This is a genomic window from Pantoea sp. Ft-CA_14 (assembly GCF_024520875.1).
GTDB classification, from domain to species: Bacteria; Pseudomonadota; Gammaproteobacteria; order Enterobacterales; family Enterobacteriaceae; genus Pantoea; species Pantoea agglomerans.
This window is the reverse complement of sequence record NZ_JALNPM010000006.1, coordinates 57,672-173,014: the sequence shown is the minus strand read 5'-3', so window position 1 is coordinate 173,014 and position 115,343 is coordinate 57,672. Positions and strand designations below refer to the sequence as shown.

105 protein-coding genes, 1 pseudogene and 1 riboswitch (2 of these 107 cut by a window edge) are annotated in these 115,343 nt (G+C 57.4%); of the genes and pseudogenes, 60 read left to right on the top strand and 46 right to left on the bottom strand.

Going from position 1 to position 115,343, the window contains the following annotated elements:
• Nucleotides 1-399, top strand: the 3' portion of a protein-coding gene (gene pnuC / locus NR195_RS11685; protein ID WP_256844542.1) for a nicotinamide riboside transporter PnuC. The gene continues 324 nt to the left of window position 1, outside the view; only the last 399 of its 723 coding nucleotides appear in the window; the start codon falls outside the window, past its left edge; it ends in the stop codon at nt 397-399.
• Here the strand turns inward: pnuC and zitB are convergent.
• From zitB to NR195_RS11665, 4 genes are all read right to left on the bottom strand, one after another.
• Entirely contained in the window at nt 393-1,382 is a 990-nt protein-coding gene (zitB, locus tag NR195_RS11680; protein WP_052270810.1) for a CDF family zinc transporter ZitB, read from the bottom strand. The genes pnuC and zitB overlap by 7 nt on opposite strands.
• Nucleotides 1,360-4,404 (bottom strand): ATP-binding protein, encoded by a 3,045-nt coding sequence (locus NR195_RS11675; RefSeq protein WP_256844560.1) that lies wholly within the window; start codon nt 4,402-4,404, stop codon nt 1,360-1,362. The genes zitB and NR195_RS11675 overlap by 23 nt, the downstream gene beginning before the upstream one ends.
• A 14-nt stretch (nt 4,405-4,418) precedes the next feature.
• Nucleotides 4,419-5,000, bottom strand: a complete 582-nt coding sequence (locus NR195_RS11670) for a response regulator transcription factor (protein ID WP_033756983.1) — start codon at nt 4,998-5,000, stop codon at nt 4,419-4,421.
• 98 nt (nt 5,001-5,098) lie between these two features.
• Entirely contained in the window at nt 5,099-5,467 is a 369-nt protein-coding gene (locus tag NR195_RS11665) for a YbgS-like family protein (RefSeq protein ID WP_022626030.1), read from the bottom strand.
• A 287-nt stretch (nt 5,468-5,754) separates the two neighbouring features.
• Here NR195_RS11665 and aroG point away from each other — a divergent pair, with 287 nt between their 5' ends.
• Nucleotides 5,755-6,807 (top strand): 3-deoxy-7-phosphoheptulonate synthase AroG, encoded by a 1,053-nt coding sequence (gene aroG, locus NR195_RS11660; RefSeq protein ID WP_010669658.1) that lies wholly within the window; start codon nt 5,755-5,757, stop codon nt 6,805-6,807.
• Between the two features lie 203 nt (nt 6,808-7,010).
• On the opposite strand, the gene gpmA is transcribed toward aroG, so the two are convergent.
• The 6 genes from gpmA to modE form a co-directional block, all read right to left on the bottom strand.
• Nucleotides 7,011-7,763 carry a 2,3-diphosphoglycerate-dependent phosphoglycerate mutase gene (gene gpmA / locus NR195_RS11655; protein WP_033756988.1) on the bottom strand — a complete coding sequence of 251 codons (753 nt, stop codon included), beginning with the start codon at nt 7,761-7,763 and terminating at the stop codon, nt 7,011-7,013.
• A 151-nt stretch (nt 7,764-7,914) separates the two neighbouring features.
• Nucleotides 7,915-8,949 (bottom strand): galactose-1-epimerase, encoded by a 1,035-nt coding sequence (gene galM, locus NR195_RS11650; protein WP_111533524.1) that lies wholly within the window; start codon nt 8,947-8,949, stop codon nt 7,915-7,917.
• Nucleotides 8,943-10,091, bottom strand: a complete 1,149-nt coding sequence (gene galK / locus NR195_RS11645) for a galactokinase (RefSeq protein WP_256844541.1) — start codon at nt 10,089-10,091, stop codon at nt 8,943-8,945. Before galK ends, galM begins: the two co-directional genes overlap by 7 nt.
• Nucleotides 10,088-11,134 (bottom strand): galactose-1-phosphate uridylyltransferase, encoded by a 1,047-nt coding sequence (gene galT / locus NR195_RS11640; RefSeq protein WP_089414463.1) that lies wholly within the window; start codon nt 11,132-11,134, stop codon nt 10,088-10,090. The genes galK and galT overlap by 4 nt, the downstream gene beginning before the upstream one ends.
• A 237-nt stretch (nt 11,135-11,371) precedes the next feature.
• Entirely contained in the window at nt 11,372-12,844 is a 1,473-nt protein-coding gene (gene modF, locus NR195_RS11635) for a molybdate ABC transporter ATP-binding protein ModF (RefSeq protein ID WP_256844540.1), read from the bottom strand.
• A gap of 69 nt (nt 12,845-12,913) precedes the next feature.
• A complete protein-coding gene (gene modE, locus NR195_RS11630; RefSeq protein WP_010260181.1) occupies nt 12,914-13,696 on the bottom strand; it encodes a molybdenum-dependent transcriptional regulator in 783 nt (260 codons plus the stop codon).
• Nucleotides 13,697-13,832: 136 nt separating this feature from the next.
• On the opposite strand from modE, the gene NR195_RS11625 reads away from it, so the two are divergent.
• The 4 genes from NR195_RS11625 (at nt 13,833) to modC (ending at nt 16,650) form a co-directional block, all read left to right on the top strand.
• Nucleotides 13,833-13,988, top strand: coding sequence for an AcrZ family multidrug efflux pump-associated protein (locus NR195_RS11625; protein ID WP_010260183.1), 156 nt, complete (start codon nt 13,833-13,835; stop codon nt 13,986-13,988).
• Nucleotides 13,989-14,132: 144 nt separating this feature from the next.
• Nucleotides 14,133-14,906: a molybdate ABC transporter substrate-binding protein gene (modA, locus tag NR195_RS11620; protein WP_031293050.1), complete on the top strand. Its 774-nt coding sequence runs from the start codon at nt 14,133-14,135 to the stop codon at nt 14,904-14,906.
• Nucleotides 14,903-15,592: a molybdate ABC transporter permease subunit gene (gene modB, locus NR195_RS11615; RefSeq protein ID WP_010669664.1), complete on the top strand. Its 690-nt coding sequence runs from the start codon at nt 14,903-14,905 to the stop codon at nt 15,590-15,592. The genes modA and modB overlap by 4 nt, the downstream gene beginning before the upstream one ends.
• Entirely contained in the window at nt 15,592-16,650 is a 1,059-nt protein-coding gene (gene modC / locus NR195_RS11610) for a molybdenum ABC transporter ATP-binding protein ModC (protein WP_033785481.1), read from the top strand. The genes modB and modC overlap by 1 nt, the downstream gene beginning before the upstream one ends.
• On the opposite strand, the gene NR195_RS11605 is transcribed toward modC, so the two are convergent.
• A complete protein-coding gene (locus NR195_RS11605; protein WP_256844539.1) occupies nt 16,651-17,469 on the bottom strand; it encodes a pyridoxal phosphatase in 819 nt (272 codons plus the stop codon). It abuts the gene before it with no gap.
• A gap of 155 nt (nt 17,470-17,624) precedes the next feature.
• On the opposite strand from NR195_RS11605, the gene pgl reads away from it, so the two are divergent.
• Entirely contained in the window at nt 17,625-18,626 is a 1,002-nt protein-coding gene (gene pgl / locus NR195_RS11600) for a 6-phosphogluconolactonase (protein WP_010669667.1), read from the top strand.
• Between the two features lie 343 nt (nt 18,627-18,969).
• Here the strand turns inward: pgl and NR195_RS11595 are convergent, their stop codons facing one another.
• Together NR195_RS11595 and bioA are read right to left on the bottom strand one after the other, a co-directional pair.
• On the bottom strand, nt 18,970-19,446 hold the full coding sequence (locus NR195_RS11595; protein ID WP_013357177.1) for a kinase inhibitor: 477 nt from the start codon (nt 19,444-19,446) through the stop codon (nt 18,970-18,972).
• A 75-nt stretch (nt 19,447-19,521) separates the two neighbouring features.
• Nucleotides 19,522-20,826, bottom strand: a complete 1,305-nt coding sequence (gene bioA, locus NR195_RS11590; protein WP_187510927.1) for an adenosylmethionine--8-amino-7-oxononanoate transaminase — start codon at nt 20,824-20,826, stop codon at nt 19,522-19,524.
• Nucleotides 20,827-20,911: 85 nt separating this feature from the next.
• Between bioA and bioB the strand changes: the two genes are divergently transcribed.
• From bioB to bioD, 4 genes are read left to right on the top strand one after another with little or no spacing between them, the layout of a single operon-like run.
• Nucleotides 20,912-21,943 (top strand): biotin synthase BioB, encoded by a 1,032-nt coding sequence (bioB, locus tag NR195_RS11585; protein WP_010260213.1) that lies wholly within the window; start codon nt 20,912-20,914, stop codon nt 21,941-21,943.
• Nucleotides 21,943-23,094, top strand: coding sequence for an 8-amino-7-oxononanoate synthase (gene bioF, locus NR195_RS11580; RefSeq protein ID WP_033766721.1), 1,152 nt, complete (start codon nt 21,943-21,945; stop codon nt 23,092-23,094). The genes bioB and bioF overlap by 1 nt, the downstream gene beginning before the upstream one ends.
• Nucleotides 23,078-23,833 carry a malonyl-ACP O-methyltransferase BioC gene (gene bioC, locus NR195_RS11575; protein WP_031593835.1) on the top strand — a complete coding sequence of 252 codons (756 nt, stop codon included), beginning with the start codon at nt 23,078-23,080 and terminating at the stop codon, nt 23,831-23,833. Before bioF ends, bioC begins: the two co-directional genes overlap by 17 nt.
• On the top strand, nt 23,830-24,501 hold the full coding sequence (gene bioD / locus NR195_RS11570; protein ID WP_010260220.1) for a dethiobiotin synthase: 672 nt from the start codon (nt 23,830-23,832) through the stop codon (nt 24,499-24,501). The genes bioC and bioD overlap by 4 nt, the downstream gene beginning before the upstream one ends.
• Nucleotides 24,502-24,647: 146 nt before the next feature.
• Here the strand turns inward: bioD and NR195_RS11565 are convergent, their stop codons facing one another.
• Complete coding sequence (locus NR195_RS11565; RefSeq protein WP_010260222.1) at nt 24,648-25,370, bottom strand: ABC transporter ATP-binding protein; 723 nt, start codon at nt 25,368-25,370, stop codon at nt 24,648-24,650.
• An 893-nt stretch (nt 25,371-26,263) separates the two neighbouring features.
• Here NR195_RS11565 and uvrB point away from each other — a divergent pair.
• Nucleotides 26,264-28,285, top strand: coding sequence for an excinuclease ABC subunit UvrB (gene uvrB, locus NR195_RS11560; protein ID WP_010260230.1), 2,022 nt, complete (start codon nt 26,264-26,266; stop codon nt 28,283-28,285).
• Here the strand turns inward: uvrB and yvcK are convergent.
• Complete coding sequence (yvcK, locus tag NR195_RS11555; RefSeq protein WP_010260233.1) at nt 28,269-29,192, bottom strand: uridine diphosphate-N-acetylglucosamine-binding protein YvcK; 924 nt, start codon at nt 29,190-29,192, stop codon at nt 28,269-28,271. The genes uvrB and yvcK overlap by 17 nt on opposite strands.
• 204 nt (nt 29,193-29,396) lie before the next feature.
• Nucleotides 29,397-29,530: riboswitch (molybdenum cofactor riboswitch) on the top strand.
• Between yvcK and moaA the strand changes: the two genes are divergently transcribed.
• From moaA to moaE, 5 genes are all read left to right on the top strand, one after another.
• Entirely contained in the window at nt 29,520-30,506 is a 987-nt protein-coding gene (gene moaA, locus NR195_RS11550) for a GTP 3',8-cyclase MoaA (protein WP_022626014.1), read from the top strand. It overlaps the preceding riboswitch by 11 nt.
• A 14-nt stretch (nt 30,507-30,520) precedes the next feature.
• Nucleotides 30,521-31,036, top strand: coding sequence for a molybdenum cofactor biosynthesis protein B (gene moaB / locus NR195_RS11545; protein ID WP_022626013.1), 516 nt, complete (start codon nt 30,521-30,523; stop codon nt 31,034-31,036).
• Nucleotides 31,037-31,038: 2 nt separating this feature from the next.
• Nucleotides 31,039-31,524, top strand: a complete 486-nt coding sequence (gene moaC, locus NR195_RS11540) for a cyclic pyranopterin monophosphate synthase MoaC (protein ID WP_010260240.1) — start codon at nt 31,039-31,041, stop codon at nt 31,522-31,524.
• Nucleotides 31,517-31,762 carry a molybdopterin synthase sulfur carrier subunit gene (moaD, locus tag NR195_RS11535; RefSeq protein WP_182504503.1) on the top strand — a complete coding sequence of 82 codons (246 nt, stop codon included), beginning with the start codon at nt 31,517-31,519 and terminating at the stop codon, nt 31,760-31,762. The genes moaC and moaD overlap by 8 nt, the downstream gene beginning before the upstream one ends.
• A 1-nt stretch (nt 31,763) precedes the next feature.
• A complete protein-coding gene (gene moaE, locus NR195_RS11530; protein ID WP_256844538.1) occupies nt 31,764-32,216 on the top strand; it encodes a molybdopterin synthase catalytic subunit MoaE in 453 nt (150 codons plus the stop codon).
• 105 nt (nt 32,217-32,321) lie between these two features.
• Here the strand turns inward: moaE and NR195_RS11525 are convergent, their stop codons facing one another.
• Nucleotides 32,322-33,107: an OBAP family protein gene (locus NR195_RS11525; protein ID WP_256844537.1), complete on the bottom strand. Its 786-nt coding sequence runs from the start codon at nt 33,105-33,107 to the stop codon at nt 32,322-32,324.
• Between the two features lie 106 nt (nt 33,108-33,213).
• Between NR195_RS11525 and NR195_RS11520 the strand changes: the two genes are divergently transcribed.
• Both NR195_RS11520 and NR195_RS11515 read left to right on the top strand, forming a co-directional pair.
• Nucleotides 33,214-34,308, top strand: a complete 1,095-nt coding sequence (locus NR195_RS11520) for a DUF1615 domain-containing protein (RefSeq protein WP_010669679.1) — start codon at nt 33,214-33,216, stop codon at nt 34,306-34,308.
• A 245-nt stretch (nt 34,309-34,553) separates the two neighbouring features.
• The gene (locus NR195_RS11515) at nt 34,554-35,261 is read left to right on the top strand and encodes a Bax inhibitor-1/YccA family protein (RefSeq protein ID WP_010260256.1); all 708 of its coding nucleotides are present in this window, start codon (nt 34,554-34,556) and stop codon (nt 35,259-35,261) included.
• Nucleotides 35,262-35,311: 50 nt separating this feature from the next.
• Here the strand turns inward: NR195_RS11515 and NR195_RS11510 are convergent, their stop codons facing one another.
• From NR195_RS11510 to NR195_RS11500, 3 genes are read right to left on the bottom strand one after another with little or no spacing between them, the layout of a single operon-like run.
• A complete protein-coding gene (locus NR195_RS11510; protein WP_086905457.1) occupies nt 35,312-36,277 on the bottom strand; it encodes a lysylphosphatidylglycerol synthase domain-containing protein in 966 nt (321 codons plus the stop codon).
• Nucleotides 36,277-37,521 carry a cardiolipin synthase ClsB gene (gene clsB / locus NR195_RS11505; RefSeq protein ID WP_010260263.1) on the bottom strand — a complete coding sequence of 415 codons (1,245 nt, stop codon included), beginning with the start codon at nt 37,519-37,521 and terminating at the stop codon, nt 36,277-36,279. Before clsB ends, NR195_RS11510 begins: the two co-directional genes overlap by 1 nt.
• The gene (locus tag NR195_RS11500; protein ID WP_022626009.1) at nt 37,518-38,279 is read right to left on the bottom strand and encodes an endonuclease/exonuclease/phosphatase family protein; all 762 of its coding nucleotides are present in this window, start codon (nt 38,277-38,279) and stop codon (nt 37,518-37,520) included. Before NR195_RS11500 ends, clsB begins: the two co-directional genes overlap by 4 nt.
• Before the next feature lie 179 nt (nt 38,280-38,458).
• Here NR195_RS11500 and NR195_RS11495 point away from each other — a divergent pair, with 179 nt between their 5' ends.
• The 4 genes from NR195_RS11495 to NR195_RS11480 all read left to right on the top strand — a co-directional run bounded on the left by NR195_RS11495 (nt 38,459) and on the right by NR195_RS11480 (nt 42,656).
• Entirely contained in the window at nt 38,459-38,851 is a 393-nt protein-coding gene (locus NR195_RS11495) for a YbhQ family protein (protein WP_031594396.1), read from the top strand.
• Nucleotides 38,852-39,068: 217 nt separating this feature from the next.
• Entirely contained in the window at nt 39,069-40,445 is a 1,377-nt protein-coding gene (gene rhlE / locus NR195_RS11490; protein WP_033779545.1) for an ATP-dependent RNA helicase RhlE, read from the top strand.
• Nucleotides 40,446-40,447: 2 nt separating this feature from the next.
• A complete protein-coding gene (dusC, locus tag NR195_RS11485) occupies nt 40,448-41,398 on the top strand; it encodes a tRNA dihydrouridine(16) synthase DusC (RefSeq protein ID WP_250488676.1) in 951 nt (316 codons plus the stop codon).
• Between the two features lie 70 nt (nt 41,399-41,468).
• Complete coding sequence (locus tag NR195_RS11480) at nt 41,469-42,656, top strand: MFS transporter (RefSeq protein ID WP_010260279.1); 1,188 nt, start codon at nt 41,469-41,471, stop codon at nt 42,654-42,656.
• A gap of 21 nt (nt 42,657-42,677) precedes the next feature.
• On the opposite strand, the gene NR195_RS11475 is transcribed toward NR195_RS11480, so the two are convergent.
• From NR195_RS11475 to NR195_RS11460, 4 genes are all read right to left on the bottom strand, one after another.
• Nucleotides 42,678-44,279 carry an inorganic phosphate transporter gene (locus NR195_RS11475; protein ID WP_256844536.1) on the bottom strand — a complete coding sequence of 534 codons (1,602 nt, stop codon included), beginning with the start codon at nt 44,277-44,279 and terminating at the stop codon, nt 42,678-42,680.
• Nucleotides 44,280-44,466: 187 nt separating this feature from the next.
• Entirely contained in the window at nt 44,467-45,588 is a 1,122-nt protein-coding gene (locus tag NR195_RS11470) for a L,D-transpeptidase family protein (RefSeq protein ID WP_010260287.1), read from the bottom strand.
• Nucleotides 45,589-45,802: 214 nt separating this feature from the next.
• A complete protein-coding gene (locus tag NR195_RS11465) occupies nt 45,803-47,617 on the bottom strand; it encodes a glycoside hydrolase family 15 protein (protein ID WP_256844535.1) in 1,815 nt (604 codons plus the stop codon).
• Nucleotides 47,618-47,848: 231 nt separating this feature from the next.
• A complete protein-coding gene (locus NR195_RS11460) occupies nt 47,849-48,430 on the bottom strand; it encodes a DedA family protein (protein ID WP_033771195.1) in 582 nt (193 codons plus the stop codon).
• Nucleotides 48,431-48,635: 205 nt separating this feature from the next.
• Here NR195_RS11460 and NR195_RS11455 point away from each other — a divergent pair, with 205 nt between their 5' ends.
• The 3 genes from NR195_RS11455 (at nt 48,636) to NR195_RS11445 (ending at nt 53,023) form a co-directional block, all read left to right on the top strand.
• Complete coding sequence (locus tag NR195_RS11455) at nt 48,636-49,223, top strand: Yip1 family protein (RefSeq protein WP_010260296.1); 588 nt, start codon at nt 48,636-48,638, stop codon at nt 49,221-49,223.
• A 178-nt stretch (nt 49,224-49,401) separates the two neighbouring features.
• Entirely contained in the window at nt 49,402-50,349 is a 948-nt protein-coding gene (gene pbpG / locus NR195_RS11450) for a D-alanyl-D-alanine endopeptidase (protein WP_010669685.1), read from the top strand.
• 226 nt (nt 50,350-50,575) lie between these two features.
• The gene (locus NR195_RS11445) at nt 50,576-53,023 is read left to right on the top strand and encodes a DUF3772 domain-containing protein (protein ID WP_060679796.1); all 2,448 of its coding nucleotides are present in this window, start codon (nt 50,576-50,578) and stop codon (nt 53,021-53,023) included.
• A 472-nt stretch (nt 53,024-53,495) separates the two neighbouring features.
• Here NR195_RS11445 and NR195_RS11440 read toward each other — a convergent pair whose 3' ends face one another.
• From NR195_RS11440 to dld, 3 genes are all read right to left on the bottom strand, one after another.
• The gene (locus NR195_RS11440) at nt 53,496-56,147 is read right to left on the bottom strand and encodes a beta-N-acetylhexosaminidase (protein ID WP_256844534.1); all 2,652 of its coding nucleotides are present in this window, start codon (nt 56,145-56,147) and stop codon (nt 53,496-53,498) included.
• A 48-nt stretch (nt 56,148-56,195) separates the two neighbouring features.
• A complete protein-coding gene (locus NR195_RS11435; protein ID WP_163640581.1) occupies nt 56,196-57,593 on the bottom strand; it encodes an OprD family outer membrane porin in 1,398 nt (465 codons plus the stop codon).
• A 290-nt stretch (nt 57,594-57,883) separates the two neighbouring features.
• Complete coding sequence (dld, locus tag NR195_RS11430; protein ID WP_256844533.1) at nt 57,884-59,587, bottom strand: D-lactate dehydrogenase; 1,704 nt, start codon at nt 59,585-59,587, stop codon at nt 57,884-57,886.
• A gap of 155 nt (nt 59,588-59,742) precedes the next feature.
• Between dld and bglX the strand changes: the two genes are divergently transcribed.
• The 3 genes from bglX (at nt 59,743) to NR195_RS11415 (ending at nt 64,064) form a co-directional block, all read left to right on the top strand.
• Entirely contained in the window at nt 59,743-62,040 is a 2,298-nt protein-coding gene (bglX, locus tag NR195_RS11425; protein ID WP_256844532.1) for a beta-glucosidase BglX, read from the top strand.
• Nucleotides 62,041-62,136: 96 nt separating this feature from the next.
• The gene (locus tag NR195_RS11420; protein WP_256844531.1) at nt 62,137-63,009 is read left to right on the top strand and encodes an oxygenase MpaB family protein; all 873 of its coding nucleotides are present in this window, start codon (nt 62,137-62,139) and stop codon (nt 63,007-63,009) included.
• A 320-nt stretch (nt 63,010-63,329) separates the two neighbouring features.
• On the top strand, nt 63,330-64,064 hold the full coding sequence (locus NR195_RS11415) for an SDR family oxidoreductase (protein WP_033757286.1): 735 nt from the start codon (nt 63,330-63,332) through the stop codon (nt 64,062-64,064).
• A gap of 167 nt (nt 64,065-64,231) precedes the next feature.
• On the opposite strand, the gene NR195_RS11410 is transcribed toward NR195_RS11415, so the two are convergent.
• The 3 genes from NR195_RS11410 to NR195_RS11400 all read right to left on the bottom strand — a co-directional run bounded on the left by NR195_RS11410 (nt 64,232) and on the right by NR195_RS11400 (nt 66,326).
• Nucleotides 64,232-64,636, bottom strand: a complete 405-nt coding sequence (locus NR195_RS11410; protein WP_010254222.1) for a tautomerase family protein — start codon at nt 64,634-64,636, stop codon at nt 64,232-64,234.
• A 218-nt stretch (nt 64,637-64,854) separates the two neighbouring features.
• Nucleotides 64,855-65,781, bottom strand: coding sequence for a hypothetical protein (locus NR195_RS11405; protein WP_256844530.1), 927 nt, complete (start codon nt 65,779-65,781; stop codon nt 64,855-64,857).
• Between the two features lie 203 nt (nt 65,782-65,984).
• Nucleotides 65,985-66,326, bottom strand: coding sequence for a hypothetical protein (locus NR195_RS11400; RefSeq protein WP_158131899.1), 342 nt, complete (start codon nt 66,324-66,326; stop codon nt 65,985-65,987).
• Nucleotides 66,327-66,548: 222 nt separating this feature from the next.
• Between NR195_RS11400 and NR195_RS11395 the strand changes: the two genes are divergently transcribed.
• From NR195_RS11395 to idi, 6 genes are all read left to right on the top strand, one after another.
• Nucleotides 66,549-66,779 carry an EexN family lipoprotein gene (locus NR195_RS11395; protein ID WP_033766753.1) on the top strand — a complete coding sequence of 77 codons (231 nt, stop codon included), beginning with the start codon at nt 66,549-66,551 and terminating at the stop codon, nt 66,777-66,779.
• A gap of 181 nt (nt 66,780-66,960) precedes the next feature.
• Entirely contained in the window at nt 66,961-67,446 is a 486-nt protein-coding gene (locus tag NR195_RS11390) for a DUF2778 domain-containing protein (protein WP_072000444.1), read from the top strand.
• A 2-nt stretch (nt 67,447-67,448) separates the two neighbouring features.
• Nucleotides 67,449-67,676, top strand: coding sequence for a hypothetical protein (locus NR195_RS11385; RefSeq protein ID WP_033766755.1), 228 nt, complete (start codon nt 67,449-67,451; stop codon nt 67,674-67,676).
• A gap of 330 nt (nt 67,677-68,006) precedes the next feature.
• Nucleotides 68,007-69,116 carry a suppressor of fused domain protein gene (locus NR195_RS11380; protein WP_033779531.1) on the top strand — a complete coding sequence of 370 codons (1,110 nt, stop codon included), beginning with the start codon at nt 68,007-68,009 and terminating at the stop codon, nt 69,114-69,116.
• 191 nt (nt 69,117-69,307) lie between these two features.
• On the top strand, nt 69,308-71,203 hold the full coding sequence (locus NR195_RS11375; protein WP_022625996.1) for a methyl-accepting chemotaxis protein: 1,896 nt from the start codon (nt 69,308-69,310) through the stop codon (nt 71,201-71,203).
• Nucleotides 71,204-71,349: 146 nt separating this feature from the next.
• Complete coding sequence (gene idi, locus NR195_RS11370) at nt 71,350-71,892, top strand: isopentenyl-diphosphate Delta-isomerase (protein ID WP_050679469.1); 543 nt, start codon at nt 71,350-71,352, stop codon at nt 71,890-71,892.
• A 141-nt stretch (nt 71,893-72,033) separates the two neighbouring features.
• Here idi and NR195_RS11365 read toward each other — a convergent pair.
• Both NR195_RS11365 and NR195_RS11360 read right to left on the bottom strand, forming a co-directional pair.
• A pseudogene (locus tag NR195_RS11365) lies at nt 72,034-72,147 on the bottom strand (transcriptional regulator); the annotation flags it as partial.
• A 179-nt stretch (nt 72,148-72,326) separates the two neighbouring features.
• Complete coding sequence (locus NR195_RS11360; protein WP_010669713.1) at nt 72,327-73,802, bottom strand: MFS transporter; 1,476 nt, start codon at nt 73,800-73,802, stop codon at nt 72,327-72,329.
• A gap of 306 nt (nt 73,803-74,108) precedes the next feature.
• Between NR195_RS11360 and NR195_RS11355 the strand changes: the two genes are divergently transcribed.
• The 4 genes from NR195_RS11355 to NR195_RS11340 are packed head-to-tail and all read left to right on the top strand — an operon-like array spanning nt 74,109 to nt 77,858.
• Nucleotides 74,109-75,020, top strand: coding sequence for an ABC transporter substrate-binding protein (locus NR195_RS11355; RefSeq protein WP_050679471.1), 912 nt, complete (start codon nt 74,109-74,111; stop codon nt 75,018-75,020).
• 3 nt (nt 75,021-75,023) lie between these two features.
• Nucleotides 75,024-76,199: an ABC transporter permease gene (locus tag NR195_RS11350; protein ID WP_187505321.1), complete on the top strand. Its 1,176-nt coding sequence runs from the start codon at nt 75,024-75,026 to the stop codon at nt 76,197-76,199.
• A complete protein-coding gene (locus tag NR195_RS11345) occupies nt 76,192-77,139 on the top strand; it encodes an ABC transporter ATP-binding protein (RefSeq protein WP_010254263.1) in 948 nt (315 codons plus the stop codon). Before NR195_RS11350 ends, NR195_RS11345 begins: the two co-directional genes overlap by 8 nt.
• Nucleotides 77,127-77,858, top strand: a complete 732-nt coding sequence (locus tag NR195_RS11340; protein ID WP_010669716.1) for an ABC transporter permease — start codon at nt 77,127-77,129, stop codon at nt 77,856-77,858. The genes NR195_RS11345 and NR195_RS11340 overlap by 13 nt, the downstream gene beginning before the upstream one ends.
• A gap of 175 nt (nt 77,859-78,033) precedes the next feature.
• On the opposite strand, the gene NR195_RS11335 is transcribed toward NR195_RS11340, so the two are convergent.
• The gene (locus NR195_RS11335) at nt 78,034-78,768 is read right to left on the bottom strand and encodes a MerR family transcriptional regulator (RefSeq protein WP_010254274.1); all 735 of its coding nucleotides are present in this window, start codon (nt 78,766-78,768) and stop codon (nt 78,034-78,036) included.
• A 149-nt stretch (nt 78,769-78,917) separates the two neighbouring features.
• Here NR195_RS11335 and NR195_RS11330 point away from each other — a divergent pair, with 149 nt between their 5' ends.
• From NR195_RS11330 to ybiB, 4 genes are all read left to right on the top strand, one after another.
• Nucleotides 78,918-79,481, top strand: coding sequence for an XRE family transcriptional regulator (locus NR195_RS11330; RefSeq protein ID WP_158149461.1), 564 nt, complete (start codon nt 78,918-78,920; stop codon nt 79,479-79,481).
• Complete coding sequence (locus NR195_RS11325; RefSeq protein WP_158149460.1) at nt 79,478-79,996, top strand: GNAT family N-acetyltransferase; 519 nt, start codon at nt 79,478-79,480, stop codon at nt 79,994-79,996. Before NR195_RS11330 ends, NR195_RS11325 begins: the two co-directional genes overlap by 4 nt.
• A gap of 191 nt (nt 79,997-80,187) precedes the next feature.
• Nucleotides 80,188-82,356: an ATP-dependent DNA helicase DinG gene (gene dinG / locus NR195_RS11320; RefSeq protein ID WP_033767358.1), complete on the top strand. Its 2,169-nt coding sequence runs from the start codon at nt 80,188-80,190 to the stop codon at nt 82,354-82,356.
• A 26-nt stretch (nt 82,357-82,382) separates the two neighbouring features.
• Entirely contained in the window at nt 82,383-83,351 is a 969-nt protein-coding gene (ybiB, locus tag NR195_RS11315; protein ID WP_256844529.1) for a DNA-binding protein YbiB, read from the top strand.
• Nucleotide 83,352: 1 nt separating this feature from the next.
• Here ybiB and NR195_RS11310 read toward each other — a convergent pair whose 3' ends face one another.
• The 3 genes from NR195_RS11310 to hutH (NR195_RS11300) form a co-directional block, all read right to left on the bottom strand.
• The gene (locus tag NR195_RS11310) at nt 83,353-84,510 is read right to left on the bottom strand and encodes a M20 aminoacylase family protein (protein WP_010254287.1); all 1,158 of its coding nucleotides are present in this window, start codon (nt 84,508-84,510) and stop codon (nt 83,353-83,355) included.
• A gap of 200 nt (nt 84,511-84,710) precedes the next feature.
• Nucleotides 84,711-86,396: a urocanate hydratase gene (hutU, locus tag NR195_RS11305; protein WP_033757077.1), complete on the bottom strand. Its 1,686-nt coding sequence runs from the start codon at nt 86,394-86,396 to the stop codon at nt 84,711-84,713.
• Nucleotides 86,397-86,411: 15 nt separating this feature from the next.
• The gene (hutH, locus tag NR195_RS11300; RefSeq protein ID WP_256844528.1) at nt 86,412-87,962 is read right to left on the bottom strand and encodes a histidine ammonia-lyase; all 1,551 of its coding nucleotides are present in this window, start codon (nt 87,960-87,962) and stop codon (nt 86,412-86,414) included.
• Nucleotides 87,963-88,288: 326 nt separating this feature from the next.
• Between hutH (NR195_RS11300) and hutC the strand changes: the two genes are divergently transcribed.
• Nucleotides 88,289-89,044 carry a histidine utilization repressor gene (gene hutC, locus NR195_RS11295; protein WP_010254300.1) on the top strand — a complete coding sequence of 252 codons (756 nt, stop codon included), beginning with the start codon at nt 88,289-88,291 and terminating at the stop codon, nt 89,042-89,044.
• Here the strand turns inward: hutC and NR195_RS11290 are convergent.
• Together NR195_RS11290 and NR195_RS11285 are read right to left on the bottom strand one after the other, a co-directional pair.
• Nucleotides 89,028-89,570 (bottom strand): HutD family protein, encoded by a 543-nt coding sequence (locus tag NR195_RS11290; RefSeq protein ID WP_187499885.1) that lies wholly within the window; start codon nt 89,568-89,570, stop codon nt 89,028-89,030. The genes hutC and NR195_RS11290 overlap by 17 nt on opposite strands.
• Entirely contained in the window at nt 89,567-90,922 is a 1,356-nt protein-coding gene (locus NR195_RS11285; protein WP_256844527.1) for a formimidoylglutamate deiminase, read from the bottom strand. The genes NR195_RS11290 and NR195_RS11285 overlap by 4 nt, the downstream gene beginning before the upstream one ends.
• An 81-nt stretch (nt 90,923-91,003) precedes the next feature.
• Between NR195_RS11285 and hutI the strand changes: the two genes are divergently transcribed.
• A complete protein-coding gene (gene hutI / locus NR195_RS11280; protein WP_256844526.1) occupies nt 91,004-92,221 on the top strand; it encodes an imidazolonepropionase in 1,218 nt (405 codons plus the stop codon).
• Complete coding sequence (gene hutG, locus NR195_RS11275; protein WP_010254308.1) at nt 92,218-93,009, top strand: N-formylglutamate deformylase; 792 nt, start codon at nt 92,218-92,220, stop codon at nt 93,007-93,009. Before hutI ends, hutG begins: the two co-directional genes overlap by 4 nt.
• On the opposite strand, the gene NR195_RS11270 is transcribed toward hutG, so the two are convergent.
• Entirely contained in the window at nt 92,996-93,121 is a 126-nt protein-coding gene (locus NR195_RS11270) for a hypothetical protein (protein WP_256844525.1), read from the bottom strand. The two genes, hutG and NR195_RS11270, sit on opposite strands and share 14 nt — an antisense overlap.
• Nucleotides 93,122-93,324: 203 nt before the next feature.
• On the opposite strand from NR195_RS11270, the gene NR195_RS11265 reads away from it, so the two are divergent.
• The 5 genes from NR195_RS11265 to hutH (NR195_RS11245) are packed head-to-tail and all read left to right on the top strand — an operon-like array spanning nt 93,325 to nt 97,956.
• On the top strand, nt 93,325-94,173 hold the full coding sequence (locus tag NR195_RS11265) for a transporter substrate-binding domain-containing protein (protein ID WP_256844524.1): 849 nt from the start codon (nt 93,325-93,327) through the stop codon (nt 94,171-94,173).
• A gap of 12 nt (nt 94,174-94,185) precedes the next feature.
• A complete protein-coding gene (locus NR195_RS11260; protein WP_132498854.1) occupies nt 94,186-94,905 on the top strand; it encodes an ABC transporter permease in 720 nt (239 codons plus the stop codon).
• A gap of 8 nt (nt 94,906-94,913) precedes the next feature.
• A complete protein-coding gene (locus NR195_RS11255; RefSeq protein WP_010254311.1) occupies nt 94,914-95,645 on the top strand; it encodes an ABC transporter permease in 732 nt (243 codons plus the stop codon).
• A 2-nt stretch (nt 95,646-95,647) separates the two neighbouring features.
• Nucleotides 95,648-96,442 carry an ABC transporter ATP-binding protein gene (locus NR195_RS11250; protein ID WP_022625980.1) on the top strand — a complete coding sequence of 265 codons (795 nt, stop codon included), beginning with the start codon at nt 95,648-95,650 and terminating at the stop codon, nt 96,440-96,442.
• Nucleotides 96,439-97,956 carry a histidine ammonia-lyase gene (gene hutH / locus NR195_RS11245; RefSeq protein WP_256844523.1) on the top strand — a complete coding sequence of 506 codons (1,518 nt, stop codon included), beginning with the start codon at nt 96,439-96,441 and terminating at the stop codon, nt 97,954-97,956. The genes NR195_RS11250 and hutH (NR195_RS11245) overlap by 4 nt, the downstream gene beginning before the upstream one ends.
• 3 nt (nt 97,957-97,959) lie before the next feature.
• On the opposite strand, the gene NR195_RS11240 is transcribed toward hutH (NR195_RS11245), so the two are convergent.
• Nucleotides 97,960-98,592 (bottom strand): flavin reductase family protein, encoded by a 633-nt coding sequence (locus NR195_RS11240; RefSeq protein ID WP_191917184.1) that lies wholly within the window; start codon nt 98,590-98,592, stop codon nt 97,960-97,962.
• Between the two features lie 141 nt (nt 98,593-98,733).
• Between NR195_RS11240 and rlmF the strand changes: the two genes are divergently transcribed.
• Nucleotides 98,734-99,666 carry a 23S rRNA (adenine(1618)-N(6))-methyltransferase RlmF gene (rlmF, locus tag NR195_RS11235; RefSeq protein ID WP_256844522.1) on the top strand — a complete coding sequence of 311 codons (933 nt, stop codon included), beginning with the start codon at nt 98,734-98,736 and terminating at the stop codon, nt 99,664-99,666.
• A 314-nt stretch (nt 99,667-99,980) separates the two neighbouring features.
• Here the strand turns inward: rlmF and glnQ are convergent, their stop codons facing one another.
• The 5 genes from glnQ to rhtA form a co-directional block, all read right to left on the bottom strand.
• Nucleotides 99,981-100,703 (bottom strand): glutamine ABC transporter ATP-binding protein GlnQ, encoded by a 723-nt coding sequence (gene glnQ / locus NR195_RS11230; RefSeq protein ID WP_010254327.1) that lies wholly within the window; start codon nt 100,701-100,703, stop codon nt 99,981-99,983.
• Entirely contained in the window at nt 100,700-101,359 is a 660-nt protein-coding gene (gene glnP, locus NR195_RS11225; RefSeq protein WP_022625976.1) for a glutamine ABC transporter permease GlnP, read from the bottom strand. The genes glnQ and glnP overlap by 4 nt, the downstream gene beginning before the upstream one ends.
• 78 nt (nt 101,360-101,437) lie before the next feature.
• Complete coding sequence (gene glnH, locus NR195_RS11220; protein ID WP_010254333.1) at nt 101,438-102,184, bottom strand: glutamine ABC transporter substrate-binding protein GlnH; 747 nt, start codon at nt 102,182-102,184, stop codon at nt 101,438-101,440.
• Nucleotides 102,185-102,503: 319 nt separating this feature from the next.
• On the bottom strand, nt 102,504-103,007 hold the full coding sequence (gene dps, locus NR195_RS11215; protein ID WP_010254336.1) for a DNA starvation/stationary phase protection protein Dps: 504 nt from the start codon (nt 103,005-103,007) through the stop codon (nt 102,504-102,506).
• Between the two features lie 326 nt (nt 103,008-103,333).
• Nucleotides 103,334-104,248: a threonine/homoserine exporter RhtA gene (gene rhtA, locus NR195_RS11210; protein WP_010254339.1), complete on the bottom strand. Its 915-nt coding sequence runs from the start codon at nt 104,246-104,248 to the stop codon at nt 103,334-103,336.
• 368 nt (nt 104,249-104,616) lie between these two features.
• Here rhtA and ompX point away from each other — a divergent pair, with 368 nt between their 5' ends.
• Nucleotides 104,617-105,129: an outer membrane protein OmpX gene (gene ompX, locus NR195_RS11205; RefSeq protein ID WP_010254344.1), complete on the top strand. Its 513-nt coding sequence runs from the start codon at nt 104,617-104,619 to the stop codon at nt 105,127-105,129.
• Nucleotides 105,130-105,369: 240 nt separating this feature from the next.
• Here ompX and NR195_RS11200 read toward each other — a convergent pair whose 3' ends face one another.
• Entirely contained in the window at nt 105,370-105,561 is a 192-nt protein-coding gene (locus tag NR195_RS11200) for a hypothetical protein (protein WP_122458979.1), read from the bottom strand.
• A gap of 254 nt (nt 105,562-105,815) precedes the next feature.
• Between NR195_RS11200 and mntR the strand changes: the two genes are divergently transcribed.
• From mntR to NR195_RS11165, 7 genes are all read left to right on the top strand, one after another.
• Entirely contained in the window at nt 105,816-106,274 is a 459-nt protein-coding gene (gene mntR, locus NR195_RS11195; RefSeq protein ID WP_010254350.1) for a manganese-binding transcriptional regulator MntR, read from the top strand.
• Between the two features lie 20 nt (nt 106,275-106,294).
• The gene (locus NR195_RS11190; RefSeq protein ID WP_022625975.1) at nt 106,295-107,404 is read left to right on the top strand and encodes an SLC13 family permease; all 1,110 of its coding nucleotides are present in this window, start codon (nt 106,295-106,297) and stop codon (nt 107,402-107,404) included.
• A 150-nt stretch (nt 107,405-107,554) separates the two neighbouring features.
• Nucleotides 107,555-108,700, top strand: coding sequence for an HlyD family secretion protein (locus NR195_RS11185; RefSeq protein WP_010254357.1), 1,146 nt, complete (start codon nt 107,555-107,557; stop codon nt 108,698-108,700).
• On the top strand, nt 108,697-110,265 hold the full coding sequence (locus NR195_RS11180; protein WP_010254360.1) for a DHA2 family efflux MFS transporter permease subunit: 1,569 nt from the start codon (nt 108,697-108,699) through the stop codon (nt 110,263-110,265). Before NR195_RS11185 ends, NR195_RS11180 begins: the two co-directional genes overlap by 4 nt.
• 1 nt (nt 110,266) lies before the next feature.
• A complete protein-coding gene (locus tag NR195_RS11175; RefSeq protein ID WP_010669731.1) occupies nt 110,267-111,796 on the top strand; it encodes an efflux transporter outer membrane subunit in 1,530 nt (509 codons plus the stop codon).
• 865 nt (nt 111,797-112,661) lie between these two features.
• Nucleotides 112,662-113,063: an H-NS family nucleoid-associated regulatory protein gene (locus NR195_RS11170; protein ID WP_003850507.1), complete on the top strand. Its 402-nt coding sequence runs from the start codon at nt 112,662-112,664 to the stop codon at nt 113,061-113,063.
• Between the two features lie 178 nt (nt 113,064-113,241).
• Nucleotides 113,242-114,834 carry an ABC-F family ATPase gene (locus tag NR195_RS11165; RefSeq protein WP_010254366.1) on the top strand — a complete coding sequence of 531 codons (1,593 nt, stop codon included), beginning with the start codon at nt 113,242-113,244 and terminating at the stop codon, nt 114,832-114,834.
• 302 nt (nt 114,835-115,136) lie between these two features.
• Here the strand turns inward: NR195_RS11165 and moeB are convergent, their stop codons facing one another.
• Nucleotides 115,137-115,343: the end of a molybdopterin-synthase adenylyltransferase MoeB gene (gene moeB, locus NR195_RS11160; protein ID WP_256844521.1), read on the bottom strand. It continues 552 nt past the right edge of the window; the window shows 207 of its 759 coding nt (coding positions 553-759); its start codon lies beyond the right edge, outside the window — the gene reads right to left on this strand; it ends in the stop codon at nt 115,137-115,139.

Sequence of the window (115,343 nt, the reverse complement as noted above, 5' to 3'; positions counted from 1 at the left end):
GCGCTGGCCTGGACGGCGGGCTGTGTGATTGCGATTGCGCTGATGACCCTCTATATCGATCCGGTGTTTGCGCTGTTAACCCGTGCGGCCGTCACGCTGATGAACGGCCTTGGCCTGTCGGTGGCGATGCCCGCGCTGCAGCCGGATGCGTTCCCGTTCTGGGACTCCTGCATGATGGTGTTGTCGATTGCGGCGATGGTGCTGATGACGCGCAAATATGTTGAGAACTGGCTGCTGTGGGTCATCATCAACGTGATTAGCGTGATGATTTTTGCCCGTCAGGGCGTCTATGCGATGTCGCTGGAGTATGTGATTCTGACGCTGATTGCGCTGAACGGCTCGCGCATGTGGATCCGCAGCGCGCGGCAACAGGGTTCCGGCGCGCTGTCGGCTCAGTGAGTGTGCGCTTCGCCTTTAGCGTGAGCGTGGCCATGATCATGGTCGTGAGAATGACTGTGGTCATGGCCGGTGGCGGCAGCGCCGCTTAAGCCGAGTTCACACTCGGCACCGGCACAGGGCTGATACTCCATCTGCACGGTCGCATGCGCAATCTGATAGTGCTGGCGCAGATAGTCGTGGATACGATGCAGCAGCGCATCGTGATCGTAAGGCGGGATCACCTGCGCATGCAGCGTCAGCAGCGGCTTTTCGCCCACCTGCCACAGATGCACATGGTGAACATTGCGCACCTCTGCGATGTTCAGGGTGAGATCACGTATCAGCCGGTTCACATCCAGCGATCGCGGCGCCCCTTCCAGTAACTCCTGCAGACTCTCACGCAGCAGCGCCCAGGCGCTGCGCAGCACCAGCAGTGACACCAGTAACGACAGAATCGGGTCGATTGGGGTCCAGCCGGTCAGCATAATAATCACCGCCGCGACAATCGCACCCACCGAGCCAAGCAGGTCGCCCATCACATGCAGCGCCGCGGCCCGCACGTTGAGATTCTTCTCTTCGCTGCCGTGATGCAGCAGCCAGAACGACAGAATATTGGCCAGCAGGCCGCCAATAGCAATCCCCAGCATCAGGCCGCCGGTCACCGGTTGCGGGTCGGCAAAGCGGCGCACCGCCTCCCAGACGATCAGTGCGGTAATGCCCAGCAGCGCAATGGCGTTAACAAATGCGGCCAGCGTGGTCAGACGCAGCAGACCAAAGGTGTGGCGTGCATTGGGTTTACGGCGCGAGAACTGCACCGCCAGCAATGCCATCAGCAGCGCGGCGGCATCGGTCAGCATATGCCCGGCGTCCGCCAGCAACGCCAGTGAACCCGAGAGCCAGCCGCCAATCACTTCAGCCACCATAAAGACAACGGTCACCCCGAAGGCGGCCGCCAGACGCGTGCGATTACTATCCTGCCCGCTATGAGTGTGGGTATGTGCCATAAGATTCCAGTTTTTTCAGTAACCTGTTTGCTAATAATATCAGTAATTGCCACGTCTCAGACGTGTCCTGATGCTGTTTTGCCTGCTCCGCCAGTTGCTGGCTGAGCTGTGCGCCGTGATCCAGTCCCACCAGTAACCAGCTTCCTTTCATCCGGTGTGCCGCTTCGGCGAACGGCATCCACGCCTCGCGCTCGCGTGCTTCGCGCATCACGGCCAGATCCTGCGTCACCGTGTTGTGCAGCGTCTGGCTCAGACGGCGGAGGTATTTCTCATTCTGCTGCGCCAGTTGCCACAGATTATCATCCAGCGCCGCCAGCGGATCTTCCTGCCACTCTGCCAGCAGCGCGCTGAGATCGGCTAACTGCACCGGTTTTATCACTACCCGCTCCCGCGCCTCCAGCGGTCGTGACAGCAGCTGGGCATCCGCGGAGCAGAGCACCCGCATCGCCTGACGCTTCCGCTGACGGTCACGCCGCCGCAATATCCGCAGCAGCAGCGTGCCGTCAGGCCGCGGCATCATCTGGTCGATAAACAGCAGGTCATAAGGCTGTTGCGCATCGGCCTGCAGTAGTGCGCGTCCCTGCTCGAAGATGTCAGCCTGAATCGCAAAACGCGACAGCTGCTGCTGCATCACCAGCAGATTGGTCGGATGGTCATCGACAATCGCCACCCGCAGCGGTGGAAGGTCGGGAAGGGCGGTTTCATCCACGTGGTTTGCTGGTGCGCAGACCTCCAGTGGCAGCGTCACGGTGACCTGGGTGCCGTGACCGGGTTCAGAGGCGAGCCGGATGTCGCCGCCCATCCGCTGCACCATTTCCCGGCAGATAAACAGCCCCAGGCCGCTGCCCTGCACCGAAACCGATTTACCGGACGGCGCCTGATACCAGGGATCAAACAGCTTCTGCTGCTCCTCTGGCGGAATACCGCTGCCGCTGTCGCTCACCGTCAGAATCAACTGTTGTTGCTGTGCGGCCAGCGTCAGACGAATCGCGCCGTGGCGGGTAAATTTCAGCGCATTGGTCATCAGGTTGTTGACCACCTGCTGCAGGCGATCGGCATCGATCATCACGGCATCAGGCAGCGGCGTCAGCGCCTCGACGATCAGATGCGGGCCGTCTTCGCGCATTAACGGGTGATAAAAGTGCTGCTGCTGATTGAGCCACTGCGCCAGCGCCAGCGGACGGGGAGCCAGGGTAAAACTGTTGCTCTCGATGCGCGCATGATCCTGCAGATCATTCAGCAACGTCAGCAGCGATTGCGCACTGCTGTGCAGCAGCGTCAGGTTCTGGCTGCTGTGCTGCTGCTTCTCCAGCTCCAGCAGTCCGAGGATCGCCTGCATCGGCGTGCGCAGCTCATGGCTGACGGTCGCCAGGAACTGGCTCTTCATCGCATTGGCGTGTTCAGCCTGTTCACGCTGCTGACGCTCCCGGCGCTGTTGCCAGTAGCGGCGCGCCAGCAGCAACAGCAGCAGCGCAATGGCCGCACCTGCCACCGCCAGCACCATCATCGGCAGCGAACGCATCACCATCACGCTGCCGGGCTGTGGCGGGGTTGACCAGCTGTCGCGCATCTGACTCTGTGTGTCAGCCGGGATCTGCTGCAGCGCGCGATCCAGCAGGGTGCGCAGCACCGGCTGGTCAGCCGTCACGCCCAGCGCGATCGGCCAGGCGATGTCGCTGGCGGCAAAGGCGAGATGGATGCGCGCATCATCGCGGCTGGCGATACGCCAGCGGGCGGAGAGCACGTTATCGACCAGCGCATCGATCTGCCCTTTTGCCAGCGCGTCATAGAGGCTATTACGATCGGCAAATTGCTGCGGCTGCAGATCCGCAGGCAGCAGACGCAGCGCCAGGTCATCCTGCAACACGCCGACCCGCTTGCCGCGCAGGTCGCGCCAGTGCGCCAGCGTATCGGGCTGCAGGCTGTAGATGCCCCACAGCGCGCGCCACACCGGCAGCGAGGTGCTCTGCATCGCATCGCCGTTCAGCGGCTGCATCAGCTGCAGCATCGCCTGCTGCTGACCGATCAGCGTGTTCGCCTGACGCGGATTGCTGACCCACACCGGTTCAAACTGCAGGCCGGTGCTCTGAGCTATCGCTTTCAGCAAATCCACGCCATAGCCTCTGGCGGTCCCGCTGGCATCGCGATAACTCCAGGGATAGTTGTCCGGTTCGGCGGTGTAAGTAATACGCGGATGATCGGCAATCCAGGCGCGTTCAGTGGGGCTGAGCATCAGGGTCTGCGTATCCTGGTAGCGCGGCAGGGTACTGCTCCAGCGCGCCTGCAGCGTGTTCATCAGTTCTGCTGGCAACTGACGCAGGCTCTGATTAATCCAGCTGATAAGCTCCGGATCGCGGGAGACCGCGCGCAGGTTGAGCTGTCCGGCCTCGATGTGTGAGGCGATCTGATAAATCTGGCCCTGTTGCAGCTGGCTCAGCAGAAATCCGGCGCTGGTCTCATCCGCCACCACATAATCATTCTGCTGATTCAGCAGGGTATAGAGCGCCTGCAGATCACTGCTGTAGCGTCGCCAGCTGTGGCGGGCCGCCAGCGCAGGCGGCAGTTGTGCCAGCGTGCTTTCGCTGATCGCCAGTTGGGCATTCTGGCTGTTAAACATCACGGCACGCTGGTTTTGCTGATTGCGGTAGACCCGAAGCGGGCTGCTGTACCAGTTATCGCTGCTCAGCGCGCCGGCTGGCAGGGGAGAAATCCACATGCCAAGCGCAAAATCGATCTGGCCGCTCTTCAGCGCCTGCATCAGATGCGGCTGATCGCTGTAGAGGTTGAGGCTGAACTGCGCGCCAGTCAGCTGGCGCAGTGCGGAAAGATAGTCAGCATTGATGCCATACAGGTCGTTGCCGATGCGCATCGCCCAGGGGGCGTGGTTCTCTTCCAGCAGGCCAACACGCAGAATTTTGCCCTGCATGGTTTCCGCGTGTGTCACCGGTAGCATCATCGGCAGATTGATGCTGCTCACCGGACGCACCTCAGCCAGAACGGAGCCGCACAGCAACAGCAGCATCAGCAGGAGAGTTCTCACTGCTGCGCCTTCCACAGGTCAGCCAGTTCCACCACCGAACGGGCGCCGGTTTTTTCCAGAATGTTCTTTTTATGGGTGCTGACCGTTTTATTACTGATGTGCAACTGGGCGGCGATTTGCAGATTGGACAGGCCGCTGGCCAGCAGCGCCAGAATCTGACGCTCTTTCTGGGTCAGCGGGAGTTCCGGCTCATCATCCATCACCGGAAACGCCGTCTGACCGCCCAGCACCGCCAGGATAGCGCTAAGCAGTTGCGCCATGCGCTGGCTCTTCACCACATAACCGGCGGCACCCAGCGCCTGGGCACGACGCACATAGTGGCGGGTCTGCTGAGCAGAGTAGATCAATACCGGACAGTCGGGGCGATGGATCTTCAGGCGACGCAGGAACTCCAGCCCATCGCTATCCGGCAGGCCAATATCCAGCACGATGATGTCCAGTGGCTGCTGAAGCAGGGGACGGGCGGCTTTTTCACTGCTGGCAGAGAGGAGCTGAACCGGAATAGGCGACTGGCTCAGAGCGGCTTCAAGTGCCACTTCAACCAGCGGATGATCGTCAATCAGAAGCAAAACGGCCATGAAGGATTTCCTGTAAAATTCACAGGATTAGCATAGCGGAAGAGTGGGACAGAGGGGAGAAAAACCAGGAGAACGTCAGCTCTCCTGGCTAAACAGAATTACTGGGTGGTACCGTCGGTTTTAGTATCTACGTCACCGCCGCCCACTTTAGTCTGAACTTTTTTATTGATGTTCGGACATTTACCATCTTTACACTGGGCGTTCTGGTCCATTTCGTTAGCAGACATATTACCATGGCTGGTGGTGCTGCCGGACGTTGCAGGATTGGTATCGTTGCCAGTGTTATTAATTTTGCTGTTATCGACATTATTTGGCGGCAGATTCTCTTTCGCTCCGCCCGCTGCTGCACCTGCACTGGCTGCCTGATTCGATGTACCGTTATTGCTGCTGCTGTCTGCAGCCAGTACCGCACCGCTGCTCAGTGTCATTGCTGCTGTCAAAAAGAGTAAGGCAAACTTTTTCATCATTATGCTCCCGTTAATAAATGAAGATGCTTTAAGCCCAGAGGTGCAATTTCGGGTAAGAAAATCCCTGACGAAATATAATTCGCCGGTTGGCTTAAACAGGGTGATTTAATTTTGTAAGCGGGACGTTCCTCAGTGCTTACAATTAAAAAGTCTAGTCGCTAACCTGATTAATGCAAATATCACCCGCACATTTAACCCGCAGCGGGAATTTACACCCCAGGCGCTTCGGGCTACATTGGGCAGGTTGTGTCCGGCGGGCGCCGGGCCAGAAATAATATGGAATCAGTATGAATTACCAGAACGATGACTTACGCATCAAAGAGATTAAAGAGCTGTTACCTCCGGTTGCGCTGCTCGAAAAATTCCCGGCGACCGATCGTGCTGCACAGACCGTTTCACAGGCCCGTCAGGCGATTCATCAGATCCTGCAGGGCAAGGACGATCGCCTGCTGGTGGTGATCGGCCCCTGCTCAATTCATGACACTGAAGCGGCAAAAGAGTATGCCGACCGCCTGCTGGCGCTGCGTGATGAGCTGAAAGGCGAGCTGGAAGTGGTGATGCGGGTCTATTTTGAAAAGCCGCGCACCACGGTGGGCTGGAAAGGGCTGATCAACGATCCCTACATGGATAACAGCTACCAGCTCAACGACGGTCTGCGTCTGGCGCGTAAACTGCTGCTGGATATTAACGACAGCGGCTTACCGGCGGCGGGCGAGTTTCTGGATATGATTACCCCGCAATATGTGGCTGACCTGATGAGCTGGGGCGCGATTGGCGCGCGCACCACGGAATCCCAGGTTCACCGTGAGCTGGCGTCCGGTCTCTCCTGTCCGGTCGGCTTCAAAAACGGCACCGATGGCACCATTAAGGTGGCGATCGATGCCATTAACGCGGCGGGATCGCCGCACTGTTTCCTGTCTGTGACGAAATATGGTCACTCCGCCATTGTGGAAACCAGCGGCAATGGTGACTGCCATATCATTCTGCGCGGCGGCAAAGAGCCGAACTACAGTGCGCAGCATGTTGCAGAGGTCAAAGAGGGCCTGGCAAAAGCGGGTCTGCCACAGCAGGTGATGATCGATTTCAGCCACGCCAACAGCAGCAAGCAGTTCCAGCGTCAGATGGTTGTGGCAGACGATGTCTCACAGCAGCTGATTAATGGTGAGCAGGCGATTGTCGGTGTGATGATCGAGAGTCATCTGGTGGAAGGCAACCAGAGTCTGGAGAGCGGCGAGCCGCTGGTCTATGGCAAAAGCGTCACCGACGCCTGTATCGGCTGGGAAGATACCGACAAGGTGCTGCGTCAGCTGGCGGCAGCGGTTAAACAGCGCCGCGGCTGAGTGGGATAACTGACAAGGTCTGACCCGGTTCGCGTTGAGGATTGTGCCTCTGACCGTATTCCCTGCGCTTTGAGCCAATCAGTTGTTGCCTGGCTCATTGATCTCTTTATTCTGACAACGAACACAGTGCGCAGCGTTCGTGCGCGCAGCCCAATAAAAAAAGGCCAGACTTTCGTCTGGCCTTTTTGCATTTCAGCGAGAAATTACTTCGCTTTACCCTGATTCGCAACGGCTGCGGCTTTCGCGGCAATCTCGTCCTGGTCGCCCAGGTAGTAGCGTTTCAACGGTTTGAAGTTTTCATCGAACTCATAAACCAGCGGTACGCCGGTAGGGATGTTCAGTTCGAGGATTTCATCTTCGCTCAGGTTATCCAGATATTTCACCAGCGCACGCAGTGAGTTGCCGTGTGCGGCAATGATCACTTTCTCACCGCTTTTGATGCGCGGCAGAATGGTTTCGTTCCAGTAAGGGATAACGCGGTCAATAGTCAGCGCCAGGCTTTCGGTGGTTGGCAGCTGCTCTGGGGTCAGTTTCGCGTAACGCGGATCATGGCCCGGGAAGCGCTCATCTGAACGATCCAGCTCTGGCGGAGTAACGGCAAAGCCGCGACGCCACTGCTTAACCTGCTCATCACCATATTTGGCAGCGGTTTCCGCTTTATCCAGACCCTGCAGCGCACCGTAGTGACGCTCGTTCAGACGCCAGGTTTTCTCAACCGGCAGCCAGGCCTGATCCAGCTCATCCAGCACATTCCACAGCGTGTGAATGGCACGCTTCAGTACTGAGGTGTAAGCGAAATCGAAAACAAAGCCCTCTTTTTTCAGCAGCTGACCTGCTGATTTGGCTTCGCCACGACCTTTCTCAGAAAGGTCAACATCATACCAACCGGTAAAGCGGTTTTCGTTGTTCCACTGGCTTTCGCCGTGTCGCACCAGAACCAGCTTAGTTACAGCCATAGCTTAACTCCTTAATACTGTGATGTTTCTGTGAGATTGGAAACCTGCTGCTGCCCGCCTGACACGCGAGCTGATTGCGCCATACCATAACGGAAAAGCGGGCAGCGCGTAAGCCTGTGTGTGACGCACTGCGCGTTTTTCAGCCGGAGGCTCAGCGTGGCGTGAAGCGATAACGCGTCACGGATTCCCAGCGATCTCCCGGCTGCAGCCAGCAATCAGGCTGAGGCCATTCAGCATGATTAGGCGAATCCGGTAAAAATTCGCTCTCCAGCGCAATACCCTGAAAAGCAGTATAGCTCGCCTGCTCACGGGCACGGGTGCCCGCCAGGTAGTTGCCGGAGTAGAACTGCAACGCCGGTGCCGAAGTGGTCACGCTGAGCTGCAGTCTGCCATCTTCCGACCAGAGTTCTGCCGCAGGCTGAGTGTCGTCGCCTGCGCTGTTGAGCAGAAACGCATGGTCATAGCCCTTCACCGCTCGCTGGTCGTCGTCTGCCAGAAACTCCTGTGCCACGACTTTGGCCTCGCGGAAATCAAAACTGGTTCCGACAACTTCTTTCAGCGGCGCATTCGGGATGCCTTCGCTGTCGACCGGCAGATAATGGTCGGCGTGCAGTTGTAAGCGATGCTGGCGGGCGTCGCCATGATGCGCATCAAGGTTAAAGTAGGCGTGGTTAGTCAGATTGACCGGGCAGGGCTGATCGCAGCGCGCTTCATAGCTAATGCTCAGGCAGTTCTGGTCATCCAGCTGATAGCGCAGATCGGCAATCAGATTGCCGGGATAGCCCTGATCGCCATCAGGCGAATCAATGCGGTAGTGCACCTCGCTGTCAGACTGGCTGACAATCTGCCAGCGGCGCTTATCAAAGCCTTCCGGTCCGCCATGCAGCTGATGTGCGCCCTGGTTCGGCACCAGCTGGCGGTTCAGTTTATTCAGTTTTGCCCCGGCGATGCGGTTAGCGTAGCGGCCGACCGTCGCGCCCAGATAGGCATCCTGATGCAGATAGTCAGAGGGCGTGGCGCAGCCGAGCAGCGCTTCACGCACCGTGCCATCCTGCATCGGCACGCGGGCGGAGAGCCAGGTTGCGCCCCAGTCCATAAAGGTGGCCAGCATGCCGTTGGCATTGCGCAGCACCGTTATGCGCCACGGCTGACCGTCGGGCGCATGGGAGTTGACGTCGTTCAGCATTGGCCAGCTCCTTCAGAGGCTTTGCAGACGTAGAAGGTCTCTTTGATGCCGGTTGCTGCTTCATACTGCTCCGCTACGGCGGCTTTGACCTGATCGACCAGATCCAGTGGCATCAGCGCGACGATACAGCCACCAAAGCCGCCGCCGGTCATACGCACGCCGCCGCGCTCACCGATCTGCGCTTTCACGATCTCTACCAGGGTATCGATCGGTGGCACGGTGATCTCGAAGTCGTCACGCATCGAGGCGTGAGATTCGGCCATCAGCTGGCCCATACGGGTCAGGTCGCCCTGCGTCAGCGCATCGGCTGCTTCCAGGGTGCGGGCGTTCTCGGTCAGGACGTGACGCACGCGTTTTGCCACCTGCGGGTCGAGCTGCGCCTGCGCCGCTTCAAACTCGGCCAGTTCAACGTCACGCAGCGCCTTCTTATTGAAGAAACGTGCGCCCGCTTCACACTGCTCACGACGCGTGTTGTATTCGCTGCCGACCAGAGTACGACGGAAGTTGGAGTTGATGATCACCACCGCGATATCTTCCGGCATCGACACCGGACGCGTGCCCAGCGTGCGGCAGTCGAGCAGCATGGAGTGATCTTTCCGGCCCAGCGCTGAGATCAGCTGGTCCATGATGCCGCAGTTACAGCCGACGAACTGGTTTTCCGCTTCCTGACCATTCACGGCAATGGCGGCGCCATCCAGCGGCAGATTATAGAGCTGCTGCACCACGGTGCCGACCGCCACTTCCAGCGACGCAGATGAGCTGAGGCCCGCGCCCTGAGGCACGTTGCCGCTGATCACCATATCGATACCGCCGAAATCGGCATGTCGCTGCTGCAGATGTTTCACCACGCCCCGCACATAGTTGGCCCACATCGGTTCCTGCAGGCTGACGATCTCTTCATCGAGAGAGAATGTGTCCTGCGCATTTTCATAATCCGCAGCGACCACCCGAATCTGGCGATCGTCACGGCGGGCACAGGCAATCACCGTCTGGTAATCGATGGCGCACGGCAGCACGAAGCCGTCGTTATAGTCGGTATGCTCGCCAATCAGGTTAACGCGGCCCGGTGCCTGAATGGTATGCGTAGCGGCGTAACCGAAGGTGTCAGAGAAAAGCTGCTGCGTGATGGTTTTTAAGCTCATTGTTGTGCCTCACGGAAGTGAACGTCGCTGACAGAACGCAGACGTTCCGCCGCCTGTTCCGCCGTTAAATCGCGTTGGGTTTCGGCCAGCATTTCATAGCCAACCATAAATTTACGCACCGTTGCTGAGCGCAGCAGCGGCGGATAGAAGTGAGCATGCAACTGCCAGTGATCGTTGGCTTCGTCGTTAAACGGCGCGCCATGCCAGCCCATGGAGTAGGGGAATGAGCACTGGAACAGGTTGTCGTAGCGGCTGGTCAGCAGCTTAAGCGCCAGCGCCAGGTCAGTACGCTGCGCCTCATTGAGGTCGGTAATTCGTTTGACGTGCGCTTTCGGCAGCAGCAGGGTTTCAAACGGCCAGGCGGCCCACCACGGCACCACCGCCAGCCAGTGATCGGTTTCCACCACGGTGCGGCTGCCATCCTGCTGTTCACGTGCCAGATAATCGACCAGCATCGGCGAGCCATGTTTAGCGAAATAGTCGCGCTGATGATCATCTTCACGCTGCGCTTCATTCGGCAGGAAGCTGTTGGCCCAGATCTGACCATGGGGATGCGGGTTGGAGCAGCCCATCGCCGCGCCTTTGTTCTCAAACACCTGCACCCAGGGATAGTGCTGACCCAGATCGGCGGTCTCTGCCTGCCAGGTACGCACCACCTCTTCCAGCGCGTTCAGCGACATCTCCGGCAGGGTTTTGCTGTGATCGGGCGAGAAGCAGATGACCCGACTGGTGCCGCGAGCGCTTTCACAACGCATCAGGATATCGTCGCTCTCAGGCGCGTCTGGCGTGTCGGTCATCAGCGCAGCAAAGTCATTGGTAAAGACGTAGGTGCCCGCATAGTCCGGGTTTTTGTCGCCGGTGATGCGGGTGTTTCCGGCACACAGGAAGCAGTCCGGATCGTGCGCCGGTAACGTATTGACCGCCGGGGTTTCCTGCGCGCCTTGCCACGGACGTTTGGCCCGATGAGGTGAAACTAAAATCCATTGATCAATCAGTGGATTGTAACGGCGATGCGGGTGATCGACCGGGTTGAATTTTTCCATGTTAGATCCTGGTAAGCGTCAAAAGCCAAAGAGGCATCGGTAAAAAGTAGCACATCAGCGCGCCCGAAAGCGTGATCAAGTCTGGATAAATGGTATCGTTTACACAAGCTGAATATTCTTATTTCGTGGCATTGTGTGCGGATATATGGCGTGAAAGGTGATGTAGAATGGTAGCGCTTACACAAGAGCGCTTTAAAACGCCGCAGCAGCGGCGTGGGGTGACGCGTTACAAGAGCCTTAGTGCAGGGTTTCCTGCTGATAGTGATAGCCGCCGTCATGGGCGATAAAGCTCAGGCGATGTGTAATGCAGGCGGGCGCATCTTCCGCGTGATGCGAAACAAACAGCAGCTGAGTCCGTCCCTCGCCAATCAGCACATCGACAAAGCGCCGCACCAGCTGGCGGTTAATCGGGTCGAGCCCCTGTAGTGGCTCATCCAGTATCAGCAGCGTCGGATGCTTAACCAGCGCGCGGGCAATCAGCACCAGCCGCTGCTGTCCCCATGAGAGCGAGTGGAACGGCGCATCGGCCTGTCCGTTATCCATCCCCAGCAGTGCCAGCCACTGCTGTGCCAGCGCTTTTTGCCGGTCAGAAGCCGCCTGATAGAGACCAATAGAGTCGAAGAAGCCCGACAGGATCACCGTGCGCACATTGGTGCTGACGCGGTAATCGAGATGCAGGCTGCTGCTGACATAGCCAATATGCTGCTTGATATTCCAGATGGTTTCACCACTGCCGCGACGGCGGCCAAACAGGGTTAAATCATTGCTGTAGCCCTGAGGATGATCGCCGGTCACCAGGCTGAGCAGGGTCGATTTCCCTGCGCCGTTCGGGCCAGTAATCTGCCAGTGTTCGCCGGCGTTGACCTGCCAGTTCAGCCCCTGAATTACCGGCTGATCGTTGTATGAGACGGTGCCGTTGCGCAGGATAACGCGCGGCGCATCATCCGCCAGCGATGGCAGCTGATCCGGCGCATCCGCCTCAGGTAACGCCATTCCCATCAGCTGTTCACTGTGTGCCAGCTGCGCCACCAGCGCTTCTGCTAAAATGGCCTGGCGTGGCCCGCTGTGGGTGAGGGTGCACTCCGCCAGCACGCCAACCTGCTGAATGAAATCGGGAATATCGTCAAAGCGATTGAGCACCAGCACCAGGGTAAATGTCGGTTGCTGCAGGCCGCGCAGCGTGTCGGTCAGGCTGGCGCGCGACGCCACATCCAGCCCGTCAAACGGCTCATCCAGAATCAGCAAATCGGGCTGGTTCATCAATGCCTGACAGAGCAGGGTTTTGCGGGTTTCGCCGGTAGAGAGATATTTGAAGCGGCGTGAAAGCAGCGCTTCGATGCCGAACTGCTGTGCCAGCTGCTCGCAGCGCTCGGGCTGCTGCACCTCCGCCTGAATCACCTCTGCCACGGTCAGCCCGGTATCCTCTTCACCTTCGCTGAGCATATCGGTGTTGTTGCGCTGCCACTCCTGCGCCACCAGGATTTGTAGCTGCTCCAGCGACAGCCGGACCGGCCGTCTGAAATCGCTGCTGACTGAACCGGCCAGCGGCGGAAGTTCTCCAGAGAGTGCGCGCGCCAGTGATGATTTGCCGCTGCCGTTGGCTCCGACAAACGCCCAGCTTTCGCCGCGCTGCAGTTCCACCTGATTCAGGCTCAGTATCCGGGTATCGCTAAGACGAAACGTGCCTTGCGAAATGTGCAATGAAGCCATGATCTGTTCCATTTTTTGCATCGTGTCACTGAGTTGTAACCATTGCCCGTAATGAAGTCAAATCAACCGCTAGAGCAGGGTGGCGACGATGGCGTGTTCCGCATTGAAACTGGCGATCACGGCGTCGCCGGGCTGCAGCCTGAGTTGCTGCAGCTGATCGTTGCTCAGGGTCGCGCACAGGGTTTCGCCGCTGGCGAGCTTCATCAGCACTTCACTCATCTGCTCGCCGGGTTCGATGGCACTGACCGTCGCTGCCAGCTGATTGTCATCCTGTGCGGCGTCACGACTGATGCGGATCCACGGCGCCTTGATCAGCACCAGCACCTCTTTACCCGCGGCCAGTTGCAGGCGATCGGCGCTGCGCTGGGTCAGCGCCACATTAAGCAGCGTGACGCCATCGGCCAGTTGAATCAGCAGATGCTGGACCACCTGCTGCGCATCGTTACTGACAACGGTGCCAAACAGCTGGTTACGGGCGCTGGTCTGCAGAGAGAAACGGGCGATGGCCGCCAGCAGACTGTCGAGCGGTAACGTATCCTGCTGCAGCGCATCAAAGGCTTTCTGCTGGATCTGCTCCATCAGCTGGAACAGCTGAATCAGGCGTTCACCGTAGCGGGTCAGCGTTGCGCCACCGCCGCCTTTACCGCCGGTGGCCCGCTCCACCAGCGTTTCATCCGCCATCTGGTTCATCTCATTAATCGCATCCCAGGCACTTTTGTAGCTGATACCGGCCAGCTTCGCCCCCTGACTGATCGACCCGGTCTGCTGTACGCGTTTCAGCAGCTCAATACGTCGCGGATCGGCAAACAGTTTCTGTTGTAAACGGATATGAAGGGACAGTTCGGCTTCCATGACAGCTCCGGCAAAGGGTTAAGGCGAAGGCCGATGATAGCGGCGTTTTGTGACCAAAGTAAAAGCACGAAAAGGGCTGCGCAAAATTTTGCTGACCCGTTACAATCTCTTTTTTGTTAGCAGAGTGAGACTCTCCATGCTGGAATTACTTAAAAGCCTCGCCGTTGCCATACTGATGGTGCCTGTCGTGATGGCGCTGATGCTGGGCATGATTTATGGCCTGGGTGAAGTGTTTAACGTCATCTCTAAAATTGGTCATCGCGAAAAATCCTCAGCCCGTTCGCACAATTAATTGCTGCCACGCCCGCCATCTGCGCGGGCGTGGTCGTTTTTATCTCTCCTGATTTAACCTTTTGTTCCCCCTGCCGATAATTTACTGAACCTCACTGACATTGCGCTATATTATCCGCTACACAACGAATAGCCGGAGAAAATCATGTCATTTAAACACTATCGCTGGGGCGTCGCGGCCCTGATCACCGTTTCGCTGGCCGGGCAGGCTGTGGCCGCCGACAACATCACTGTGTTTGCCGCGGCTTCACTGACCAACGCGATGCAGGATATTGCCAGCCGTTACAAGCAGGAAAAGGGGGTGACGGTGGTCTCTTCGTTTGCCTCCTCTTCAACGCTGGCGCGCCAGATTGAACAGGGTGCTCCTGCCGATCTCTTTATCTCTGCCGATCAGCAGTGGATGGATGATGCGGTGGCGAAAAAAAGTGTGATTACCAGCAGCCGCTATACCCTGCTGGGCAACGATCTGGTATTGATTGCGCCACGCAGTGCCGCCGCGAAAGCGGTGACGCTGGACCCGCAGACTGACTGGAAAACCTTGCTGCACGGTGAGCGTCTGGCAGTCGGCGATCCGGACCACGTTCCTGCGGGCATCTACGCCAAAGAGGCGCTGCAAAAGCTGGGTGCCTGGGAAGGCGTTGCGCCTTCGTTAGCGCCAGCCAATAATGTGCGGGCAGCACTGGCGCTGGTCGAGCGTAATGAAACGCCCTATGGCATTGTCTACGGGTCCGACGCGGTCGCCAGCGACAAAGTGCAGGTCGTCGGGCATTTTCCGGCAACCAGCCATAAACCCGTAGAATATCCGATGGCGATCGTGAACGATCACGACAACGCTGCCGTTAAAGCGTTTTATGATTATCTGAAAGGGCCTCAGGCCGCGGCTATCTTTAAACATTACGGATTCACACCGACGAAATGATACTCAGCGATCCCGAATGGCAGGCGGTACTGCTTAGCCTTAAAGTCTCTGGCATAGCCGTGATTGGCAGTCTGCCGTTTGGCATCCTGATGGCCTGGATTCTGGTGCGCTGCCGTTTTCCTGGTAAAGCGCTGCTCGACAGCCTGATCCACCTGCCGCTGGTGCTGCCGCCGGTGGTGGTGGGTTATCTGCTGCTGATTAGCCTTGGGCGGCGCGGCATCATAGGCGAAAAGCTTTATGACTGGTTCGGCTTCAGCTTTGCTTTCAGCTGGCGCGGTGCCGCACTGGCCTCTGCCGTGATCGCCTTTCCGTTGATGGTGCGCGCCATCCGGCTGGCGCTGGAGGCGGTGGATTGCCGGCTGGAGCAGGCGGCGCGCACGCTGGGCGCCGGACGCTGGCGGGTCTTTTTCACCATTACACTCCCGCTGACGTTGCCGGGCGTCATCGTTGGAACGGTGCTGGCGTTTGCCCGATCGCTGGGCGAGTTCGGCGCCACCATCACCTTTGTTTCCAATATTCCCGGCGAGACGCGCACGCTGCCGCTGGCGATGTTTACCCTGATAGAGACACCGGGTGCGGAAGGGGCGGCGGCACGGCTCTGCGTCATCGCGATCGTGCTGGCCCTGGCGTCACTGCTGGCGTCGGAATGGCTGGCACGTGCAGGCCGTAAGCGGATGGGAAACTGATGCTATCACTCAACATTATGCAGCAGCAGGGCGATCACGTGCTGGAGGTCGACCTGCAGATCCCGGCCAAAGGGATCACCGCTATTTTCGGCGTGTCAGGCGCCGGAAAAACCTCCCTGATCAACGCGATCAGCGGGCTGACTCAGCCGCAGAGAGGACGGATCCAGCTGCACGATCGTCTGCTGTTTGATGCGGAGCAGAAGATTGCGCTGCCGCCGGAAAAACGGCGTATCGGTTATGTGTTCCAGGATGCGCGGCTGTTCCCGCACTATCGGGTCCGTGGCAACCTGCAATATGGTATGGCACCTAAGATGAAAGCGCAGTTCGACAGTCTGGTCTCTCTGCTGGGTCTGGAGGCGCTGCTGCCGCGCTTTCCGCTGTCGCTGTCGGGCGGGGAAAAGCAGCGGGTCGCGATTGGCCGTGCGCTGCTGACCGCACCGGATATGCTGCTGCTGGATGAGCCGCTGGCGTCTCTGGATCTGCCACGCAAACGTGAACTGATGCCCTATCTGCAAAAGCTGGCGAAGCAGGTTGATATTCCGATGCTCTACGTTTCGCACAGTCTGGAGGAGATCCTGCAGCTGGCTGATAACGTGCTGGTGCTGGATGCGGGCAAGGTCAAAGCCTTTGGTCCGCTGGAGCGGGTCTGGAGCAGCAGCGCGATGCGGCCCTGGCTGCCGGTGAGTGAACTGACCAGCGTGCTGCGGGTGCAGGTGCTGGAACAGCATCCCGACTATCCGATGACCGCGCTGTCGCTGGGCGATCAGCACATCTGGGTCAGCCGGGTGAATCAGCCGGTTAAAACCCCGCTGCGTATTCGCATTGCCTCGGCCGATGTCTCGCTGGCGCTGCAACCGCCGCAACACAGCTCCATCCGCAACATTTTACCGGCACAGGTGGTGGAATTGCTGGAGGTCGGGGACCAGGTTGAGGTGAAGCTGCGCATCGGCATCAGCGAACTCTGGGCGCGCATTACGCCGTGGGCGCGGGATGAGCTGGGCATCCGGCCGGATCAGTGGCTTTATGCCCAGATCAAAAGCGTCTCGGTGACGCCCTGATTACAACACGTACTGATAGAGGGTATCGGCAATACCGGTTTCAAGGTTGGTGCCGATCACCATTTTCGCCCGCGCTTTGATCGCCTCATCGGCATTACCCATCGCCACGCCCAGTCCGGCCGTTTCCAGCATGCTGAGATCGTTATAGTTATCACCGAACGCGATCACATCGGACATACTCAGCCCCAGTGATTCAACCCACTGCGCCAGTCGTTTGCCTTTGCTGTTGCCGCCTTTGGCGATATCGACCTGATCGTGCCACGACCATTCGCAGGCCAGCCCCAGTTCCGCTTCCACCCTGGTGGCGAACTGCTGCAGTTCCGGGATGTTGTTGTGCGACAGGGCAAACTTCCAGATCGAACCGGCGTCGCGTGCCGCCTGGGCCAGGTCGGGCACCTGGCGGAACAGTGGACGCTGGTGGGCCGGCAGCGATTCGGCCCACTTCAGGGTGCGCATCACGTGGCCGGTCAGGGTCTGATAGAGCATCGCATCATCCACGTAGAGCAACCCGTGAATTTGTTGCTGATTCAGCATCTCAATCACCTGCAACGCCAGCTGCGGGTCGAGGGGATCGGACGCCAGCACCTTTTTCGCCTGGTAATCATACAAATAGGTGCCATTACAGCAGATTGCGGGTGTATCCAGCTGTAACGCCTGATAAAAAGGGTGGATAGCGCAGTGATGGCGTCCGGTCACGATAGCGACATGAACGCCCGCCTGGCGTGCCTGATTTAGCGCTTCGATTGACTGCGGCAGAATCGTTTTGGCTGGGGTCAGCAGCGTGCCGTCGAGGTCGAGGGCAATTACACGGTAGCTCATTAATCCTCTCGTTTTTCCTGGTTTGCAGGGGCTGAAGTCTACACCTCACCACGGTCCGGAGACAAAAAACAGGGCACAAATGATCCCAGCGCAGGGCAATAAAACAGGCTACAGTGATTCACAGATCATGATCAGGCAGCAAAAAAGGAGAATGCATGAAACAAGTTGTCTACACCGCCAGTCCCGAGAGCCAGCAGATCCACGTCTGGCAGATGAATGATGAGGGCGGGCTGACGTTGCTTCAGGTGACCGATGTCGCCGGCCAGGTTCAGCCGATGGTGGTGAGTCCGAACCGCGATTTTCTCTATGTCGGTGTGCGTCCCAATTTCCGCGTGCTGGCGTTTCGCATTGCCGCCGATGGCACGCTGACCGAAGCGGGTCAGGCGCCGTTGCCCGGCAGTCCGACTCACATTTCCACCGATCGCCAGGGCAGATTCCTGTTCTGCGGCTCCTACAATGATGCCTGCGTCAGCGTCAGCCCGATTGGCGATGACGGCATTCCGCAGGCCCCGCTGCAGGTGATCAGCGGACTGGATGGTTGTCACTCGGCCAACATCGATAATGACAACAAGACGCTCTACGTGCCGGCTCTGAAGCAGGATCGTATCTGTCTGTTTACGCTGGGCGAAGATGGTCAGCTGACGCCGCGTAAACAGACGCAGGTCACGACGGTAGAAGGCGCTGGCCCGCGTCATATGCAGTTCCATCCGGGCGGCCAGTATGCTTACTGCGTGAATGAGCTCGACAGCACGGTTGAGGTGTGGGCATTAAATACGGGCGAAGGCGAAGCAGAAAGCGTTCAGACGCTGGATATGATGCCGCCTGACTTCAGCGGTACGCGCTGGGCAGCCGATATTCATCTGACGCCGGATGGCCGTTTCCTCTATGCCTGCGATCGCACCAGCAGCACGCTGGCAGTCTTCAGCGTCAGCGACCTGGGCGATGAGCTGACACTGGAAGGGTTCCAGCCGACGGAAACGCAGCCGCGCGGATTTAATATCGATCACAGCGGACGCTATCTGGTAGCGGCGGGACAGAAATCTCATCACATCGAAGTTTATGCGATTACCGAACCGAAAGGGCTGCTAAAGCCGCTGGGACGTTATGCGGTGGGGCAGGGCCCGATGTGGGTTGTGATTCATCAGTTACAGGCGTAACCCGCTACGAAAAACGCCTCTCCTGTCAGGGAGAGGTATGAGATAGTTGACGAAGTCTGCCGCAGCCCAGCTGTGAGATCGAGCAGACACAGGGAATGGCGTCAGATCGGAAAGACGCAAAAACCGCCATCCATGGCACGCTCGGCCCACGCGATTACGCACCTCATCCCTGAGGTGCGCCCGTAGCCGGGCCAACGCTTTGCGTTGTTCAAAAACGCTCCCGGCGTTTTTGTCCCTGGGCGTGGGACGCTTTCCTCTTCTGACGCCGTTCCCTGCGTTTTGAGCTAATACGTTGCTGCCAGGTCACCCAGCCTTGGGTTTGCCAGTAGTCTGGCGTGCTGAATTACTGATAATTCACGGTCAGCGAGGCGCTCGCCAGTGCGTGGAAATGCACATTAAAGCCGACCATTGCGCCACTGGCGCCTTCATCTACTTCAATCGTCTCCACATCCAGCGCATGCACGGTGAAAATGTAGCGATGGGTTTCGCCCTGTGGCGGCGCCGCGCCACCGTAACCCGCCTGACCGAAATCGGTACGGGTCTGGATTGCGCCTGCTGGCAGTGACGCTTTGCCGGAACCGGCACCCTGCGGCAGTGACGTCGTGCTGGCCGGAATATTCGCCACCACCCAGTGCCACCAGCCGGAACCGGTCGGGGCATCAGGATCGTAGCAGGTCACCACAAAACTTTTGGTACCCTCTGGTGCCGCTTCCCAGGCAAGATGGGGAGAGATGTTCTCGCCCTGATAACCCATGCCGTTGAAAACATGTTTTTCAGGCATCTTCTCGCCGTCATTAAAATCCTGACTAAAAACGCGCATCACATCTCCTTAATTGTCGATGAATAGCCTGTCATCATAACCAAAAGTGCCGTCAGTGCCAGCGGTCAGCCCGCTTCAGGCGGCAAAATGTTGAGAATGCTCCAGCGCGCCGCCAATCGCCTGCACCAGCCTGCTCAGCGCCTGCGGCGTGATGATGTAGGGTGGCATCAGGTAGATCAGCCGGCCAAAAGGCCGGATCCAGACGCCCTGTTCAACAAAGAACTGCTGCAGCGCCGCCATATTAACCGCCTGATGGGTTTCCACTACGCCAATCGCGCCCAGCACGCGCACATCGGCCACCTGCGGTGAACTGCGCAGCGGCAGCAGCTCAGCCCGTAACTGCTGTTCGATCGCCGCCACCTGGCGCTGCCAGTGACCTTCCGCCAGCATGGTCAGGCTCTCCGCCGCGACCGCGCAGGCCAGCGGATTGCCCATAAAGGTCGGGCCATGCATAAAGCAGCCCGCCGCGCTGCGGCTGATGGTGTCCGCGACCTCGCGGCTGGTCAGGGTCGCCGCCAGCGTCATCATGCCACCGGTCAGCGCTTTGCCGACGCAGAGAATATCCGGGGTAATGCCCGCATGCTCGCAGGCAAAGAGTTTGCCGGTACGGCCAAAGCCGGTGGCGATCTCATCCGCAATCAAAAGCACGCCATAGCGATCACAGGCTTCCCGTACCTGCTGCAGATAGCGCGGATGGTAGAAACGCATGCCGCCCGCACCCTGCACAATCGGCTCCAGAATGACGGCTGCCAGTTGCCGGTGATGCTGTTCTATCAGCCTGGCGAAATCATCGAAATCAGGCTGGTGCCATTCATCATCAAAGCCGCAGGCAGGGGCCGCCGCAAAGTGATGCTCGGGCAGATAGCCGCGCCACAGGCTGTGCATCGAGTTCTCGGGGTCGCACACCGACATCGCTGCAAAGGTATCGCCGTGATAGCCGCGTTTCAGCGTCAGGAACTGCTGACGCGTCTCGCCACGCCCCAGCCAGTACTGCAGCGCCATCTTCATCGACACTTCCACCGCCACCGAGCCTGAATCGGCCAGGAAGACGCACTCCAGCGCCTCAGGCGTCATCGCCACCAGCTGACGGCAGAGCGCCACCGCCGCCGGATGGGTAATGCCGCCAAACATCACGTGCGACATCTGGGTGACCTGCTCTGTCAGCGCCCGATTCAGGCGCGGATGGTTGTAACCGTGGATCGCCGCCCACCACGAGGACATCCCATCCACCAGCTCACGGCCATCGGCCAGTTTCAGCTGAAAACCCTGTGCGGCGACCACCGGGTAGCAGGGCAGCGGATCCTGCATCGAGGTGTAGGGATGCCAGATATGCTGGCGGTCAAAGCGGGCATCGTCTGAGGAGAAAACGGGGATAGTCATCGGAGTTGTAAACCAAAATAAAAAAATATAGTTTACAAGTATAACCCTGCTTTTCGTCGGGATGACACCCTTTTTGGAGTAAGTAATGGCTCAACGCTGGACAATTGCACAGGCGCAAGCGCTGTTTGATCAACCTTTTCTTGAACTGATGTTTAAAGCGCAGCAGGTGCATCGGCAGCACTTCGATCCGCGCCAGGTGCAGGTCAGTACCCTACTGTCGATTAAAACCGGTGCCTGTCCGGAAGATTGTAAATACTGCCCGCAGAGCGCGCGCTACAAGACCGGCCTGGAGTCGGAGCGGCTGATGGAAGTGGAAGAGGTGCTGACCTCAGCGCGTCAGGCCAAAGCCGCCGGTTCAACCCGTTTCTGCATGGGTGCCGCGTGGAAAAACCCGCACGAGCGCGATATGCCCTATCTGGAGAAGATGGTTGAAGGCGTGAAGGCGATGGGAATGGAAACCTGCATGACGCTGGGCACGCTCAGCGAGCACCAGGCGCAGCGACTGGCGGGCGCGGGTCTCGATTTCTACAACCATAACCTCGACACCTCACCGGAATTCTACGGCTCCATCATCACCACCCGCAGCTATCAGGAACGTCTGGATACGCTGGGCAAAGTGCGCGACGCCGGCATTAAGGTCTGTTCGGGTGGCATTGTCGGCCTGGGCGAAACCGTTAACGACCGCGCCGGTCTGCTGGTGCAGTTAGCCAACCTGCCAACGCCGCCGGAGAGTGTACCGATCAATATGCTGGTGAAGGTCAAAGGCACGCCGTTGGCGGATAACGATGATGTGGAACCGTTCGATTTTATCCGCACCATCGCGGTGGCGCGCATCATGATGCCGACCTCGCATGTGCGCCTCTCAGCGGGCCGTGAGCAGATGAGCGAGCAGACCCAGGCGATGTGCTTTATGGCCGGGGCGAACTCGATTTTCTACGGCTGCAAACTGCTGACCACGCCGAATCCGGAAGAGGACAAAGACCGCGTGCTGTTCCGCAAACTGGGTCTTAACCCGGAGCATACTCACACTCAGCACGGCGATCAGCAGCAGGAGCAGCAACTCAGCGAGCAGCTATTCCATGCCGACACTGAACAGTTCTACAACGCGGCGCTGTAATGGGCTGGCAGCAACGTATCCGTCAGGCGCTGACGCAGCGCCGGGCGGCCGATGGCTGGCGGCAGCGACGGGTGATCGATCAGCAATCCACCCGCACGCTGCACAGCGGCGGCCGCAGCTATCTCCACTTCTCCAGCAATGATTATCTCGGCTTAACCCAGCATCCGGCGGTGATTGCGGGCTGGCAACAGGGCGCGGCGCAGGCGGGCGCAGGTGCGGGTGCCTCGGGGCATGTCACCGGTTATCACCGTCAGCACGCCGATCTTGAGGCGCAGCTGGCCGACTGGCTCGGCTACGACCGTGCGCTGCTGTTTATCTCTGGCTTTGCGGCCAATCAGGCGGTCATTCATCTGCTGGGCGAGAAAAACGATCGCATCCTGGCCGATAAACTCAGCCACGCCTCGCTGCTCGACGCCGCCAGCCATAGTCCGGCACAGCTACGACGTTTCCATCACAACGCGCCGGAGAGCCTGGCAGCCCGGCTCGCCTCTCCCTGCGAGGGCGAAACGCTGGTGGTGACGGAAGGTATTTTCAGCATGGATGGCGACAGTGCGCCGCTGGCCGCCCTGGCGCAACAGACGCGCCAGGCAGAGGGCTGGCTGCTGGTGGATGATGCGCACGGCATCGGCGTGGTGGGTGAGCAGGGGCGCGGCAGCTGCTGGCAGCAGGACGTTAAACCGGAACTGCTGGTGGTCACCTTTGGCAAAGCCTTTGGCGTCAGCGGTGCCGCGCTGCTGTGCGACGCAGCCACCGCCGACTATTTCCTGCAGTTCAGCCGACATCTGATCTACTCCACCGCGATGCCCGCGGCGCAGGCGAGCGCGCTGCAGGCGGCGCTGCGTGAAGTTCAGCAGGGCGATGCCCTGCGCCAGCAACTGCAGCAGAACATCGGGCATTTCCGGCGCGGTGCGGCCTCGCTGCCGTGGCAACTGATGGACTCCGGCAGCGCGATTCAGCCGCTGCTGGTGGGTGAAAATGGTGATGCGATGGCGCTCTCTCAGCGGCTGGCTGAAGCGGGCTGCTGGGTCAGCGCGATCCGGCCACCGACCGTGCCGCCGGGGACGGCCCGGCTGCGCATCACCCTGACCGCGGCTCATCGCCCCGAGGATATTGACCGGTTACTGGAGGCGCTGCATGACGCTGCGGGTTGACAAGCAGGCGGTGGCACGCGCCTTTGGCCGGGCGGCCAGCCATTACGATGCCCATGCGGCGCTGCAACGCCTCAGCGGCGATGCCCTGCTGGCACTGGCGCCCGCACAGAGCGGTCTGCAGCTGCTGGATGCCGGTTGCGGCACCGGCTGGTACAGCAGACTGTGGCGCGAACGTGGCAAACAGGTAACGGCACTGGATCTCTCTCCGCAGATGCTGCAACAGGCGCGGGACAATGACGCGGCGCAGCACTATCTGGCCGGTGATATCGACGCGCTGCCGCTGGCGGATAACACGATTGACCTGGTGTGGAGCAACCTGGCGGTGCAGTGGAGCGAGGATCTGCCCGGCGCGCTGAGTCAGTTCCGGCGGGTGCTGCGGCCCGATGGCACGCTGCTGTTTTCCACTCTGGGCGACGGTTCGCTGCAGGAGGTTCATGAAGCCTGGTCCCATCTGGATGCGCTGCCTCACGCCAATCGCTTTCTCAGCGAGCCGCAGATTGCGGCGGCCTGCCACGCAGAGCACCTGCGCTGTACCTCAGAGGTAGTGACCCTGCATTTTCCCGATGCGCTCAGCGCCATGCGCTCACTGAAGGGGATTGGTGCGACCCATCTGCACCAGGGGCGTGACGGGCAGGTATTAACCCGACAACGGCTCAACCAGTTAGAGGCGCACTGGCCGCGCGATCGGCACGGCTATCGCCTGAGTTACCATTTAATCTATGGAGTAAGTGCATCATGAAACGCCTGTTTATCACTGGCACCGACACCGAGGTCGGTAAAACCGTGGCCAGCGGCGGGCTGCTACAGGCGGCAGCCGCAGCGGGCTATCGCTGTGCGGGCTATAAGCCGGTTGCCTCAGGCTGTGAGATGACGCCAGAGGGCATCCGTAACAGCGATGCGCTGGCGCTGCAGCGCTACAGCAGCGTGCCGTTAACCTATCAGCAGGTCAATCCACTGGCGTTTCTTGAGCCGACATCGCCGCACATCGTCAGCGCCGAAGAGGGCAGGCCGATTACCCATCTGGCGCTGTCGGCGGGTCTGGCGGCGCTGCAACCGCTGGCTGACTGGATTCTGGTAGAGGGCGCGGGCGGCTGGTACACCCCATTGTCGGAGACGCACACTTATGCGGACTGGGTGGTCAGCGAAAAGCTGCCCGTGATTCTGGTGGTGGGGATTAAGCTCGGCTGCATCAATCACGCCATGCTCACCGCTGACGCGGTGCGGGCAAGCGGCCTGCCGCTGGTGGGCTGGATCGCCAACACCGTCGAACCCCCGGGTAAACGCTATCAGGAGTATCTCACCAGCCTGAAAAACAGGTTACCTGCGCCCTGTCTGGGCACCATCCCGTTTCTCACCGATGCGGCGCAGCAGGCGTCCTGTGGTCACTACCTGACGCTGCCGGAGTAACCGCGTGGCCTGGCTATTTTATTTGTTGTGCTGAATCCGGGCAGTGCTCTCCATCCTTGCGCGCTGTGCACACGCTCTGGTAGTTCCTCGCGCTCCGACTCCAGCCTGCCTGCAACACTTACGCCTAGTGGGGCAGGCGCTGAGTGTCAGGCTACCGTCAGCCATTTATCGACGGTGTGGTCATCGAGCTGTTCCATGCTGCCCTGCGCCACATTGCGGCCGCGGTGCAGCAGCAGGAAATAGTCCGCCACGCGACGGATCAGCGACAGGCGCTGCTCCAGCAGCAGGATGGTCAGCCCGTAGTCGAGGTTAAGCCGACGGATCAGATTGCCCATCTCCTCTTCCAGCCACGGCGACATCCCGTCGGTCGGCTCATCCAGAATCAGCAGTTTGGGCTGCAGCACCAGCGCGCGTGCCAGGGCCAGCTGTTGCTGCTGATCGATCGGCAGATCGCCGCTGCGCTGCTGGCGCAGAGAGTAGAGCGCCGGGAAGAGGTCGAACACCATTTCGGGAATGGCGCGATGGCGGTCGCGCTGGCTGGCACCCGCCAGCAGGGCAATCAGCAGATTATCTTCCACGCTCATCTGGGTAAAAATATGCCGGCCCTGCGGCACATAGCCAATCCCCATCTGCGCCCGCTGTTCAGCCGGTTGCAGCAGCAGATCTTCCGGCGGCGAGCCATCCTCTTTCCAGGAGATAGAGCCGCTGTTAATCGGCAATCTGCCCATGATGCAGTTCACCAGCGTGGTTTTACCCATGCCAGGACGGCCCAGAATGCCGGTGCAGGTGCCAGGCGACAGATCCAGGTCCACATCCCACAGAATATGGTTTTGACCGTAAAATTGATTTACCGAACGTAAACTCAGCATCTGACACTCTCCTTCCCGATCGTTAGCCTGATTGCTTCCGCGCTCTGTCGTCTGGCAAACAAGTCATCAGCAATGGCAGCCTCGCCATTGCAGCACAGTGCGCGTTCCGCGCGGTGACGCTACTGACTCCTGCAATTCCCAGGCCAGATCTAAAAACGGCCCTGTTTCCTGCCGGAGCGCCGCGTGTCAGGGAAGAAAGGTGAGAAAAACTTATCAATTCCCCACGGTGACCACGCACCTGCACTTTTGCAGTGCCCTGGAGCGCTGTTTCTGGTGCAGACGTACTGAAACGTGGCAGGAAGTCCGATTAAGAATCTTAGTATGAGGCGTGCAAATTTGCGTACGGCGCCCGGTGACAGATTAAAATTGCAGAATAATCCGTCAGCAGGCGACGCGAAATTTAACGCAAAAAAAATTATTTTCACGGTAGTGAGAAGGCAGGGAAAAATTATACACAGCTGATGGCGTCGGGGCTGCCATCACTTATCCACCATTCCTGTGGATAACCTTGTGCATTAGGTAATGAAAACCAGTTGGAAGCGAGGAAATACGCGGCCTGGTAACATAATGACGAGAATCTGGCCTCATAGCCTTATTTCAGTAAAATCAGTTGCTTATCAAAAAACAAGCCTGAGAATTATCTGTCAGGTAACCGTACTGTAATTTTGTGACACTCTATTGACAAATGTTAAATCAGATCCCTGCCTGGGGATAACATTGCGCAACACGCTGAGCGATAATGCTGCCAGCCTGCAGGGACATCAGGTGCCATCCTGCTGGCGTTAACATTGCACCAATACTGTTTTTATATCCAGTATTATTTTCTGGCAAAATCACCATAGCAGAGTAAAATAAGTGCCTGCCCGCCGACTTCTCCAGCAGGAACTGCATTCATGAGCAAAGCCTTTAAATTGAACTCCGCCTTTAAACCTTCGGGCGACCAGCCTGAGGCGATACGTCGCCTGGAAGAGGGGCTGGAGGATGGACTGGCCCATCAGACCTTATTAGGCGTAACCGGCTCCGGTAAAACGTTTACCGTCGCCAACGTGATTGCCGACCTCAACCGTCCGACCATGGTGCTGGCACCCAACAAGACGCTGGCCGCCCAGCTCTATGGCGAGATGAAAGAGTTTTTCCCGGATAACGCCGTCGAGTTTTTCGTCTCTTACTACGACTACTATCAGCCTGAAGCCTATGTGCCGAGCTCCGACACCTTTATCGAAAAGGATGCGTCGGTGAACGAACATATCGAACAGATGCGTCTGTCGGCCACCAAGGCGCTGCTGGAACGGCGCGATGTCATTGTGGTGGCGTCGGTTTCGGCTATCTACGGTCTGGGCGATCCCGATCTCTATCTGAAAATGATGCTCCACCTGACCCGCGGCATGATTATCGATCAGCGCAGTATTCTGCGCCGTCTGTCAGAGCTGCAGTACACCCGCAACGACCAGGCTTTCCAGCGCGGCACCTTCCGGGTGCGCGGCGAAGTGATCGATATCTTCCCGGCGGAGTCGGACGATATTGCACTGCGCGTCGAGCTGTTTGACGAAGAGGTTGAGCGTCTGTCGCTGTTTGACCCGCTGACCGGCCAGATCGATTCGGTCGTGCCGCGCTTTACCATCTACCCCAAGACGCATTACGTCACGCCGCGTGAGCGTATTCTGCAGGCGATGGAAGATATCAAAGTTGAGCTGGCGGACCGCCGCCGGGTGCTGCTGGAGAACAATAAGCTGCTGGAAGAGCAACGCATTACCCAGCGTACCCAGTTTGACCTGGAGATGATGAGTGAGCTGGGCTACTGCTCCGGCATCGAGAACTACTCACGCTACCTCTCCGCACGCGGACCGGGCGAAGCGCCGCCGACGCTGTTTGACTATCTGCCCGCCGACGGCCTGCTGGTGGTGGATGAGTCGCACGTGACCATTCCGCAGATTGGCGGCATGTATAAAGGCGACCGGGCGCGTAAAGAGACGCTGGTGGAGTATGGCTTCCGCCTGCCGTCGGCGCTAGATAACCGTCCGATGAAGTTTGAAGAGTTTGAGGCGCTGGCCCCGCAGACCATCTATGTTTCGGCGACGCCGGGCAAATATGAGCTGGAAAAGTCGGGCGACGAAGTGATCGATCAGGTGGTGCGTCCTACCGGTCTGCTGGATCCGATCATCGAAGTGCGTCCGGTCGGTACCCAGGTTGACGATCTGCTGTCAGAAATCCGTCAGCGCGTGGCGATCAACGAACGTGTACTGGTGACGGTGCTGACCAAACGCATGGCGGAAGACCTCACCGAATATCTGTCTGAGCATGGTGAGAAGGTGCGTTATCTGCACTCCGATATCGACACGGTAGAGCGTATGGAGATTATCCGCGACTTACGTCTGGGCGAGTTTGATGTGCTGGTGGGCATTAACTTACTGCGTGAGGGGCTGGATATGCCGGAAGTGTCGCTGGTGGCGATTCTCGATGCGGATAAAGAGGGCTTCCTGCGCTCCGAACGCTCGCTGATTCAGACCATTGGCCGTGCGGCGCGTAACATCAACGGTAAGGCGATTCTCTACGGCGATAAAATCACGCCGTCGATGGCGCGCGCCATTGAAGAGACCGAGCGCCGCCGTGAGAAACAGCAGTTGCACAACGAAGAGAACGGCATCGTGCCGCAGGGCCTGAATAAGAAGATCACCGATATTCTGGAACTGGGCAAAAACGTGGTGAAAACCCGCGGCAAAGCGAAACCCGCTCGTCCTGGCGAAGCCCAGGCGCTGGCCGATTTCCAGCTGTTAACGCCGCAGGCTTTGCAGAAGAAGATCCACGAGCTGGAAGGGCAGATGCAGCAGCATGCGCAGAACCTGGAGTTCGAACAGGCGGCCAACGTGCGCGATCAGCTGCATGAACTGCGAACGCTGTTTATTGCGGCCTCGTAGCGCCGTTAAAGCCCTGAATGGCGTGTTCCAGCGCCACCCGTAACAGCTGGCGGTCGTGACGATATTGGATATCGGCGGCCTCCAGCGGTTCACGGACAATCAGCCGGTTTTCAATGCCACGGGTGTCCACCGCCGGGCTGACGACCAGCGCATCAATCACCCGCTTGCCGATATAACGCTCCATCATCTGCAGCTTGTCAGCCACTGAGAGACTGGCGGCGGCAGGACTCAGCTCGCGGCCCAGATTGCCGATAAACACCATAGTGGCAGGCGTGCGACGCAAGGCCTGCGCCATCTCTTCCATCAGCAGAATCGGCATCAGGCTGGTGTAAAAGCTGCCGGGTCCAATCAGGATCAGATCCGCTTCACCAACCGCCTGCAGCGCTTCCCGCGTTGGCTGGACGTTGGGATGCAGCATCAGCTCCTGCGGCGGCTGCTTCATCTCGTCAATTGCGGTTTCGCCATAAACCATGTTGCCTTCAACATCCATCGCCACCAAATCCACCGGCTGCTCCGACATCGGGATTAAAAAGGCGTCGACCTTCAGCAGGTTACGGATAATGTTGATCGCTTCCAGCGGACGAACGCTGAGATGATCCAGCGCCCGCAGCATCAGATTACCCAGGTTGTGTCCGGCCAGTTCGCCATTACCGGCAAAACGGTACTCAAACATCGCCGAGGCGACGCTGGGTTCTGCAATCAGCTGGTTAAGGCAGTTACGCATATCGCCCCAGGCGATGCCGCCTTCTGAGCGACGAATACGGCCGGTTGATCCGCCGTTGTCGGTGGTGGTGACGATGCCGGTGAGACGCGAGCCCAGCGGGGAAAGGGCAGACATGACGCGGCCTAAACCGTGTCCGCCTCCCAGTGCCACAACGCGATCAAGATCGGCCAGTGTGCGATTCATACTTCTCCTTAATATCCCTTCGCGTGGCGTGGCTCTAATCGCTAAGCCCGCGCGGATGACTTACGTCAAAATCTGGATCGCATTTTAACGTATCCTGTCGCGAAAATGCGGTGAAAATTCGATATGTATAAGAATATATAGCGAAAACAGCAAATGGAAGAGTGACGAAAATCACGCTACCATCATGCTTACCGCGCTGATCAACGGGTCAGCGTACACTCAAGCCTGAATGCCTACGTCTGCGGATAGGGGGTTCAGGCCGTAGCCATCGAGCTGCCAGGGTGCAGGAAGAAATGACTGCATCTCCCAATCTGGAAAGGTGTTCTGGTGTCACAATTTACTGATGCATACGCGCGTAAGTTCTATTACCTGCGCCTGTCGGTCACGGATGTCTGTAATTTCCGCTGTACCTACTGTCTTCCTGACGGCTACAAGCCGCAGGGAATTCGTAACAAAAGCTTTCTCTCGCTGGATGAAATCCGCCGCGTCACGCGGGCCTTTGCCGCTGCCGGAACGGAAAAAGTGCGGCTGACCGGCGGTGAGCCATCGCTGCGCCGCGATTTCACCGACATCATTGCGGCGGTGCGCGAAAACGCCTCCATTCGCCAGATCGCGGTAACCACCAATGGCTACCGGCTGGCACGTGACGTGAAACAGTGGCGTGACGCGGGGTTAACCGCACTCAACGTCAGCGTCGACAGCCTGGATGCCCGTCAGTTTCACGCCATTACCGGTCAGGATAAATTCCATCAGGTCATGAGCGGTATTGATGCTGCCCTCGACGCCGGTTTTCGCCAGGTCAAAGTCAACAGCGTGCTGATGCGCGATCTCAACAGCCGTAATCTGGCTACGTTCCTCGACTGGATCCGCACCCGTCCGATTCAGCTGCGCTTTATCGAACTGATGGAGACCGGCGACGGCGGCACGCTGTTCCGCGATCAGCACGTTTCCGGCATGGTCATCCGCGATCAGCTGATCGCCCAGGGCTGGCAGCGTCGGGAGAGCGGACGCAGCGACGGCCCGGCGCAGGTCTTTTACCATCCCGATTATGTCGGCGAGATTGGTCTGATCATGCCTTATGCCAAAGATTTCTGTGCCAGCTGCAACCGTCTGCGCGTTTCGGCGCACGGTAATCTGCATCTATGCCTGTTTGGTGACGGCGGTGTGCCGCTGCGCGATCTCCTGGCGTCAGACGACCAGCAGGCCGAACTGCAGGCGCGTATTGCCAGCAGTCTGGGGCAGAAAAAGCAGACGCACTTTCTGCATCAGGGCAACACCGGCATCACACAGAATCTCTCTTACATTGGCGGCTAATTTCAGGAGGCAGTATGGGTAAACCAGCCAGCGAATTTCAGGCAGTGCAGATTGCGGTGATGACCGTGTCAGATCGTCGCGATGCCAGTGACGATACCTCCGGCGACTATCTGCGCGAAGCCGCAGCCGAAGCGGGGCATGAGGTGGTCGATCACGCCATCGTGCCGGATAATCTCTATCGTATTCGCGCCACCGTATCGCGCTGGATCGCCAGTGAAGATGTTCAGGTCGTGATTATTAATGGCGGAACCGGCTTTAACCTGAAAAACAGCACGCCGGAAGCGCTGCTGCCGCTGTTCGACCGCGAGATTGATGGATTTGGCGAACTGTTCCGGATGATCTCCTATGAAGAGATTGGCGGTTCGACATTGCAGTCGCGCGCGATTGCCGGTCTGGCTAATCAGACGCTGATCCTGGCCGTGCCGGGTTCCACCAGCGCCTGCCGCACCGCCTGGGAACGCATTATCGCTGACCAGCTTGATGCGCGCACCGCGCCCTGTAATTTTGTCTCACATCTCAAGAAACGGTAAGTATGTCTCAACTCACACACATTAACGCCGCGGGCGAAGCGCACATGGTGGATGTCTCCGCCAAGGCGGAAACCGTGCGCGAAGCGCGGGCAGAAGTGCTGGTGCTGATGCAGCCGGAAACGCTGCAGATGATTATCGAAGGCAGCCACCACAAAGGGGATGTCTTTGCCACCGCGCGCATCGCCGGCATTCAGGCGGCGAAACGCACCTGGGAACTGATTCCGCTCTGTCATCCACTGATGCTGAGCAAAGTGGAAGTGAACCTGGAGGCTGAACCTGACCACAGCCGGGTCCGCATCACGACGCTCTGTCGCCTGACCGGCAAAACCGGCGTGGAGATGGAAGCGCTGACGGCCGCATCGGTTGCCGCGCTCACCATCTATGACATGTGCAAAGCGGTGCAGAAAGATATCGTTATCGATCAGCTGCGCTTAATCAGCAAGAGCGGTGGCAAAAGCGGCGATTTCCAGGCGGTCGCGCATGATTAAGGTGCTGTTTTTCGCCCAGGTCCGTGAGCTGACCGGCACTTCAACGCTTGAGGTCGGTGCTGATTATCCGGATGTGGCCGCGCTGCGCAGTGCGCTTGCAGAGCGCGATGACCGCTGGGCGCTGGCGCTTGAGCCAGGTAAACTGCTGGCGGCAGTGAATCAGACGCTGGTGCCGATGAGTCACCCGCTGCACACCGGTGATGAAGTGGCCTTTTTCCCGCCCGTGACCGGAGGCTAAGATGGAAACGCAGATTCGCGTCGGCCCCGCGCCCTTTGATATGGCGGAAGCCTATCGCTGGCTGGCGGCCTGTGATGAAGATGGTGCGGTAGTGACCTTTACCGGCAAAGTCCGTAACCACAATCTGGGCAACGACGTCGCGGCACTGACGCTGGAGCACTATCCCGGCATGACCGAAAAAGCGCTGCAGGAGATTGTTGATGCGGCGCGCGAACGCTGGCCGCTTCAGCGCGTCACGGTGATCCATCGCGTGGGCGAACTGTTTCCCGGCGATGAAATCGTGCTGGTGGGCGTGACCAGTGCCCATCGTGGCAGCGCCTTTTCCGCTGCAGAGTTCATCATGGATTACCTGAAAACCCGCGCGCCGTTCTGGAAGCGCGAAGCGACAGAGCAGGGCGATCGCTGGGTGGATGCCCGCGATAGCGACCACCAGGCGGCTCAGCGCTGGGGCTAAGCTGCATTAACGGCTTAGCGGGCAGAAGTGTCTGCGCCCGCTGAGCCGTTAACCGCAGACACGCCGCTGCCCGCATCCCCGGACATCACGACGCTTAGGGCGGGATTAAGGCTGCTTTAGCTGCTCAGCCGGACCAAAACCGTTCTGACCGTGGCTGTGTTCGCCGCCGCCGGCGGTGCGCTTCAGCTGAATGACCTGGCCCTGTTGCCAGGCATTGGCACCTGCTGCGGCAGGATGCGCCACGATATCCGCACGCTGGGCGCGGATCTTTTTGCTGTCGACGTCAAAACGACGATCGCGGTCCGCCAGCAGTCGCGAGTCCATCTGACCATCCTCCGTAAAGCCCATCATCAGCGCCGGAATGCCTATCGGCAGCGTTTTGTCGCGATCGGTGTGCCAGGTGTGCCAGGTTTTCCCGTAGGTTTTCACAATGCGCTTCATCAGGGCGTGGTCGGCGGCTTCCGGTAAGCCTGGTGCAATCAGCGTGCCCGATTTCACCTCATACTGATGGCTGTGCCAGAGCTTCTTCTCTTCGGGCGGCAGGGTGTTAAACAGCCGTTCGCTGATAATGTACTCCACGCCCATCAGCCGTGCATCACGCGTATTGCCGTCGTAAATCACCGCCTGCATCACATCGTCGTTCAGCACGGTGACATAGTGGTGCGCCTCCATCTGACCGTTCTTATCGCCGTTATAAAAATGGAATCCGTCGAGATAGGTGTTGATGGCGTCGATGGGTGGACGTGACTGCATCACGCTGGCGCCGGTCTCCAGCACCTTAAGCGAGGAGGAGGTGGGGGCACCCGGAGATTTTACCTGGGCAGGCGTATTATTGGCGCCGCAGCCGGTTAATAACAGGCTGAACGCCGCAACAGGCCAGAGTTTAAACATCGTAAGTTCCTTTAACGGTAAAAAAGATAACCTTAGTTCAGTTCTCGCCTGCCTGTGAAACTCTGGCAATGGTAGAGTAGAGCTTTGGTTCATTCTGAGGACAGGCATGTCATCCACCCCGATTCTGCAACGTCTGACACTGGTCGCCGCACTGGTGCTGGCAGGTTGTAGCAGCAAGAAAACCCCTGAGGCGCCGGTGCGGCAGCCTGAAGATGTCAAAGCGCAGATCCAGCGGCTGCTGCCGTCGCACGTCAGCAATAAAGCGGCATGGAGCGACGATATCTACACCACCTTCCGCACTCAGCAGATCGATCCCAGCGCCAGCAACCTCTGCGCGGTGATCGCCGTGGCGGATCAGGAGAGCAACTTCAGCGCCGAGGCCGCCGTGCCGGGTCTGCCAAAAATCGCCTGGGGCGAGATCAATCGCCGTGCGGCGCAGGTGCACGTCCCGGCATTCCTGGTGCGTACCGCGCTACAGATCAAATCGCCCACCGGTGAAAGCTACGCCGCCCGGCTGGACAAAGTGCGCAGTGAGAAAGAGCTGAGCGCTATTTTCGATGACCTGATCGATATGGTGCCGATGGGCCAGACGCTGTTTGGTAATCTCAATCCGATCCACACCGGCGGGCCGATGCAGGTCAGCATTGCGTTTGCCGAAGCGCACGCCAAAGGCTACCCGTGGCCGATCGATGGCACCATCCGGCGTGAAGTCTTTACCCGCCATGGCGGGATCTACTTCGGGACGATGCACCTGCTCGGCTATCCGGCTGACTACAGCCAGCCGCTCTACCGCTTTGCCGACTACAATGCGGGCTGGTATGCCAGCCGCAATGCGGCCTTCCAGGCGGCGGTGTCGCGCGCCACCGGCATGAAACTGGCACTGGATGGCGATCTGATTCTTTATGGATCGGATGCGGCGGGCGGTACCGAACTGGCGGTGCGCACGCTGTCGAAGCAGATCGATATGAGCAACAGCGACATTCGCCGCGATCTGGAGAAAGGGGAGAAAGCGTCGTTCAGCGACAGCGAACTCTGGAAACAGGTCTTTACCCTGGCGGATAAAATGGCGGGTCGAAAATTACCGCGTGAAATGCTGCCGGGCATCAAGCTGGAAAGCCCGAAAATTACCCGTAATCTCACCACGGCGTGGTTTGCGCAGCGTGTCGACAGCCGTTATCAGCAGTGCCTGTCGCGACGTTAAGCGGCATGTTGTGGCGCAGTTGAGCTGAGCTGTGCCACACTTAGAGCCAGTTCCGGGCGACTTTTATTGTTATTCTGGCCCTGAACTGTGCGCATCCTCATAAGGCCGTATGGGCCCGTGGCGGTTGTGTCGCGCTGTCGCTGGCCAACGGGCTGAAACAGAAACCACGTATGCCTGCCAGACCAGGTTATTCATCCGGTTCCCTGTGTGGAGCCGGTCCTAATCCGTTTAACAAGAGGTGCATCATGGACCGATATCCACGAAATGATTCCATCGTTCAATCCGCATCTCGCGGTTTACAAGCCTATATGGCGCAGGTCTATGGCTGGATGACCTGCGGTCTGTTACTGACGGCGTTTGTCTCCTGGTACGCTGCGCGCACGCCAGCGATCATGGAGCTGGTGTTTGCTAACCGCATCACCTTCTTCGGACTGATTATCGTGCAGTTGGGGCTGGTCTTCTTCCTGTCAGGCATGGTGCATCGCCTGAGCGGGGCCGTGGCAACCGGGCTGTTTATGCTCTATTCGGCGCTGACCGGCCTGACCATGGCGAGTATCTTCCTGGTTTACACCAACTCTTCGATCGCCAGCACCTTCTTTATCACGGCGGGGATGTTTGGCGCGATGAGCTTCTACGGCTATACCACCAAACGCGATCTCAGCCGTTTTGGCAGCCTGCTGTTTATGGCGCTGATTGGCATCGTGCTGGCGTCGCTGGTGAACTTCTGGCTGAAAAGCCCGGCGCTGATGTGGGCGATTACCTACATCGGGGTGGTGGTATTTGTGGGGTTAACGGCCTATGACACGCAGAAGCTGAAAAATATCGGTGAGCAGATCGATGCCCGCGATACGGAAAACCTGCGTCGCTACTCGATTATGGGCGCACTGACGCTGTATCTCGACTTCATCAACCTGTTCCTGATGCTGCTGCGGATTTTCGGCAACCGCCGTTAAGCCTGAGGGAGTAGCGGGGGAGGCGCACTGTCTGCGCCTCCCCTTTTTTATTACGACTTCTGCAACTTCTGCTCGTTCTTCTGACGCAGATGCTTCGCCCGACTCTCCAGCCCCAGATAGAGCACCAGCGCTAACAGCAGCGGCAGGATAAAGTAGAGCACGCGATAAGCCAGCAGCGCCGCAATGATAGTGCCATGCGAGGCGTGCTGACCGCTGAGCAGCGCCAGGAAGACCGCTTCCAGTACGCCAATGCCCGCCGGAATATGAATGATTACCCCGGCAATACTGCTGATCAGCAGCACGCCCAGCACCATCGGATAACCGACGTCTCGTCCCAGCAGCAGCCAGATAATCGCCCCCATCACCATCCAGTTGGCACAGGAAACCGCAAACTGCAGCAGCGCCATGCGCAGCGAGGGCAACTGCAGCGTCTGGCCTTTGATCGTCCAGCGACGCTGCTTTGAGAAGGCACAGGCCCAGAGGTAGATCGCCACCAGCACCAGCAGAGCGCCACCAATCAGCCGCAGGGTAGTTTCACCAATAAACCAGCCGCTGGGAATCGACACCATGCCCGCACTGAATACCACGCCCGCCAGCAGAATATAGCCCAGCCAGTTAGTGGCGATGCTCAGAGAGAAGATGCGGGTAATGGTGCCGCTATCCAGCCCTAACCGTGAATAGAGCCGGTAGCGCATCGCGACGCCACCCACCCAGGTACTTAGCGTCAGGTTGAAGGCGTAACAGATAAACGACACCAGCATCACCTGCCGCTTCGCCAGCTTATGGCCGCAGTAGGCGCGTCCAATCAGGTCGTAGCAGCCATACACCAGGTAACTCAGCACCACCAGTCCGGCGGCGGTCAGTACCACAAAGCGGTTGTAATTAACGATGACGTCATAAACATCTTCCCAGTTCACTTTGCGGGCATAGACCACCAGCAGAACCACCACCGCGATGAAAAAGAGCACGGTGAGGATTTTTTTCGCCAGTTGCCAGCGTGGATGTTTTTTTGCCATCAGGATTTTGCTCCCGGGTTATCAGTTTCAACGCGATCCTGCGTCTCCATTTCAGGCTGTACCGGCTCACCCACCTGGGCCAGCAGCGGCGTATGCGCCGGCAGCCAGCCAGCGATGGCCGGGAAATGGCGCAGGAAGTGGAATACCACCACGCTTTTACTCAGTTGCCACCAGTTGCGCGGCGGTAAGCGATCTTCCTGCACGCGCTGGCAATCGTTGGCCAGCAGCGCTTCCAGGTTATCACGCAGTGTCTGGTTAAACGGCCTGTCGTGGATGATCAGATTGGCTTCAAGGTTAAGTGACAGGCTGAGCGGATCGAGATTGCTGGAGCCGACGGTGGCCCAGTAGTCGTCTTTTACCGCGATCTTGCCGTGCAGCGGGCGACGGATATATTCGTAGACTTCAACGCCGCCATCGACCAGATAGTTGTAGAGCAGCTCCGCGCCCACTTTCACAATCGGCATATCCGGCTCGCCCTGCACAATCAGTCGTACCCGGACGCCACGCTGCGCGGCGTTGCGCATCTCACGCAGCAGCCGGTAACCTGGGAAGAAGTAGGCGTTGGCGATAATCACATCCCGCTTCGCCTCGCGCAGCATCTCCAGGTAGTGGACTTCGATGTCATCGCGATGCTCGTCGTTATCGCGATAAACATAGAGCACCTGAGCATCGCCGGGCGTGGCGTTGACCGCCGGACGATGAGAGCGCGATCCCCACCAGCGGCGGGTATTCTGTTCGCTGCCAATCGCCTGTTGCAGATAGCGGGCGATGTCACCCACCACCGGGCCTTTGACCTGTACCGCATAATCCTGTTTCGCTTCCGGGCCATAATCGGTGTTGTGCTCGGCCGAGAAGTTAATGCCGCCCACAAAGGCCACCACGTCATCCACCACCACGGTTTTGCGGTGCAGGCGGCGGAAAACGTTGGTGCGCATCCCCATCACCAGCGGACGCGGATCGTAATAGATGAAACGCACGCCAGCGCTGGTCAGGCTGTTAACAAATTTGTCGGAGAGTTCGGCAGAGCCATAACCATCGACCATCACTTCGACCCGCACGCCGCGCTGGGCTGCCGCCAGCAGTTCGCGGTGCAGGGCGTTGCCCACGTCATCCTCAAACAGAATAAAGGTTTCGATTAATACCGTACGTTCCGCCCGCTGGATCGCGCCAAAGACCCGCGGGAAAAACGCTTCGCCATTTTCCAGCAACAGCAGCCGGTTGCCTTCCTGCCAGCTAAAATTCATAGGTGAATCTCCACCGCCAGCGGCGCATGGTCGGAAAGATGGGACCAGGGCTTGCGCGGCAGCGCCCACGGATGACTGACGGTGGCGTTGCGGACATAGATGCGGTCAAGCCGCAGGATCGGGAAGCGCGCCGGGAAGGTGCGCGCCGGGCGTCCGGTTTTCATGCTGAATACCTCTTTCAGGCCTGCGCCATGTTTCAGAATGGAATTGGCGCGTCGCTGCCAGTCGTTGAAATCGCCCGCCACCACCACCGGTGCGTCGGGCGGCAGTGAGTTAACCATTTCACATATTTTCTTCATCTGCGCGTGACGATGGGCCACTTTCAGACCCAGATGAACGCAGATGACATGCAGCGTGCCGTGCGGCTCGGGCAGGGCGATCTGGCAGTGCAGCATACCGCGGTTTTCACTGCCCGCCACCGAGATATCCCGGTTCTCATAGTCGGCGATCGGGAAGCGAGACAGCACCGCATTGCCGTGATGCCCCTCCGGATAGACCGCATTACGCCCATAGGCGAAATCGTTCCATATGGTGTCGGCCAGAAACTCATAATGAGGAGAATCGGGCCACTCCTCATGGTTAAGGGAGTGGATGGCATGCGTGCCCATCACCTCCTGCAGAAAGACCACATCCGCCTCCGTTGCGCGAACGGCGTCGCGTAATTCGGGCAGGATGAAGCGGCGATTGAAAGGGGCAAAACCCTTATGTGTATTGATCGTCAGGACTTTTATTGAAAATCCTTGCTTGTTTTGTGGCATACTCGCGACGCACTCCTTTTCATCATCAATAGAATCAAAGTGTAGTCTTTGTCACAAATGGGTGGTGAAAGAGGGCGAAAATTAGGGCGTTATCCGAAAATTGTTTTACATTGAGGAAATCGTTTCCGGCTTGTGCCGGTAGCACTTGGGCGACCTGTTGGGTCTGCCAGGAGAACTGAATGAAATGGTCTAATCGTATTCAAATTATCACGGGTCAAACGTTGTTGCATATTGCTATGCATCTGCTGGTGATCGCTGCACTGATCTGGGGCTGGAAGCACAAAGCGCTGGTTGATGTCTGCAGTACGCTGGTGGCGATGTACGCACTGGTTTTTGTTGCCATGCTGGTGACACAGCGCATTGCCCGTTTACGTACTCTCGGCGATTATCTTGAAGAAGCGACCACCACTTACTACTTTGGCGCCGCCATGATGACACTGTTCCTGGTGTCGCGGATTTACCACAACAACCTGCTGCTGGCGTGTCTCGGCGTAGTGATGTTGCTGGGTCCGGCGCTGGTCTCGCTGCTGGCGAAAGAGCCACCGCGACGAATCGAAAACAAACGTAGTTAAGTTGAAGGCCACCGGAAGGTGGCCTTCCTGTTTTCAGGCGGTTAAGTTGTGTCAGGAAATGTGAGCTATCTCGCACACTTCTCTTAAAGCTGTTACACTCGCCCGCTTACGCATCGTAGTTTGCGCCCTTTTCACGCGTCAGCCCTGGCTGGCGTCACTATCCCTCTGAAAACTACACCGTGAATCACGGTCAGAGCGGACCGGAGTAAATCACTTAATGTCTTTTGACTCTCTCGGCCTGAGTGCCGATATTTTGCGCGCGGTCGCCGAACAAGGCTACAGCGAACCCACACCTATCCAGCGCCAGGCGATTCCTGTTGTGCTGGCAGGCCGCGATCTGCTGGCGAGCGCCCAGACCGGCACCGGCAAAACAGCCGGCTTTACCTTACCGATGTTACAAAAACTCTCTGCCACTGCCACGCCCATCCGCGGTCGTCGCCCGGTGCGCGCCCTGATCCTGACCCCAACCCGTGAGCTCGCGGCGCAGGTTGGCGAAAACGTCAGCGACTACAGCAAATATCTCTCGCTGCGTTCCATGGTGGTGTTTGGTGGCGTCAGCATCAATCCACAGATGGTAAAACTGCGTGGCGGCGTCGATATCCTGGTGGCAACGCCTGGACGCCTGCTGGATCTGGCACAACAGAATGCGGTTGACCTGTCACAGGTCGAAATTCTGGTGCTGGATGAAGCGGACCGTATGCTGGATATGGGCTTTATCCACGACATCCGTCGCGTACTGGCACGTCTGCCGGCCAAACGTCAGAACCTGCTGTTCTCTGCCACCTTCTCTGATGAGATCAAAGGCCTGGCTGAGAAACTGCTGACCAACCCGGAAATGATTGAAGTGGCTCGCCGCAACACCGCCTCCGAGCAGGTCGCGCAGCAGGTGGCTTTCGTTGATAAGAAGCGTAAGCGTGAATTGTTGTCTCAGCTGATTGGCGAAGGCAACTGGCAGCAGGTGCTGGTCTTTACCCGTACCAAACACGGCGCGAACCACCTTGCCGAGCAGCTGGGTAAAGATGGTATCTCCGCTGCCGCTATCCACGGCAACAAGAGCCAGGGTGCACGTACCCGCGCACTGGCCGACTTCAAATCAGGCGGTATTCGCGTCCTGGTTGCCACCGATATCGCGGCCCGTGGCCTGGATATCGAAGAGCTGCCACACGTCGTGAACTACGAGCTGCCTAACGTCGCCGAAGATTACGTTCACCGTATTGGCCGTACCGGCCGTGCAGCTGCGACCGGTGTCGCACTGTCGCTGGTTTGCGTCGATGAGCATAAACTGCTGCGTGATATCGAACGTCTGCTGAAGCGTGAAATCCCGCGTCTGGCCGTTGAGGGTTATGAACCCGATCCGAGCATCAAAGCGGAGCCGATCATCAACGGTCGTCAGCAGCAGTCTCGCGGCGGTGCAGGTGGCGGCGGCGGCCGTGGTCGCAGCCAGGGCGGACAGGGTGCAGGCGCATCGCGCTCATCTTCATCCGGCGAAAAGCGTCCTCAGGCGCGTCGTCAGAGCCAGGCCGCTCCTCAGGGCGATAGGCCCGCAGCCCGTCCGCGTCGTCCGGCAGCAGCGAAGCGTACCGGAAACGTCTGAGTATGAGGGTTTTACTGGCACCGATGGAGGGCGTGCTGGATTCACTGGTGCGCCAGCTGTTATCGGAAGTAAACGACTACGATCTCTGCATCACTGAGTTTTTGCGCGTGGTCGATCAACTGCTGCCGGTAAAATCTTTCTACCGTCTCTGCCCCGAACTGCATAACGCCAGCCGCACGCCTTCCGGCACGCGGGTGCGTATGCAGCTGCTGGGGCAGCATCCCGAATGGTTAGCCGAAAACGCCGCACGTGCGGTGGAACTGGGCTCATGGGGTGTGGATCTCAACTGTGGTTGTCCTTCTAAACTGGTCAACGGCAGCGGAGGCGGCGCAACTCTTCTTAAAGATCCCGATCTGATCTATCGCGGCGCGAAAGCGATGCGTGAAGCGGTGCCTGCAGATTTGCCGGTGACGGTGAAAGTGCGGCTCGGCTGGGACTCCAGCGCCCGCAGTCTGGAGATTGCCGATGCGGTGCAACAGGCCGGTGCCAGCGAGCTGGTGGTGCATGGGCGGACCAAAGAAGAGGGCTATCGCGCAGAGGCGATCAACTGGCAGGCGATTGGCGACATTCGTCAGCGGCTGCGCATTCCGGTGATTGCTAATGGCGAAATCTGGGACTGGCAAAGCGCGCAACACTGTATGGCGGTAACCGGCTGCGATGCGTTGATGATTGGCCGTGGCGCACTGAACATCCCCAACCTGAGCCGGGTAGTGAAATATAACGAACCACCGATGGCCTGGCCTGATGTGGTGCGGTTATTACAGAAATACAGCCGGCTGGAAAAGCAGGGCGATACCGGCCTCTATCACGTGGCGCGTATCAAACAGTGGCTCGGTTATCTGCGCAAAGCCTATGGCGAAGCCGATGGCTTATTCAGCGAAATCCGTGCGTTAAAATCGTCGGGCGACATTGCACAGGCGATTGATCGTCACGCACATGTTCATGGTTTGTGATAAAAAATCAGGCGACCCCTTAGCGGCCTGACGGTATAGTGGGAAAAATTTCCTGGACCCCTTGCCTGCTATGTCTGACTCCGCTGTGTTGAGCAACAGCCAGCTCAACAAACGAATCCTCTCTGTTATTATCTTCACTTTCTTCTGCTATCTCTCTGTCGGACTGCCGCTGGCCGTGCTGCCAGGCTTCGTCAAAAATCATCTTGGCTTCAGCTCCTTTATCGCCGGACTGATTATCAGCATTCAATATTTTGCGACGCTGCTCAGCCGTCCGCAGTCGGGCCGTCTGGCCGATCGCCTTGGACCAAAGCGGGTGGTGATGCTGGGACTGCTCTGCTGCGGCATGAGCGGGGTGCTGACTATCGTGGCCGCACTGCTGAGCGGCTGGCCGTGGCTGAGTCTGGCGCTGCTGGCCATCGGGCGGCTGTTTCTCGGCGTAGGTGAAAGCTTCAGCAGCACCGGCTCAACCCTGTGGGGCATGAACATCGTTGGGCCAATGCAGACCGCGCGCGTGATCTCCTGGAACGGTGTTGCGACCTATCTGGCAATGGCCGTCGGTGCACCGCTGGGCGTGCTGCTGAACAGTGAATTTGGTATGAGTGGATTTGCCGGGCTGATTGCGCTGATGGGCGTGGCGGGCTATCTGATGGCCAGCCGCAAACCGGCGGTGACGGTCAGTGTAGGCGAGCGCATTCCGTTTCACCGCGTCTTCTCCCGCGTCTGGCTCTATGGCCTGGCGCTGGGCTTCGGCACCATCGGTTTTGGCGTTATCGCTACCTTTATCACCCTCTATTTTGCCAGCCGCGACTGGCAGGGCGCGGCCTATGCGCTGACGCTGTTCAGCCTGGGGTTTGTGCTGGTGCGTCTGGGATTTGGTCGCTTTATTACCCGTTTCGGCGGGCTGCGCGTGTCGCTCTTCTCTTTCCTGCTGGAGTGCCTGGGACTGCTGATTATCTGGCAGGCGGACAGCGCCTGGCTGGTAGGGGCGGGCGCATTCCTCACCGGCAGCGGATTTTCGCTGGTCTTTCCGGCGCTGGGCGTTGAGGCGGTTAAACGGGTTGAGCGCCAGGATCAGGGCTCTGCGCTGGGCACCTATTCCGCTTTTCTCGATCTGGGCCTGGGCTTAACCGGCCCGGTGGCGGGATTGCTTATCGGACACTGGGGGATGCAGTCAGTCTATCTGGCGGCGGCGTTGATGGTGCTGGGAGCGCTGCTGATTACCCTGCGGCTTTACTGGCAGCAGCGGCTTATCGCCTGAATGACGATAAGCCGCAGACCGTTAAAAATGGCTGAACGCCCAGTAGAGCAGGGCAGAGAGCAGAATAGATACCGGCAGCGTTAAAATCCAGGCGACGGCCAGGTTACGCAGCGTCGAGAGCTGCAAGCCGGAACGGTTCGCCGCCATAGTGCCCGCTACGCCGGATGAGAGCACGTGAGTGGTAGAAACCGGTAAACCGAAACCGTCTGCCGCGCCAATGGTCATCATCGCCACCAGTTCGGCGCTGGCGCCCTGGGCATAGCTCAGATGGGTTTTACCGATCCGTTCTCCCACGGTGACCACAATCCGGCGCCAGCCGACCATGGTGCCCAGTCCCAGCGCAATCGCCACCACCACTTTCACCCACATCGGAATAAAGCGGGTGGCGCTGTCGAGTTCCGTTTTCACTGCCTTAAGGTTGCGTTCCGTCTCCTGCGGCAGTCTGACCTCGGCGCCCTGCAGATGCTTGATCGATTCTGACGCCAGATACATCTGGTTGCGGGTATTGGTCACCGCCTGAGCTGGAATGTTTTCCATTGAACCGTAACGACGAATCTCATCGCCGACTTCGCGCAGCGTCATCGCCAGCGCGGGCAGCACGTCGGCATTCATGCTATTGCTGCCAACAAAGCCGGTCAGTACCTCACGGGCCGGTGGAGGATTGGCTGAGGCGGGTTGCAGCTGCAGCAGCTGATGGGCGGTCACTTCGTTCAGCGCCGCGACGCGCGGGATCTGATCGGGTGGCAGCGATCGATTCAGGGCGTAGGCGATCGGCATGGTGCCCACCAGGATCAGCATAATCAGCCCCATCCCTTTCTGACCATCGTTAGAGCCGTGCGCAAACGACACGCCGGTACAGGTCAGGATCAGCAGGCCGCGGATCCAGACCGGTGGCGGCTGATTGCTTTCCGGCGCCTGATAAAGCTGGCGATTGCGGATAAACAGTTTCATCACCCACAGCAGCAGCCCGGCGCAGACAAAGCCGACCACTGGCGACAGCAGCAGTGCATAGCCGACCTTCAATGCCTGATCCCAGTCAACCCCGCTCAGACCGCTGCGTCCGTGCAGCATCGCATTGGCAACGCCGACGCCGATGATTGAGCCGATCAGCGTATGGGACGACGACGACGGCAGCCCTAAATACCAGGTGCCCAGGTTCCAGATAATCGCTGAGAAGAGCAGCGCATAGACCATGGCAAACCCGCTGCCGCTGCTGGCCTGCAGGATCAACTCCACCGGCAGCAGTGAGATAATGCCAAACGCCACCACGCCGCTGGAGAGCAGCACACCCAGAAAATTACAGAAACCGGACCAGACCACCGCGATGCCGGGCGTCAGCGAATGGGTGTAGATCACGGTCGCCACGGCATTGGCGGTATCGTGAAAGCCATTCACAAACTCAAAGCCGAGCGCAATCAGCAATGCCAGCCCCAGCAGAAAGAACGGCAGATAGCTGGTGACCGGCATATTGGTCTCTTCAACATCGCTGACCAGATTGAGGCCAGCGAACGCCAGTCCGGCAACCAGCAGAATAAAGAACAGCGGTTTACTGAAACGGCTATTTTTGCCGTTGAAATCGGGGCGACCTCGGGCTGATGAGGAGGAGAGACTGTTTTCGCTCATGGTGTACCTCTGGTGGCTGATGCCGGCTGCTGATTTGCACCGGGTCAACGCAGTGTGATACGCGCTTTATATGACAGATTAATGATCGTCGGACGGGGCATTCTGAGCGGAGTGCGCGGGAAAACGCGGAAACGCAGGCAATAAAAAAGCCAGCGACAGGCGCTGGCTTCTGAAAGCAGGGCGGCAATTACGAGCTGGTATTGGCCGCGGCTGCAGGGGCTGCTGGTGTTACCGGAGCGGCCGGTGCGGCTGGCTCAGTGGCCGGCTGCTGTGGCTGCGCGGCATCACTGTTTGCACCCTGAGAGGTGACCGGCGTCATTGGCTCTTCCTGTGGCACAGCCTGCGGGTTTTCCGGCATCGGAACTGGCGCAGTCTGGATGTTGTTCTCCACGCCGTTCACTTTTACTGGCATACCGGTACGGCCCTGAATCGCGCCATTAACCTGATCCTGATTGACGCTGGCATCAACCAGAACTTTGCTCACAGCCTGATTCAGCGTAATCGGCACCAGCTCACGCGAGTTGAACTGCTCTTCGGTGGTCGACAGCGGGTTATGCACTTCTACATAACGTGAACCGTCTGGCTCCACGGTCGCTTTTACCGGCTGATCAACGAACTGTACGCGCGTACCGACCGGCACGTTCTGATACAGCCATTTGATATCGTCAGCGCGCAGACGCACACAACCATGGCTCACGCGCAGGCCGATACCGAAGTTGGCGTTGGTGCCGTGAATCGCATAGAGACGACCGATATAGAGCGCATACAGGCCCATCGGGTTATCCGGGCCTGGCGGGAAGACCGCTGGCAGGGTTTCACCGCGTGCCGCGTAATCCGCATGCATGCCTTTGGTTGGCGTCCAGGTCGGGCCATCTTTTTTACGTTCTACCGCTGTGGTCCAGTTAATCGGGGTATCTTTACCCAGTTCACCGATACCAATAGGCAACACCACCACGGTTTTGCTGCCTTTCGGATAGTAGTAAAGACGCATCTCCGCGCTGTTAATCACAATGCCTTCACGCGGTGCGTCTGGCAGGATCAGCTGCTGTGGGATGATCATTTTGCTGCCAGCCTTAGGCAGATAAACGTCAACGCCCGGATTGGCTTCCAGCATATTGCTGAGGCCCATCTGGTACTGCGCCGCAAAAGCTTCCAGCGGCAGTTTGCTGTCTTCAGGGACAGTAATTTCGATATTTTCGCCGATCAGACGGCTGTTGGCCGGCGGTAACGGGTAAACCACAGCAAAGGCTGACTGGCTGAAGGCCGCCAGAGCCAGTGCGATTGAAGCGAAAGCGCGAATGATTTTCATATTTTACAATTCTTTATCGCCATATTTCAGGCTGTTCAGTGTGTCGAATTCATGCTGGCCAATGTGACCTGCTGCGCATTATATGTTCATTAATCTGACGTTGTGAATCGGGATTTTAACCTGCCTGCAATACTTTACGTAAATTCACCGCGGATGTTAGCGCATTTCCGTAAAGCAGGGCGCTAAAAATGGGGCTTTCCGGGGTTATCCCTGACTAAGGTTGCCACTGCGTTTGTTCGCCGCTGAGTTTGCGGTTCAGGAAAAAGGCGGCACTGATTAACGCCAGATGGGTCAGCGCCTGCGGCGTGTTGCCCAGCGCATGGCCGTGGCTGTCAAACTCCTCCGCGTAGAGGCCCAGTGGATTGGCGTAGCTCAGCAACTTTTCAAATTCAAAATGCGCTTCCTGAATCCGGCCCGCGCGCGCCAGACACTCGACATACCAGAAGGAGCAGGCTCCGAACGACCCTTCTGAGCCTTTCAGGCCATCGGCGGGCGTCTCATGCGTATTGTAACGGCGCACCATACCGTCGCTGACCAGATTGGTTTTGATCGCATCCAGCGTGGCAATCCAGTCCGGGTCGGTGGCTCCCACAAAACGCACCAGCGGCATCAGCAGCATTGAGGCGTCGAGATATTCGCCATGACGGGTCGAAGAGAAGTGACCCTTCTCATTGTTCCAGAAGTTAGCCCAGATATCTTCGCGGATCTCCCGGCGCGCCCGATCCCAGCGTTCATAAGGCATCGGCAGCGATCGCTTCATGCCCAGACGCAGCGCGCGATCCATCGCCACCCAGCACATCAGACGCGAGTGCAGGAAATGTTCCGGTTCACCGCGCATCTCCCAGATACCGGCATCGGGCTGATCCCAGCTCTCACACAGCCAGTCGATCATTTTGACGACATGTTCCCAGCCGCGCTGGGAGATCGCCTCACCATATTTATTGGCCAGATAGACCGCATCCATCAGCTCGCCATAGATGTCGAGCTGGGTCTGCTGCCAGGCGTCATTGCCGATGCGCACCGGACGGGAGTCGGCATAGCCGGAGAGATTCAGCAGCTCCATCTCGTGCAGTTCGGTGCCGCTGTCCAGCCGGTACATGACCTGCAGGCGCATCTCATCATGATGGCTGTTTTCAACGCAGCGACCAACCCAGTGGGTAAAGTGTTTGGCTTCATCGATATAGCCCAGCCGCATCAGGGCATACATGCTGAACGAGGCGTCACGGATCCAGGAGGCGCGATAGTCCCAGTTGCGTTCACCGCCCAGCTCTTCGGGCAGGCCAAAGGTCGCTGCCGCCGCAATAGAGCCGTGCTGATGTGAGGTCAGCAGTTTGAGGACCAGCGCCGAACGCTGCACCATTTCGCGCCAGCGTCCCTGATAGTTACTGTGGGCGCTCCAGCGTCGCCAGTAGTTCAGCGTCTCTTCAAAGCAGTGTTCGGTGGTCAGCGCTTCGATATGCGCATCATCCACGCTGCCAAATTCAAACTGCGCATGTTCACCGGGTTGTAACGTGAAGAGGGCGGTAGCACTTTCATCTTCCAGCGTCATCACCACGCTGGCGGCGAGACGCAGCGACGGCTGGCCTTCGGCATGAAAATCGATACAGCCGTTGTGCGCCTCTGCGCGGGTCTGCGCCCGGGCGTAGTCGTGACGCGGTGAACAGCGCAGGCTAAAGGTCGCGCTGCCGCGTACCATTTTGACCCGCCGGATCAGACGCGGCAGCTTGTCCTTGTCATCACAAATCGGCATGTAGTCGGTGATCTCCGCTACGCCTTCATCATCCAGCCAGCGGGTCTGCAGGATGTTGGTATCGGGCAGGTAGAGCTGCTGACGTCGCGCATTGGGCCAGTCAGGGGCCAGGGAGAAAAGCCCGGCATCATCGCTGTCGAGCAGGGCGGCAAAGACCGACGGGCTGTCGAGTTCCGGCCAGCAGAGATAATCAATGGTGCCATCATTCGCGACCAGTGCGCAGGTGCGCAAATCTCCGATCACGCCATGGTCTTCAATCTTACGTTTTACCTTACTCATCCTCATCTCCCTGTCAGTGTCCATCCTAACTATAGCTGAGCCATCTGATGCGGCTTCGTTTGGGCACAGATGGTTAACGTACGGTTGAATGAGGCAGGGAAGGGGTGAGGGCGGGTGAAACATGGGAAATCGCCAGCAGGGTCGCCTGGCGCTGCTCAGCGTCGGCGACCCTTACCACCGGTCAGCTCACTCTCATAGCGGGTGGCGTCTGCTGGCGAATCCGTGGTTCATTTATTCCTGATCGGCACGACGATTGTGCCAGCGGCGGATCACCCAGCGCAGCGCAAAAGCGAATACCACTGCGCCGACCAGCCACAGCAGATGCTTCAGATGCTGGTCGAGTTTATGCAGCCATGGCGCGATGATGCCGCCCGCGAAATAACCCAGGGTGACAAAGATCAGCGCCCAGATGACCGCCCCGATGACGTTAAGAATAAAAAATTTCATCGGATTGAGGCGGCTGGCCCCGATGATGATTGGGCCAATCAGTCGAAAGCCATACATAAAGCGCACGCCAATCACAAACAGGCTGGGACGGCGTTTAATCAGGCGGTTCGCCTTGACCACTTTATCCTGATGCTTTTTAAAGCGGCGCAGGATCTGTGTGCCCCAGCGGCGACCGACCCAGTAGAGCAGTTGATCGCCGACAATACCGCCACCCATTGCGGCCAGCACCACTCCCACGTAATGCAGCAGCCCCTCATGCGCGGCGACGCCGCCCAGCAACGTAAATGTTTCCCCCTCGGCGATACAGCCAATAAAAAGTGCCAGATAACCGTACTGCGTAATTAATGCGTTGATATCCAGATGCAAAATGACCCTCCCTGTTCAGTGACTGTTTCTTCCAGTCTATACGCGATTTGGCTTCGCTTCCGCCCGTGCCTCATGGGTCCGTTTATTTATGCTGTTTTTTTGTCCGATCACCACGAAAGTTTCGCTGCCGTTTATACTTGAGAGGACGCTGCCCCCAAAGACGGATGCATCATCGGGCGGCCCACTGCATCAGAGGAGTGAATCTATGAATCATGTCTGGGGTCTGCTGGCGCATCCGAATCAGGAAATGCGTCATATCAAGCAAGAGAATGAGAGCGTATCGCACCATTACACCCACCATGTTCTGCTGATGGCGGCGATTCCGGTGATCTGCGCCTTTATCGGCACAACTCAGCTGGGCTGGAATCTGGGCGAGGGGCAATATGTGCAACTCAACCTGTTGACCGGGATTGGGCTTGGCATTCTGTTCTATCTGATTATTCTGGGTGGCGTCGCGGTAATGGGACGCGTGATTCACTGGATGGCACGTGATTATCCGCAGCGCCCCGGCGTACAGCGCTGTACGGTGTTTGCGGGCTATGTGGCCACGCCGCTGTTTCTCAGCGGGCTGGTGGCGCTCTATCCGCTGGTCTGGCTCTGCGTGCTGGCGGGCGCCCTGGCGCTGCTCTACACCGGCTATCTGCTCTATATCGGTATTCCACTGTTTTTGAATATCGACCGCGAAGAGAGTCTGCGCTTTTCCGGTTCAACGCTGGCCATCGGCGTGCTGGTATTTGAAGTGTTACTGGCATTAACCGTGGTGCTGTGGGGATATGGACCGCATCTGTTCTGACCGACCGCTGCCGCCGCTCTGGCGGCAGTTCTCTTTTTACGCCCGGAAACACTCTCACCAGGAAATTTCTTAACCTTACGGGTATGATATCGCCGCCAGCCCGCGCTCCGACCTCACTGAAGCGGGCGGCCTGTGTCGGTCTGACACAGTACATATTCATAACCGGGTTTTTTCTACGATGCCTGCAAAAATTCGTTCTACCCTGCTTTCGCTGGCGCTGCTCGTTTCAGGGCAGATTGTTTCACTGCCGGCGCAGGCGACGACGTCGCTGTCGCAACTGGCGCCGATTGCTCAGCCGCAGATCGCCTCTGGCAGTGCGATGATTGTCGATCTCACGACTAATAAAGTGCTGTTTTCCAGCCACCCTGATCGGGTCAGGCCCATTGCCTCCATCACCAAGCTGATGACTGCTATGGTGGTGCTGGATGCGCATCTGCCGATGAACGAGATGATAACCGTCGATGTCAGCCAGACGCCGGAAATGCGGGGTGTATTCTCACGCGTTAAGCTCAACAGCCAGATCAGCCGCCGGAATATGCTGCTGCTGGCGCTGATGTCCTCGGAAAACCGCGCCGCCGCCAGCCTGGCTCATGCTTATCCGGGCGGCTATAACGCCTTTATCCGGGCGATGAACGCGAAAGCGCGGTCACTGGGCATGAAACAGACCCGCTATGTGGAGCCAACCGGCCTGTCGACGCAAAACGTCTCCAGCGCCCAGGATCTGGTTAAATTACTCAAAGCGACGCGGGAATATCCGCTGCTTGGCGCGCTCAGCACCACTAAAGAGGAGACGGCGGTGTTCGCCCATCCGAGCTATGCGCTGCCGTTCCGCAACACCAACCATCTGGTCTATAAAGATGACTGGCACATTCAGCTGACTAAAACCGGCTACACCGATGAGGCGGGCCACTGCCTGGTGATGCGCACCATGATTAATAATCGTCCGGTGGCGCTGGTGGTGCTGGATGCCTTTGGCAAATATACCCACTTCGCCGACGCTAACCGTCTGCGCAGCTGGATTGAGACCGGTAAAGCGGCGCCGGTGCCGGCTGCCGCACTGGCCTATAAAAAGCAGAAGTCGGGCCAGGTTGCCAGTAATGGGGCCAGCAGCGCCGACGTTGAGTAGAATATAGCCGGTGTTGCGCGCTGCGGACACTGGCATTACCTGCAGGCTGAGCGGGTATCCGGGATGATGCAGGCAGAGGCGTACAGCGATTTTCACGCCTCTGTCTGCACCGAATTAGCCCGAAAAATGCCCGTTATTCCTATATTGCCATCCCTTGCAAAGCCCTACACTACGCGCGACTGGCGAGGGACGATCGCCTGATTTAAGCTGCCGGAATCTTACTCATATGTTTAAGCTACGATCCTTTTTTGCATTGTTAATGCTGGCGCTGGTGGCGTTTGCCCCGGCGCTGACGCTGGCCGCGGATGATAAGGCCACTGCTGCTCAGGAACAGGATGCGCCGCCGAAGCTGAATGCTGCGGTTGAACTGCCGAAAATGCAGAAGATCCTCGATAAAATCAAAAGTCAGGTCTCCGTTGATGCTGGCGAAAACAAGCTGACTCAGCTGAATGAAATGGCGCTTGAGCTCTCAGGCAGTGCCGACACGCTGGGCCAGGCGCTGCTCCCCGATCGCCAGCAACTGGACGCCCAGTTGCAGGTTCTGGGGCCGGCACCTAAAGCCGACAGCGGCGTAAAAGAGACGTCGGAAGTGACGCGCAAGCGTAACGCGCTGGAGAGTCAGAAAAGCAAACTCGACGACCAGATCAAACAGGCCGAAGGCATTAAAAATGGCGCGCTGATGCTCTCCTCGCAGATTGTTAACCTGCGCCGCGATCAGCTGAAAAGCCAGCTGGCGCTGAACTCCGGCACCATTCTGGGGCCGCGCTTCTGGTCACCACTGCTCAATAGTCAGGATCTGGATGGCGAGAAAATCGGTGAATTCCTGCAGGAGTTGCAGGACACTGCGGCACTCTCATGGGAGCCGGGCTGGCGCGTGGGCAGTGTTTTCTGGCTGCTGGCTGCCATGCTGGTAATGACGGCTGGCCGTCGTTACAGCGAAGAGTTTCTGGCCTGGATCAGCATTCACAAACTGCCGGAAGGGAAGCTGCGCCGCAGTTTCCTGGCGGCAGCGATAGCCCTGACCACCCTTGTGGCTGTCGTCCTCACCTTTAACTTCATCGCCCTGGCCTTTACCCGCCGTGATGAGGTTTCTGAAAACGTTCAGGACTTTGTGGATCAACTGGTTCGGCTCAGTGTCTTTTGTGGCCTGATTGCCGGACTGGGACGCGCTTTCCTCTCTACCCGTCGCCCCAGCTGGCGTTTACCGACCATCTCCAATGAAGTGGCGATGGCGTTAAAACCGTTTCCACCGATTACCGCCGTGCTGGTCTTTATCTTCCAGACGGTCGAAGCGTTTAACTACAGCGTCGGCACCAGCCTGAATACCACCATTTTTGCCAACGGGCTGACGGCACTGCTGATTGGTACTACCGCGCTGGCGATCAGCATGCGCACCAACCGGGTTCGTCGCCGTATGACCCAGGCGGGCACACCACCAGAGGCTCGCTCTACGCTGGTCGGACTGATCCAGATGGGCCTGACGCTGACCGGCATCGCCATTCTGGTGTCGCTGCTCATCGGTTACGTCACGCTGGCGCGGTTCCTGAGTTATGAAGTGATCTGGTGCGGCCTGCTGTTTGGTTCGTTCTACTTCCTCAGTCATCTGCTCAACGATGGCTGTGAGAGCCTGTTCTCGACCAGTAACGCAACCGGTCGCCGTATTCAGAGTTCGCTTAACATCAATGAGCGTCATCTGCAGCAAACGGCTACGTTGCTGACGGCCATCGGTAAAACCTTCCTGGTGCTGGTTGTGGCGCTGGCGCTGGTCAACGGGACCTTTGCCTCTTCAACGCCGATTGAGCTGCTGCAAAAAGTGATTGAGTTCTGGGGCGGTAAAGGGCTTGAATCCCTGAATATCGTCCCGGCGCATATGGTGAATGCGATTATCTGCCTGATCGTCGGCATCTATGTGCTGCGAACGGTGCGCCGCTGGCTCGACACTGATTTTCTGCCGAAAACCACCATGGATGTGGGCATGCGGGTGTCGCTGGTGACGCTGTTCAGCAACATCGGTTATGTACTGGTCATCCTGCTGACGTTGTCGATCATGGGTCTGCAGTGGAATAAGCTGGCCTGGATCGTCAGTGCCTTGTCGGTAGGTATCGGTTTTGGCTTACAGGAGATTGTGAAGAATTTTATCTCGGGGCTGATTCTGTTGACCGAGCGGCCAGTGAAGGTTGGCGATCTGGTGAGCATCAGCGGTATCGAAGGGGATATCCGCCGGATTAACGTGCGCGCCACCGAGATCCAGCTGGGCGATAAATCCACGGTGATTGTGCCGAACTCGCAGTTTATCTCGCAGAACGTGCGAAATGCCACCATGGGTAATGCGCAGGGGGTGGTCACGATTACGCTGACGTTCCCGCTCGACATCGATCCGGCGAAAGTGCGCGATATCCTGCTGGAGGTCTACAACGAAAATGAACGCATTCTGGAGACGCCAGAGCCATCCGTTTCGTTTAAAGATCTGACTCAGCAGGGAATTATACTGAGCGTCACCGGTAACGTGGCGGGTCAGCGCCAGATCGCAGGGGCGAAGAGCGATCTGCTGTTCGATATTCTGACGCGTCTGCGTAAAGAGGGCATTCTGCTCTCCACACCGCAAACCATGATTATCGAGCGCCGTCAGCAGATGGCGGGAGCGGAGCCGGTACCCGAAGAGAAGCTGGTTTAGGTGTGAAAGGGCCGACTTCTGTCTAATGCTGATCAGTTAAGATCAGATTTGTAAAGGCTGCCACGGTCAAACGTGGCAGCTTTTTTTCTGGGCGAGCGAGCAGCAGCGGCGCTCAGGCCTTCACTATCGTGCCCTTTTTAACAATACACACTGAAGTTTCAGAGCAGGCTGGGGCCGGGCAGGGGCAGGTAATCCGCAGCGCTGAACAGAATGAGTCTGCCAGGAGAGCCCGCAGGACGCGGGCGAAAGGCGGGGCGGCACAGGATGTGCCATCCCCGGCGGTCCGTCAGGCAGGCGAATGAAGTGAAGGAACCGCGCAGCGGCGCGAGGACCGCCAGCCCCTGCCCGGCACCAGACGGCGTTATCCCCTGTCGCTTAACTGACTGCCATTAGACTTCTGTCGGCCTTTTTCATATTCAAACGCTGGCTTCTCAGCCCGTTCACACTTCGCTTTCTACAGGGATTTAACGCGCTACAGGGATTCAACGCGGCTGGTGCGCTGCCCATCACGGCTCACCGAGCGAATTGCCACCGCACCGCTGACCTGCGGCGGTCTGGTGGCATCGTAGCGCTGCCAGTTTGTGCCCTTGTCCAGGCTGTACTCCAGCATAACGCCCGGTAGGGCCACATTCATCGACAGGATGCCATCAACGATCCTGGCTCCCGGCACCGGCAGGCGATAATCGATGCCCGCCTTATCCAGCTTCGCCAGTTCCCGCTGTCCCAGCAGATTGGCAAATCGCTGCCAGTCATTCAGACGCGCCTGCTGATCGACCAGATGGGTTTTACCCCCCGCATACTCCTGACCCGCCTTGTAATCCTGCTCCCAGCTGGCGCGGTGCCAGCTTCGTTCTGCTACCGCAAACAGGCGAGGATAGATCATGTGCTCCATTTGTGCGTCAGTGCGCACCGTTTCGCTCCATAGCTGGGCCGAAATGCCGTAAGCACCGCTCCAGAGCTTTTCTGATTTGGCGCTGAAAAAGTTGCCATCGCGATCCACCGAAGTTTCAGCATTCTGCGGCAGGTTGTCCGGCGCGAAGCCAAAGATTTTGCGCTCGTCGTTGAAGCGCGTGCCCCAGTAATAGCCGCGCTCCAGCGGGTTAACTTCATACGGAAAATCCAGATAGAGATAATCGGGGCTGGAGATCACCACGTCGTAACCTTTCTGTGACCAGTCGCTGGCTGTGTCAAAACCGCCCCAGTAGAGGGTGTCCCAGAAGTTGACCGCGACGCGCGGTGTGGCAAAGGCTGCTGAATCTTTGGCATGTTTTAAACCATCCTGCCAGGCCTGCATTTTGCCAATACCGTGTCGGTTAACGATGTCACTGACGGTCAGGGCAAAGTAGCTCGGCAGGTGCGCCAGATCGTCCACTTGGCCGCTCTTCACCAGCGCCTGACAAACCTGCGATTTCGCCCACGGCAGATCTTCTTTACTCCAGTCGCGCAGACCGGTGCCCGGTTTAGGGTCGCGTTTATCCGAGTAGCCAGCACCCAGCCGGATATTCTTCGCTTCGTCACCGCCAAAATGCCAGACGTCGAGCGGCTGTCCCGCTTCCCGGTGCATCGCCTGAACTTCACCGATCACTTTATCGACAAACCGCTGTGAACCCGCAATGCAGGGATTGAGATAGCTGGTGCGATCATAGAGCTGCACCGAGGTGGTATTGGAGTCGTCGGTGGGATCGATCAGGCGATACGCAATGGCCTGTTCAGATTGTCCCTCCTTCATCAGCCGCTGATAGCGCGCTTCCATGGCGATGACGGCGGCACGGGCATGGGCGGGCATATCGATTTCCGGGATCACCTGGATGTGACGGGCCTGCGCATACTTCACAATCTCGATGTAGTCGGCACGACTGAAATAGCCGCTGCCGTTGTTATCGCTGAACGGACCGGAACCGAGCTGCGGCAGCAGGCAGCGCTGTTCGCTCAGGTCATGGCAGCGCTTAGCCCCCACGTCAGTCAATTCCGGTAAGCCGGGAATCTCAATCCGCCAGCCCTCATCGTCACTGAGGTGAAAGTGGAAGCGGTTCATCTTCCAGGCCGCCATCTGATCAAGCAGCCGCATCACTGCCTGCTTAGTGTGAAAGTTGCGGGCAACGTCAAGAAACGCGCCGCGATAGGCAAAGCGTGGCGCATCATGGGCTTCCAGCGTGGCAATACGCGGCGCGCCTTCGGTGGGTATCAGCGAGAGAATCGACATCAGACCGTAGAACGCACCGGCAGCATCGTAGCCCACCACAATGGCGCGGCGGGGAGTGATATCCAGATCGTATGCGCCTGGTTTAGCCTGTTTGCCGCTGAAGTGACCCGGTTTGATCTGCGTCCTGATGGCAAATCCATCAGGATCTTCTTTCAGACCAAGCAGGGCCAGACGCTGCTTCACCGCCTCACCGGTTTCACGGGTCAGCCCGGTCAGAGACAGACTGACGCCACGGCTGAGATCGGCATCCTGCGGACGCAGTTTCACCTCAAGCGGCGTGGGTGTGATTTGACCGCGCAGCGCGGAAGCGGGCAGGGTGGCAACATCGCTGTTTTTATCAAACCGACTGGCGGGTTGCATCAGGATATTCCGGTCATCGGCACTGCGACGCCAGTTATCCCCCAACGGCAACACAAACTGGCTGGGATCTTCATGATCGGTGCTGGCAATAATTTTGGGGGTGGCCTGCCCGGACGTCACATACCAGCGCGGCATCACATCCGTGGCAAACAGCTGCCAGTATTCGTTAACGATCGGAATCTGCACCGATTCGCCCGCGCCAATGCCGGTGAACCTCTCAGTCGGCTCCAGCCGGGTCAGGTCGCCGACCAGATGGGTCATTTTGAACTGTTCGTTATCGACCCGCAGCGTCTGGTGGACGTTGCTCATGTAGATTGCCCAGTGTTTGTCGGTCAGGGCTGGGCCGTTATTGGTCAGGGTAATGGTGGCGCGATTGCAGGCGGCATAGTCGGCACCCAGCGCAGCGCAGTCGGTGCCATGCAGGGCGGCCTGATTATCGTTCACCTGATAAGTGACGCCAAACTGGCTGATCTGATTCACCACCTGCTGCGCTGACGAGCTGGCGTGGCCTGTGGCTGCAGCGCCCAGCAGAGTGAGCGCGATAAGGCTTAACTTAAACATATTGATTCATCCTTGCTGCTGAAGAAATATCCGGGAGTCTGCAGGGCGTCAGAACAGCGTAAACGGCACGATAACCATAAATTTGATGTCCTTCTCGTCCTGAAAAATGTTGCCGTAACCGCCGCTGTAACTGGGCAGATTGCTGTGGTTGTCGTAGCGGGTGTAATGCAGTTTAAACAGGGTATCTTTGGCGCGGCCCTGCTGGATTTGATAGATCAGATCAAGGTTCCAGGCGGACTCTTTCAGCCGCTGGCTCTGGTCAACGGTGAGCAGCGTGGCGGGTCTGGCATCCCAGCCCCAGACGTACGATGCGCCCACTTTCCATCCCGCCAGTTGCCACGGCGTTAAGTCGAGCATCGCCCCGGCAAAGATCGCTTTTTCGCCATTGGCGTTCCAGTCGGAACGGGCATCCCACCAGATATCCAGTCGGCCATTGGAACTGGCGTAGCCTGGCGTCATGCGCTGCAGGAAGAAGCCCTGATTCCCCTCTGCTTTGACCCAGCTGCCTTCCAGGCGCAGATCAACCGGGCCGACGGTATAGCCGACCGTGATCGCCTGTAACCAGGCCAGGCCGTCATAGACATCACGCGGATTAGCGGCACCATCCGATACTTTGTCGTGTGCGCCGTAAAACTGATAGCTGGTGTAGAGTGCATTGCCGCCAGGCGTGGCTGACCACGAGGCTTTGGCAAAATATTGATCCATATAATCCGCCGCCTGGCCAAATGCGCCCTCAAGCACCAGGTTATTTTTGAAGTCATATTTCATACCGAACGAATGCAGGTAGCTGACAGATGTTTTGCCATCAGCCTGGCGAAAATTATATAAATCACGATACCAGGGCGCTTTATATTTGTCGCTCCACATCCAGGAGAGCGATAATGTACCAGCCTGCTGGAAATCATACAGCGCACCGACTTCGATGCCGCGATAAGTTCCGGGTAAAAAACTCCAGTGTGGCGCAATAATTGTCTGGCCGGTTGGCTGAATATAACCGGCACGCAACCAGTAATCGTTATATTTTAATTTCAGTGCGGCTTTATAAACAGAAGCACCGCCGCTGTCGCCATTCCACTTTTCATCCCAGCGGGTACGCGCCTTACTGAAGCCAATTTCATTGGGTGCGGCGGGGCCGCTGTTGGAAAGCTCAGCAGCACCGAAAATCGCGAGGTCCAGACCAATCCACTCTCCGGCATAGCCTGACTGATAGTCGAGATTACTGTTGAGCGAGGCATGATGTAAATTAGCCCGATACTGCCCCTGATATTCACTGGCGGGATCGGTGTCTCTGCGATCTCGCTGACGCTGCCAGTAAAAAACATTACCTTTAAGCGATGAGTCCTCAATAAATCCGCTGGCGTAAGCCGGTGATGAACTTATTGCAGTTAACTCTATTAATACGGTGGCTATTTCAACTAACGCTAACGCGTAATTAATTTTTCGCATGATCATTCCTCCCTGAATGAAAGCCAAATGCTTACTTACATCATTATTTTTGTGGTGATAATATATTTTTCGCGACGCGAATTATCAATTAGTAGCAGGATGTTTTGTGAGGTATTGCACAGAACCAAAGATAGAAAATAAAGAAAGTGCAATATGTTAATGAAAATTGATTTTTGATAAAGATGTTAGGTATTAGCAGGGCCGCTGCAACGGGAAGTCGGGGGGCGAACGGGCCTCCCGGTTGTTTGACAATCAGCCTGCTCAGATAAGCAGGCTGACCGATAAGGCGATTAAACCTGCTTAACCGCCCATCCCTTTTGCTTACTGGTTTTGCCAATCCCAGGATTGAAGCTGTTGGTGGGATCGAGCTGGCGATAGAACGCCGCCAGCTGCGGTTTGGCCTGATAAAGATGTCCGACGTTATGTTCAGCGGGATATTCCGCGCCCCGCGCCTGAAGAATCTCCAGCATATGCGCTTTGAGCGCATGCACATCGACACCTTTTCTGACGATGTAATCCTGATGAAACACATGACAGAAGAAGTGACCATAGTAGAGACGATGGCTCAGCGAGGCACGGATCTCATCGGGCAGGGTTTCGAACCAGTCCGCGTCGTTACGACGCAGGGCGATATCCAGCGCCAGAATATCTTCGACCTCATCAGAATGCACCGCGTGGTAGCGCACCGCCGCACCCGCCGCTGCGAAGCGATGCAGAAAGGCGTGCGCACCTTCTTTGCCTTCACACTCGAAGAATTCGCCACCGCCTTCACGGAAGTAGTCGCGCAGATAGTTACGCGCTTCCGCCACGCCGTCGCCAGACATCTTCAGCATCAGATGGTGTTCATATTTGTCGCGATACTGCTTCATGCGTTTCGGCAGATGCGCCGGGAACAGTCTACTCAGGCGCTGCAACAGGCGATCGCTGAAGTGCGGTTTAACGAAAGAGAGTTTGCTCAGCCAGGCATCAACCCGCCCCTTGAGCGTGAAAAACAGCGGCATCTTGTCGGTGCCCAGCTTGTCGATCATCAGGAAGGTATCTTTGCCGTAGACTTCCGCAATGTCATAGATGTCGCGGTGCATATATTCGCCCGCCACCGGCAGATGGGTGAAATGCGCCAGCATGTGACGGCGGATATCGCTGAGAACGCCGGGCTCGTTGGTGCCGATGTAAAACACCTGCTGCTGCGGTTCGCTGGCGAAGGTATCGAGTCGCACCGCGAAGACCGCCAGTTTTCCGGCACAACCGGAGGCTTCAAACAGGCGACGCGCATCGGCGTTATAACGAGCGGGCGTATCCGCATCTACTTCACGAACCCGGTCGGCATATTCATGATCGGAGGCGTGACGGCCATCGTGCTGCACATCTTTGGGCTGCCAGCGGTCGTCATCCAGTCGCCCCAGAATCTCTTCCGGTGACGTCCCAAGATCGATACCGAGATGGTTCACCAGCTTCAGTTTTCCCTGCGCATCAATCTGGGCAAACAGCGCCATTTCACTGTAGGCCGGGCCGCGCTTGATCAGCGATCCGCCGGAGTTATTACAGATGCCGCCCAGCACCGAGGCACCAATACAGGAGGAGCCAATCACCGAGTGGGGTTCACGCCCCAGCGGCTTCAGCGCTTTTTCCAGCTGGTAGAGTGTGCTGCCCGGGAACGCCAGCACCTGCTGGCCTTCGTCGATCAGCTGAAGCTTGTCCAGCCGCAGGGTGCTGACAATCACCAGCGGACGATCGTAATCGTCGCCATGTGGCGTCGAGCCCTCGGTCAGGCCGGTATTCGCTGCCTGCATCAGGATAATGACATCGGCATTCACCAGCGTTTGCAGTACCCGCCAGAGCTCCAGCAGCGTACCGGGAAACGCCACCGCCAGCGCCTCGCCTTCGCCGGAGCGAAAGCCTTTGCGATAGCGCGCGGTCTGTTCAGGTTCAGTCAGCAGATGGGTGGGGCCGACCAGGCGGCGCAGGTCAGAAAGCAGGGCAGAGGTTTGTATCATGATCAATTCCCTTGTCTTATCAGTGCGTCCTAACTGTAGCACGTCAACTCACCTCAACGCAGTGTGACAGCGGCAGCTACCTGCTATTCTCATCTTGTGGCACACTGCCGCCTGTTAATTCGATATTGCGCAGTTACTTAAGAGAACCCAACCTGATGAAATGGATTTACTCTGTTAGTCTCGCTGTCTCCCTCGCGATGCAACCGGCATTGGCTGAGACAGTGCCAGGTAACCACCCGATGACCGAACAGGCGCGGGATGCCTTCGTTAATCAACTGCTTAAAAAAATGACGCTGGACGAGAAGATCGGCCAGCTGCGTTTAATCAGCGTCGGACCTGATAATCCGAAAGAAGTGATTCGTGACATGATTCAGAAGAGTCAGGTTGGCGCGATTTTTAATACCGTAACCCGTCAGGATATCCGCGCGATGCAGGATCAGGCGATGCAGCTCAGCCGCCTGAAGATCCCGCTGTTTTTCGCCTACGACGTTATTCATGGTCAGCGCACCATTTTCCCGATTCCTTTGGCGCTGGCGTCGAGCTGGGATCTGGATGCGGTGAAAGAGGTGGGGCGCGTCTCTGCCTATGAAGCGGCCGACGATGGCCTGAACATGACCTGGGCGCCAATGGTGGATGTCAGCCGTGAACCGCGCTGGGGCCGTGGCTCTGAAGGTTTCGGTGAGGATACGTATCTCACCAGCGAAATGGGTCGCAGCATGGTGCAGTCGATGCAGGGCAAAAGTGCTGCCGATCGCTACAGCGTGATGACCAGCGTGAAGCATTTCGCGCTCTACGGCGCAGTTGAAGGCGGACGCGATTACAACACCGTGGACATGAGCCCGCAGCGCATGTTCCAGGACTATCTGCCGCCCTATAAAGCTTCACTGGATGCCGGCAGCGGCGGCGTGATGGTGGCGCTGAACTCGATCAATGGCGTACCCGCCACGGCGGACAGCTGGTTGCTGAAAGATCTGCTGCGCGATAAGTGGAAGTTCAAAGGCATCACCATCAGCGACCATGGCGCAATCAAAGAGCTGATCAAGCATGGCGTCGCCAGCGATCCGCAGGAAGCGGTGCGCATCGCCCTGAAGTCGGGTGTCGATATGAGCATGAGCGACGAATATTACAGCAAGTATCTGCCCGCTCTGGTGAAGAGCGGCGACGTCACCATGGCGGAGATTGACGATGCGGCGCGCCATGTGCTCAACGTCAAATATGACATGGGCCTGTTTAACGATCCCTACAGCCATTTAGGTCCGAAAGAGAGCGATCCGCAGGACACCAATGCGGAAAGCCGTCTGCATCGGGCTGAAGCGCGCGACGTCGCGCGTAAGAGCATCGTGTTGCTGAAAAACCGCCTGGAAACGCTGCCGCTGAAAAAATCGGGCACCATTGCCCTGATTGGTCCGCTGGCAGACAGCCAGCGCGACATTATGGGCAGCTGGTCCGCCGCTGGCGTGGCGAAGCAATCTGTTTCGCTGCTGCAGGGCATGCGCAATGCCACCGAAGGCAAGGCTACGCTGCTCTATGAGAAGGGCGCTAACGTCACCGACAACAAAGGGATTCAGGACTTCCTGAACCTCTATGAGCAGGCGGTTTCCGTGGATACGCGTTCACCGCAGCAGTTGATTGATGACGCGGTCGCCAAAGCGAAGCAGGCCGATGTGGTGGTTGCCGCCGTGGGCGAAGCGCAGGGTATGGCGCACGAAGCCTCCAGCCGCAGCGACCTGGTGATCCCGCCGAGCCAGCAGAAGCTGTTAGCAGCACTGAAAGCCACCGGTAAGCCGTTGGTGATTGTGCTGATGAACGGACGCCCGCTGTCAGTGGTGAATGAAGATCGGATGGCCGATGCGATGCTGGAAACCTGGTTCAGCGGCACCGAAGGCGGCAACGCCATCGCCGATGTGCTGTTCGGCGACTACAACCCGTCGGGCAAACTGCCGGTTTCCTTCCCGCGTTCAGTGGGTCAGATTCCGATCTATTACAACCATCTGCCAACCGGTCGTCCTTACAACTTTGCTAAGCCGAACAAGTACACGTCGCACTACTACGACGCGGCTAACGGTCCGCTCTATCCGTTTGGTTACGGCCTGAGCTATACCACTTTCACCGTGTCGCCGGTAAAAATGTCCTCACCGACCATGCCGCGTAACGGCAGCATTGAAGCCAGCGTGACCGTGACCAACAGCGGTAAACGCGACGGCGCGACGGTGGTGCAGATGTACCTCAACGATCCGGTCGCTTCCATCAGCCGTCCGGTGCAGGAGCTGCGTGGCTTAAAGCGCATCATGCTGAAAGCGGGCGAGTCGCAAACCGTGACCTTTAAAATCGACGTGGATGCACTGAAGTTCTGGAACCAGCAGATGCAGCATGTTGCAGAGCCCGGCAAATTCAACGTGATGATTGGACTCGATTCCGTTCGTACCGAGGATGGGCAGTTCAACTATTTATAACCGTCAGCCTTTCCCCTGACGTCAGGGGAAGGTGATGCGGCGCGTCGTTAGCGTCCTGCTACGGCGCGCCGCGTCATATCCACTATCAGAGCCATCATGATTAATCTGCGTGACCGCATTCAGCAGCAGGTATTCCGCCTTAACGGCCTGTCGATGAATGAATTTGACCTCTCTCAACCGCCTGGCGATCCCGGCCTGTTTGGCCCGGACAGCGTGATCTGGCGCGTTCACGGTGACTTCACCTCCATGATGTGCGGTGGGATCAGCGCGCTGCTGTTGCAGATGCTGCATCCGGCGGCGCTGGCGGGCGTCTGGGATCACTCCAATTTCCGTGAAGATATGATGGGCCGCCTGCGGCGCACCAGTCAGTTTATCGCGGTGACCACCTACGGTAATTCGCAGGATGCACAGACGCTGATCGACCGGGTGAAACGCATTCACCTGAAAGTCAGCGGCGTTGATAGCGAAGGCAAACCCTATGCCGCCAGCGATCCGCATCTGCTGACCTGGGTGCATGTGGCGGAGACCAGCCGTTTTCTGGCCGCCCATCTGCGCTACAAAAATCCACACCTCACCCGCGCCGGGCAGGATCAGTACTATCAGGAAGCGGCGCAGATTGCCGAAGCGCTGGGGGCGGAGAAGGTACCGAAAAGCGTTGTCGACGTCGCGGATTACCTGCAACAGATGCGTTCAGAGCTGCGCTTTGATCATCGCACTGCCGAAGTGACGCGATTGCTGATGAATGCCCCCGCACCCAGCTGGCAGGCAAAACCGGTGATGAAAATCATGCTTAAGTCAGGGTTCGGGCTGATGCCAGCCTGGGCGCAGGCAATGTCCGGTACGGAGATCGGCCGCTTTCAGCAGGCGATCATTGACCGGAAGATTAATGCGATTGCGGTGGGGTTAAGGTGGTCGATTCAGCGCGGTGCCTGGTATCGGGCGATGGTGCGGATGGGGAGGTTGGGGTGAGATGTTCACTGGTAGAAATGTGAGTGGTTAGTGGTCATAAAGGGATGATGCAACTGGAGTGATTGATGCCTGCAACTGAATAGACGCTTTGTTCAGACAGACAGTTTGTTGGGATTAGTTACAACAGGCTGATTGGGGTTAATTTCAACGTCCGCTTTGTGCCAGAAGCGGACATTGCTGATCCCCTGGCACACGCTAAACAGTTTGCGGTGCAGCTTATTTCTGTTCCCATGTAAAAAGGCATTAACTGAAAGATGTCACTTAACTTCCTCATGTATATCTACATCCACATATAGTCATCAGGAAAAGGATGAATGAAGATGCTGAGAGGTAAAAGAGCTGTTATTACCGGTGGCGGCGGGGGATTTGGCCAGGCGCTGTGCGTGTGGCTGGCACGAGAGGGCGTCGAGGTGGATTTTTGCGCACGGCGGGCTGAAGATATTCAAAAAACCTGCAGCATCATCACTGCTGAAAGCGGCATTGCAAAAGGGTATATCTGTGATTTAACACGCCCTGAATCCCTTTCTCAGTTTTCCTCACAGCTGTTAATTTCAGACAAGCCTATAGACATTTTAATCCTGAATGCTGCTCAGTGGTTATCAGGGAGATTAGACGATCAGCCTGACACAGAAATTATCAATACCGTCAGTTCAGGTCTGACAGGTTCGATTCTGCTGACTCAGGCTCTGCTGCCCGGGTTAAGACGTTCAGACAATGCTGATATCGTCTCAATTATATCTTCATGTGGGATCCCGAATTTTACGGATTCAATTGCGCATCCTGCTTTTTTCGCCAGTAAACATGGGCTTAGCGGGTTTATCACCAAACTGTCACAGCAGTTGTCCGAAGAAAACATACGTGTGACCGGGTTGTATCCACCGGATTTCGAACTTACAGGGTTAGATACGCTTGTCGACAGTGAATCCAGAATGGGGGAACGTCTGATGAATGGGCGCTCAGTCTGGGAAACAATTCGTTTTGTGCTGACTCAGCCACGTAGTTGCCATATAAGCAGTATCTACTTTCAAGGTCCAACTCGCGAAGACCTGGGATAAGAGTGGCTAAAAGCCAATAGAGTTAAACAAACATTCATACTTCCGCTTCTCGCTCATAGCGGACATGGGCCAACATGTAAGTCCGCTTTGTGCCAACAACGGACGTTGGCGTCTTAAGTCCACAATCAAAATGCGCCACATTAACGGTTATAGGAAAGAAATTTTGGTTAGTAAAACTCATCTTTATGCTGATATCTGTATTCTTGCGTTATTCCTGTGTATCCATATGAAGCAGCTTTACAATCAATAAGATGCACATTTGACTGAGGATGTAGGTTACCAATAGCTTGTTCCATAGCGTTGTAAATTGCTTTCTGATACGCTCCTTTCTGATCTTTGCTACAAGTTTCATCCACGACAGTAACTTCAAGTCTAAACGAATTTTTCCCCCATTCAGCCAGACTCTTGCCATCAATAAACCAGTCATCATCGTCCACATGTCTTACTATGACCATGGTTTCGAAGCTGTTTTTCTTCAATATCTCGCATGTGATTTGAGTAGCTAAAAGTACACACTCTTTGGTTAATTTTTGATCCTTGCAACCAGACAATGTGAGCGTTATTCCAGGCATAATGATTCCTTAAGTGTGTCATTACTTAGCTTGATTATTAAAAGTGTTGCCGCATTTTTTGAACGATACGAGATGACTAAGATGGCATAATCGAAAACGTGAAGGCAACTTTCGTCCCCTTCTCGCTCAAAGCAGAATAAAGATTGCTGATCTCCCTTAATAAAAGTGACCGGCTCACTCTGCCATGAAGGGAGCGTGAATAACCATATGATAATTATCTACGCTTCTATCCGCCGTTCCGCGAGTGCATGCCTTGCTGCGTTTGATGCCCATCCATCGGACTGGTCATGATTTTCAATCTCTGCCTCTGCTATCGGCGTTACACGGATCAGCGGAACTGAACCGAAAGGCAAACCCTCAATTTGACGAGCATCACGGCTGAGAATGATGCGGGTCAATGGTTTATAGTCGTCGGTAAGAGAACAAAACAGTATGGCTCTATATTTTTCAACATCGGCAGCGACCTGATAGCCGTCGGCAACGAGATCCCCCAAGCTAATTAACAAATGAGCCCAGTCATCAATCTGCTGGCTGGTATTATCTGAAGCATCCAGCTCCATGAAAAGTTCGCATTCTACGCCGTTTTCCGGGTCTGCAACGCCGGCCCAGGGCGTCGAGAGACCATCGGTAGCCAGCGTTAATTTGGTGCTGCTTTTGGTACTGAGTACCCGGCGATGGGGCCCGAACCACTTCGTCTGGTTGTGTACGTTTGCGTCATCTCGTTCAGCAATAAAGCTATCTGACACGTCGCCATACCTTTTCCAGAATGCTCGCCTTGCGACAGCGGCAGCCTCATACATCGGACTCTGAGGACCGCGCGGCACTATTGTCTCATCGAAAATTGTGTCAACCGTAACGCGCCCGCGCATGAACGGTATTTTAGACTTAGTCCAGCGAACAATAACCTTATTAAAGGACTGTATCTGTGATGCTTCGAGTTTATCGACAACGTTGCAGACCCTCTGAAAAACATGGTCACCAGCAGTAACGTGACTCCCATCAGCATACATGTAACCCCCATATTGGGAGGAAACACCAGCCTGTTCCGTAATAAAGAACCATTCACCGTTCACAGCGCCAATGGGTGCCTTGTCTAAAACCGGGCGTAAGTCCCTTGCCGCATCAGAGTTTGAATATGCAGTCATGCCTGTCCCTTATCTTCATTCCTTATGTATCTTGCTTGTTTTACGCTTTTCCACACCTGAGCGTTGCTAAACTTACGGCCCGATAAGTTTAAAGATGATAAAGCGATTGTAGGGCGTTAGTCTAAAAAAGTTGAGAAGGCTCTTAGATAATTACCCCTTCAGTCAAGAAGGCAAAACCGGCTGCTTTGTGCCAGAAGCGGACGTTAAGGAGTAGAAGGAGGGTCATATTCCCAGGCAGATGGATCGCTGTAAATATTACCATCGTCGTCCATTACCCGAGCGCCGAGGAACCCGGCAATGTCTAACATTTTTCTATATAGCTGCGTGTCTGGCCATTTGGTGTAAATATTGCCATCGTTCCAGTCAAGCCATGCCTCATCATGCGATGAAGCACCCGACCACAAAGCATGATAATCGCCATTTTTAAGGTCTATCGTTAATTCGTTGTCACTATCAATGAGAGAAAGCCACTCCTCAGGAGTTATTTTTGCTTCTTCATTTTCAGCCCAAAAATCAGCCCGTGTTATATATAACTGTACGCCCATGATCTCTCCACTAACCATTCAAACATTGGTTTTGCTTAACAGGTTCACTTACAAATTAACACTGGGGATTGTTTTACGCGAGTTACATGCAAACTCCGGTATATGATGACGTCCGCTTCTCGCTCATAGCGGACATTGTTTTTGACAGTCCCTGCTTCATTCGTTCGGGCGCACTACTGCTCTATAACTGCGGTCGCAATTAATTCTTTAAAGGGAAATCTGATGAAAGCAGGACTGCTTTCACTGGTTTTGCTGGCTACCACGCTGCTTACCGGTTGGGATGCTGGCGCGAAGGGTATTGATTGGTATAAAGCGCATGACGCGGAGCGCAAAGCTAAATATGAGGAATGCACGAAAGCCTTTGATCCACGCGATACCGAAGACTGCCGCAATGCGATTGATGCCACTGTCCACGGCGGCTCTTTTACAAAGAGTCCTAATAAAAGTTGGTAAATTCAGGCGAGCCGCCGCCTGGCGGTTTTTTATGCCCTTCTGCGGGCACAGGTAACGTCCCTCCAGTCAGCCACTCAAAGGCAGATGCCGGGCACAATTGACATTGTTCTCCCAAAAAGCAATAGTTAATTTTTAGAATCAAGTGGATCTACTATATTCGCACATAAGGAATGTAGTTCTCATGTCATATAGCTGCTATTTACTTCTCAATCGGCGTGAAATGACCAGCCTGAGCTGCCCTGGTATTGGTACATTTCCTGCTTTTTCTGGTCAAAAAGAAGGCCGCAATAATCCAGAAAAAACAAACGTACCTGATATAGGCCCAATAGTTCGTGGCCGTTACTTTATTGTAGAACGACCTTCAGGTGGAAGATTGGGGCCGTTTAGAGAACGCTTGTTGAAAGACATATACGGTACGGATCGTTCAACATGGTTTGGACTATTTCGTGACGATGGAAAAATCGATGACTACACGTTTGTACAAGGCATCAGGCGGGGCAATTTCCGTCTGCACCCTATTGGGCCATTAGGGCTGAGTGAAGGCTGCATCACACTTCAACATCCTCTTCAGTTCAATTACATGCGCGACATGTTCCTTAAATCTGGCCCAACGCTTAACATCCCGGGCAGCCAGCTCAAAGCCTATGGAACGGTAAAGGTATACTAACGATGCGCTTTATTTTAACTATTTTTCTGTTTGTTTTTTGCGCGATTGCTATTTCAAAAGCTATTGCTGTCATAGTGCCGGTAACATTCTTTTATGCCATCGCAGGATTTTTCAATATTAATGGCGATGAGGCAACCATCGACTTTGTACTCTCAGCCAACATCCTTATTTCTGTCATTATGTCTGTTGCGCTTTTATGGGTGCTGAAAGCTTTTTTCAAAAAGCATTAAACAGGACGATATGAGTACCATGGATTAGAGAAGTCAGTCTGCTAACCATAGTCAACGCTACAATCAACACCGTATCCGGTTAACTTTATGGGGCAATGCATCGCGCTCCTTCGCTGCATCCACCCGTTACTGTAAGAGCATTATCAGGCCGTGATGGTATGAGTATGCTGCCAGATGGGCCTCTACTCCCGCCAATTGCGCCTGCTGTACTCTTCACCACCCCTCCAACTCCCACACTTTGAGACTATTACCCTTGTCTCAGATAGCCGCAGCCAGGATCCTGCTCTATTCTCGGGGAAAATGGATTCCTCCAGGCTTTGTCGAGGCACTATGACGTACAAATCCCTGATTGCTGAAGTCCACAATCAGCAGCGCACCCTGACCGCTATTGTCGAACAGGATGAGCGCACTGCCTATTTTTACATCTGGCCAACCGACCTGTTCCGCAGCCAGTATGCGGTACGCGGCTGCTGGCTACGAAACCTGCTGCCGGCACCGGCGCAGGAAGATCGCGAGGCGATGGAGCAGGGCATAGCGCCGCTGCTCAGCGCCGAGTATTGCCGTAATCTGGAAGCGGAACCCGCGCTGGATCCAGCCGGTCTGCAGGTGCTATGGGAGCCGAGCGATGATGGCGCGGCGCTGTGGTACTACGGCCAACTGCTGGCGGTGATCCCCGGCTGGAGCCTCTATCAGGAGAAGCAGGTGAGCTTCTCTGCAGGCTGCATCAAAAAGAACCGGCTGACGGCACCGCTGGGGTCGGCATCAACCAATGACTACTACGCCCGTGCAGAGCATCAGCGTCAGTTCTGGCGCGAATGGCACGACGGCAGCGAGTGGGATAAGGTGCAGAACGATCTGATGGCCTGCTATCAGGCGCGCTTTGGCGAGTCTGTGAAGTATTACGCTATCGATCAGGGCAGCTGGCCGCCGATGGCGATCTCCCAGCACTGGCATCAGGGCGTCTGGTATTTCCTGACCATCGGCATGAGCATCCGGCCGATGCCGCAGGTCGATTATCTGTTTGATGAGCTGGCACCGCAGTATCGCCGTATCGAACTGGGTATGGCGGTTGACGGTGAAGTCATGACCGAAGGCAACGCGGTGCAGATGGCCAGCGCGCTGGCGGAATTCGTGCATCTGCCGTGGGCGCGGCTGACCTGGCTGGGCGAGGGCCATACGCTGGCGTCCGAAGTGGCACCGGTCGGCTTTGAAAGCTTCCTGCTTGCCAATGAGCTGGCAACCGATCAGGCGCAGTTCTCGCTGCCAAAACGCGACGGCGATCGCCCGACTCTGCTCTGGACTACGCCGATTACGGAAGCGGAACGGCAGTTCGCGCAGGCGGATGAACATGGCGGTCAGAAGTTACGGGAATTGTTAACGGCGGATGGCAATAATCACATCTTCCGTCCGCGCCAGCAGGTCGTGAGTTCAGAAGAGTAGGCCAGCAATACTGCGCCTGTTCGCCCATTCCCCGGCGCCCGCCGGGGATGTGATAGTTCCGCTCTGAAATTAAATTTTTACAAAAATCAAACATTTCTCAAATATGTGATCCTGCTCATCTCAAGTTCCCGCTTGCCGCGCCGTTAAACCCGATCAGGCAATCGCGCCGCACCAGGTTCAGGGGAACGAAGATGTTTAAAACAACACAATCCCGCTTCACCGCAACAATGATCGCGTTCTTTGTTGCGCTTTTACTCGTTACAGTCTGGGTTATTAATCAGTTTGTCGCGCCACAGCTGGTCGATAGCGAAAGCCGTCTGGTTCGCTATCAGGTGGATTCACTGGCTTCCGGTATCGTTGAACAGATGAACCGCGTTCAGGCCCAGCAGCGCGCCATTACCGAAGCCGCATCTGTCATGGACAGCGCCACCATCGACACCCTGTTACCGACGCTGGTTAACCAGTATCAGGACAGCAATGTGTTTGGTGGCGGGATCTGGCCACTGCCAAATCGTCGTGACCCGGCGAAAGAGAAGGACAGCAGCTTCTTTGCCCGTAATGCCAGCAATGAACTGCAGGTGAACACCTACTGGAACTCCGACGCGGCTGACAAATACTGGGAGCAACCCTGGTACAAAGATGGCATGGCCGCTCCGAAAGGCCAGTGTGCCTGGGCAAAAGCCTATCAGGATGCCGCCAGCCCGCAGCCGCGCACCAACTGCGCTATGGCCATCTACAAGAACGGCACGGCCTGGGGTGTCGCCACCATCGACGTGACGCTGGGGTTCTTTAACCAGCTGGCGAAGCAGATGGGTGAAACCATTCAGGGCAACGTCCTGATCGTCGAAGCCGATGGTAAAGTCGTGGGCAATGGGGCACTGGTGAATGCCGCACCGAAGCTGGAGAACCTGGCTGACGTGCAGATGCCGATGGCAGCACCGCTGAAAACGCTGCTTAACGGTGTTGGCAATCAGCCGCTGGAAACCACCTATGACAGCAGTGAAGGCGAGCAGACGCTGTTCGTGCAGGCCATTCCTGGCAGCCCGTGGTATCTCGCCAGCAGCCTGCCAACCAGCCTGCTGAAAGCGCAGTCGCACAACATGCTGACCCGTCTGGGTCTGGTGCAGATCCCCCTGGCGGTGATCCTGCTGCTGGTGTCGCTGGGCTTTGTCCGCGCCATGATGAAACGCCTCAACGTGCTGAACAGCAACATCGAAGCGCTGTCGACCGGTGGTGCGGATCTGACTCAGCGTCTGCCAGCCAGCAACAGCCCGGAGTTCAACGCCGTCGCGCAGAGCTTTAACCAGTTCATCAGCTATCTGCAGGGGCTGCTCCAGCAGGTGGGCGACAGCGCGCTGGCGATCACCGCCGCGTCGCGGGAAATTGCCAGCGGCAACGCTAATCTCTCTTCCCGTACCGAAGATCAGGCCAGCTCGATTGTAGAAACGGCCGCGTCGATGGAGCAGCTGACCGGCACCGTGCGTCAGAACGCCGACAACGCCACCCACGCTAACCAGCTGGCGGGTGATGCCTCGCAGGTGGCCGCACGTGGCACCGAAGTGGTCCGTCAGGTGGTGACCACCATGGGCGAGATTCATCACTCATCCCGTAAAGTGGTCGATATCATCAGCGTGATCGACAGCATCGCATTCCAGACCAATATCCTGGCGCTGAACGCCGCAGTAGAAGCCGCACGGGCCGGTGAACAGGGTCGCGGTTTTGCGGTGGTGGCATCAGAAGTGCGCAACCTGGCACAGCGTTCAGCCAACTCGGCGCGTGAGATTAAAAAGTTAATCGAAGAGTCGGTGGCGAACATCGATACCGGCAGCGCGCTGGTCGAGCAGGCGGGTCAGACCATGGATGAGCTGATGAAGGGCGTGAGCAGTGTGACAACGCTGATGAGTGAAATCATGTCAGCCAGCCGCGAACAGAGCCTGGGCATCGAACAGGTTAACGTTGCGATTACCCAGCTGGATGGCACCACGCAGCAGAACGCCGTGCTGGTGGAGCAGGTTTCTGCTGCCGCGCAGGCGATGGAATCGCAGAGCACCCAGCTTGAGCGGGTGGTTCAGAGCTTCCGACTGTAATCCCTCTCCAGGCCAGCCTTGCTGGCCTGATTTTCTCTCTGCTTCATCCGCTTATCTCCGCCTGACCCGGGTAAAAAATCCTCGATGATCCGCCCAAACCGATAATTCTGTGCCAGAATAGTTGGGAATAATCTCAAGGAAACGCCATGTCTGCTATTGAAGTTATCCTCGTTGACCACCTCGATCGTCCCACCGGCAAGATGGAAAAGCTGGAAGTGCATGAAAAAGGATTACTGCACCGCGCGGTGACGGTCTACGTCTTCAATTCCCGGCAGGAGCTGTTGCTACAACGGCGTGCCAGCGATAAATATCATTGTGGTGGCTTGTGGAGTAATACCTGCTGTGGTCATCCTTATCCCCATGAATCAACCCGCGACGCCGCCGAGCGCCGCCTGCGTGAAGAGATGGGGATGGTGGTGACGCTGACGCCGGTGTTTGAGCTGAGCTACAACCTGAAACTGAGCAATGGCCTGACTGAACATGAGTATGGTCACGTCTTCTTTGCCGTCTGCGACAGCCTGCCGCAGCTGAATCCGCAGGAAGCGGATGCCTGGGATTATCGCCCCATGGCGCTGATTGAGCAGCAGATGCAGCAGCAGCCACAGCAGTTCACACCGTGGTTTTTGCACACTTTCCCGCGCATCCCGGACTATCTGGAGCAGTTTCCTTTCCCGGAAGTCACCGCATAAAAAAACCGCACTAAGGTGCGGTTTAGTTGTGGGTGGGAGAAGTCCGGACTAAATGAATCAACGGGTTATCAGCGATGCCAGAATTTGGTCTTATTACGGGTCCTGTGGTTGATTCATCTTCTGTAAGCTTTTCTGCTTCGCTTTGACTTTAACCGCAGTGACAGTATTCTCACGGAATGGCTCGCGGGAGCCTTCTGCAATTTCATTCATCTGAGTCATGCTTTCTTTCAAACGCTCAAACAGTTTTTTGTCCATTACCAGCCCTCGTTCAACGCCTTTAACAGATGTTTTTCATTCTCTTATAAATCATCCCGAGTGCCTTTGTTATAAATCATTAGCTATCTGATTTGTGATTCAGATGCTTTGCAATCAGGTTAAAAAGGCACCTTACACTGCTCCCTGAGCCTGCGCGCTATCCACGCCCTGACCATTGATTATCGCTGCAGCTCGAAATCTTCCGCATCCACATCATAACCCGACGGTTCCCAGCGGATCGCCAGCAGCGCCAGCAGGCCCGCCAGTGGTGCCAGGAAGATCACCCAGAATACGCCGGTGCCCAGCGCCGCGACCAGCACCGGAAACAGAAACAGCGAAACGGTAGAGCTGCCGCGCATCAGCGTCTGGTTAAAGCCGACACCCACGCCGCGCAGCGACGTCGGGTAGCTCAGCGAAGCAAAAGTCATGGTATGGGAGCCAGGCCCGAATCCCTGTCCAAACAGGAACAGCGCCAGCATGCCGATCGCCAGCGCGGCTTCCTGACCGCCTTCCGGACGACCAATCAGCGCCAGCCCGAGTAGCGCCACGCACTGACAGGCATAACCCGCCACCGACATCTTCCACGCCCCGAGGCGCGGCACCAGCCGCACCGCCAGTATCCCGCCGACAAAGGCGAACAGCAGATTCAGCGCCAGCGACACCAGAATGGTGGTAAGCATTGACTGGGCAAAGAAGCTGGAGATGATCACCGGCAAGCCAAACGCCACCGCGTTATAAGCAAAAGATGAGGCAATGGAAGTGATGGTCGCCAGCAATGTACGGCGGCGATAAACGCCCTGTAACAACGCACCATAGTTACGCCAGCTCGCCTTGCGCACCGGCATGGCAGGCGTCAGCGCGGCGTCGGGTGCCACCTGGGCATTAATACTCCACGCACTGCGTAAAATCGCCGCGGCACCTTTCAGGTCGCCCTGATTCGCCGCCCAAACCGGGGATTCACTCATGTAACGGCTACGGATGGCGATGATGATAATCGCCGGAACGGCACCAAAACCAAGGATTAGACGCCAGAGCCAGTCGGTGTGGCTTTCGGGTAACACGGCATAGAGCAAGAGCACCAGCAGATAAGAGATGCTGATTGCCGCATACCAGGTTGGGCACCACATCGCCACGCTGGCCGCTTTATTTCCCTTGCCACGTAGTCTGGAAAACTCCGCCAGAAACGCCATCGCCACCGGCAGATCGATTCCGACTCCCAGACCCATCACAAAACGCGCGCCGGCCAGCACGTACTCATTGGGGGCAAACGCACAGGCGATAGCCGCCACCACGAAAAAGAACATATCGGCCATAAACACCCGATAACGGCCAATTTTATCCGTGAGATAGCCGCCGATTAGTGCGCCGATAATGGCCCCGAAGGTGATTGCCGAGGCGACCATGCCGGTGCCGGTCGGGGTGAGATTGAATTCGCGCGTGATGTCTTTGATGCCAAAGGCCAGCGCACCCAGGTCGTAGGCGTCAAGGAAGACGCCCCCCAGCGCAATCGCCACCACAATGCGGGCATTATTACGGGCGCTGTCGCCACTGTTCACTAATCGGGAGACGTCAGCTGCGCTGCGGATCCACTGTGTTTCGCCACCGGGCGAACTCCCTGCTGTTGCCACATGGGCGGAAGAGGTCAGGTCGGACATGATGTTGTGCGTCTTTTATTATAAAAACAGATTTCCGAGAATAGCCGTTTAGACGCCCAGACGTAAATTCATTTAGGTTATATGAGATGAATTTATAATCTCAAATCGTTATCAATTTGCGATAAAGTCAGCTGCATCGCCGCTGCGCCAGGCTACGCTTTTAAGGCAGATAATTTCCGCTGCACGCCTTGCCAGCCTCCCGCAGAGTGGCAGGAGGGCAGCCTGAACGCGCAGGCGCACAACGCCTTGTGAATCATCACGCACGAACAAAACGTAAAAACAACACACTGCGATAAGGAAAAAGCCATGGTCAGAATTCGGGGTTGGATGGGCGTCAGCGCTTTGCTGCTCAGCATGGGGATAGCACAGGCGGCGGACCCGGTGCGGGTCGGCTCAAAAATTGATACCGAAGGATCACTGCTGGGCAATGTGATCCTTCAGGTGCTGGAAAAGCATGGGGTAAAAACCGTCAATAAAATTCAGCTCGGCACCACGCAGGTGGTGCGCGGTGCCATCACGGCGGGCGAACTTGATATTTATCCGGAATATACCGGCAACGGTGCATTTTTCTTCAATGATGAGAAAGACAGCGCCTGGAAAAATGCCGCCGAAGGCTACGAGAAAGTGAAGAAGCTGGATGCGGAGAAAAACCATCTGGTCTGGCTGACACCCGCTCCGGCTAATAACACCTGGACCATCGCTGTGCGAAAAGATCTGGCTGAAAAAAATCAGCTCAACTCTCTGGCGGACCTCAGCGCCTGGCTGAAAAAAGGCGGCACCTTCAAACTGGCGGCCTCAGCAGAATTTATTGAACGCAGCGATGCCTTACCCGCCTTTGAAAAAGCCTATGGCTTTGACCTCAAGCAGGACCAGCTGCTGTCGCTGGCTGGCGGCGATACCGCTGTTACCATCAGCGCAGCGGCACAGCAGACTTCCGGCGTAAACGCGGCGATGGCGTACGGCACCGACGGTCCGGTAGCGGCATTAGGTCTGCAGACGCTCAGCGATCCTAAAGGGGTTCAGCCGATTTATGCGCCGACGCCGGTGATCCGTGAATCGGTACTTAAAGCCTATCCAGAGATTGCAGAGTGGCTGAAGCCGGTGTTCAGCGCGCTTGATGAGAAGACACTGCAACAGCTCAACGCCAGAATCGCGGTCGACGGTCAGGATGCCAGCAGCGTAGCGACCGAATGGCTGCAGCAGAAAAAGCTGCTGTAACCGATGCAGATATCGCGGGAAGCGATACGCCGTCCGGTTGAGCAGCCGGTGGCACTGCTGCTGCTGACGCTGCTGAGTCTGGCGCTGGTGGCATTGCCGTTTCTGAACTTCGCCCCAAACCGTCTGGTGGCGGGTGAACCGCTGATGGGCTGGCAGATTAGCCGCTTCGGGCTGTTGCTGCTGCCGCTGTTGACGCTGTGGCTGCTGCTGTGGCGGCAGCCGACCCGCATCACGCTAATGCTGGCGCTGCTGGCGGCAGAACTGATGCTGGCGGCGATCATCTGGCTCAGCGGTCATCAGGCCACTTTACTCAGCCAGCAGGGCAGCCGTCTGGCGCGCACCAGCTTTGCCAGCGGATTGTGGTGCAGCGGCGCGCTGATCCTGCTGCTGATCACCGATCAGGTGCGGCAACTGACCCGCCATCGGCTGGCACAGCTGCTGCTCAATCTGCAGGTCTGGCTGTTGCCGCTGCTGCTGCTGTTCAGTGGCCAGCTCAGCGATCTCTCCCTGCTGAAAGAGTATGCCAACCGCCACGCGGTGTTTGATGCCGCGCTGAGCCGTCATCTCACCCTGCTGGCGGGTACGGTGGTGCCTGCGCTGATGATTGCGCTGCCGCTGGGCGTCACGCTGTTTCGGCGGCCTGGGTGGCAGGGCGGTGTGTTCGGCGTGCTGAATGTGATTCAGACTGTGCCCTCGGTGGCGCTGTTTGGTCTGCTGATTGCGCCGCTGGCCGGACTGGCTCAGCAGTTTCCGTGGCTCGGCGACTGGGGCATCAGCGGCATTGGGATGGCTCCGGCGCTGATCGCGCTGGTGCTTTACGCCCTGCTGCCGCTGGTGCGCAGCGTGGTGGTGGGGCTGCAACAGGTGCCGCACGAGGTGCGTGAGAGTGCACGTGGCGTCGGCATGAGTGGCTGGCAGCAGTTTATTGCGGTGGATGTGCCGCTGGCGCTGCCGGTCTGGCTGGCGGGCCTGCGGGTAGTGGTGGTGCAGACGCTGGGCATGGCGGTGGTTGCGGCGCTGATTGGCGCGGGCGGCTTTGGCGCGATTATTTTCCAGGGACTGCTAAGCAGTGCGCTTGATTTGGTGTTGCTGGGGGTGATCCCAGTGATTGCGCTGGCGGTGGTCATCGATGCGCTGTTCCGCCTGCTGATCTCACTGCTGGAGAGAAAAGATGATTGAGTTTGACGGCGTTTCCCGCGCGTTTAACGGTAAAGCGGCGGTGAAAGATCTGTCGTTACAGGTGGCGAAAGGGGAATTTTGCGTGCTGCTTGGCACCTCCGGTTCGGGCAAATCGACCACCCTGAAGATGATCAACCGGCTGGTGGAGTTTGACAGTGGTGAAATCCGCTTTGCCGGAGAGTCGATTCGCCAGCTCGATGCCCGCACGCTGCGGCGGCGCATGGGCTACGCGATCCAGTCGATTGGTCTGTTTCCGCACTGGACGGTGCGGAAGAATATCGCCACGGTGCCAGTGCTGCTGGGCTGGCCCCGGGCACAGGTCAATGAACGTATCACGGCGCTGCTGGCGCTGCTGAATCTCGATGCGCAGCTGCTGGACCGCTATCCGCATCAGCTCTCGGGTGGGCAGCAGCAGCGCATCGGCGTGGCGCGGGCGCTGGCGGCGGATCCGGAAGTGTTACTAATGGATGAGCCGTTTGGTGCACTCGACCCGGTGACGCGCGGGGTGCTGCAACAGGAGATGTTGCGCATTCATCAACTGTCGGGCCGCACCATCGTGCTGGTGACGCACGACATCGACGAAGCGCTGACGCTGGCAGACCGTATTGTGCTGATGGATAACGGCGAGATTGTTCAGCAGGGCAGGCCAGTCGAGCTGCTGACCCAGCCGAAAAATGATTTTGTGCGCGACTTCTTTGGCCGCAGCGAAATGGGGGTACGGCTGTTGTCGCTGGAGCAGGTCGGTAATGCCGTGCGGCGCGGCGAGTGGCTGCCGGGCGAACCGATCGCTGCGGCACTGACGCTGCGCGATGCCCTGTCGCAGTTTATCGCCCGGCGTACCGATAAACTGCCGGTCATCGACGATCAGCAGCGGCCACTGGGCGTGCTCCACTTTGGCGATCTGCTGCAACTGCGCGAGGATTTAACATGCGCAGGCTAAGGGATCCGCTGCTGTGGCTGGTGCTGTTCTACGGCGCGCTGCTGACCCTGATGCCTTACAGCGGGCCGCTGTTTCACCGCTGGTTTCCCGAACTGGCGCGGCCACTCTATCAGCAGGAGAGTTTCTGGCAGCTGACGCTGGCGCATCTGTTTCTGGTGATCACCGCCAGCCTGCTGGCGATTGTGATTGGCATCGGCAGTGGTGTGCTGGTGACGCGGCGGGCGGGGCGGGCCTTCCGGCCGCTGATGGAAACCATTGTGGCGGCAGGGCAGACGATTCCGCCGGTGGCGGTGCTTGCGATTGCGGTGCCGGTAATGGGGTTTGGGGCCTGGCCCGCAGTTGTGGCGCTGCTGCTCTACGGATTGCTGCCGATTTTACAGGGGACGCTGGCGGGTATTGATAGCGTACCGGCCAGCAGTCGGGAGATCGCCATCGGGGTCGGCATGAGTAGCTGGCAACGGCTGTGGCAGATTGAGCTGGCGCTGGCTGCGCCGGTCATCATCGCCGGGATACGCACCTCGGTGATCATCAACATCGGCACCGCTGCCATCGCCTCGACGGTCGGCGCGAAAAGTCTGGGATCGCCGGTGATTATCGGCTTAAGCGGCTTTAATACAGCCTATGTGATTCAGGGGGCATTACTGGTGGCGCTGCTGGCGATAGTCAGCGATCGCCTGTTTGAACGCCTGCAGCGCTGGCTTAGCGTGAGTGAACGATGAGAGAGTATCCCACCAGCATCAGACCGCCGGTGCCACCTGCCGCCATAATAAAAAACAGCGTGGCGAAGAAAGCTTTTTTACAGTTCATGGGTAAAACCTGAGCTCGTTAACAGTGAGGCGGGGATAATAGCGCGCGCAAGGCAGCAGGCAAAGTGCCCGGCGTGCGTTTTTGTTATCAGGCGGGGTCGTGCAACCGCACGGCATAGCCCTGTTCCTGCCAGTGTGACAGCTGTTCCTGCTGGCGGCGGGTCAGTTTTTTACCGGTAAAGACAAACATATTCATGCCGGGAAAGAGTTCAGGACGCGGTAAATCCAGCGGTTCTGCCAGCACATCAATCCGCCAGCCATGCTGCGACAGACGCCAGCCTTCCAGCCAGATGCGGGTACGATCGTCGATACCCCAGCCAATAATCAGCGCATCTTTACCCGATTTTTTGCGGCTGCCGGTCAGGCAGAACGCGACATAATCGATCAGCAAACCATCCAGCAGACTGCACATGGTGCGGGCGGTGTTCTGGTCCAGACTCAGCTTCTGGCGCACCGGCATAAAAACATGGTCGATCAGCGCATCAATCGGATGTTCGCGACCAATCGCGGCAATTTTATTACGAAGTTTAGCGGGTCTGACGTGACGCAGGACGCTGATCAGCTCATCCTGGAGTGTGGTCCATCCATCATGGGCATCTACATCGCCACCTTCCAGCAGTGCCTTAACTTTACCGACCGGCACGCCGCTTTCAATCCAGCGCATGATCTCTTCGATGCGATGAACATCTTCTTCGTCAAACTGACGATGTCCGCCTTCGGTACGTTGCGGCTTCAGTAAGCCATAACGACGCTGCCAGGCGCGCAGGGTGACTGGGTTTATGCCACAGCGCTCGGCGACGTCACCGATACTGTATAAGGTCATAAATTCCTCTTTCGATTGGTCTGAGTGCAATTACCATAACGAAGCCGACTAAGTTGTACAATACATTTCTCGATGTACAACTTGACTGATACGCCGTTTCTCCGTTATATCTCATATAAGAGAATTATTCCCAAATATGAGAAATCACCATGTCAGAGCTGAATACGGAGCAACGACTGGCGGTGAGGCTGGCAGAATTACGCCTGCAACGCGGCTGGTCGCTGGATGAACTTGCTGTCGCAACGGGCATCAGTCGTGCGTCATTATCGCGCATTGAGCGAAGCGAGACCAGCCCTACTGCTGCGCTGCTTAACCGTCTGTGTGTTGCCTACGGATTAACGATGTCGCGCCTGCTCAGTGAAGTGGAGGTTGAGTCCAGTCTGCTGATCAGAGATGACCAGCAGCCCGTGTGGCAGGATGAATCCAGCGGATTTATTCGCCGGAATGTCTCACCCCCTGCGCTTCATTTCCGATGCGAACTCGTTGAGGGCAGATTACGGCCTGGTGCACGTATAGATTACGATGCGCCACCCATTCAGGGTCTGGAGCAGCATATCTGGCTACGCGAGGGCGGCCTCACCGTCACGATGGGGGCGCAGCAGTGGGCGCTGAAGCCCGGTGATTGCTTACGTTTTCATCTGGTCGGGAAATCGGCTTTTGAGGCGCACCTGACTGACGGCGCGCGCTATTTACTGGTGGTGGCGAAACCATGATCGATTACACAATACTTCGCGCCGACGAAGCGCAACCGCAACTGGGTGAACTCACTGCGGTGCTGCAGGCCTGTGTGGCAGACGGCGCCAGCGTCGGCTTTATTGATGCTGAAGACGAAGAGGTGATAACGCGATTCTGGCAGCAGCGGATCGCCGCTCTGGCAGACGGCGACAGCGAACTATTCGTTGCGCGGCAGCACGGTCGCATCGTGGGCACTGTCATTCTCAGTGGCAGCGCGATGCCTAATGGCCGACACCGGGCGGAGATCAGCAAACTGCTGGTGCATCCGCAGGCGCGCCGTCAGGGCATCGCGCGTGAGCTGATGCAGCGCGCTGAGCAGCAGGCCCGTGCGCAGGGCAAAACGCTGCTGGTGCTGGATACGCGCAGCGGCGATGTCGCCAGCGATCTCTATCGCTCGCTGGGCTGGCAGGTGGCGGGGTCGATCCCGTTTTATGCCGAATCCACCGCGGGCGTGCTGGATGCCACCACCTATATGTACAAAGTGCTGGCGTAGCCAGCCGCTAGCTCATGCGGCTGGCCTTTCTTCGTGCCGGACCGGCCTGGGTTGACGGGCTGCCCGCACGACCCTGAAACGGGCAACTGCTGAAATTTACGACGTCGCACGAAAAATTCGGCGCGAAAGCTGACGCCAACAGGATACTGTGTAAAAATACAGGCCATATTTTCGGTGTGGTAACGCAAATCATGGCCCTGACAGCCGCAGTAAAAAGCCAGATAGCGCAATGGTATAAAGCGCTTCAGGAGCAGGTGCCTGACTTCATCCCACGTGCGCCGCAGCGCCAGATGATCGCCGAAGTGGCGAAGTGCCTGGCGGGCGACGATTCGCGCCATCTGGCGGTTGAAGCGCCAACCGGCGTGGGCAAAACCCTCTCTTATCTGATCCCGGGCATCGCGGCCAGCCGCGCCCAGGAGAAGCGGCTGGTGATCAGCACCGCCAACGTGGCGCTGCAGGATCAAATCTTCACCAAAGATCTGCCGCTGCTGAAAAAAATCATTCCCGATCTCACCTTTACTGCCGCCTTTGGCCGCGGGCGCTATGTCTGTCCGCGTAATCTGGCGGCGATGGCGGCCGATGACGATGAGCAGGGCGATCTGCTGCTTTATCTGGACGATGACGCCGTCAGCAGCACTAAAGAGGAGCAGACGCAGTGTGGCCGGTTGCAGAAATCGCTGGATCGCTATCAGTGGGACGGCCTGCGCGATCACAGCGACGAGAACGTCAGCGACAGCCTGTGGCAGCGGCTTTCCACCGACAAAGCGAGCTGCCTTGGCGCACACTGTCGCTGGTATCGTGAATGCCCGTTCTTTGTGGCGCGGCGTGAAATCGAGCAGGTCGATGTAGTGGTGGCGAACCATGCGCTGGTCATGGCAGCAATGGAGAATGAGTCGGTGCTGCCACCGGCAAAAAACCTGATGCTGGTGCTGGATGAAGGGCATCACCTGCCGGAAGTGGCCCGCGATGCGCTGGAGATGAGCGCCGACATCACGCCGGGCTGGAGCAGCCTGCAGCTCGACCTCTTTATCAAGCTGGTAGAGAGCATTATGACGCAGATGCGGCCAAAATCGCCGCCGCCGCTGGCTAACCCGGAGCGGCTGAAAGCGCACTGCGATGAGCTGCGTGAACTGCTGACGATTACCGCTCAGGCGCTGAATCCGCTGCTGCCACCGCATAACCAGCCGGGCGAATTCCGCTTTGTGCTGGGGGCGTTGCCCCAGGAGTTGCTGGATCTCTGCGCCCGGCTCTTTAAGCTCAGCGATGCGCTGCGCGGCCTGAGTGAAGGTTTGATTAATGCGCTGAGCGAGCAGACCGGCAAGGTGGATGTGGTGCGACTGCATCGCAATCTGCTGCAGCTCAATCGCCAGTTTGGCTGGTTTGAATCGGTCAGCAAACTGTGGCGGCTGGCGGCGATGGAAAAAGCCTCTGGCGCGCCGGTGTCGAAGTGGATCACCCGCGAGCTGCGCGAAGGTCAGGCGCACCTGCTGTTTCACTGCGCCGGTATCCGCGTCAGCGACCAGCTGGAGAAGATGCTGTGGCGTAAAATTCCGCACGTGGTTGTGACCTCCGCCACGCTGCGATCGCTTAACAGTTTCAACCGCCTGCAGGAGATGTCGGGACTCAGCGAGAAGGCGGGCGACCGCTTTGTGGCGCTGGACTCCCCGTTTAACCACGTGGAGCAGGGCAAGCTGGTGATCCCGCAGATGCGCTATGAGCCGCTGATGACGCACGAAGCGGAGCATATCGCGGAGATGGCCGGTTTCTTCCGGCAGCAGATGGCGGAGAAAAAGCATAAAGGTGTGCTGGTGCTGTTTGCCAGCAACCGGGCGATGCAGCAGTTTGTCGCCTGTCTGCCCGACCTGCGCCTCTCAATGCTGGTTCAGGGCGATCAGCCTCGCAGCCGCCTGGTCGATCTGCATCGTCAGCGCGTCGCCAAAGGGGAAACCAGCATCCTGATTGGCCTGCAGTCGTTTGCCGAAGGGCTGGATCTTAAAGGCGATCTGCTGAGTCAGGTGCATATTCACAAAATCGCTTTTCCCCCGGTAGACAGTCCGGTAATTTTGACCGAAGGCGAGTGGCTGAAAAGCCTGAAACGCTATCCGTTTGAGGTGCAGAGCTTACCCAGCGCCTCTTTTACCCTGATTCAACAGGTCGGACGCCTGATTCGCAGCCATCAATGTTATGGCGAAATCGTCATTTACGACCGCCGTCTGCTGAGCAAATCCTACGGCAGCCGGCTGTTAGCGGCGCTGCCGATCTTCCCGATTGAGCAGCCGGAAACGCCAGAGCCGGCAGCGATACCGGCCACCGTGGTGCCAAAAAATACGGTGCGTAAACGACGTCCCACGCGGCGCTGAGCCGCGCACTTAACCGGAAGCGAGTGATGGAACTGAATAAAATCATTAAAGAGATTGGTCGCGGTAAAAATCATGCCCGCGATATCGACTTTGATACTGCCGTGGCGCTCTATGGCGCGATGCTGGCGGGCGAGGTGCCGGACCTGGAGCTGGGCGGCATTCTGATTGCGCTGCGTATCAAAGGCGAAGGCGAAGCGGAAATGCGCGGCTTTTATCAGGCGATGCAGGCGCAGATGATGCAACTGCAGGCGCCGGAAAACCACCCGATGCCGGTTGTGATCCCCAGCTACAACGGTGCACGCCGACAGGGCAATCTTACGCCGTTGCTGGCGCTGCTGCTGGTGAAACTCGGCTTTCCGGTGCTGGTGCATGGCGTCAGCGACGACGCGACGCGCATCACCAGTGAAGCGGTGTTTGCCGCGCTGGGTATTACCCCCGTCACCACCGCAGAGGCGGCGCAGGCAAAACTCGATCAGGGCGAACTCGCCTTTATCACCATCGATCATCTCTGCCCGCCAATGGCGAAACAGCTGTCGCTGCGCTGGCGAATGGGCGTGCGTAACAGCGCGCATACGCTGGCAAAACTGGCGACCCCGTTTGCCGAACGTGCGGCGCTGCGTCTGTCGAGCGTGTCGCATCCGGAGTATGTGCCGCGTGTGGCGAAGTTCTTCAGTGACATCGATGCGCCTGCGATACTGCTCAATGGCACCGAAGGGGAGGTCTATGCCAATCCACAGCGCTGCCCGGCGATCAGCATGATTCAGGGCGCAGGCGCGGAAGCGGAAGTGTGGGTTGAGCGTCAGCCCGAAGTGGCCGTTGAACTGCCGGCCGATAAGACGGCAGAGGTAACCGCGCGCTGGATTGAGCAGGTGCTGAATCAGCAGCGGCCGGTGCCCGCATCACTGCGACTTCAACTCGCCTGCTGCCTGCGCGCCAGCGGCCAGTGCGACTCGCTGGCGGCGGCAGAGCAGCAGATCCTCGCCGCCGGTTACTGACTCAGGCTGCTGGCAGCGCCTGTTCAACCAGGTTCTGCCAGAAAGTAATGCCAATTGGCAGCAGCGCGTCGTTGAAGTCATAGCGGGCGTTGTGCAGCGGGGCGGAAGGCGTATCGCCATCCGCGCCCAGCCAGAAGTAAGCACCCGGACAGGCCTCCATCATGCAGGCAAAATCTTCAGACGCCATCGACGGATTAACCTGCCACTGAACCTGTTCGGCCCCCAGCGTCGCCAGCGCCACCTCGCGCACCTGCTCAGCCGGGGCCGCATGGTTGGCGGTCACCGGATAGCCCGGTAACCACTCAATCTCACCGCTGACGCCAAACGGACGTGGCAGGGTAGCGACAAACTCATCAATCAGCCCGCGTACTTTTTCGCGCACGCTGGTCTGCAGGCAGCGCACCGTGCCGCGCAGCACAATCTGTTCCGGGATCACGTTGATCGCTTCGCCACCGTGGATCTGCGTCACGCTGACCACCGCCGAGGCCAGCGGCGAGAGGCGACGTGACGGAATCGTCTGCAGCGCCAGAATCAGCTCGGCCGCCACCACCATTGGGTCGGCACCGCTTTCCGGCATCGCAGCGTGGCAGCTTTTGCCGTGCAGGGTAATCTCAAACGAATCCAGCGACGCCATCATGGCGCCAGGGTTAACCGCCAGTGACCCCAGCGGCAGTCCCGGCCAGTTGTGCATCGCATAGATCGCATCCATCGGGAAGCGCTGGAACAGTCCCTCTTCCACCATTTTGCGCGCACCGCCCAGGTTCTCTTCGGCAGGCTGAAAAATGAAATGTACCGTGCCGCTGAACTGGCGTGTGGCGGCCAGCTGTCGGGCGGCGGCCAGCAGAATGGCGCTGTGACCGTCGTGCCCGCAGGCGTGCATCACGCCAGGGGTGGCGGAGCGCCATTCAGTGTCGCCTTTTTCCGTAATCGGCAGCGCATCCATATCCGCACGCAGCCCGATAACCGGGCCGGGACCGTTTTCCAGCGTGCCGATCACGCCGGTGCCCGCCAGACCGCGAAACACCTGCAATCCCGCCCGCTCTAACTCATCAGCGATAAACTGGCTGGTTTGCTGTTCCTGGTAACCTAATTCGGGGTGGCGATGAAACTCACGGCGCCAGCGCAGGGCATCTTCAAGCAGGGCAGGGGAAAGGGTCATGCAGAGTCGCGCTCCATACAGAATGAGAAGATTTCACTTTAGAGGTCGGGTGGCGCTGCGTCTATCGCCGGCAGGACGAAATCTGGCTATAGGCTAAATCAAAATGGAATAAGTAATAAGGAAGTGATGTCCGGGCAGGGCTTCAGAAGGGAAAAATGCGAAGAAAACGGGGCAAGTCGCTGCCCGCCCCGTTCAGCGTATTACTTCTGCATCGGCAGGTTCAGTTCATGCTCTGCCGCGCAACTTTGTGCCAGCTCATAACCCGCGTCGGCATGACGCATCACGCCGGTGGCCGGGTCATTCCACAACACCCGACCCAGACGCGCATCCGCCTCTTTGCTGCCATCACAGACAATCACCATACCGGCGTGCTGCGAGAAGCCCATGCCGACACCGCCGCCATGATGCAGGCTGACCCAGGTCGCACCGCCTGCGGTGTTCAGCAGCGCGTTGAGCAGTGGCCAGTCTGAGATCGCATCCGAGCCATCCTTCATCGCTTCGGTTTCACGGTTAGGTGAGGCAACCGAGCCGCAGTCGAGATGGTCGCGGCCAATCACCACCGGCGCTTTCAGCTCGCCGTTGCGCACCATTTCATTGAACGCCAGACCGGCAAGATGCCGTTCGCCCAGTCCCAGCCAGCAGATACGCGCTGGCAGTCCCTGGAAGGCGATGCGCTCCTGCGCCATATCCAGCCAGCGATGCAGCGTTTTGTGGTGCGGGAACAGTTCCTTGAGTTTCGCGTCGGTCTTGTAGATATCTTCCGGATCGCCGGACAGCGCCACCCAGCGGAACGGGCCTTTTCCTTCGCAGAACAGCGGACGGATGTAGGCCGGTACAAAGCCAGGGAAGTCGAAGGCGTTGCTGACACCCTCATCCAGCGCGACCTGACGGATATTGTTGCCGTAATCCACGGTCGGGATGCCCATATGACAGAAGTCGAGCATCGCCTGCACGTGGACCGCCATTGAGGCACGCGCCGCTTTCTCTACTGCCTTCGGCTGTGAGACGCGTTCCTGCTGCCAGCGCGCCAGATCCCAGCCAGCCGGCAGATAGCCATTAATCGGATCGTGTGCCGAGGTCTGATCGGTGACGATGTCCGGTTTTGGCCCGCCCGCCCGGGCGCGTTTCACCAGCTCCGGCAGGATCTCGGCGGCATTGCCCAGCAGCCCGACCGAAATCGCTTTTTTCGCCGCGGTCGCTTCGCTGATTAACGCCAGCGCTTCATCCAGCGTAGTGGCTTTGTAATCTACATAGCGGGTACGCAGGCGGAAATCGATGCGCGACTCCTGACACTCAATCGCCAGCACACAGGCCCCGGCCAGAACGCCCGCCAGCGGTTGCGCGCCGCCCATGCCGCCCAGCCCGGCGGTGAGGATCCAGCGTCCGCTGAGGTCGTTGTTGTAGTGCTGACGTCCCGCTTCCACGAAGGTTTCGTAGGTGCCCTGCACGATGCCCTGCGCGCCGATATAGATCCAGGAACCGGCGGTCATCTGGCCGTACATCATCAGACCCGCTTTATCCAGCTCATGGAAGTGATCCCAGGTTGCCCAGTGCGGCACCAGATTGGAGTTTGCCAGCAGCACGCGGGGTGCATCCGCGTGGGTGCGGAAGATGCCGACCGGCTTGCCGCTCTGGATCAGCAGGGTTTCATCCGGCTGCAGTGCCCGCAGTGAACGCAGGATCTGCTCGAAGCACTCCCAGTTACGCGCCGCCTTACCGATGCCGCCATAAACCACCAGATCTTCCGGCCGCTCGGCAACATCGGGATCGAGGTTGTTCTGAATCATGCGGTAAGCGGCTTCAATCAGCCAGTTGGCGCAGTGCAGCGTGGTACCGTGAGGCGCGCGAATTTCACGTGCCACAGCCTGAGAAAGAGTTTCGCTCATGAAAGATTCCTTAATTCAAGAAGTTGGGCGCATGCTCGGCAGCAGCGCGGTCAATGCCTGAGGCCAGTCAGTGCGACTTGCCCACTGACGCATTGCCTCGATATCGGGAGCCAGCAGGCGATCCTCCTCAAGGAAGGCGACCTGCTCGCGAATGGTGTCGATGGCCTGCTCAATCAGCGCAGAGCTTTTCAGCGGCCGGTTGAATTCAATGCCCTGTGCGGCGGCCATCGCCTCAATGCCCACGACTGCGGCGCTGTTAAAGCACATGCTGCCGAGACGGCGGGCGGCGTAGGTCGCCATCGAGACGTGATCTTCCTGATTAGCGGAGGTCGGCAGGCTGTCGACGCTGCCCGGATGGGCCAGCGATTTGTTCTCAGAGGCCAGGGCTGCGGCGGTCACCTGGGCGATCATAAAGCCGGAGTTTACGCCGCCGTCGCGCACCAGGAAGGGCGGCAGGCCCGACAAGCCGCTGTCCAGCAGCAGCGCCAGCCGTCGCTCGGAGATGGCCCCGACTTCGGCAATCGCCAGCGCCAGGATGTCCGCAGCAAAGGCCACCGGTTCGGCGTGGAAGTTGCCGCCGGAGATCACATCGCCGCTGTCACTGAACACCAGCGGGTTGTCAGAGGCCGCGTTCGCTTCGATTTCCAGAATCCGCGCGGCGTGGCTGAAGTTGTCCAGGCAGGCACCCATCACCTGTGGCACGCAGCGGATGGAGTAGGGATCCTGAACGCGGCCGCAATGCTTATGCGACAGCACTATTTCACTGCCCTCAATCAGGGTGCTGACGGCAGCGGCGACGGCAATCTGACCATGCTGGCCGCGCGCCTGATGGATACGGGCGTCGAACGGTTTTAGCGAGCCTTTAATCGCCTCCAGCGACAGCGCACCGGCCATCAGACCAGCGGCAAACAGGTTTTCACCCTCAAACAGGCCGCGCAGCGCCAGTGCAGTTGAGACCTGGGTGCCGTTAAGCAGCGCCAGTCCCTCTTTCGGGCTGAGTACAAACGGCGACAGACCTACACTTGCCAGGCCTTCGGTTGCCGGGATCAACTCACCCCTGAGCCGGACCTGACCTTCGCCCAGCAGCATCAGGGACATGTGCGCCAGCGGTGCCAGATCGCCTGAGGCACCGACCGAGCCTTTTTCCGGGATGCAGGGCATGACACCCGCATTAAACAGCGCCAGCAGCGCCTCAACCAGTTCGATTCGCACGCCAGAGTGACCGCGTGCCAGGCTGATGATTTTGGTGGCGACCACCAGGCGGGTAACATTGTCGGGTAGCAGATCGCCCAGCCCGACGCTGTGTGACAGCACCAGATTACGCTGCAGATCCGCCAGCCGGCTGGCCGGGATTTGCGTCTGCGCCAGCTTGCCGAAGCCGGTATTAATGCCATATACCACGTTGCCAGAGGCGACAATCGCATCCACGGTCTGCTGCGCCGCCGCAATCGCCTGACGCGCGGGCTCATCAAGCGTCAGCGTGACGTTGCCCTGATAGATAGCGCGTAATGTGGCGAGGTCCACCTCGCCTGGCACCAGGCGCAAAACCTGAAACGAACCTGACATAGTCTACTCCTGTCTATACAAGTGTGCTGGTGTGGCTAAACTGCTCTCCTTGCCCTGATCCAGCGGAATAATACGAGTGAAACATAAGCGTTAATTCTTGTCTATGCTTGTCTATACAATCAAAGGGAGCAAGCAAGTGCCGTGCCAGGCCGATCACAAAAATCGATTGCCCGTCCGCTGCGGGTTGACTATTTAGCGCTACTCAGAGGCTGCACCATCAGGATGCGCAGACTGCACCATTGGGGCACCGCGCAGCGTACTGGATGTATATACATTCACACGGTGAGACAGTAAACTTAGGGGACTTTCAGCATAAGGAACAGCAAATGGTTGAGCATACGGCACTGGCACAACTGGCGGCGGCAATGAGCGATGAGCCTGCCCCGATTTATCAGCGGGTGAAGCAGGCCATCGTCAGCCAGATCCGTGAAGGGTTGTGGAAAGCGAATCAGCGTGTGCCATCAGAAAGTGAACTGGTTAATGAACTGGGCGTCAGCCGCATGACCATTAACCGGGCGCTGCGTGAACTCACCAGCGAAGGCTTTCTGGTGCGGATGCAGGGCGTCGGAACCTTCGTGGCGGAGATGAAAGGCTACACCGCCATGCTGGAGGTGCATAATATCGCCGATGAGATCGCTCAGCGCGGCCATCAGCACAGCTGCAAAATCCTCGCCATCGGCCAGGACAAAGCCGATCCTGAGCAGGCGGCGGTGCTGGGACTGACCACCGGGCAGACGCTCTATCATTCGCTGATTGTGCATTACGAAAATGATCTGCCGGTGCAGCTGGAGGACCGTCTGGTCAATCCGCTGGTCGCACCCGATTACCTGACGCAGGATTATCAGCAGATGACGCCTTACACCTATCTGATGCGCGTCGCGCCGCTGACGGCGGGCGAGCACATTGTTGAAGCGGTGTTGCCCGATGCGCGTCAGCGTAAACATCTGTCGGTGGATGAGCACGAACCCTGCCTGCTGATTCGCCGTCAGACCTGGAGCGACACTAAAATCGTGACCTATGCGCGGCTGCTCTATCCCGGCTCACGTTACAAACTACTGGGCCGCTTCAGGGGACACGGTTAAGACGGGTAAACAGCAGCCGGGCATCGGTATCGCACGGGCTGAATGCTGTTTCTTCATCGACCCACCACGCGCCCTGCTGCGCAGTCAGCCGTTCCCCGTCAGCCATCTGCCAGGCGCCAGCCAGCACCCAGGCAATGCCATGCAGAGAGCTGACCGGCGTGGTCACCACCTCCACCGCTGCCTGCCATTCCCCGCGCCGCGTCATAATATTAAAATCTTCGCTGACGCTGCCCTGCAGCTTTGCCGTTAAGGCGAGTTCGCCGGCAAACGCCCAGGGCTGCTGAGGCGTCAGTAAGTGCTGCACGCCCGGCGCGGTCAGCAACACCGGATCGCCATGCAGCAGGGTAATCACCCGATCAATGTCAGGAAAGGCTGAGAAGGGACCATCCTGCGCCAGCGTCGCAATGCTGGCGCGCCAGCCGAAGCGCTCCTCGCCGGGTGGAAAGCTGATGATTTCGCGGGTTTCGCCGCCGCCGTTGCGCCAGCGGCTGACCGCCAGCTCCGCGTATGTGAACCGGGCGATCATCGCAGCGTCTCCATCGCCTGAGCAAAGCGGGCGGCACACGCCGTCTGGTGCGGATGCACCCCATCTTCTACCACGGCTTTACCCGCCACATAAACGTCCCGAATCTGATCGCGCTGCCCGGCAAAGAGCCAGCGGTTGAGGACGGCGTGCGACCCGACGCTGCCGAGCCACGCCTCATCCCGCAGCACCAGCCAGTCGGCACGTTGTCCCACCGCCAGCGTGCCCTGCTGAATGCCACACGCCTGCGCACCGCCCGCAGCTGCCTGTTGCCACAGCAGATCGCCTACCGACGGCTGGCCGGGCAGGGTAATCCGGTTGCGGCGCTGGTCGCGCAGTCGCTGAGCATACTCCAGCCAGCGCAGCTCCTCCTGGGTGCTCAGCGAGACGTGACTGTCAGAGCCGATGCCCCAGCGTCCGCCCTGCGCGATGTACTCCACTGCCGGAAAGATGCCGTCACCGAGGTTGGCTTCGGTGGTCGGGCAGAGACCCGCCACTGCGCCGCTGCGGGCGAGACGCGCCTGCTCACTCTCATCCAGATGGGTGGCGTGGATCAGGCACCAGCGCGCATCCACCTCAAAGCGGTTCAGCAGCCAGGCCACCGGACGCTCGCCGCTCCACGCCAGCGAGTCATTCACCTCTTTCTGCTGTTCAGCCACATGGATATGTACCGGCAGTGTCAGATCACTGGCCGCCAGCACGTCCTGCATCTGGCTTTCACTCACCGCCCGCAGTGAATGGAAACAGAGGCCACGGTTCAGCAGTGGCCTTTGCTGCTGCCACGTATCAAGCCGCGCCTGCTGTTGCAGATAGCGGTCGGTCTGCTGGATAAAACGCTTCTGACCCGCCGACGCTGGCTGGCTGCCGAAGCCGCTGTAGCTGTAGAGCACCGGCAGCAGCGTCTGGCCGATACCGGCGATCTCCGCCGCTTCAATCAGCTGTTGCAGCATCGCATCATCACTGTAGGGCGCACCCTGTGTGTCGTGGTGCAGGTAGTGAAACTCTGCCACCTGGGTGTAGCCGCCTTTCAGCATCTCGATGTAGAGCAGGGCGGCAATATCGCCCACCTGTTGCGGCGTCAGGCGCTGCACCATGCGGTACATCAGATCCCGCCACGTCCAGAAACTGTCCTGAGGATCGCCCGCCACTTCAGCCAGACCCGCCATGGCACGCTGGAAGGCGTGCGAGTGCAGGTTGGCGATTGCCGGGATCACCTCGCCGTTGAGCCGGATAGCCTGATCAGCGTGGCTATCCGGGGTAATGGAGTCGATAAAACCGGCCTGATTGACCGTGATACGCACCTGCTGCTGCCAGCCCTCCGCCAGCAGGGCACGCGAGGCAAAAAAAGTCGCCATGGTTGATCCTCATCGGATGTGGTTGTATATACATATACATACTTTGAGGCACAGTGTAAACGGCGGAGGCATGAGGCAGCGATGGCAGAAGAGATGCGCGTAGAGACGGTGTGGACCGGGGCTGACCTGGTCACCATGCGTGACGGAAAGTACCATCTTATCCCGCAGGGGGCGCTGGTGGTGCGGGCGGGCAGGCTGGTGTGGGTCGGGCCGCAGGCGGAGATGCCCGCGTTCATCGCCGATCAGCATCATCATCTGCCGGGCGGCATCGTGACCCCGGGGCTGGTGGATTGTCATACTCACCTGGTGTTTGGCGGCGACCGCAGTCAGGAGTTTGAACAGCGCCTGAATGGCGTCAGCTATGCAGAGATTGCCGCGCAGGGCGGTGGCATCCTCTCAACCGTGCGCGCTACCCGCGCCGCCACTGAAGAGGAACTGGTGGCATCGGCTCGCTGGCGGCTTAACCGCCTGCTGGCTGAGGGCGTCACCACCGTGGAGATCAAGTCCGGCTATGGCCTGGATGAAGAGAGCGAACTGCGGATGCTGCGGGCGATTCGCCAGCTGGGAGAGAGCGTAGCTGCTGACGTGCGCGCCACCTGTCTGGCGGCACATGCTTTTCCGCCGGAGTTTAAGCACGATCCGGATGGCTGGGTCGATATCATCTGCGAACGGCTGCTGCCGCAGGTGCAGGCACTGGGACTGGCGGATGCGGTGGATGCGTTCTGCGAGCATCTCGCCTTTTCACCGCAGCAGGTGGCGCGGGTGTTTGATCGGGCGGTGGCGCTTGGCATGCCGGTGAAACTGCATGCGGAGCAGCTCTCGGCGTCAGGTGGCGCAGCACTGGCGGCGCGCTATGGGGCGCTCTCTGCGGACCACCTTGAATATGCCACCGAGGAGGATGCCAGAGCGATGGCACAGCATGGCACCGTGGCGGTACTGCTGCCTGGTGCATTTTATCTGCTGCGGGAGACGCAGCGTCCGCCGGTGGATCTCTTCCGGCGCTATGGCGTGCCGATGGCGCTGGCCAGCGATGCCAATCCCGGCACCTCGCCTGCGCTGTCGCTGCGTCTGATGCTTAATATGGGCTGTATCCTGTTTGGCATGACGCCGGAAGAGGCGCTGGCGGGCGTCACGCTGTGGGGGGCAAAAGCGCTGGGGCTGGCTGACAGTCACGGCTCGCTGGAGGCGGGAAAAGTGGCGAACTTCGTTCACTGGCCGCTGGCCCGTCCGGCAGAACTGGTTTACTGGCTGGGTGGTGAACTGCCCTGTACCGTTATCTATCGTGGAGAACCGCAATGAACCCTTTCCATTTTACCCAGGGCAGTCTGCCGCTGCTGGTCAGCATTCCCCACGCCGGTACCGAGCTGACGCCCGACGTGGAAGCCGGACTGAGTGAGGCCGCGCGCGGCTTACCCGACACCGACTGGCATATTCCCCTGCTGTATGATTTTGTGCGTGATCTCGGGGCCAGCGTGTTAATTGGCCGCTACTCCCGCTTTGTGGTCGATCTCAATCGCCCGCCCGATAACCAGCCGCTCTACACCAGCGCCACCACCGGCCTGTTCCCGGAAACACTGTTCGACGGCACACCGACCTTTGCGCCAGGCAAAACACCCGACGACACGGCGCGTCAGGGCTACATCGATCAGATCTGGCAGCCCTATCATCAGCAGATTCAACAGGAGCTGGCGCGGCTCAAAGCGCAGCATGGCTATGCGCTGCTGTTTGATGCCCACTCTATCGCCAGTGAAATTCCCCGCCTGTTTGACGGCCGTCTGCCCGATATCAACATCGGCACCAACGACGGCGCAAGCTGCACGCCTGCAATGAGTGCGGCGCTGGAGGCCGTGTGCGCGGCGCAGAACGACTACAGCTGGGTGATTAACGGGCGCTTTAAAGGTGGTTACATCACCCGTGCCTACGGTCAGCCGCAGCAGCAAATTGAGGCGGTCCAGCTGGAGCTGGCGCAGCTCAACTACATGGATGAAACCCCACCTTACGCCTGGCAGCAGGCGCGTGCCGCCCGGTTGCAGAACGTGCTTAAGGCACTGATCCACGCCATGCTGGCGCAGGCTAAATCGCAATAAAACTCACCAGAGCGATGCGCCACTCCGGTGCATCGCTGCCCTGATTGGGTGCAGCGTCAGGCAGGTCGCCTGCCCGCTCCCAGACTCCCGCCGCCTTTTTCCGCCTCTGCATAGCTGGCATAACCTTTGCTTGGTTGTATGTACAAGTGCAGCAGCACCGCCATCTGCGTAATAAATTCTGTCTGGCTCACAAAACGATAAAGCCGGCAATGAACTGCGCTGCGTTAACTTGTATATACATGACATATCATCCTGTGAAATTTATGTTAAATCTCGTCAGGGTGATCACCAGGCCGCTACTTTCAGGAGAACCGTATGACGCACCCTCTGACTCTTCGTCGTTTATGTCTCACTACGCTGGTTTCCAGCCTGCTGCTCTGTGGCGTCAGCGCCCAGGCCAAAGAGTGGAAGTCGATCACCATTGCCACCGAAGGCAGTTATGAACCCTGGAACCTCACCCTGCCAGGCGGCAAGCTGGGCGGTTTTGAACCGGAGCTGATGGCCGATCTCTGCCAGCGTATGGCAATACAGTGCAAGCTGGTGGTGCAGAACTGGGATGGAATGATCGCCGGTCTGAATGCCGGAAAATATGATGTGATCATGGATGCAATTGTGATCACCCCCGAGCGCAAGAAAGTGATCAATTTCACCGTGCCCTACGCCTCAACGCCCGCCACCTTCATCACGGTGAAAGGGTCGTTGCTGCCTGCCGACAGTAAGATCATCAAACTCACCGACGATGAGAAAACCGTGGAGCCTGCCATCGCACCCCTGAAAGCGGCGCTGAAGGGCAAAACCATCGGTATCGCCTCCGGCACCGTCTACACGCCGTTTATCGACAAGTACTTCAAAGAGGTGGCGGATGTCCGTGAATACACCAGCTCAGCCGATGCGATCCTCGATTTGCAGGCGGGGCGAATTGACGCAGTGTTTGACGATGTGACCTTTGCGCAGTCGATGCTGGCGCGACCGGATAACCGTAACCTCAGCTTTAGCGGTCCGCAGCTGGGCGGCTCAATCTGGGGTGAGGGCGAGGCGATGGGCGTGCGCATGGCAGACAACGATCTGAAAGCCCGGCTGGATCAGGCGATCAAAGCCGCGCTGGCCGATGGCACAGTGAAAAAGCTGAGCGAGAAGTGGTTCAAAACTGACGTCACACCCTGAGTGAGGTAACTGATGATAAGCCTGCTGAGTTTTGGCCCGGAGGGCTGGGGACGGTTGATTCTGAGTGCCACGCTGACGACGTTGCTGCTCTCATTTGCCGCGCTGCTGGTCGGTGCGGTAGTGGGATCGGGCGTCGCCGCTGCGAAGTTATCCACGCACCGCGCGGTGCGCTGGGCAGGGGAAGGCTACTCGGTGATCTTTCGTGGCATTCCTGAGCTGCTGGTGATCTACCTGTTCTACTTCGGCGGATCGGGATTGATCACGCAGATCGGACAACTGTTTGGCGCGGACGGGTTTATCGAAGCGCCGCCGTTCCTGATCGGGGCGCTGGCCATCGGGCTTATCTCCGGCTCTTACCAGGCGGAAGTCTATCGTGCCGCACGGCTGGCCCTGGCGAAAGGGGAGATCGAAGCCGCTGTCGCTATTGGTATGCCGCGCTGGCGTATCCGGCAACGCATCCTGCTGCCGCAGGTGGCGCGCTATGCGCTGCCTGGCCTGTCAAACGTCTGGCAGATGAGCCTGAAAGACTCGGCGCTGGTGTCAGTGACCGGCATTGTCGAGCTGATGCGGGCCAGCCAGATTGCGGCCGGCTCCACCCGTGATTACTTCTCCTTTTATCTGGTGGGCGGTGCCTGTTATCTGCTGCTGACGCTGCTGTCGAACCGCGCCTTTCTGCGGGCTGAATCCCGTCTTGGTCGCGCCTGGCAAAGCCGCACCGCTGCACAGCATTAAGGAGATTTATGATCGATTTCGCGTTCCTCACTGACACCTTCCTGAAACTCAGCGCCGCGTTGCCGGTTACGCTGGGCCTGTTTATCAGCGCCTTTCTGTGCGGTGGCGTGCTGGCGGTGGGTATTCTGGCGCTTCGCATGAGCCGCTGGCGTCTGCTGAGTGCTTTTGCCCGTGGCTACATTCTGGTGTTTCGCGGCTCGCCGCTGATGATCCAGCTGTTTCTGATCTACTACGGTCTGGGGCAGTTTGGTGTGATCCGGCACAGTCTCTTCTGGCCGTTTCTGCGTGAGCCCTTTACCTGTGCGGTGCTGGCACTGTCGCTCTGCACCGCCGCCTACACCGCGGAGATCCTGCGCGGTGCGCTGCTGGCTGTGCCGCCCGGTCAGGTGGAGGCGGGGATGGCGTGCGGCATGTCGCGCGGGCTGCTGCTGCGGCGCATTATCGCGCCGGTGATGCTGCGTTATGCGCTGCCCGCTTACTCCACCGAGGCGATTCTGCTGGTGAAGTCGACCGCGCTGGCCAGTCTGGTCACGGTCTGGGATGTCACCGGGGTGGCGCAGCAGATTATCCAGCGTACTTACCGCACCATGGAGGTGTTTCTCTGTGCGGCGGCAATCTACCTGATCCTCAACTTCATCATTGTGCAACTCTATGCCCTGCTGGAGCGGCGTCTGACGCCGGTTCATAAACCGGAAAAAAAGCCGTTACCGGCCGCTAAGCCGATTCCTGGAGGAAAATAAACATGTCTGAACTGCCACCCGTCACGCTGTCGGCCAGCGATATCCATAAATCCTTTGGCGCCATGGAGGTGCTGAAAGGCATCTCGCTGCAGGCGCACCAGGGCGATGTTATCTCAATACTCGGTGCCAGCGGCTCGGGCAAAAGTACGCTGCTGCGCTGCATTAATCTGCTTGAGACGCCTGACGCGGGCGTGGTCAGCGTGGGCGGTGAAACCATTGAGATGAAGCGCCATGCCCGGGGACACCAGCTGGCGGCTAACCCGCGTCAGATTGAGCGGCTGCGCTCCCGGCTCGGTATGGTGTTTCAGAGCTTTAACCTCTGGTCGCACCTGACGGTGCTGCAAAATGTCATTGAAGGGCCGCACTACGTCCTCAAGCGCGATAAAAAAGCCTGTATTGCCCAGGCGGAACAGCTGCTGGATCGGGTCGGTCTGCTGAATCGCAAAGATTTCTATCCCGCCCAGCTTTCAGGCGGTCAGCAGCAGCGGGTGGCGATCGCCCGTGCGCTGGCAATGGACCCGGAGGTGATGCTGTTTGATGAGCCAACTTCGGCACTCGATCCGGAACTGGTAGGCGAGGTGCTGAAGGTCATGCGCAGCCTGGCGGAAGAGGGCCGCACCATGCTGGTGGTGACCCATGAGATGGGTTTTGCCCGCAACGTCTCTAACCGGGTGGTGTTTATGCATCAGGGCACTATTGATTGTCAGGGCACGCCAGAGGCGATGTTCGGCGAGGCGGGATCGGCGCGCTTTAAGCAGTTTATCTCCAGTCATCATCAGGTGGAGCCGGTGGTATGAGCGACGTGATACGTCAGACGCTGGTCTGGGGCGATGGCCCGCTGAAATGGCAGGCGCTGGTGCAGGTCGCCCGGCACGGTGCCACCCTGACGCTGAGCGACAGTGCCTGGCAGCGCATTGCGCAGAGCCGTGAAATCGTCGGGAATATCGTGGCGGCGGGGCAGGTGGCTTACGGCATCAATACCGGGCTGGGGGCGTTGTGCAACATCACCCTGTCTGAAGATGAGCTGAGCCAGCTGTCGCGCAATACCCTGCTGAGTCATGCCTGTGGCGTCGGGCCGGTGCTGGCAAAACCCGAGGTCCGCGCCATTCTGTGCGCTGCGATTGCGAACTACAGTCACGGAAAATCAGGTGTTTCAGTGGCGCTGGTGCAACATCTCCTGGCGTTGCTAAACCTGCAGATTACGCCACAGGTACCGTCGCAGGGGTCGGTGGGATATCTGACCCACATGGCGCATATCGGCCTGGCGCTGATTGGCATCGGCGAGGTGGAGTGGCAGGGCGAAATCATGCCCGCGCAGCAGGCGCTGGCCCAGGCGGGATTAGCCCCTTACCGGCCTGGTGCCAAAGAGGGGCTGAGCCTGGTCAACGGCACGCCCTGCATGACCGGCTTAGCCTGTCTGGCGCTGGACGATGCCGAACGGCTGCTGGACTGGGCAGACGTTACCGGTGCGATGAGCTTTGAGGCGCTGCGCGGTCAGCTGGTGGCGTTTGACCCTGAGGTGCTGGCGCTGAAGGCCAGCCCGGGGATTCAGCGCAGCGGCGAACGCCTGCGCCAGTTGCTGAGTGACAGCCCGCTGCTGAAAGCCAGCGTTGGCATCCGGACTCAGGATGCACTCAGTCTGCGCTCAATGCCGCAGGTGCACGGCGCCTGCCGCGATCAGTTTAGTCATGCTGTCCGTCAGGTGGAGACCGAACTCAACGCCTGTACCGACAATCCGCTGGTGCTGGGGACGCCGCAGGCCTGGCGCGTGGTGTCACAGTCCAATCCGCATGGCGAGTCGGTGGCAATGGCCTGCGACCTGCTGGCGATTGCGATGGCGGAGCTGGGCAGCATCGCCGAGCGACGGCTTGATCGGCTGGTGAATCCGCTGGTCAGCGGCCTGCCGCCATTTCTGGTCGCCGAGCCGGGCGTCAATTCAGGCATGATGATTGCGCAGTACGTGGCGGCATCACTCTGCGCGGAGAATCGTCAGCTGGCGCAGCCTGCGGTGCTTGATAACTATGTCACTTCAGGATTACAGGAGGATCATCTGAGCCTCGGCACCGGCTCGGCGCTGAAGCTGCTGAAACTGGTCAGCAATGTTGATCACATTATCGCGATTGAGTATCTGCTGGCGGCGCAGGCGCTGGAGTTTCACGGTGAGTCACAGCTGGCAGCAGGCACGCGGCGCGCCTGGCAGCATTTGCGGCAGGTTGTTGAGCGCTGGCAGCAGGATCGCTGGCTGGCACCCGACATCGCCCGCGCGGTAGCTCAGATTAAAGCGCACCGGGCCGATGCGCTTGTGGGGTGAGGATTACCTGCGGCGCGCGTCCGGACGGACTAAATCAAAACGTTGCGCTTCGCTGATGCCGTAATAGGCGCTGGGGCCGCCCGCGCGCAGAATCGGCTCGGCTTTAGCGGTCTGATAAATGCCCTCTTCCAGCAGCGATTCATCGATGTGAATCGCCACCGCTTCACCCAGCACCAGCCAGCTGTCGATCAGATTGCCGCTGGCATCCTGCAGCTGAATCAGTTGCGTCAGTCGGCACTCGAAGTTGACCGGGCTCTCTGCCACCAGACTGGCGCTGACCTGTGAAGGCGCCAGCGGCGTTAAACCGGCAAAGGCGAACTCATCCTGATCGGCAGGTAGCGAGGCGGAACTCTCGTTCATCGCTTCCGCCAGCGGACGGGTCGCAAGGTTCCAGACAAACTCTTTTGTCTCAGCAATATTTCTCACGCTGTCTTTCCAGCCACTACTGGCGAAACCGATAATCGGCGGATGATAGTTGAAACAGTTAAAGAAGCTGTAAGGTGCCAGATTGCGCTGGCCGCTGCTGCTCACTGAGCTAATCCAGCCGATCGGGCGCGGCCCGATAATGGCGTTCAGCGGATCGTGCGGCAGACCGTGACCAGCACGGGGTTGATAGGAATAGCGTTTCCGGGTCATAACTTCTCCAGCAGGGAATTTTATTTATCTTAGCCCGACAGCATCGCCCGACGGAATCGGAAAGAGGTAAGCGGATGGTGCGGGTTTATTTTCCGCCGCCTACAGCGTATTGTACGCGCGCCTGAATAATTGAGAGAACGTATGAAAAAGTCAGCCAGCACGTCGCCCTTCCACGCCCGCAATCGCCATCAGGGCGAATACGATTTTGCCGCGTTAACCGCTGCCCATCCGCCGCTGAAAGCCAAAGTCCGGCCCAATGGGTATGGCGTGCAGTCCGTGGATTTCGCGAACCCGGAGGCGGTGATGCTGCTGAACCAGGCGCTGATCAAACTATTTTACGACATCGACTGGCAGCTGGCTCCCGGCTCACTCTGCCCGCCCGTGCCGGGACGCGCCGATTATCTGCACTACCTTGCCGATCTGCTGGCGCTGGATAACAATGGCGTGATCCCGACGGCGGACGTTCTGGATGTCGGCTGCGGTGCAAACTGCATCTATCCGCTGATTGGCGCGGCAGAATATGGCTGGCGCTTTACCGGCACCGAAGTCGATGAAGCCGCCATCAAAGCTGCTAACCGCATTGTTGCGGCCAATCCGCGCCTGACGCGCCAGATCCGTCTGCGTCGTCAGAAAAACAGCGATGCGGTGCTGGCAGGTGTGGTCAGTAAAACTGAATTTTTCAGTGCTGTGATGTGTAATCCGCCGTTCCACGCGTCGGCGGAAGAGGCGGTATCGGGATCGCAGCGTAAGGTCCGCAATCTCGGACTGGATAAGAGTGCGCCGCTCAACTTTGGCGGCCAGCACAATGAGCTGTGGTATCCCGGTGGCGAAAAGGGCTTTATCGGCAAGATGATCGCCGAGAGCGTGGCGTTTAGTCGTCAGATCGGCTGGTTTACCTCGCTGGTGTCGCGCAAAGAGAACTTACCGGCGCTGGAAAAACAGCTGCAGGCGCTCGACGTGGCGGAGATGCGGGTGGTTAATATGGCGCAGGGTCAGAAGCAGAGTCGCTTCCTGGCGTGGAGTTTTATGCCTGCCGCCCAGCGCACTAAACTGCTGAGTCGCCTGGGGAACTGAGGTGTCGCTTTACATGGTAACAGGTGTATCTGTGGGCGAAGAGTAAAATAGAACGGGCCGCGATGCGGCCCATTTTGATTGTTGACAACGCCCGACTCGGTGGAGGTAAGACCGAGCTGGCACAGGGAACCCGGTCAGATCGGAAAGACGCAAAGGCTGTCATCCATGACACGCTCGGCCCGCGCCGTCCCTGGCGCGGGACGCTTTCCTCTTCTGACCGGGTTCCCTGTGCTTCGGGTTTATTCGTTGCTGCCAGATTTACCCTGGTTTGGATTGTCATCAGTTTTAACGGGCCGCTTAGCGGCCCATTTTGATCAGGAGACGTGCTGCAGGAATTCGCGCAGACGCTCGCTCGGTGGGTTGCTGATCAGGCTGTCGGGATCGCCATCTTCCGCAATCCGGCCTTTATCGATAAAGATCAGCCGTGAGGCCACCTTCTGTGCGAAGCCTACTTCGTGCGTCACAATCACCATCGTCATGCCTTCTTCCGCCAGATCCTGCATCACCTTCAGCACTTCGTGACGCAGTTCCGGGTCGAGCGCTGAGGTTGGCTCATCAAACAGCATCATTTTCGGCTTAACTGCCAGCGCACGGGCAATCGCCACGCGCTGCTGCTGGCCGCCGGAAAGCTCAGACGGGAAGTGGTGCGCGCGCTCGGCGAGGCCCACTTTGCCCAGCAGCTCACGCGCCAGCTGGCGTGCCGCCTCTTTGCTGGCACCGCGCACACGGATAGGACCAAAGGCGACGTTATCCAGCGCACTCATCTGTGGGAACAGATGAAACTGCTGAAACACCATGCCCGCTTCCTGACGAATCAGGCGGTCATCGACTTTTGGATCATTGACGCGCAGGCCATCGACAATCAGTTCGCCACTGGTGATCTCTTCCAGCTTGTTAATGCAGCGCAGCAGGGTTGATTTACCGGAACCGGATGGGCCGATAATCACCACCACTTCGCCCTGGTTAATCTTCAGGTCAATATTGTGCAGCACCTGGGTCTGGCCAAAATGCTTGGAGACATCTTTAAATTCAATCACAGGATTTTCACCCTTTTCTCAATGCGGCGCAGCACAAAGCTCAACACCAGCGTAATAACCAGATAGATAATCGCGACGGCGCTCCAGATTTCCAGCGCGCGGAAGTTACCGGCAATAATCTCCTGACCCTGACGAGTCAGTTCAGCCACGCCGATAACGATAAACAGCGAAGTATCTTTGATGCTGACAATCCACTGGTTGCCCAGCGGTGGCAGCATACGGCGCAGCGCCAGCGGCATAATCACGTAGCGCAGCGTCTCGCGGCTCGACAGGCCAAGCGCCAGTCCGGCTTCGCGGAAGCCCTTGTTGATCGACAGCACGGCACCACGAGTAATCTCGGCAATGTAAGCGCCGGAGTTAATCATGATGGTTACCACCGCCGCGCTGAAGGGATCAATGCGCAGGTCGGGGAACGCCATCGGTAAAGCAAAATAGATAAACATCACCTGCACCACGATAGGGGTGCCGCGAATGATTTCGATAAACACCAGTGCGATGTTATTGGTGATCCAGCCACCGTAAGCGCGGGCAAAGCCCGCTACCAGGCCGATGAAGAGGCCGCCAACCAGTCCAATAATTGAGATAATTAAGGTCAGTTTAGCGCCTTCAAGCAGCGCTGGCATGGCGGGCCAGATGACGCTCCAGTCAAACTCCATGGTGTCACTCCAGATATGTTGCGATGGAAAAAAGCAGGGAAAAAGTTCCCCTGCTGAAATCAGATAACGGGCAAATTATTATTTAGGTTCGGTGCCAAACCATTTTTTATAGAGCGTGTTGTAGGTGCCGTTCTCTTTCAGGGTTTTCAGTGCGCCGTTTACTTTTTCACGTAAATCGTCGCTGCCTTTCGGGAAGGCGATACCATACTGCTGCGCTTCAATTGAATCGCCTACCGCTTTAAAGCGGCCTTTACCGGCGGTATGGATGAAGTAAAGGATGTTAGGCGTGTCATGCAGCACGGCGTCCGCACGGTTGGTGCCCAGCTCCATATAGGCGCTGTCGATATTCGGGAACTGACGCAGATCTTTGGATTTGATGTTGGCTTTCGCGTATTCCACGGAGCCGGTGCCGCTTTTCACTGCGACCACTTTACCGTTCAGATCGCTGATGCCTTTGATGTCGTTTTCATTGTTACGCACCATCACCTGCAGACCGCTTTTGTAATAGCCGTCAGAGAACTCAATCGCTTTTTTACGTTCTTCGGTAATGGTGATACCCGCCAGTGCCAGATCGACATTGCGCGTTTGCAGTGCAGGGATAATGCCGCTGAAGTCCATTGGCTTCAGGGTGTAATCGAGCTTCAGCTCTTTCGCAATGGCATCCCACAGATCCACATCGAAGCCGACATATTTATCACCCTGTTTAAATTCAAACGGAACAAAGGCGGTATCCGTGGCGACGACCAGCTTCTTGTCTGCTGCAGTGGAAGAGAGAGAGAAGGCCAGCGCCAGCGCGGCCACAGAAACTTTTAACAGTGACTTCATCATTTTTCCTTTTTTTACTACCAGGCGGCAGGGCCTGCGTTTGCGGCTTGTCATATGAAAGAATTATGCCAACTTTGCAAAATCCGCGAAATCAGAGAGTTAAATAACATAGCTGACACGATTTTGCAGTTAATTCTGCCATTGCACCAGTTTGGTGCTCAGTTTTGGTGCAGGTGGCTGTTTTGGTGCAAGCGGTAGTGTGCCTCAGATGTTAAGGCTGTGAAGCGGAGGAGGGAAGAACTGTTAACAGGGTCATAAAAATGCGGTAACACAGACGTAAAAAAGGCGGGTTTCCCCGCCTGACAGACTGCATTGAGTCTTATTCGATGTTCGCTTCGATAAACCACAGGAATTTATCAAGGTCACGTGATGCCGCAGTGAAGATGTCAGCGGTATCTTCGTCTTTCACTTCAGTGATTGCTTTACGGGTGTCATTCGCGACAACGCTGTAACGGTCTGCCAGCGCTTTCAGATGATCCTGAACGCTGTGAATATTCAGCGGATAGCTCTTCAGCGGAGTCGTATCGTTAACGACCTGCGTGGTGCCCAGCGCCACGCCACCCAGCTGAACCACACGCTCGGCAATAGTATCCTGATGATCGGTAATCGCGGTGCGGAAGCCGTCCAGCATCTCATGCACACCGATAAAATTAGCACCGCGCATGTTCCAGTGCGCCTGCTTAGTGATCAATGACAGGTCAATAAACTCGACTACCAGACGGTTTAACACCGCGATGGTGGCTTTTTTATCGTCTTCGGCCACATCATTGCGGGTATAAATCAGGTCAGAAGATTTAGTTTTAACCAATTTAGCGGTACTCATCGTTTCAGTCCTCTCTTTGATGGTTGTCCTAATCAAGTACCGAATAAGTATAGCAGCGCTTTTCAGCTTTGCAGAAACGACTTTGTCGATGGATGAAATAGCGTGCGTCTTTAGTCAAAGCAGAGCTGGGCTAAGAAGGTCAATGCCATGTTAAAATATAAAAACAGATAAATAGCTATTTAAATCATAATGTTACTCTATTGTGTAAATAACTGGTAAGTGTCTGTTTCAAAATAGACAGCGCAGGAAGGAGTGAAAATTAAGAATAATTCTCATGATGAGCATGATTATTATTTAGCCCCGCCAGCAGGCGGGGCGGATAGCGTTTATTTTTGGATATCGTCTGATAATTCAACGCTGTTTAACTGACTCTTTTTCGGCCGCATGGTCAGCGTTGAACCTGCCGAGGCGATGATGATCGCCAGCAGCGCCAGCCACTGAAGCCCGGTCAGGGTTTCCCCCAGAAACAGCATGCCTGAAAAGGCAGCCATGGCGGGTTCCAGACTCATCAGCGTGCCGAAGATGCGCGCCGGTAAGCGGGTGAGGGCGATCATCTCCAGCGAATAGGGGATGGCGCTGGAGAGCAGGGCAACCAGCAACGCGATCGGCATAACGGCCCATGTCCAGATACCACTTTCTGCGAACGTCAGCCCCAGCGGTACAAAAATCACTGAGGCAATCAGCGACCCGATAGCCACTGTCGCCGGGCCATGTTCTGCGCCTGCCCGCTGTCCCGCCAGGATATAGATCGCCCAGCAGGCGCCTGCGCTCACTGCCAGCGCAGCGCCCAGCGGATCAATCGCAGTCATGCCTGTGCCAAAAGGCAGCAGGAACCACAGACCAATCACGGCCAGCAGCACCCAGACAAAATCCAGTGGCCGGCGCGATCCGAATAGCGCCAGCGCCAGTGGGCCGGTAAATTCCAGTCCCACCGCCACACCCAGCGGCACGGTACGAATCGCCAGATAGAACGTGAAATTCATTGTGCCCAGCGCCAGTCCATACATCAGGAGTGGCAGACGTTGCTCCCGGCTAAAGCGTAAACGCCAGGGTTTGAAGATAATACAGAGTATCAGGGTGCCAAAGCCCAGACGCAGCGCGGTGATGCCGGTAGCGCCAACGGCAGGAAACAGGCTTTTCGCCAGCGAAGCGCCGCCCTGAAGCGACAGCATCGCAATCAGCAGCACGGCAATCGGCATCACTATCGGGGCAAGGTTTTTAGAAGCGGGAGAGGCAGACATCCTGTGTACTTTTCCTGGTCATCAACGTAATGAGTCAGCCAGTGTAAAGGAAATAGCAGGCAAAAAATCACGGAATGGGGTTTTAAATTTCTCTCAACTGAGCGATTTTTGGCCAGAATCAGGGCCATTTAGGTAAAGAAATGTCAGGTTTTTTTAGGATTTAACTTAAAGAACGAAATGAGCACAAAATGATTATTGCAGAAAGATGACGGATTTTATAAGAAAAATGAATGACATAGGTTGTCGCATTAACTTCCTGTTACACCAAACATTCTGTTAGACAACAAAATCCGGGCAGAGTTTCTCGCTATTTTTTGTTATATTTTCAGCGTTGTCAGGAGAGAAGTATTTTCACATTTGAGGTGGTTATGAAAAAAATTGCATGTCTTTCAGCATTAGCCTGTGTACTGGCAGTATCTGCAGGTTCAGCAATGGCACAGAGCACCGTAACTGGTGGCTATGCTCAGAGCGACTATCAGGGCGTAGCTAACAAAGCTAACGGCTTCAACCTGAAATACCGCTACGAAGACGGTTCTAACCCACTGGGTTGGATCGGTTCATTCACCTACACAGAAAAAGATAACACCGATTCTGGCATTTATAACAAAGGCCAGTACTACGGTGTGACCGGTGGTCCTGCTTTCCGTCTGAACGACTGGGCAAGCATCTACGGTGTTGTGGGTATCGGCTACGGTAAATTCCAGCAGAACGATACTTCATCACGCGATAAAACTGATTCAAGCGACGTAGGTTTCTCTTACGGCGCAGGTCTGCAGTTTAACCCAGTTCAGGACTTCGCAGTTGACGTTGGTTACGAGCAGAGCCGTATCCGTAACGTTGACGTTGGCACCTGGATTGCTGGCGTAGGTTACAGCTTCTAAGTTTAGCTTAGCTGACCTGCAAAAAAGCGGCCCCTTGTGGGCCGTTTTTTATTGTGCTGATTTACTCACCCTTCCCTCGTATCTGCACGTTTCCCGACTTTTCCGGATCGCTGTAGCCGATCAGCAGCCATGCTGTTTGAAGCCGCAGGTCATATTGATTCGATGGGGAAACAGGAAAAAAAGAGAGCAGAAAGGGAGAGTGCGCCTCTCAGCCAGCGGCTGAAAGGCATAGAATCAGGATTAGCCGCGCCAGATGAGATTCTCACAGCGACGATCGTCAGACTTATGGCCCAGCAGTTTTTCCAGCAACATCAGACGCAGTGTGAACGGTGAACGCGTCAGCAGGCACAGCCAGGATTTCATCTCCGTGGTTGTTTTCTTCTCAGCCTGGAAGCATTTACTGCAATCTAAGCAACATTTCAGGGTGCTCATAGAATCACCTCCCAATCATTGTCGACGCGGTAGTCAGCAGCCTGCGGTGAGAGGCGTCATCATCACCGGAGCAACAGAGGATTCAACTGGGATCGCTCTTTTGCTGCTTACATTATCGTCAAATATAGCACTGGCTATATCCTTTAGCCAAGGCTAATGACGAAAAATTTGAGCTTCTTTGCGGCTGGTTTACAATGAGCGCAGCTAAATCCGTACAGCAGTGACAGTACGGGAAAAAATAATGAGGAAGCTGAATGAGTCGTCGTGCTAAAAGCGTGGTTTCTGCGCCAAAAGGACCACTGAAAGATATTGAAGAGCATGTCGAAGGTTTTCGGCAGGTGCGTGAAGCGCATCGTCGGGAATTAATTGATGACTACGTTGAGTTAATCTCTGATTTGATTGGTGAATTTGGCGAAGCGCGTCAGGTTGATATGGCGGCCCGCCTGGGCGTTTCACAACCGACCGTAGCGAAAATGCTGAAGCGGCTTGGCAGTGCCGGGCTGGTTGAACAGGTGCCTTACCGCGGTGTCTTCCTGACCGGTGAAGGAGAGAAACTGGCAGAGGAGAGCCGCGCCCGTCATCACATTGTTGAAAGTTTTCTGCTGGCGTTAGGCATCAGTCCCGAAACTGCCCGACGTGATTCAGAAGGTATTGAGCATCACGTCAGTGATGAAACGCTGGCCGTATTTAAGAAATTCTCCGAAACCCGCTAACGCTAAGGCGTACCTTCATCATGCCTCAACTGCTTCGATCTTTTTTGCATGACTCTGTTTTGCATTTATTAATCGTGATTGGTGTAGTTCTGGCATTTCTGGCGGATTTTCGCTGGGCCGATCTGCCCGGTGCCGTAGACTGGCATACCATTATTACGCTCACCGGATTGTTGATCCTGACCAAAGGGCTGGAAACCAGTGGCTATTTTGACGTGCTGGGGGGACGACTGATTGCGCGTTTCCGGCACGAACGTGCGCTGGCGCTGTTTATGGTGCTGGCTGCCGCGTTGCTCTCTACGTTTCTGACCAATGATGTGGCGCTGTTTATTCTGGTGCCGCTGACGCTGACGCTGCGAAAGTTCTCTCACTTACCCATCTCGCGACTGATCATCTTCGAAGCGCTGGCGGTCAACGCCGGATCCCTGCTGACGCCGGTCGGCAACCCGCAAAACATTCTGCTGTGGAGCCACGGCAAACTAAGTGTTGTCGCGTTTATTGTGCAGATGCTGCCGCTGGCCGCCTGGCTGCTGCTTAGCCTGATGGTATTAACCTGGTTCAGCTTTTCAAAGCGGTCGATTGATAAGCATGACAACCCGGAACAGCCGCAGTGGCAGAAGCCGCTGTTTATTGTCAGCGTGGTGCTATACCTGCTGTTTATCGCCGGACTGGAGCTGGAAATCACCGGTTGGGTCCTGCTGCTGATTCTTGCCACGTTCCTGGTGATGGCGCGTCCGGTGCTGCTGCGCATCGACTGGAGCCTGCTGGCGGTGTTTATCGCCATGTTTATTGACGTCTTCCTGATGACGCGTCTGCCGGTGATGCAGGCTCACTTTGATGCGGTTTCTCATTTCGGTCAGGGGCAGCTCTACCTGCTGGCGATTGGTCTGTCACAGGTGATCAGCAACGTTCCGGCGACGATTCTGCTGCTGCAAAAAGTCCCGCCTGGCGATGTGCTGGCCTGGGCGGTCAATATTGGCGGATTCGGCCTGCTGCCGGGTTCGCTCGCTAACCTGATTGCCCTGCGTATGGCGAAAGATCGGGCCGTCTGGTGGCATTTCCATCTCTTTTCTCTCCCTCTGCTTGCCTGGTCGATGGCCAGCGGCTGGCTGCTGTTGCGGCTGCTCAATTAGGCCCGACGCATCCTGCTACCCGCCACAGGTGGCAGGATGTGCGCCATTTCTCAAGTTTCGTAAAGTTGCGCTGGATTTTGTCAGTTTCCGATATAAGGTTAACAGGACCTTTATGCCCGGGAATTAGGGCCTTAGCCAGTGATGGGAACTATGAGCGAGAATAACCAACGCGATCCACACCAGCAGGACGCAGAAAATGCGACGGATAAAAACCGTCAGTCAGAGGAAAATCAGGACAACGACCAGCAGCCTGAGCGTAAACGCCCCGGTAAAAAGCCGCTGATTATTCTGGCGGTAGTGGTGGTGATTATGCTGATTGTCGGCTTCTGGTTCTGGTTCACTACCCGCAATATTGAAACCACCGACGACGCCTTTACCGAAGGCGATGCCGTTACCATTGCGCCTAAAGCCTCCGGCTATGTCGTGAAGCTGCTGGTGAAAGATAACCAGCGGGTGAAGAAGGGCGATCTGCTGGTGGAGATCGATCCCAGCGACAATCGTGCCCAGCGTGAGCAGGCTAATGCGCAGCTCGGTTTAGCTGTCGCACAGCTGCATCAGGCGCAGGCTCAACTGGCGCTGTCAAAGGTACAGTATCCGGCACAGCGCGATCAGGCGCTGGCGGATCAGGCGAAAGCCGAAGCGAATCTGCTTAATGCGCAGGCGGATTATCGTCGCCAGCGCGGCGTCGATCCGCGTGCGACCAGTCAGCGTAATATCGACAGCGCGTCCGCGCAGTTACGTTCGGCGCAGGCGCAGTTACAAAGTGCGAAAGCACAGGTTGAAGTGGCGTCACAGGTTGCTCTGCAGATTCGCCAGCAGGAGACCAATGTTGAAGCGCGTCAGCAACAGGTTGAGCAGGCTAAGGCGCAGTTAAGCACGGCCGATCTTAATCTCTCCTATACCCAGGTTCGCGCGCCCTATGACGGGTTTGTCACCAAGCGTAACGTTCAGCTGGGCACACTGGTGCAGGCGGGATCGTCGCTGTTTTCACTGGTCTCGCCTGAGATCTGGGTCACCGCAAACTTCAAAGAGTCTCAGCTGCAACACATGAATCCTGGCGACAAAGTTGAAATCAGCGTCGATGCCTGGCCGGATATGAAGCTTGAAGGGCATGTCGACAGTATCCAGATGGGCTCTGGTTCACGCTTCTCGACTTTCCCGTCAGAAAACGCCACCGGCAACTATGTGAAAATCGTTCAGCGCGTGCCGGTGAAAATCGTCATCGACAAGGGCCTTGATCCGAACCATCCTCTGCCGCTGGGTCTCTCTGTTGAACCGAAGGTAACGGTGGAATGAGTACGGCGCAGAGCTGGAAACCCGCCAGTAATCCGTGGTTAGTGGCGATCACGGTCACGCTGGCGGTGTTTATGGAGATCCTCGACACCACCATTGTTAACGTGGCGCTGCCGCATATCGCCGGTTCGCTCTCCTCCAGTTACGATGAGTCAACCTGGGTGCTGACCTCCTATCTGGTGGCGAACGGCATTGTGCTGCCTATCTCTGCGTTCTTCAGCCGACTGTTTGGCCGTAAACAGTTTTTCCTGATCTGCATCGTGATGTTTACCATCTGCTCCTTCCTGTGCGGCATCGCTACCGAACTGTGGCAAATCATTCTGTTCCGCGTGCTGCAGGGCTTTTTTGGTGGCGGATTGCAGCCGGTTCAGCAGTCTGTGCTGCTGGACTACTTCAAGGCGGAAGATCGCGGCAAGGCATTTGGGCTCTCCTCTATTGCCATTATTGTCGCGCCGGTGATTGGCCCGACATTAGGTGGCTGGATTACCGACAACTACAGCTGGCGCTGGGTGTTCTTTATCAACATTCCGGTCGGCGTGCTTACCGTACTGGCGATCTATCAGTTGCTGGAAGATCCACCGTGGGAGCGTAAATGGGCCAAAGGTAAGCTGAAGATCGACTATATCGGTATCAGCCTGATTACCTTAGGACTGGGTTGTCTGCAGGTGATGCTGGATCGCGGAGAGGATGAGGACTGGTTTGCCTCGCACTTTATCGTGCTGTTCGCCATTCTGGCGCTGATTGGCATCGTCGGTGCCATCTACTGGCTGATGTATGCCCGTAAGCCAGTGGTCGATATTCTGGTGATGAAAGACCGCAACTTCTGGGTCGCCGGGCTGTTGATGGCGGGGATGGCGATGATTCTGTATGGCAGCTCCGTAGTGCTGCCACAGCTGGCGCAGCAGGATCTGGGGTACACCGCCACCTGGTCAGGTCTGGTGTTGTCGCCTGGCGCGGTGCTGATTGTGCTGACCATACCGCTGGTGCTGAAACTGATGCCAATCGTTCAGACGCGCTACATCATTGCCTTTGGCTTTAGCTGTCTGGCCGTGGCGTTTCTCTACTCCGCCACCTTAACGCCCAACGTTGATTTCACCACTTTGGTGTTGATGCGCAGCGCACAGTCAATCGGGCTGGGTTTCCTGTTTGTCCCGCTGACGACTATCGCTTTTGTCACCATTCCGCAGCGGCTTAATGCTGACGCCTCGGCGCTGTTTACCATGTTCCGTAACGTGGCCGGATCGATTGGGATTTCACTCTCGACCGCTGCCATTACCGAGCGCGAACAGGTGCGGTCAGCGCACATGGTGCATAACATGACGCCGCTGAATGAGCCGTTCAACATTACGCTTCAGCACTGGGCGCAGGCGATACGCGACTTTACCTCGGCGGTGGGCGATCCCGTCACGCTGGCAACCGGTCAGCTCTATCAGGAGATGATTGCGCAGTCGCGTATCCTCGCTTACATCGATGTCTTCTCAGGCCTGAGTATTGTCGCCCTGATTTTGATTCCATTTTGTTGGCTGCTGTCGCCGATTAAGAGCGAAGGCAGTGCAGGAGCACACTAACATGAAGGTTTTTTACTCTCATCGCCTGAAACCCCTGAGTTTACTGCTGGCCCTCGGGCTGGCGGGCTGCGCTGTCGGACCTGACTATCAGGCGCCGAAACCTGCCGTGCCGGGTGGCTACAACACCCTGGATTCGCAGGAGGCGTCAAAGCCACAAAACGCCGCGATTAATTCACGCTGGTGGCGCAGCTTCAATGATCCGCAGCTCGACAGTCTGATTGAACGGGCGATTGCGGGCAATCTGAGCCTGCAGCAGACGGTGCTGCGCATTGCCGGAGCACGTGAACAGCTGACGCAGGCGCAGGGCAGCCTGTTCCCCACCCTGGGCGGTTCAGCCAAAGTGACGCGTCAGCAGCTCGGGCTGGAAGGCTTGCTTAAATCCAATGGCGCAACCGATCAGCTCGACAGCAACGTGGCCAGCCAGCTCAATGGATTGACCCAGCCGGTTACCCTCTATCAGGGCAGCTTCGATGCCAGCTGGGAGCTGGATCTGTGGGGCAAAGTGCGCCGTCAGGTTGAGGCAGCCAATGCCCAGCAGCAGGCAGCGATAGAACAGCGCAACGATGCGCTGGTCTCACTGGAGGCCGAAGTGGCGCGTGCCTGGCTGCAACTGCGCGGCGCGCAGAGCACGATTCAGACGCTGCAACAGCAGATTGAGGTGGCGCAGCAGACGACCGAGCTGACCCAAAGCCAGCAGCGTAATGGCCTGGCCCCGCTGACCGATGTGGAAAATGCGCGTGCCCAGCTCAGTACGCTGCAGGCACAACTGCCGCAGTATCAGTCGCAGGCGCGGCAGGCGATGAATGGGTTAGCGGTGCTGCTCGGCAAGACGCCGGGGGCGCTGGATGCTGAACTCAGTACGCCAAAAGCGTTACCCCCGCTGCCACAGTTTGTCCCGGTAGGTATTCCTTCTACGCTGGCACGTCGTCGTCCTGATATTCGTCAGGCTGAAGCGACGCTGCATGCACAAACCGCTGAGATTGGGGTTTCTGTCGCGCAGCTTTTCCCGAGCCTGTCACTGACCGGCCAGCTGGGCGTGCGCAACACCGATGTCAGCTATCTGGATAACTGGAGCAGCCATTTCTACAGTTATGGCCCGTCGTTATCGATTCCGATTTTCCAGGGCGGACAGCTGGTGTCGAGCGTGAAGTTAGCGCGGGCGCAGCAGGCCAGTGCCGCGCTGGATTATCGCCAGACGGTGCTGACGGCGTTGCAGGATGTGGAGAATGCGCTGGTCAGCTATCGCGCCGATCAGCAGCGGGTCACCGCGCTGGATGAGACAACCGGTGCGCTTCAGCGCGCCTTTGATCTCGCCAGCGACAGTTATCGCCAGGGGCTCTCGACCTTCCTGGAGGTGCTGGATGCGCAGCGTCAGCTGGCTCAGGCAGAGGAGCAGGCGACACAGGCGCGGATGCAGAGTGCACTCGATTTAGTGGCGCTCTATAAAGCGCTGGGTGGCGGCTGGGAGACTTACCAGAACGTGGATATGCCGCAATATCCGGTATTTGGCCCGGCCACGCAGGCGAATTAGTCATCCGGCGGTAGCTGCCTCTGCGCAGTTACCGCTTTATCTCTCCTCCGGCAGCGTTAAACCGATGCTGCCTGTCTCTCCATGTTGTTCATCATGATCTAACCCGTTGATAAAGAGAGCTTCTCAGCATCACTGGAACGGGTGCAGCCAGCAGAAAATAAAACAGTGATAATCGCAGGGTTATTATCAGCGCCTCCGGCGAGCGATTATTTTCATGTTGCTGGCACTTTCCGCATTCAGGTTTTTGAGCTCTGTCACCTTTCTCAGTTTATTTCTTTGCCGTTTTTTTAAGGCAACTTACGACTGAACGAGTGGGGGCGCGTGAGGCTATTCAGTCAGCCTGAGCCGGGCGGAACTGTTATTGCGCAGCTAAGCGATCTGCGAATAATCCGACTCTGCTATAAATCGCAGCGGCAAAAATGGTTAACAGGTGGCAAAGTGCATAATTAAAAAAGCCACCAGAGCGTTAATTCTTTTGCGCTATTTAACGGTGCCGGGGGTGGCTTTTTAAGCATAATCTGTAAGCTGGTGTGACTGGGGTCACGGGCAGGCACATTTTTAATCTGTTATCTCCGGCCCGTAAGCGTAAATAATGAGGCTGCATGGCCCGCATTTAGTTGATAGCGTTAACTGCCTTCTGCCGGGATAATCTGCCTGAAATCGTTTTCAACTCCTGAGTAAAAGTGCCATTTGTTGTTAATTCAGCGTTAATAAAAGGTCAGGCACGCCCGATTTTAATAGCTCTGTTTCGGCCGAATTAATACTTAGGAATTATCTGTAGCGTAAAAATAATTTATTTTTTTATTTGAATTAGGTAGTCTTGGCGCTACAGTTTTATTAACCCCCCTTAATCAAGGACATTGTGATGAGTGACGCATTTAAGGTACTGAACAATATTCGCACATTACGTGCCCAGGCTCGTGAACTGCCACTGACCGATCTTGAAGAGATCCTGGAAAAATTAACGGTTGTTGTTACTGAGCGCCGTGAAGAAGCAGAAGCGGAAGAGACGCAAAATCGCGAAAAAGAAGAAAAGCTTTCTAAATATCGCGAAATGCTGCTGGCTGACGGTATCGATCCTAATGAATTATTAGGTGCACTGGAAAGCGGGAAAAAACGTACCAAGCGTGCGCCGCGTCCGGCTAAATATTCTTACACCGACGAAAATGGTGAGCAGAAATCCTGGACTGGCCAGGGCCGTACCCCGGCAGCGATTAAAAAAGCGCTGGATTCCGGTAAAAGCCTGGACAGTTTCCTGATCGATTGATCGACACAATCCTTGTAAGTGGGAGCCGGGGGGCCATCATGGCCTTCCGGCTTTTTTATTTCTGCCGGGATATCAATCACCCCGCAAGGAATCCACGGCTGACGCTGGCGTGCGCTGCGTCACATCTGGCATAATAGCCGCCGTTTTTTCATCCATTCTCTTCACAAAGGTCAATGCCGTGTTAGTTAGCAGCAATATCACCATGCAGTTTGGCAGCAAGCCACTGTTCGAAAATATCTCCGTTAAATTTGGCGGCGGTAATCGTTACGGTTTAATCGGTGCGAACGGCAGCGGAAAATCCACCTTCATGAAGATTTTGGGTGGCGATCTGGTGCCTTCAGGCGGCAATGTTTCTTACGATCCCAACGAGCGCATCGGTAAGTTGCGTCAGGATCAGTTCGCCTTTGAACAATTTAGCGTGCTGGACACCGTTATCATGGGTCACCATGAGTTATGGGAAGTGAAGCAGGAGCGCGACCGTATTTATTCTTTGCCAGAAATGAGCGAAGAAGAGGGGTATAAAGTCGGCGATCTTGAGGCACTTTACGGTGAGATGGACGGCTATAGCGCGGAGTCTCGTGCCGGTGAGTTATTACTCGGCGTCGGCATTCCGGTTGAGCAGCATTATGGCCCGATGAGCGAAATTGCGCCGGGCTTTAAATTACGTGTGCTGCTGGCGCAGGCGCTGTTTTCTAATCCCGATATTCTGTTACTCGATGAACCGACGAACAACCTGGACATCGATACTATTCGCTGGCTGGAGCAGGTGCTGAACGAGCGTGACAGCACCATGATTATCATTTCGCATGACCGTCACTTCCTTAATATGGTCTGTACGCACATGGCTGATTTGGATTATGGCGAGCTGCGGGTTTATTCCGGTAATTATGACGAATATATGACCGCGGCGACCCAGGCGCGTGAACGTCTGTTATCCGATAACGCCAAGAAAAAAGCGCAGATTGCTGACTTACAATCGTTCGTCAGTCGTTTTAGCGCCAACGCCTCTAAATCGCGTCAGGCGACATCACGCGCTAAGCAGATGGATAAAATTAAACTGGATGAAGTGAAAGCCTCCAGCCGCCAGAACCCGTTTATCCGCTTTGAGCAGGACAAGAAGTTGTTCCGTAATGCGCTGGAAGTGGAAGGTTTGACCAAAGGATTTGATAACGGTCCGCTTTTTAAGAATTTAAATCTGCTGCTGGAAGTGGGTGAGAAGCTGGCGGTGATCGGTGCCAACGGTATCGGTAAATCAACACTGTTAAAATCGCTGGTGGGTCAGCTGACGCCAGATAACGGCAGCGTTAAATGGTCAGAGAATGCGCGTATTGGTTATTACGCTCAGGATCACGCCGATGATTTTGCCAATGACCTGACGGTATTTGACTGGATGAGTCAGTGGAAACAGCCTGGCGATGATGAGCAGACCATTCGCGGTATTCTGGGTCGCCTGCTGTTTTCGCAGGATGATATTAAGAAGCCGGCCAAAGTGCTTTCCGGTGGAGAGAAGGGTCGTATGCTGTTCGGTAAGCTGATGATGGAAAAACCGAACATTCTGATTATGGATGAGCCGACCAACCACCTCGATATGGAGTCGATTGAATCGCTCAATATGGCGCTGGAGATGTATGAAGGCACGCTGGTGTTTGTTTCACACGACCGTGAATTTGTCAGCTCGCTGGCAACCCGCGTGATAGAGCTGAAAGCAGATCGCGTGGTGGACTTCACCGGTAATTACGAAGATTACCTGCGGAGTCAGGGTATCGTCTGATTGAAACGGGGTGGCGCAGGTCACCCCGTTTTTTTTGGTGGTAATGAATGAGTTATATGCTTTTAGCTTGTTAGATGGTGTGGGTTGGGCAGGATGCCAGGCTCAGGGATTATCTGGCAGCAACGCATATGCTCAAGGCGCAGGGAACATGGTCAGAGTAGGAAAGCGTCCCGCGCCATGGATGGCGCGGGACGAGCGCCCATGGATGGTTTAAGCGACTTTCCGATCTGACCTTGTTCCCTGAGCAGGTAAAAACTTCACCACGGTGCGGGCTTCATGAAGCACAGGCGTTCCTGCCGACGCTACGCGCTACCACCACACACTTCACAGTGCGCATCCTGCGCCACCTTCATGCTGCGGAACTCCGCGCTCATCGCATCGTACATCAGCAACCGGCTGGTGGCGGGCGTGCCAAATGCCGTCAGCACTTTAATCGCTTCCATCGCCTGCATCGCACCAATCACGCCAACCAGCGGAGCCATGACGCCCGCTTCCACGCAACTCAGGGT

Coding starts and splice junctions, on each gene's coding strand:
- zitB (WP_052270810.1), bottom strand. CDS start 1,382: ATGGCACATACCCACACTCATAGCGGGCAGGATAGTAATCGCACGCGT.
- NR195_RS11675 (WP_256844560.1), bottom strand. CDS start 4,404: ATGCTGCTGTTGCTGTGCGGCTCCGTTCTGGCTGAGGTGCGTCCGGTG.
- NR195_RS11670 (WP_033756983.1), bottom strand. CDS start 5,000: ATGGCCGTTTTGCTTCTGATTGACGATCATCCGCTGGTTGAAGTGGCA.
- NR195_RS11665 (WP_022626030.1), bottom strand. CDS start 5,467: ATGATGAAAAAGTTTGCCTTACTCTTTTTGACAGCAGCAATGACACTG.
- aroG (WP_010669658.1), top strand. CDS start 5,755: ATGAATTACCAGAACGATGACTTACGCATCAAAGAGATTAAAGAGCTG.
- gpmA (WP_033756988.1), bottom strand. CDS start 7,763: ATGGCTGTAACTAAGCTGGTTCTGGTGCGACACGGCGAAAGCCAGTGG.
- galM (WP_111533524.1), bottom strand. CDS start 8,949: ATGCTGAACGACGTCAACTCCCATGCGCCCGACGGTCAGCCGTGGCGC.
- galK (WP_256844541.1), bottom strand. CDS start 10,091: ATGAGCTTAAAAACCATCACGCAGCAGCTTTTCTCTGACACCTTCGGT.
- galT (WP_089414463.1), bottom strand. CDS start 11,134: ATGGAAAAATTCAACCCGGTCGATCACCCGCATCGCCGTTACAATCCA.
- modF (WP_256844540.1), bottom strand. CDS start 12,844: ATGGCTTCATTGCACATTTCGCAAGGCACGTTTCGTCTTAGCGATACC.
- modE (WP_010260181.1), bottom strand. CDS start 13,696: ATGGAAGCCGAACTGTCCCTTCATATCCGTTTACAACAGAAACTGTTT.
- NR195_RS11625 (WP_010260183.1), top strand. CDS start 13,833: ATGCTGGAATTACTTAAAAGCCTCGCCGTTGCCATACTGATGGTGCCT.
- modA (WP_031293050.1), top strand. CDS start 14,133: ATGTCATTTAAACACTATCGCTGGGGCGTCGCGGCCCTGATCACCGTT.
- modB (WP_010669664.1), top strand. CDS start 14,903: ATGATACTCAGCGATCCCGAATGGCAGGCGGTACTGCTTAGCCTTAAA.
- modC (WP_033785481.1), top strand. CDS start 15,592: ATGCTATCACTCAACATTATGCAGCAGCAGGGCGATCACGTGCTGGAG.
- NR195_RS11605 (WP_256844539.1), bottom strand. CDS start 17,469: ATGAGCTACCGTGTAATTGCCCTCGACCTCGACGGCACGCTGCTGACC.
- pgl (WP_010669667.1), top strand. CDS start 17,625: ATGAAACAAGTTGTCTACACCGCCAGTCCCGAGAGCCAGCAGATCCAC.
- NR195_RS11595 (WP_013357177.1), bottom strand. CDS start 19,446: ATGCGCGTTTTTAGTCAGGATTTTAATGACGGCGAGAAGATGCCTGAA.
- bioA (WP_187510927.1), bottom strand. CDS start 20,826: ATGACTATCCCCGTTTTCTCCTCAGACGATGCCCGCTTTGACCGCCAG.
- bioB (WP_010260213.1), top strand. CDS start 20,912: ATGGCTCAACGCTGGACAATTGCACAGGCGCAAGCGCTGTTTGATCAA.
- bioF (WP_033766721.1), top strand. CDS start 21,943: ATGGGCTGGCAGCAACGTATCCGTCAGGCGCTGACGCAGCGCCGGGCG.
- bioC (WP_031593835.1), top strand. CDS start 23,078: ATGACGCTGCGGGTTGACAAGCAGGCGGTGGCACGCGCCTTTGGCCGG.
- bioD (WP_010260220.1), top strand. CDS start 23,830: ATGAAACGCCTGTTTATCACTGGCACCGACACCGAGGTCGGTAAAACC.
- NR195_RS11565 (WP_010260222.1), bottom strand. CDS start 25,370: ATGCTGAGTTTACGTTCGGTAAATCAATTTTACGGTCAAAACCATATT.
- uvrB (WP_010260230.1), top strand. CDS start 26,264: ATGAGCAAAGCCTTTAAATTGAACTCCGCCTTTAAACCTTCGGGCGAC.
- yvcK (WP_010260233.1), bottom strand. CDS start 29,192: ATGAATCGCACACTGGCCGATCTTGATCGCGTTGTGGCACTGGGAGGC.
- moaB (WP_022626013.1), top strand. CDS start 30,521: ATGGGTAAACCAGCCAGCGAATTTCAGGCAGTGCAGATTGCGGTGATG.
- moaC (WP_010260240.1), top strand. CDS start 31,039: ATGTCTCAACTCACACACATTAACGCCGCGGGCGAAGCGCACATGGTG.
- moaD (WP_182504503.1), top strand. CDS start 31,517: ATGATTAAGGTGCTGTTTTTCGCCCAGGTCCGTGAGCTGACCGGCACT.
- moaE (WP_256844538.1), top strand. CDS start 31,764: ATGGAAACGCAGATTCGCGTCGGCCCCGCGCCCTTTGATATGGCGGAA.
- NR195_RS11525 (WP_256844537.1), bottom strand. CDS start 33,107: ATGTTTAAACTCTGGCCTGTTGCGGCGTTCAGCCTGTTATTAACCGGC.
- NR195_RS11520 (WP_010669679.1), top strand. CDS start 33,214: ATGTCATCCACCCCGATTCTGCAACGTCTGACACTGGTCGCCGCACTG.
- NR195_RS11515 (WP_010260256.1), top strand. CDS start 34,554: ATGGACCGATATCCACGAAATGATTCCATCGTTCAATCCGCATCTCGC.
- NR195_RS11510 (WP_086905457.1), bottom strand. CDS start 36,277: ATGGCAAAAAAACATCCACGCTGGCAACTGGCGAAAAAAATCCTCACC.
- clsB (WP_010260263.1), bottom strand. CDS start 37,521: ATGAATTTTAGCTGGCAGGAAGGCAACCGGCTGCTGTTGCTGGAAAAT.
- NR195_RS11500 (WP_022626009.1), bottom strand. CDS start 38,279: ATGCCACAAAACAAGCAAGGATTTTCAATAAAAGTCCTGACGATCAAT.
- NR195_RS11495 (WP_031594396.1), top strand. CDS start 38,459: ATGAAATGGTCTAATCGTATTCAAATTATCACGGGTCAAACGTTGTTG.
- rhlE (WP_033779545.1), top strand. CDS start 39,069: ATGTCTTTTGACTCTCTCGGCCTGAGTGCCGATATTTTGCGCGCGGTC.
- dusC (WP_250488676.1), top strand. CDS start 40,448: ATGAGGGTTTTACTGGCACCGATGGAGGGCGTGCTGGATTCACTGGTG.
- NR195_RS11480 (WP_010260279.1), top strand. CDS start 41,469: ATGTCTGACTCCGCTGTGTTGAGCAACAGCCAGCTCAACAAACGAATC.
- NR195_RS11475 (WP_256844536.1), bottom strand. CDS start 44,279: ATGAGCGAAAACAGTCTCTCCTCCTCATCAGCCCGAGGTCGCCCCGAT.
- NR195_RS11470 (WP_010260287.1), bottom strand. CDS start 45,588: ATGAAAATCATTCGCGCTTTCGCTTCAATCGCACTGGCTCTGGCGGCC.
- NR195_RS11465 (WP_256844535.1), bottom strand. CDS start 47,617: ATGAGTAAGGTAAAACGTAAGATTGAAGACCATGGCGTGATCGGAGAT.
- NR195_RS11455 (WP_010260296.1), top strand. CDS start 48,636: ATGAATCATGTCTGGGGTCTGCTGGCGCATCCGAATCAGGAAATGCGT.
- pbpG (WP_010669685.1), top strand. CDS start 49,402: ATGCCTGCAAAAATTCGTTCTACCCTGCTTTCGCTGGCGCTGCTCGTT.
- NR195_RS11445 (WP_060679796.1), top strand. CDS start 50,576: ATGTTTAAGCTACGATCCTTTTTTGCATTGTTAATGCTGGCGCTGGTG.
- NR195_RS11440 (WP_256844534.1), bottom strand. CDS start 56,147: ATGTTTAAGTTAAGCCTTATCGCGCTCACTCTGCTGGGCGCTGCAGCC.
- NR195_RS11435 (WP_163640581.1), bottom strand. CDS start 57,593: ATGCGAAAAATTAATTACGCGTTAGCGTTAGTTGAAATAGCCACCGTA.
- dld (WP_256844533.1), bottom strand. CDS start 59,587: ATGATACAAACCTCTGCCCTGCTTTCTGACCTGCGCCGCCTGGTCGGC.
- bglX (WP_256844532.1), top strand. CDS start 59,743: ATGAAATGGATTTACTCTGTTAGTCTCGCTGTCTCCCTCGCGATGCAA.
- NR195_RS11420 (WP_256844531.1), top strand. CDS start 62,137: ATGATTAATCTGCGTGACCGCATTCAGCAGCAGGTATTCCGCCTTAAC.
- NR195_RS11415 (WP_033757286.1), top strand. CDS start 63,330: ATGCTGAGAGGTAAAAGAGCTGTTATTACCGGTGGCGGCGGGGGATTT.
- NR195_RS11410 (WP_010254222.1), bottom strand. CDS start 64,636: ATGCCTGGAATAACGCTCACATTGTCTGGTTGCAAGGATCAAAAATTA.
- NR195_RS11405 (WP_256844530.1), bottom strand. CDS start 65,781: ATGACTGCATATTCAAACTCTGATGCGGCAAGGGACTTACGCCCGGTT.
- NR195_RS11400 (WP_158131899.1), bottom strand. CDS start 66,326: ATGGGCGTACAGTTATATATAACACGGGCTGATTTTTGGGCTGAAAAT.
- NR195_RS11395 (WP_033766753.1), top strand. CDS start 66,549: ATGAAAGCAGGACTGCTTTCACTGGTTTTGCTGGCTACCACGCTGCTT.
- NR195_RS11390 (WP_072000444.1), top strand. CDS start 66,961: ATGTCATATAGCTGCTATTTACTTCTCAATCGGCGTGAAATGACCAGC.
- NR195_RS11385 (WP_033766755.1), top strand. CDS start 67,449: ATGCGCTTTATTTTAACTATTTTTCTGTTTGTTTTTTGCGCGATTGCT.
- NR195_RS11380 (WP_033779531.1), top strand. CDS start 68,007: ATGACGTACAAATCCCTGATTGCTGAAGTCCACAATCAGCAGCGCACC.
- NR195_RS11375 (WP_022625996.1), top strand. CDS start 69,308: ATGTTTAAAACAACACAATCCCGCTTCACCGCAACAATGATCGCGTTC.
- idi (WP_050679469.1), top strand. CDS start 71,350: ATGTCTGCTATTGAAGTTATCCTCGTTGACCACCTCGATCGTCCCACC.
- NR195_RS11360 (WP_010669713.1), bottom strand. CDS start 73,802: ATGTCCGACCTGACCTCTTCCGCCCATGTGGCAACAGCAGGGAGTTCG.
- NR195_RS11355 (WP_050679471.1), top strand. CDS start 74,109: ATGGTCAGAATTCGGGGTTGGATGGGCGTCAGCGCTTTGCTGCTCAGC.
- NR195_RS11350 (WP_187505321.1), top strand. CDS start 75,024: ATGCAGATATCGCGGGAAGCGATACGCCGTCCGGTTGAGCAGCCGGTG.
- NR195_RS11345 (WP_010254263.1), top strand. CDS start 76,192: ATGATTGAGTTTGACGGCGTTTCCCGCGCGTTTAACGGTAAAGCGGCG.
- NR195_RS11340 (WP_010669716.1), top strand. CDS start 77,127: ATGCGCAGGCTAAGGGATCCGCTGCTGTGGCTGGTGCTGTTCTACGGC.
- NR195_RS11335 (WP_010254274.1), bottom strand. CDS start 78,768: ATGACCTTATACAGTATCGGTGACGTCGCCGAGCGCTGTGGCATAAAC.
- NR195_RS11330 (WP_158149461.1), top strand. CDS start 78,918: ATGTCAGAGCTGAATACGGAGCAACGACTGGCGGTGAGGCTGGCAGAA.
- NR195_RS11325 (WP_158149460.1), top strand. CDS start 79,478: ATGATCGATTACACAATACTTCGCGCCGACGAAGCGCAACCGCAACTG.
- dinG (WP_033767358.1), top strand. CDS start 80,188: ATGGCCCTGACAGCCGCAGTAAAAAGCCAGATAGCGCAATGGTATAAA.
- ybiB (WP_256844529.1), top strand. CDS start 82,383: ATGGAACTGAATAAAATCATTAAAGAGATTGGTCGCGGTAAAAATCAT.
- NR195_RS11310 (WP_010254287.1), bottom strand. CDS start 84,510: ATGACCCTTTCCCCTGCCCTGCTTGAAGATGCCCTGCGCTGGCGCCGT.
- hutU (WP_033757077.1), bottom strand. CDS start 86,396: ATGAGCGAAACTCTTTCTCAGGCTGTGGCACGTGAAATTCGCGCGCCT.
- hutH (WP_256844528.1), bottom strand. CDS start 87,962: ATGTCAGGTTCGTTTCAGGTTTTGCGCCTGGTGCCAGGCGAGGTGGAC.
- hutC (WP_010254300.1), top strand. CDS start 88,289: ATGGTTGAGCATACGGCACTGGCACAACTGGCGGCGGCAATGAGCGAT.
- NR195_RS11290 (WP_187499885.1), bottom strand. CDS start 89,570: ATGATCGCCCGGTTCACATACGCGGAGCTGGCGGTCAGCCGCTGGCGC.
- NR195_RS11285 (WP_256844527.1), bottom strand. CDS start 90,922: ATGGCGACTTTTTTTGCCTCGCGTGCCCTGCTGGCGGAGGGCTGGCAG.
- hutI (WP_256844526.1), top strand. CDS start 91,004: ATGGCAGAAGAGATGCGCGTAGAGACGGTGTGGACCGGGGCTGACCTG.
- hutG (WP_010254308.1), top strand. CDS start 92,218: ATGAACCCTTTCCATTTTACCCAGGGCAGTCTGCCGCTGCTGGTCAGC.
- NR195_RS11270 (WP_256844525.1), bottom strand. CDS start 93,121: ATGCAGAGGCGGAAAAAGGCGGCGGGAGTCTGGGAGCGGGCAGGCGAC.
- NR195_RS11265 (WP_256844524.1), top strand. CDS start 93,325: ATGACGCACCCTCTGACTCTTCGTCGTTTATGTCTCACTACGCTGGTT.
- NR195_RS11260 (WP_132498854.1), top strand. CDS start 94,186: ATGATAAGCCTGCTGAGTTTTGGCCCGGAGGGCTGGGGACGGTTGATT.
- NR195_RS11255 (WP_010254311.1), top strand. CDS start 94,914: ATGATCGATTTCGCGTTCCTCACTGACACCTTCCTGAAACTCAGCGCC.
- NR195_RS11250 (WP_022625980.1), top strand. CDS start 95,648: ATGTCTGAACTGCCACCCGTCACGCTGTCGGCCAGCGATATCCATAAA.
- hutH (WP_256844523.1), top strand. CDS start 96,439: ATGAGCGACGTGATACGTCAGACGCTGGTCTGGGGCGATGGCCCGCTG.
- NR195_RS11240 (WP_191917184.1), bottom strand. CDS start 98,592: ATGACCCGGAAACGCTATTCCTATCAACCCCGTGCTGGTCACGGTCTG.
- rlmF (WP_256844522.1), top strand. CDS start 98,734: ATGAAAAAGTCAGCCAGCACGTCGCCCTTCCACGCCCGCAATCGCCAT.
- glnP (WP_022625976.1), bottom strand. CDS start 101,359: ATGGAGTTTGACTGGAGCGTCATCTGGCCCGCCATGCCAGCGCTGCTT.
- glnH (WP_010254333.1), bottom strand. CDS start 102,184: ATGAAGTCACTGTTAAAAGTTTCTGTGGCCGCGCTGGCGCTGGCCTTC.
- dps (WP_010254336.1), bottom strand. CDS start 103,007: ATGAGTACCGCTAAATTGGTTAAAACTAAATCTTCTGACCTGATTTAT.
- rhtA (WP_010254339.1), bottom strand. CDS start 104,248: ATGTCTGCCTCTCCCGCTTCTAAAAACCTTGCCCCGATAGTGATGCCG.
- ompX (WP_010254344.1), top strand. CDS start 104,617: ATGAAAAAAATTGCATGTCTTTCAGCATTAGCCTGTGTACTGGCAGTA.
- NR195_RS11200 (WP_122458979.1), bottom strand. CDS start 105,561: ATGAGCACCCTGAAATGTTGCTTAGATTGCAGTAAATGCTTCCAGGCT.
- mntR (WP_010254350.1), top strand. CDS start 105,816: ATGAGTCGTCGTGCTAAAAGCGTGGTTTCTGCGCCAAAAGGACCACTG.
- NR195_RS11190 (WP_022625975.1), top strand. CDS start 106,295: ATGCCTCAACTGCTTCGATCTTTTTTGCATGACTCTGTTTTGCATTTA.
- NR195_RS11185 (WP_010254357.1), top strand. CDS start 107,555: ATGAGCGAGAATAACCAACGCGATCCACACCAGCAGGACGCAGAAAAT.
- NR195_RS11180 (WP_010254360.1), top strand. CDS start 108,697: ATGAGTACGGCGCAGAGCTGGAAACCCGCCAGTAATCCGTGGTTAGTG.
- NR195_RS11175 (WP_010669731.1), top strand. CDS start 110,267: ATGAAGGTTTTTTACTCTCATCGCCTGAAACCCCTGAGTTTACTGCTG.
- NR195_RS11170 (WP_003850507.1), top strand. CDS start 112,662: ATGAGTGACGCATTTAAGGTACTGAACAATATTCGCACATTACGTGCC.